Annotated in this window: 120 protein-coding genes, 7 pseudogenes and 1 riboswitch (1 of these 128 only partly in view); of the genes and pseudogenes, 99 read left to right on the forward strand and 28 right to left on the reverse strand. The window is 46.6% G+C overall.

Annotated features, from left to right (window positions below; genetic code table 11):
* The first annotated feature begins 136 nt into the window (after positions 1–136).
* The 11 genes from BTA31_RS23495 to pdxA all read left to right on the forward strand — a co-directional run bounded on the left by BTA31_RS23495 (position 137) and on the right by pdxA (position 12,823).
* Positions 137–265 carry a hypothetical protein gene (locus BTA31_RS23495; protein ID WP_275667461.1) on the forward strand — a complete coding sequence of 43 codons (129 nt, stop codon included), beginning with the start codon at positions 137–139 and terminating at the stop codon, positions 263–265.
* Positions 266–374: 109 nt separating this feature from the next.
* Positions 375–1,325, forward strand: coding sequence for an ABC transporter substrate-binding protein (locus BTA31_RS03210; RefSeq protein ID WP_043927203.1), 951 nt, complete (start codon positions 375–377; stop codon positions 1,323–1,325).
* On the forward strand, positions 1,288–2,352 hold the full coding sequence (locus tag BTA31_RS03215) for a FecCD family ABC transporter permease (RefSeq protein WP_043927202.1): 1,065 nt from the start codon (positions 1,288–1,290) through the stop codon (positions 2,350–2,352). The genes BTA31_RS03210 and BTA31_RS03215 overlap by 38 nt, the downstream gene beginning before the upstream one ends.
* The gene (locus BTA31_RS03220; protein WP_076788864.1) at positions 2,345–3,631 is read left to right on the forward strand and encodes an ABC transporter ATP-binding protein; all 1,287 of its coding nucleotides are present in this window, start codon (positions 2,345–2,347) and stop codon (positions 3,629–3,631) included. The genes BTA31_RS03215 and BTA31_RS03220 overlap by 8 nt, the downstream gene beginning before the upstream one ends.
* A 187-nt stretch (positions 3,632–3,818) precedes the next feature.
* Positions 3,819–4,721 carry a 4-hydroxy-tetrahydrodipicolinate synthase gene (gene dapA, locus BTA31_RS03225; protein WP_076788865.1) on the forward strand — a complete coding sequence of 301 codons (903 nt, stop codon included), beginning with the start codon at positions 3,819–3,821 and terminating at the stop codon, positions 4,719–4,721.
* Positions 4,722–4,725: 4 nt separating this feature from the next.
* Entirely contained in the window at positions 4,726–5,895 is a 1,170-nt protein-coding gene (locus BTA31_RS03230) for an iron-containing alcohol dehydrogenase (protein WP_076788866.1), read from the forward strand.
* 69 nt (positions 5,896–5,964) lie between these two features.
* Complete coding sequence (locus BTA31_RS03235; RefSeq protein WP_043927197.1) at positions 5,965–7,368, forward strand: sodium:solute symporter family protein; 1,404 nt, start codon at positions 5,965–5,967, stop codon at positions 7,366–7,368.
* Positions 7,368–8,546 (forward strand): sialidase family protein, encoded by a 1,179-nt coding sequence (locus BTA31_RS03240; RefSeq protein WP_076788867.1) that lies wholly within the window; start codon positions 7,368–7,370, stop codon positions 8,544–8,546. Before BTA31_RS03235 ends, BTA31_RS03240 begins: the two co-directional genes overlap by 1 nt.
* Positions 8,547–8,697: 151 nt before the next feature.
* A complete protein-coding gene (locus BTA31_RS03245) occupies positions 8,698–10,479 on the forward strand; it encodes a sigma-54-dependent Fis family transcriptional regulator (protein WP_076788868.1) in 1,782 nt (593 codons plus the stop codon).
* A 20-nt stretch (positions 10,480–10,499) separates the two neighbouring features.
* On the forward strand, positions 10,500–11,840 hold the full coding sequence (locus tag BTA31_RS03250) for a four-carbon acid sugar kinase family protein (RefSeq protein ID WP_076788869.1): 1,341 nt from the start codon (positions 10,500–10,502) through the stop codon (positions 11,838–11,840).
* On the forward strand, positions 11,816–12,823 hold the full coding sequence (pdxA, locus tag BTA31_RS03255; protein ID WP_076788870.1) for a 4-hydroxythreonine-4-phosphate dehydrogenase PdxA: 1,008 nt from the start codon (positions 11,816–11,818) through the stop codon (positions 12,821–12,823). The genes BTA31_RS03250 and pdxA overlap by 25 nt, the downstream gene beginning before the upstream one ends.
* Before the next feature lie 38 nt (positions 12,824–12,861).
* On the opposite strand, the gene BTA31_RS03260 is transcribed toward pdxA, so the two are convergent.
* A complete protein-coding gene (locus tag BTA31_RS03260) occupies positions 12,862–13,608 on the reverse strand; it encodes an SDR family NAD(P)-dependent oxidoreductase (RefSeq protein WP_076788871.1) in 747 nt (248 codons plus the stop codon).
* A 186-nt stretch (positions 13,609–13,794) separates the two neighbouring features.
* Between BTA31_RS03260 and BTA31_RS03265 the strand changes: the two genes are divergently transcribed.
* The 8 genes from BTA31_RS03265 to liaR all read left to right on the forward strand — a co-directional run bounded on the left by BTA31_RS03265 (position 13,795) and on the right by liaR (position 20,154).
* A complete protein-coding gene (locus BTA31_RS03265) occupies positions 13,795–14,373 on the forward strand; it encodes a cob(I)yrinic acid a,c-diamide adenosyltransferase (RefSeq protein WP_076788872.1) in 579 nt (192 codons plus the stop codon).
* A gap of 130 nt (positions 14,374–14,503) precedes the next feature.
* Positions 14,504–15,457, forward strand: coding sequence for a pectinesterase family protein (locus tag BTA31_RS03270; RefSeq protein ID WP_076788873.1), 954 nt, complete (start codon positions 14,504–14,506; stop codon positions 15,455–15,457).
* 172 nt (positions 15,458–15,629) lie between these two features.
* A complete protein-coding gene (locus BTA31_RS03275) occupies positions 15,630–16,016 on the forward strand; it encodes a protein liaI (RefSeq protein WP_076788874.1) in 387 nt (128 codons plus the stop codon).
* A gap of 22 nt (positions 16,017–16,038) precedes the next feature.
* Positions 16,039–16,722, forward strand: a complete 684-nt coding sequence (liaH, locus tag BTA31_RS03280) for a stress responsive protein LiaH (protein ID WP_076788875.1) — start codon at positions 16,039–16,041, stop codon at positions 16,720–16,722.
* 106 nt (positions 16,723–16,828) lie between these two features.
* Positions 16,829–17,692 (forward strand): LiaG family protein, encoded by an 864-nt coding sequence (gene liaG, locus BTA31_RS03285; RefSeq protein ID WP_076788876.1) that lies wholly within the window; start codon positions 16,829–16,831, stop codon positions 17,690–17,692.
* 30 nt (positions 17,693–17,722) lie between these two features.
* Positions 17,723–18,454: a cell wall-active antibiotics response protein LiaF gene (liaF, locus tag BTA31_RS03290; protein ID WP_043927185.1), complete on the forward strand. Its 732-nt coding sequence runs from the start codon at positions 17,723–17,725 to the stop codon at positions 18,452–18,454.
* On the forward strand, positions 18,451–19,515 hold the full coding sequence (liaS, locus tag BTA31_RS03295; protein WP_043927182.1) for a two-component system sensor histidine kinase LiaS: 1,065 nt from the start codon (positions 18,451–18,453) through the stop codon (positions 19,513–19,515). Before liaF ends, liaS begins: the two co-directional genes overlap by 4 nt.
* Positions 19,516–19,518: 3 nt before the next feature.
* A complete protein-coding gene (gene liaR, locus BTA31_RS03300) occupies positions 19,519–20,154 on the forward strand; it encodes a two-component system response regulator LiaR (protein WP_043927181.1) in 636 nt (211 codons plus the stop codon).
* A 37-nt stretch (positions 20,155–20,191) separates the two neighbouring features.
* Here liaR and BTA31_RS03305 read toward each other — a convergent pair whose 3' ends face one another.
* From BTA31_RS03305 to BTA31_RS03320, 4 genes are read right to left on the reverse strand one after another with little or no spacing between them, the layout of a single operon-like run.
* A complete protein-coding gene (locus BTA31_RS03305; protein WP_043927180.1) occupies positions 20,192–20,575 on the reverse strand; it encodes a hypothetical protein in 384 nt (127 codons plus the stop codon).
* 43 nt (positions 20,576–20,618) lie between these two features.
* On the reverse strand, positions 20,619–21,740 hold the full coding sequence (locus BTA31_RS03310) for a Ger(x)C family spore germination protein (RefSeq protein ID WP_076788877.1): 1,122 nt from the start codon (positions 21,738–21,740) through the stop codon (positions 20,619–20,621).
* Positions 21,737–22,837 carry an endospore germination permease gene (locus BTA31_RS03315; RefSeq protein WP_076788878.1) on the reverse strand — a complete coding sequence of 367 codons (1,101 nt, stop codon included), beginning with the start codon at positions 22,835–22,837 and terminating at the stop codon, positions 21,737–21,739. The genes BTA31_RS03310 and BTA31_RS03315 overlap by 4 nt, the downstream gene beginning before the upstream one ends.
* Complete coding sequence (locus tag BTA31_RS03320) at positions 22,806–24,248, reverse strand: spore germination protein (RefSeq protein ID WP_076788879.1); 1,443 nt, start codon at positions 24,246–24,248, stop codon at positions 22,806–22,808. Before BTA31_RS03320 ends, BTA31_RS03315 begins: the two co-directional genes overlap by 32 nt.
* Positions 24,249–24,374: 126 nt before the next feature.
* On the opposite strand from BTA31_RS03320, the gene BTA31_RS03325 reads away from it, so the two are divergent.
* Positions 24,375–24,542, forward strand: a complete 168-nt coding sequence (locus BTA31_RS03325; RefSeq protein WP_076788880.1) for a YvzF family protein — start codon at positions 24,375–24,377, stop codon at positions 24,540–24,542.
* An 83-nt stretch (positions 24,543–24,625) separates the two neighbouring features.
* Complete coding sequence (fumC, locus tag BTA31_RS03330) at positions 24,626–26,014, forward strand: class II fumarate hydratase (protein ID WP_076788881.1); 1,389 nt, start codon at positions 24,626–24,628, stop codon at positions 26,012–26,014.
* A 45-nt stretch (positions 26,015–26,059) separates the two neighbouring features.
* Here fumC and BTA31_RS03335 read toward each other — a convergent pair whose 3' ends face one another.
* Complete coding sequence (locus BTA31_RS03335) at positions 26,060–26,944, reverse strand: TetR/AcrR family transcriptional regulator (RefSeq protein ID WP_076788882.1); 885 nt, start codon at positions 26,942–26,944, stop codon at positions 26,060–26,062.
* A 187-nt stretch (positions 26,945–27,131) separates the two neighbouring features.
* Here BTA31_RS03335 and spxO point away from each other — a divergent pair, with 187 nt between their 5' ends.
* Positions 27,132–27,296 (forward strand): anti-adapter protein SpxO, encoded by a 165-nt coding sequence (gene spxO / locus BTA31_RS22955; RefSeq protein ID WP_023856228.1) that lies wholly within the window; start codon positions 27,132–27,134, stop codon positions 27,294–27,296.
* A gap of 23 nt (positions 27,297–27,319) precedes the next feature.
* Here the strand turns inward: spxO and cssS are convergent, their stop codons facing one another.
* Together cssS and BTA31_RS03345 are read right to left on the reverse strand one after the other, a co-directional pair.
* Positions 27,320–28,666: a two-component system sensor histidine kinase CssS gene (gene cssS / locus BTA31_RS03340; protein WP_043927175.1), complete on the reverse strand. Its 1,347-nt coding sequence runs from the start codon at positions 28,664–28,666 to the stop codon at positions 27,320–27,322.
* Positions 28,663–29,337 (reverse strand): response regulator transcription factor, encoded by a 675-nt coding sequence (locus BTA31_RS03345; RefSeq protein WP_076788883.1) that lies wholly within the window; start codon positions 29,335–29,337, stop codon positions 28,663–28,665. Before BTA31_RS03345 ends, cssS begins: the two co-directional genes overlap by 4 nt.
* Before the next feature lie 245 nt (positions 29,338–29,582).
* Here BTA31_RS03345 and BTA31_RS03350 point away from each other — a divergent pair, with 245 nt between their 5' ends.
* The gene (locus tag BTA31_RS03350; RefSeq protein ID WP_076788884.1) at positions 29,583–30,953 is read left to right on the forward strand and encodes a S1C family serine protease; all 1,371 of its coding nucleotides are present in this window, start codon (positions 29,583–29,585) and stop codon (positions 30,951–30,953) included.
* A 35-nt stretch (positions 30,954–30,988) separates the two neighbouring features.
* On the opposite strand, the gene BTA31_RS03355 is transcribed toward BTA31_RS03350, so the two are convergent.
* Both BTA31_RS03355 and BTA31_RS03360 read right to left on the reverse strand, forming a co-directional pair.
* Positions 30,989–31,453, reverse strand: a complete 465-nt coding sequence (locus BTA31_RS03355) for a Dps family protein (RefSeq protein ID WP_043927172.1) — start codon at positions 31,451–31,453, stop codon at positions 30,989–30,991.
* Positions 31,454–31,547: 94 nt separating this feature from the next.
* Positions 31,548–32,390, reverse strand: coding sequence for an oxidoreductase (locus BTA31_RS03360; protein WP_076788885.1), 843 nt, complete (start codon positions 32,388–32,390; stop codon positions 31,548–31,550).
* A 141-nt stretch (positions 32,391–32,531) separates the two neighbouring features.
* Between BTA31_RS03360 and BTA31_RS03365 the strand changes: the two genes are divergently transcribed.
* The 3 genes from BTA31_RS03365 (at position 32,532) to BTA31_RS03375 (ending at position 36,107) form a co-directional block, all read left to right on the forward strand.
* The gene (locus BTA31_RS03365) at positions 32,532–33,686 is read left to right on the forward strand and encodes a D-alanyl-D-alanine carboxypeptidase family protein (RefSeq protein ID WP_076788886.1); all 1,155 of its coding nucleotides are present in this window, start codon (positions 32,532–32,534) and stop codon (positions 33,684–33,686) included.
* 109 nt (positions 33,687–33,795) lie between these two features.
* The gene (locus BTA31_RS03370; protein WP_076788887.1) at positions 33,796–35,580 is read left to right on the forward strand and encodes a M3 family oligoendopeptidase; all 1,785 of its coding nucleotides are present in this window, start codon (positions 33,796–33,798) and stop codon (positions 35,578–35,580) included.
* 80 nt (positions 35,581–35,660) lie between these two features.
* On the forward strand, positions 35,661–36,107 hold the full coding sequence (locus BTA31_RS03375; protein WP_076788888.1) for a YusW family protein: 447 nt from the start codon (positions 35,661–35,663) through the stop codon (positions 36,105–36,107).
* 40 nt (positions 36,108–36,147) lie between these two features.
* Here the strand turns inward: BTA31_RS03375 and BTA31_RS03380 are convergent, their stop codons facing one another.
* The gene (locus BTA31_RS03380; RefSeq protein WP_076788889.1) at positions 36,148–37,125 is read right to left on the reverse strand and encodes an ABC transporter substrate-binding protein; all 978 of its coding nucleotides are present in this window, start codon (positions 37,123–37,125) and stop codon (positions 36,148–36,150) included.
* Between the two features lie 152 nt (positions 37,126–37,277).
* Between BTA31_RS03380 and BTA31_RS03385 the strand changes: the two genes are divergently transcribed.
* Genes BTA31_RS03385 through BTA31_RS03405 form a run of 5 tightly spaced genes read left to right on the forward strand, consistent with a single transcriptional unit; the run spans position 37,278 to position 41,152 of the window.
* Positions 37,278–38,279, forward strand: a complete 1,002-nt coding sequence (locus BTA31_RS03385) for a FecCD family ABC transporter permease (protein ID WP_043927166.1) — start codon at positions 37,278–37,280, stop codon at positions 38,277–38,279.
* Positions 38,276–39,331, forward strand: coding sequence for a FecCD family ABC transporter permease (locus tag BTA31_RS03390; protein ID WP_076788890.1), 1,056 nt, complete (start codon positions 38,276–38,278; stop codon positions 39,329–39,331). The genes BTA31_RS03385 and BTA31_RS03390 overlap by 4 nt, the downstream gene beginning before the upstream one ends.
* Positions 39,332–39,348: 17 nt before the next feature.
* A complete protein-coding gene (locus BTA31_RS03395; protein WP_043927164.1) occupies positions 39,349–40,167 on the forward strand; it encodes an ABC transporter ATP-binding protein in 819 nt (272 codons plus the stop codon).
* On the forward strand, positions 40,160–40,900 hold the full coding sequence (locus tag BTA31_RS03400; RefSeq protein ID WP_076788891.1) for an IucA/IucC family C-terminal-domain containing protein: 741 nt from the start codon (positions 40,160–40,162) through the stop codon (positions 40,898–40,900). Before BTA31_RS03395 ends, BTA31_RS03400 begins: the two co-directional genes overlap by 8 nt.
* Entirely contained in the window at positions 40,901–41,152 is a 252-nt protein-coding gene (locus BTA31_RS03405) for a YusU family protein (protein WP_076788892.1), read from the forward strand.
* Between the two features lie 29 nt (positions 41,153–41,181).
* Here the strand turns inward: BTA31_RS03405 and BTA31_RS03410 are convergent, their stop codons facing one another.
* The 3 genes from BTA31_RS03410 to BTA31_RS03420 all read right to left on the reverse strand — a co-directional run bounded on the left by BTA31_RS03410 (position 41,182) and on the right by BTA31_RS03420 (position 42,025).
* Positions 41,182–41,523: a spore coat protein gene (locus BTA31_RS03410; protein ID WP_043927161.1), complete on the reverse strand. Its 342-nt coding sequence runs from the start codon at positions 41,521–41,523 to the stop codon at positions 41,182–41,184.
* 10 nt (positions 41,524–41,533) lie between these two features.
* Positions 41,534–41,785, reverse strand: coding sequence for a hypothetical protein (locus tag BTA31_RS03415; protein WP_043927159.1), 252 nt, complete (start codon positions 41,783–41,785; stop codon positions 41,534–41,536).
* Between the two features lie 78 nt (positions 41,786–41,863).
* A complete protein-coding gene (locus tag BTA31_RS03420) occupies positions 41,864–42,025 on the reverse strand; it encodes a YuzL family protein (protein ID WP_076788893.1) in 162 nt (53 codons plus the stop codon).
* Positions 42,026–42,235: 210 nt separating this feature from the next.
* Between BTA31_RS03420 and BTA31_RS03425 the strand changes: the two genes are divergently transcribed.
* From BTA31_RS03425 to BTA31_RS03520, 21 genes are all read left to right on the forward strand, one after another.
* Entirely contained in the window at positions 42,236–44,626 is a 2,391-nt protein-coding gene (locus BTA31_RS03425) for a 3-hydroxyacyl-CoA dehydrogenase/enoyl-CoA hydratase family protein (protein ID WP_076788894.1), read from the forward strand.
* Positions 44,627–44,637: 11 nt separating this feature from the next.
* Complete coding sequence (locus BTA31_RS03430) at positions 44,638–45,813, forward strand: acetyl-CoA C-acetyltransferase (RefSeq protein WP_076788895.1); 1,176 nt, start codon at positions 44,638–44,640, stop codon at positions 45,811–45,813.
* Between the two features lie 19 nt (positions 45,814–45,832).
* Positions 45,833–47,617 carry an acyl-CoA dehydrogenase family protein gene (locus BTA31_RS03435; RefSeq protein ID WP_076788896.1) on the forward strand — a complete coding sequence of 595 codons (1,785 nt, stop codon included), beginning with the start codon at positions 45,833–45,835 and terminating at the stop codon, positions 47,615–47,617.
* 374 nt (positions 47,618–47,991) lie between these two features.
* Complete coding sequence (locus BTA31_RS03440; protein ID WP_003185068.1) at positions 47,992–48,348, forward strand: arsenate reductase family protein; 357 nt, start codon at positions 47,992–47,994, stop codon at positions 48,346–48,348.
* Positions 48,349–48,409: 61 nt separating this feature from the next.
* A complete protein-coding gene (gcvH, locus tag BTA31_RS03445; protein WP_020452879.1) occupies positions 48,410–48,793 on the forward strand; it encodes a glycine cleavage system protein GcvH in 384 nt (127 codons plus the stop codon).
* A gap of 60 nt (positions 48,794–48,853) precedes the next feature.
* Positions 48,854–49,090 (forward strand): YusG family protein, encoded by a 237-nt coding sequence (locus BTA31_RS03450; RefSeq protein WP_043927155.1) that lies wholly within the window; start codon positions 48,854–48,856, stop codon positions 49,088–49,090.
* A gap of 62 nt (positions 49,091–49,152) precedes the next feature.
* Positions 49,153–49,497 (forward strand): toprim domain-containing protein, encoded by a 345-nt coding sequence (locus BTA31_RS03455; protein ID WP_076788897.1) that lies wholly within the window; start codon positions 49,153–49,155, stop codon positions 49,495–49,497.
* 25 nt (positions 49,498–49,522) lie between these two features.
* Complete coding sequence (locus BTA31_RS03460; protein ID WP_076788898.1) at positions 49,523–49,831, forward strand: thioredoxin family protein; 309 nt, start codon at positions 49,523–49,525, stop codon at positions 49,829–49,831.
* Between the two features lie 121 nt (positions 49,832–49,952).
* The gene (locus BTA31_RS03465; RefSeq protein WP_043927151.1) at positions 49,953–50,300 is read left to right on the forward strand and encodes an SCP2 sterol-binding domain-containing protein; all 348 of its coding nucleotides are present in this window, start codon (positions 49,953–49,955) and stop codon (positions 50,298–50,300) included.
* Positions 50,301–50,484: 184 nt separating this feature from the next.
* Positions 50,485–50,592, forward strand: a riboswitch (SAM riboswitch).
* A 116-nt stretch (positions 50,593–50,708) separates the two neighbouring features.
* The gene (gene metN, locus BTA31_RS03470) at positions 50,709–51,734 is read left to right on the forward strand and encodes a methionine ABC transporter ATP-binding protein MetN (protein WP_043927150.1); all 1,026 of its coding nucleotides are present in this window, start codon (positions 50,709–50,711) and stop codon (positions 51,732–51,734) included.
* Positions 51,727–52,395, forward strand: a complete 669-nt coding sequence (locus BTA31_RS03475) for a methionine ABC transporter permease (RefSeq protein ID WP_076788899.1) — start codon at positions 51,727–51,729, stop codon at positions 52,393–52,395. The genes metN and BTA31_RS03475 overlap by 8 nt, the downstream gene beginning before the upstream one ends.
* A 13-nt stretch (positions 52,396–52,408) precedes the next feature.
* Entirely contained in the window at positions 52,409–53,239 is an 831-nt protein-coding gene (gene metQ, locus BTA31_RS03480; protein WP_076788900.1) for a methionine ABC transporter substrate-binding lipoprotein MetQ, read from the forward strand.
* A 91-nt stretch (positions 53,240–53,330) separates the two neighbouring features.
* The gene (locus tag BTA31_RS03485) at positions 53,331–53,714 is read left to right on the forward strand and encodes a carboxymuconolactone decarboxylase family protein (protein ID WP_031305044.1); all 384 of its coding nucleotides are present in this window, start codon (positions 53,331–53,333) and stop codon (positions 53,712–53,714) included.
* 155 nt (positions 53,715–53,869) lie between these two features.
* A complete protein-coding gene (locus BTA31_RS23500; RefSeq protein WP_256379620.1) occupies positions 53,870–54,004 on the forward strand; it encodes a YuzK family famiily protein in 135 nt (44 codons plus the stop codon).
* Positions 54,005–54,125: 121 nt separating this feature from the next.
* Entirely contained in the window at positions 54,126–55,061 is a 936-nt protein-coding gene (locus BTA31_RS03490; RefSeq protein WP_076788901.1) for a cation diffusion facilitator family transporter, read from the forward strand.
* A 227-nt stretch (positions 55,062–55,288) separates the two neighbouring features.
* Positions 55,289–56,074, forward strand: a complete 786-nt coding sequence (gene sufC, locus BTA31_RS03495) for a Fe-S cluster assembly ATPase SufC (protein WP_003185044.1) — start codon at positions 55,289–55,291, stop codon at positions 56,072–56,074.
* 17 nt (positions 56,075–56,091) lie between these two features.
* Complete coding sequence (gene sufD, locus BTA31_RS03500; protein WP_076788902.1) at positions 56,092–57,405, forward strand: Fe-S cluster assembly protein SufD; 1,314 nt, start codon at positions 56,092–56,094, stop codon at positions 57,403–57,405.
* A complete protein-coding gene (gene sufS / locus BTA31_RS03505) occupies positions 57,405–58,625 on the forward strand; it encodes a cysteine desulfurase SufS (protein ID WP_076788903.1) in 1,221 nt (406 codons plus the stop codon). The genes sufD and sufS overlap by 1 nt, the downstream gene beginning before the upstream one ends.
* Positions 58,615–59,061 carry a Fe-S cluster assembly sulfur transfer protein SufU gene (sufU, locus tag BTA31_RS03510; RefSeq protein ID WP_020452866.1) on the forward strand — a complete coding sequence of 149 codons (447 nt, stop codon included), beginning with the start codon at positions 58,615–58,617 and terminating at the stop codon, positions 59,059–59,061. The genes sufS and sufU overlap by 11 nt, the downstream gene beginning before the upstream one ends.
* 18 nt (positions 59,062–59,079) lie before the next feature.
* Complete coding sequence (gene sufB, locus BTA31_RS03515; protein WP_003185037.1) at positions 59,080–60,477, forward strand: Fe-S cluster assembly protein SufB; 1,398 nt, start codon at positions 59,080–59,082, stop codon at positions 60,475–60,477.
* 479 nt (positions 60,478–60,956) lie between these two features.
* Entirely contained in the window at positions 60,957–62,078 is a 1,122-nt protein-coding gene (locus BTA31_RS03520; protein WP_076788904.1) for a response regulator aspartate phosphatase, read from the forward strand.
* A gap of 340 nt (positions 62,079–62,418) precedes the next feature.
* Here the strand turns inward: BTA31_RS03520 and BTA31_RS03525 are convergent, their stop codons facing one another.
* Positions 62,419–62,832, reverse strand: a complete 414-nt coding sequence (locus BTA31_RS03525) for a hypothetical protein (protein WP_076788905.1) — start codon at positions 62,830–62,832, stop codon at positions 62,419–62,421.
* 158 nt (positions 62,833–62,990) lie between these two features.
* Between BTA31_RS03525 and BTA31_RS03530 the strand changes: the two genes are divergently transcribed.
* The 5 genes and pseudogenes from BTA31_RS03530 to BTA31_RS22365 all read left to right on the forward strand — a co-directional run bounded on the left by BTA31_RS03530 (position 62,991) and on the right by BTA31_RS22365 (position 66,963).
* The gene (locus BTA31_RS03530; RefSeq protein WP_278192825.1) at positions 62,991–63,368 is read left to right on the forward strand and encodes a hypothetical protein; all 378 of its coding nucleotides are present in this window, start codon (positions 62,991–62,993) and stop codon (positions 63,366–63,368) included.
* Between the two features lie 30 nt (positions 63,369–63,398).
* The gene (locus BTA31_RS03535; RefSeq protein WP_076788907.1) at positions 63,399–64,259 is read left to right on the forward strand and encodes a DMT family transporter; all 861 of its coding nucleotides are present in this window, start codon (positions 63,399–63,401) and stop codon (positions 64,257–64,259) included.
* Between the two features lie 65 nt (positions 64,260–64,324).
* The gene (locus tag BTA31_RS03540) at positions 64,325–65,446 is read left to right on the forward strand and encodes an NAD(P)/FAD-dependent oxidoreductase (protein WP_076788908.1); all 1,122 of its coding nucleotides are present in this window, start codon (positions 64,325–64,327) and stop codon (positions 65,444–65,446) included.
* 223 nt (positions 65,447–65,669) lie between these two features.
* On the forward strand, positions 65,670–66,509 hold the full coding sequence (locus BTA31_RS03545) for an FAD binding domain-containing protein (RefSeq protein ID WP_043927137.1): 840 nt from the start codon (positions 65,670–65,672) through the stop codon (positions 66,507–66,509).
* 15 nt (positions 66,510–66,524) lie between these two features.
* A pseudogene (locus BTA31_RS22365) lies at positions 66,525–66,963 on the forward strand ((2Fe-2S)-binding protein).
* Between the two features lie 30 nt (positions 66,964–66,993).
* On the opposite strand, the gene BTA31_RS03555 reads toward BTA31_RS22365, so the two are convergent.
* Together BTA31_RS03555 and BTA31_RS03560 are read right to left on the reverse strand one after the other, a co-directional pair.
* Positions 66,994–67,761 carry an endonuclease I family protein gene (locus tag BTA31_RS03555; RefSeq protein WP_479688707.1) on the reverse strand — a complete coding sequence of 256 codons (768 nt, stop codon included), beginning with the start codon at positions 67,759–67,761 and terminating at the stop codon, positions 66,994–66,996.
* Between the two features lie 124 nt (positions 67,762–67,885).
* Complete coding sequence (locus BTA31_RS03560; RefSeq protein ID WP_076788910.1) at positions 67,886–68,932, reverse strand: anthranilate phosphoribosyltransferase; 1,047 nt, start codon at positions 68,930–68,932, stop codon at positions 67,886–67,888.
* A gap of 243 nt (positions 68,933–69,175) precedes the next feature.
* Between BTA31_RS03560 and BTA31_RS03565 the strand changes: the two genes are divergently transcribed.
* Both BTA31_RS03565 and BTA31_RS03570 read left to right on the forward strand, forming a co-directional pair.
* Positions 69,176–70,582 (forward strand): YfcC family protein, encoded by a 1,407-nt coding sequence (locus BTA31_RS03565; RefSeq protein ID WP_076788911.1) that lies wholly within the window; start codon positions 69,176–69,178, stop codon positions 70,580–70,582.
* A gap of 178 nt (positions 70,583–70,760) precedes the next feature.
* Positions 70,761–71,957 carry an MFS transporter gene (locus BTA31_RS03570; RefSeq protein ID WP_076788912.1) on the forward strand — a complete coding sequence of 399 codons (1,197 nt, stop codon included), beginning with the start codon at positions 70,761–70,763 and terminating at the stop codon, positions 71,955–71,957.
* Between the two features lie 112 nt (positions 71,958–72,069).
* Here BTA31_RS03570 and BTA31_RS03575 read toward each other — a convergent pair.
* Positions 72,070–73,668: pseudogene (locus BTA31_RS03575) on the reverse strand (PucR family transcriptional regulator).
* Between the two features lie 304 nt (positions 73,669–73,972).
* Between BTA31_RS03575 and BTA31_RS03580 the strand changes: the two are divergent.
* Both BTA31_RS03580 and BTA31_RS03585 read left to right on the forward strand, forming a co-directional pair.
* Positions 73,973–74,164, forward strand: a pseudogene (locus tag BTA31_RS03580) (M20/M25/M40 family metallo-hydrolase); the annotation flags it as partial.
* 15 nt (positions 74,165–74,179) lie between these two features.
* Entirely contained in the window at positions 74,180–75,406 is a 1,227-nt protein-coding gene (locus BTA31_RS03585) for a pyridoxal-phosphate-dependent aminotransferase family protein (protein WP_076788913.1), read from the forward strand.
* Between the two features lie 243 nt (positions 75,407–75,649).
* Here BTA31_RS03585 and BTA31_RS03590 read toward each other — a convergent pair whose 3' ends face one another.
* A complete protein-coding gene (locus BTA31_RS03590) occupies positions 75,650–76,234 on the reverse strand; it encodes a TetR/AcrR family transcriptional regulator (RefSeq protein WP_076788914.1) in 585 nt (194 codons plus the stop codon).
* A gap of 89 nt (positions 76,235–76,323) precedes the next feature.
* Here BTA31_RS03590 and BTA31_RS03595 point away from each other — a divergent pair, with 89 nt between their 5' ends.
* From BTA31_RS03595 to BTA31_RS03630, 8 genes are all read left to right on the forward strand, one after another.
* On the forward strand, positions 76,324–76,857 hold the full coding sequence (locus BTA31_RS03595) for a hypothetical protein (protein ID WP_076788915.1): 534 nt from the start codon (positions 76,324–76,326) through the stop codon (positions 76,855–76,857).
* A gap of 131 nt (positions 76,858–76,988) precedes the next feature.
* Positions 76,989–77,840, forward strand: coding sequence for a DUF72 domain-containing protein (locus tag BTA31_RS03600; protein WP_043927126.1), 852 nt, complete (start codon positions 76,989–76,991; stop codon positions 77,838–77,840).
* Positions 77,841–77,857: 17 nt separating this feature from the next.
* Positions 77,858–78,679 (forward strand): sulfite exporter TauE/SafE family protein, encoded by an 822-nt coding sequence (locus BTA31_RS03605; RefSeq protein WP_076788916.1) that lies wholly within the window; start codon positions 77,858–77,860, stop codon positions 78,677–78,679.
* A gap of 19 nt (positions 78,680–78,698) precedes the next feature.
* Complete coding sequence (locus tag BTA31_RS03610) at positions 78,699–80,054, forward strand: bifunctional metallophosphatase/5'-nucleotidase (protein ID WP_076788917.1); 1,356 nt, start codon at positions 78,699–78,701, stop codon at positions 80,052–80,054.
* A 78-nt stretch (positions 80,055–80,132) separates the two neighbouring features.
* Positions 80,133–80,438 carry a YunC family protein gene (locus tag BTA31_RS03615; protein ID WP_076788918.1) on the forward strand — a complete coding sequence of 102 codons (306 nt, stop codon included), beginning with the start codon at positions 80,133–80,135 and terminating at the stop codon, positions 80,436–80,438.
* Between the two features lie 67 nt (positions 80,439–80,505).
* Positions 80,506–81,279: a sporulation protein YunB gene (gene yunB, locus BTA31_RS03620; RefSeq protein ID WP_076788919.1), complete on the forward strand. Its 774-nt coding sequence runs from the start codon at positions 80,506–80,508 to the stop codon at positions 81,277–81,279.
* A gap of 186 nt (positions 81,280–81,465) precedes the next feature.
* On the forward strand, positions 81,466–82,995 hold the full coding sequence (locus BTA31_RS03625; RefSeq protein ID WP_076788920.1) for a sodium-dependent transporter: 1,530 nt from the start codon (positions 81,466–81,468) through the stop codon (positions 82,993–82,995).
* Positions 82,992–83,105: a methionine/alanine import family NSS transporter small subunit gene (locus BTA31_RS03630; protein ID WP_003184985.1), complete on the forward strand. Its 114-nt coding sequence runs from the start codon at positions 82,992–82,994 to the stop codon at positions 83,103–83,105. Before BTA31_RS03625 ends, BTA31_RS03630 begins: the two co-directional genes overlap by 4 nt.
* 47 nt (positions 83,106–83,152) lie before the next feature.
* On the opposite strand, the gene BTA31_RS03635 is transcribed toward BTA31_RS03630, so the two are convergent.
* Entirely contained in the window at positions 83,153–84,133 is a 981-nt protein-coding gene (locus BTA31_RS03635; protein ID WP_043927120.1) for a M23 family metallopeptidase, read from the reverse strand.
* A 236-nt stretch (positions 84,134–84,369) separates the two neighbouring features.
* On the opposite strand from BTA31_RS03635, the gene lipA reads away from it, so the two are divergent.
* The gene (lipA, locus tag BTA31_RS03640; protein WP_255204478.1) at positions 84,370–85,281 is read left to right on the forward strand and encodes a lipoyl synthase; all 912 of its coding nucleotides are present in this window, start codon (positions 84,370–84,372) and stop codon (positions 85,279–85,281) included.
* Positions 85,282–85,334: 53 nt separating this feature from the next.
* Here the strand turns inward: lipA and BTA31_RS03645 are convergent, their stop codons facing one another.
* Positions 85,335–85,952, reverse strand: coding sequence for a YhcN/YlaJ family sporulation lipoprotein (locus BTA31_RS03645; RefSeq protein ID WP_020452845.1), 618 nt, complete (start codon positions 85,950–85,952; stop codon positions 85,335–85,337).
* 103 nt (positions 85,953–86,055) lie between these two features.
* Here BTA31_RS03645 and BTA31_RS03650 point away from each other — a divergent pair, with 103 nt between their 5' ends.
* Genes BTA31_RS03650 through BTA31_RS03660 form a run of 3 tightly spaced genes read left to right on the forward strand, consistent with a single transcriptional unit; the run spans position 86,056 to position 87,589 of the window.
* Positions 86,056–86,331: a YutD family protein gene (locus BTA31_RS03650; protein WP_003184977.1), complete on the forward strand. Its 276-nt coding sequence runs from the start codon at positions 86,056–86,058 to the stop codon at positions 86,329–86,331.
* A gap of 27 nt (positions 86,332–86,358) precedes the next feature.
* Entirely contained in the window at positions 86,359–86,799 is a 441-nt protein-coding gene (locus BTA31_RS03655) for a DUF86 domain-containing protein (protein ID WP_076789024.1), read from the forward strand.
* A 19-nt stretch (positions 86,800–86,818) separates the two neighbouring features.
* Positions 86,819–87,589, forward strand: coding sequence for a TIGR01457 family HAD-type hydrolase (locus BTA31_RS03660; RefSeq protein ID WP_043927115.1), 771 nt, complete (start codon positions 86,819–86,821; stop codon positions 87,587–87,589).
* Between the two features lie 44 nt (positions 87,590–87,633).
* Here the strand turns inward: BTA31_RS03660 and BTA31_RS03665 are convergent, their stop codons facing one another.
* Positions 87,634–88,134 carry a phosphatidylglycerophosphatase A family protein gene (locus BTA31_RS03665; protein WP_003184971.1) on the reverse strand — a complete coding sequence of 167 codons (501 nt, stop codon included), beginning with the start codon at positions 88,132–88,134 and terminating at the stop codon, positions 87,634–87,636.
* 144 nt (positions 88,135–88,278) lie between these two features.
* On the opposite strand from BTA31_RS03665, the gene yutH reads away from it, so the two are divergent.
* The 6 genes from yutH to BTA31_RS03695 all read left to right on the forward strand — a co-directional run bounded on the left by yutH (position 88,279) and on the right by BTA31_RS03695 (position 95,923).
* Entirely contained in the window at positions 88,279–89,289 is a 1,011-nt protein-coding gene (gene yutH, locus BTA31_RS03670) for a spore coat putative kinase YutH (RefSeq protein WP_076788922.1), read from the forward strand.
* A 91-nt stretch (positions 89,290–89,380) separates the two neighbouring features.
* A complete protein-coding gene (locus BTA31_RS03675; protein WP_076788923.1) occupies positions 89,381–90,343 on the forward strand; it encodes a 2-hydroxyacid dehydrogenase in 963 nt (320 codons plus the stop codon).
* A 234-nt stretch (positions 90,344–90,577) separates the two neighbouring features.
* The gene (locus BTA31_RS03680) at positions 90,578–91,879 is read left to right on the forward strand and encodes a homoserine dehydrogenase (protein ID WP_043928603.1); all 1,302 of its coding nucleotides are present in this window, start codon (positions 90,578–90,580) and stop codon (positions 91,877–91,879) included.
* Positions 91,879–92,937: a threonine synthase gene (gene thrC, locus BTA31_RS03685; protein WP_076788924.1), complete on the forward strand. Its 1,059-nt coding sequence runs from the start codon at positions 91,879–91,881 to the stop codon at positions 92,935–92,937. Before BTA31_RS03680 ends, thrC begins: the two co-directional genes overlap by 1 nt.
* Positions 92,934–93,854, forward strand: a complete 921-nt coding sequence (gene thrB, locus BTA31_RS03690; protein ID WP_076788925.1) for a homoserine kinase — start codon at positions 92,934–92,936, stop codon at positions 93,852–93,854. The genes thrC and thrB overlap by 4 nt, the downstream gene beginning before the upstream one ends.
* A gap of 107 nt (positions 93,855–93,961) precedes the next feature.
* Positions 93,962–95,923 carry a S9 family peptidase gene (locus tag BTA31_RS03695; RefSeq protein ID WP_076788926.1) on the forward strand — a complete coding sequence of 654 codons (1,962 nt, stop codon included), beginning with the start codon at positions 93,962–93,964 and terminating at the stop codon, positions 95,921–95,923.
* 40 nt (positions 95,924–95,963) lie between these two features.
* On the opposite strand, the pseudogene BTA31_RS03700 reads toward BTA31_RS03695, so the two are convergent.
* Positions 95,964–96,262, reverse strand: a pseudogene (locus BTA31_RS03700) (NifU family protein).
* A 133-nt stretch (positions 96,263–96,395) separates the two neighbouring features.
* On the opposite strand from BTA31_RS03700, the gene BTA31_RS03705 reads away from it, so the two are divergent.
* Positions 96,396–96,722, forward strand: a complete 327-nt coding sequence (locus tag BTA31_RS03705; RefSeq protein WP_043928599.1) for a YuzD family protein — start codon at positions 96,396–96,398, stop codon at positions 96,720–96,722.
* Positions 96,723–96,835: 113 nt separating this feature from the next.
* Positions 96,836–97,102: a hypothetical protein gene (locus tag BTA31_RS03710; protein WP_076788927.1), complete on the forward strand. Its 267-nt coding sequence runs from the start codon at positions 96,836–96,838 to the stop codon at positions 97,100–97,102.
* 18 nt (positions 97,103–97,120) lie between these two features.
* Here the strand turns inward: BTA31_RS03710 and BTA31_RS03715 are convergent, their stop codons facing one another.
* Positions 97,121–97,621: a phenolic acid decarboxylase gene (locus BTA31_RS03715; protein WP_035337626.1), complete on the reverse strand. Its 501-nt coding sequence runs from the start codon at positions 97,619–97,621 to the stop codon at positions 97,121–97,123.
* A 275-nt stretch (positions 97,622–97,896) separates the two neighbouring features.
* On the opposite strand from BTA31_RS03715, the gene BTA31_RS03720 reads away from it, so the two are divergent.
* The 7 genes and pseudogenes from BTA31_RS03720 to BTA31_RS03750 all read left to right on the forward strand — a co-directional run bounded on the left by BTA31_RS03720 (position 97,897) and on the right by BTA31_RS03750 (position 101,909).
* The gene (locus BTA31_RS03720; RefSeq protein ID WP_076788928.1) at positions 97,897–99,003 is read left to right on the forward strand and encodes a response regulator aspartate phosphatase; all 1,107 of its coding nucleotides are present in this window, start codon (positions 97,897–97,899) and stop codon (positions 99,001–99,003) included.
* A gap of 5 nt (positions 99,004–99,008) precedes the next feature.
* The gene (locus tag BTA31_RS03725) at positions 99,009–99,191 is read left to right on the forward strand and encodes a hypothetical protein (RefSeq protein WP_239693136.1); all 183 of its coding nucleotides are present in this window, start codon (positions 99,009–99,011) and stop codon (positions 99,189–99,191) included.
* A 345-nt stretch (positions 99,192–99,536) separates the two neighbouring features.
* Complete coding sequence (locus tag BTA31_RS03730) at positions 99,537–99,908, forward strand: iron chaperone (RefSeq protein ID WP_076788930.1); 372 nt, start codon at positions 99,537–99,539, stop codon at positions 99,906–99,908.
* 197 nt (positions 99,909–100,105) lie between these two features.
* Positions 100,106–100,339 (forward strand): annotated as a pseudogene (locus BTA31_RS03735) (phage holin).
* A 51-nt stretch (positions 100,340–100,390) separates the two neighbouring features.
* Positions 100,391–100,708 (forward strand): annotated as a pseudogene (locus tag BTA31_RS03740) (N-acetylmuramoyl-L-alanine amidase); the annotation flags it as partial.
* 222 nt (positions 100,709–100,930) lie between these two features.
* Positions 100,931–101,386, forward strand: coding sequence for a MarR family winged helix-turn-helix transcriptional regulator (locus tag BTA31_RS03745; RefSeq protein WP_076788931.1), 456 nt, complete (start codon positions 100,931–100,933; stop codon positions 101,384–101,386).
* Positions 101,387–101,582: 196 nt separating this feature from the next.
* Positions 101,583–101,909, forward strand: a complete 327-nt coding sequence (locus tag BTA31_RS03750) for an antibiotic biosynthesis monooxygenase (RefSeq protein ID WP_076788932.1) — start codon at positions 101,583–101,585, stop codon at positions 101,907–101,909.
* 432 nt (positions 101,910–102,341) lie between these two features.
* Here BTA31_RS03750 and BTA31_RS03755 read toward each other — a convergent pair whose 3' ends face one another.
* Entirely contained in the window at positions 102,342–103,409 is a 1,068-nt protein-coding gene (locus tag BTA31_RS03755) for an NAD(P)/FAD-dependent oxidoreductase (RefSeq protein ID WP_076788933.1), read from the reverse strand.
* A gap of 272 nt (positions 103,410–103,681) precedes the next feature.
* Here BTA31_RS03755 and BTA31_RS03760 point away from each other — a divergent pair, with 272 nt between their 5' ends.
* The 5 genes and pseudogenes from BTA31_RS03760 to BTA31_RS03780 form a co-directional block, all read left to right on the forward strand.
* Positions 103,682–103,918, forward strand: coding sequence for a YuzB family protein (locus tag BTA31_RS03760; RefSeq protein ID WP_003184941.1), 237 nt, complete (start codon positions 103,682–103,684; stop codon positions 103,916–103,918).
* A gap of 156 nt (positions 103,919–104,074) precedes the next feature.
* Positions 104,075–105,292: a NupC/NupG family nucleoside CNT transporter gene (locus tag BTA31_RS03765; RefSeq protein WP_043927715.1), complete on the forward strand. Its 1,218-nt coding sequence runs from the start codon at positions 104,075–104,077 to the stop codon at positions 105,290–105,292.
* 127 nt (positions 105,293–105,419) lie between these two features.
* Positions 105,420–106,277, forward strand: a complete 858-nt coding sequence (gene dapF, locus BTA31_RS03770; RefSeq protein WP_076788934.1) for a diaminopimelate epimerase — start codon at positions 105,420–105,422, stop codon at positions 106,275–106,277.
* Positions 106,278–106,356: 79 nt separating this feature from the next.
* A complete protein-coding gene (locus BTA31_RS03775) occupies positions 106,357–106,722 on the forward strand; it encodes a HesB/IscA family protein (RefSeq protein ID WP_020452825.1) in 366 nt (121 codons plus the stop codon).
* 102 nt (positions 106,723–106,824) lie between these two features.
* Positions 106,825–107,299 (forward strand): annotated as a pseudogene (locus tag BTA31_RS03780) (GNAT family protein); the annotation flags it as partial.
* Positions 107,300–107,409: 110 nt separating this feature from the next.
* Here BTA31_RS03780 and BTA31_RS03785 read toward each other — a convergent pair.
* Positions 107,410–107,634 carry a cold-shock protein gene (locus BTA31_RS03785; RefSeq protein ID WP_043927713.1) on the reverse strand — a complete coding sequence of 75 codons (225 nt, stop codon included), beginning with the start codon at positions 107,632–107,634 and terminating at the stop codon, positions 107,410–107,412.
* 141 nt (positions 107,635–107,775) lie between these two features.
* On the opposite strand from BTA31_RS03785, the gene BTA31_RS03790 reads away from it, so the two are divergent.
* Positions 107,776–107,976 (forward strand): hypothetical protein, encoded by a 201-nt coding sequence (locus BTA31_RS03790; protein ID WP_020452822.1) that lies wholly within the window; start codon positions 107,776–107,778, stop codon positions 107,974–107,976.
* Between the two features lie 34 nt (positions 107,977–108,010).
* On the opposite strand, the gene yumC is transcribed toward BTA31_RS03790, so the two are convergent.
* Positions 108,011–109,009 (reverse strand): ferredoxin--NADP reductase 2, encoded by a 999-nt coding sequence (gene yumC / locus BTA31_RS03795; RefSeq protein WP_076788935.1) that lies wholly within the window; start codon positions 109,007–109,009, stop codon positions 108,011–108,013.
* A 338-nt stretch (positions 109,010–109,347) separates the two neighbouring features.
* Here yumC and BTA31_RS03800 point away from each other — a divergent pair, with 338 nt between their 5' ends.
* From BTA31_RS03800 to BTA31_RS03810, 4 genes are all read left to right on the forward strand, one after another.
* The gene (locus tag BTA31_RS03800) at positions 109,348–110,565 is read left to right on the forward strand and encodes an NAD(P)/FAD-dependent oxidoreductase (protein ID WP_162274284.1); all 1,218 of its coding nucleotides are present in this window, start codon (positions 109,348–109,350) and stop codon (positions 110,563–110,565) included.
* 188 nt (positions 110,566–110,753) lie between these two features.
* The gene (locus tag BTA31_RS22830; protein ID WP_003184925.1) at positions 110,754–110,882 is read left to right on the forward strand and encodes a YuiA family protein; all 129 of its coding nucleotides are present in this window, start codon (positions 110,754–110,756) and stop codon (positions 110,880–110,882) included.
* A gap of 74 nt (positions 110,883–110,956) precedes the next feature.
* On the forward strand, positions 110,957–111,277 hold the full coding sequence (locus BTA31_RS03805) for a YuiB family protein (protein ID WP_011198260.1): 321 nt from the start codon (positions 110,957–110,959) through the stop codon (positions 111,275–111,277).
* Positions 111,278–111,410: 133 nt separating this feature from the next.
* Positions 111,411–112,076 carry a 3D domain-containing protein gene (locus BTA31_RS03810; RefSeq protein ID WP_275667464.1) on the forward strand — a complete coding sequence of 222 codons (666 nt, stop codon included), beginning with the start codon at positions 111,411–111,413 and terminating at the stop codon, positions 112,074–112,076.
* A 43-nt stretch (positions 112,077–112,119) separates the two neighbouring features.
* On the opposite strand, the gene BTA31_RS03815 is transcribed toward BTA31_RS03810, so the two are convergent.
* Positions 112,120–112,596, reverse strand: a complete 477-nt coding sequence (locus BTA31_RS03815; protein ID WP_043927710.1) for a divergent PAP2 family protein — start codon at positions 112,594–112,596, stop codon at positions 112,120–112,122.
* A 165-nt stretch (positions 112,597–112,761) separates the two neighbouring features.
* On the opposite strand from BTA31_RS03815, the gene BTA31_RS03820 reads away from it, so the two are divergent.
* On the forward strand, positions 112,762–113,464 hold the 5' end (the start) of the coding sequence (locus tag BTA31_RS03820) for a leucyl aminopeptidase (RefSeq protein WP_076788936.1). It continues 788 nt past the right edge of the window; the window shows 703 of its 1,491 coding nt (coding positions 1–703); it begins with the start codon at positions 112,762–112,764; its stop codon lies beyond the right edge, outside the window.

Below are 113,464 nucleotides of genomic sequence, written 5' to 3' on the forward strand. Positions count from 1 at the left end.
CCACCCTTTCTCTATATGCAATATATCGTAAATGATTTAGCAAAAACAATGTTTTTCAGTTGAAAATCTCCTTTTCAGAATCTCATATACAGACCTGTGTCGATTATAGTATAATAATTCCGAAATTAGGATACGAATGAGTCAGAAAGGTGCTGCTCATCAGCAGCTTAAGAGGGGAAGCCGGCGAGAGTCCCGCGAGCAGTTCGGACAGGCCGAGAGCGATGAACCAAAAGCCGGAATAACCGCCTGGATGATGACCGCGTAATCTGCAAGGACAGATGCGGTATAAGCGATGTGCACTTTTTGTACGTTCTTGGTTTGCTGCATCTTTACTGAGTAGAGATGTTTTTATTTTATCCCGAGGAGGAAGCAGGATGAAGAAGTTAGGGCTTTTATTGCTGTCACTGCTGTTGGCCGCCGGCGTCCTTAGCGGCTGCGGTCAAGCGCAAAAACCGGCAGATCAGCAAAAGCAGGAGAAGGCGGCTGAAGCGTTTCCGGTCACCATAAAAGATGCTTCAGGACAAGAGGTCAAAATTGAAAATGAACCGAAGAAAATCGTCTCTCTGATGCCGAGCAATACCGAAATTACATACGCCCTCGGCCTGGGGAAAAAAGTCGTCGGCGTGACGGATTTTGATACATATCCAAAAGAAGTGAAAAACGTTGAAAAAATCGGGGGCATGGAATTTAATACGGAAAAAATCATTTCGTTAAACCCCGACTTGGTCCTGGCCCATGCTTCCAGCATGCAGAGTGCCGAAGAAGGGCTGAAGCAGCTAAAAGGTGCAGGAATTACGGTGGTGACCGTGAATGATGCGGCCTCTTTTGAAGAGGCGTACCGGTCGATCGAAATGATCGGAAAGGCTGCCGGCGCAGAGGATCAAGCGGCGAGCCTGATCAAGAGCATGAAATCTGACCTGGCTGACATAAAGGAAAAAGCTGCCGGCATATCTAAAGCCGATCAAAAGAAAGTATTTGTCGAAGTGTCTCCGGCTCCGGACATTTATACAACCGGAAAAGGCACCTTTATGGATGAAATGCTAGAAGCGATTCATGCGGAAAATGCCGCTTCCGCGCAGAAAGGCTGGGCCAAGATAACGGAAGAAGCGATCGTCAAGCTGAATCCCGATGCGATCGTGACGACAAACGGCGAGTCTGCTGTCAGCGAGATTAAAAAACGAGGCGGCTGGAACGGTGTAAAAGCCGTCAAAAATAACGAAGTATACGACGTGGACCCTGACCTCGTGACCCGTCCGGGGCCGCGATTGATCAAAGGGGTCGAAGAGCTTGCTGAACATATTTACCCTGACGTCTTTAAGAAATAACCGCTTCGCGGCATATGCCTTCAGCCTGTTGTTTTTGTCGGCATCTGTTCTTATGGGAATCTCTATCGGATCTTTGGAGATTCCCATTCCGTCTATTATCAAGGTTTTTTTGGACGAATGGTTTGGCATTCAAGGGTTAAATCCCGATCCGACAGAGGCGAACATCATCATGAAAATCAGGCTGCCGAGGGTGGTATTGGCCGCTCTTGTGGGCGCGGGTCTGGCTGCTGCGGGAGCCGGGTTTCAGGGGCTTTTGAAAAACCCGCTCGCAGATCCGTATACGCTCGGCATTTCGTCAGGCGCGGCCGTCGGTGCAGTGGTCACGCTGTTTTTTGGGATTCAGCTGCCGGTGATCGGAAGTTTTACACTGCCGTTTTTAAGCGTTGCCGCGGCTGTTGTCGTGATTTTTTTGGTTTTGTTCTTTGCGCGGCTCGTACACCCTTCGTTGACCCTGTCTGCTTTGATTTTAACAGGGATCATCTTCAGTTCGTTTTTGGGTGCGCTTATTTCTCTCATGATCGCTTTGACCGGCGATGATTTAAAACCGATCGTCCACTGGCTGCTCGGCAGCGTATCGATGAGGGGCTGGGGCTATGTCGCGCTGTTTCTGCCCTTTTTTGCTGCGGGCGCTGCCGCGCTTTTGATCAGCGGGAGAGAACTGAATGTGATGACTTATGGCGAGGAAAAAGCGAGACTGCTCGGCGTGAATGTGAAGCGGAGTAAATATGTCGTTCTGTTGGCGGGAGCTATTTTAACTGGCAGTGCGGTTGCTGTGTCTGGAACCATTGGGTTTGTCGGCCTCGTCATTCCGCATTTTATCCGGCTTCTGTCTATTACGGATCACCGTCATCTCCTGCCGCTCTCGATGCTGAACGGCGCTTCGTTCCTTGTGCTGTCAGATCTTTTGTCGAGAACCATCATTGAGCCGTCCGAGCTGCCGATCGGCATTATTACCGCACTGGTAGGGGCACCTGTTTTCGGCTTTATTTTGATTCGGCGCTACCGGGGAGGGCGAGTTCATGATTGATGTCATCCGTGTGTCCGGCGGCTATGGAAAAACGGATGTCTTACAGGACATCAGCTTTGCTGTAAAGCCGGGCGAATTTTTAGGAATACTTGGTCCGAACGGCAGCGGAAAAACCACTTTGCTGAAAATGTTGTCGGGAACAATCGCACCTCGAAGCGGCGAGGTGCTGCTTGAATGCCGTTCAGTCGGGGCGTACCAAACGAAGGAGCTCGCTCGCAAAATGGCGGTCCTTCCTCAAAAAACGGAGCAGGCCTTTTCCTTTACAGTGGAGGAAACGGTACAGTTTGGCCGCTACGCGTATCAATCAGGCCTTTTTCGGCAGCTGACAGCGGAAGATCATGATATCGTGAAAAGGGTGATGAAGCAGACAGACACACTTCGCTTCGCCCAAAAATCCATTCATGAGCTGAGCGGCGGAGAGCAGCAGCGGGTGTATTTAGCGCAGGCACTTGCCCAGGAACCCGAATATTTGCTGCTTGATGAACCGACGAGTTTTCTCGATTTGTCATTTCAAAAGAGTCTGCTTGATTTAATGAAACAAGAAACGGCTGCATCCAAACTTGCAGTGGTCGGGGTGTTTCATGATGTGAATATTGCGAGTTTATACTGTGACCGCCTGCTGTTGTTGAAAGATGGAAAAGCAGAAGTTCTTGACCGCCCGGAAGCTGCTCTTTCTGCCGAGCGTATCGGACGAGTGTATGATACGGGCATCACAGCGCTGGACCATCCTCAGCGTGCAAATCCGCAGTTTACGATCAAGGCGAAAACCATCCCGCAGAAAACCGAGCCCCTCTTTTTAAAAGAGCGAATTGAACAATATTTGCCGCACGGCATCGCATTTTCGGCAGACCGTCCGCTCCGTCTTCTGTCCCCTGAAGGGGGCTTTGCTTGGAGACGAAAACTTGTTTTCGCAAGCGGAAATAACTCTGGATGGCCACATGACCTGTCAGCCTTTGAAGATGAAACGCTATTTATCCAACATGATACTGAATTGGCTGACTGTCATATTGTGTCGTCGGAAAGCGGTGATCTTTGCATCGTCGGTATGAAAGATACGGCGGGGCGTTTGATCATGTGGGTGTTAGTTGACGGCTGTTTGCAAGATGGTCAATTTGTGAAGGCGATCAGCACTGCAGCAAATGCCGCAGCCCAGCACCATGTTCCGTGCGGTGATGTGCTTGTAGCGGCCACTCAATCCGGCCGGTCAGCGGATCAAGCCGCTTTTCTGATACAAATTCAAAATAAAACAGCGGCTTGTGTGAAAGCTTTAAAAGATTAATTTGACCTGTCTTTGGACAGGTTTTTTTATTGTTTTAAAAAGCATCAGCTGAAGGTAAGATTTCATTCTTTTGTCCCAAATCCAAAAATAGTGTTGCTTAATGAAGCATAACACCTTTATAATAAAGTTTGTGAAAGCGTTTTACTATTTTATTGTTTAAAAATGCAACAGAGGGGAGCGAAGTCACTTGAAAGTAGAGGGAATTATCCCTGCCATACTGACACCGCTTACAAAACAACAGGCTTTTCATCCGGAAGCAGCCGAAAAGCTGGTAAATCATTTAATTGATTCAGGCGTCCACGGCATTTTTGCTTTAGGAACAAATGGCGAATTTCATTTATTCTCGCAAGAGGAAAAGCTTCAAATTGCTGAAACAGTTGTAAAAGCGGTTAATAAACGAGTGCCTGTTTTCATCGGAGCAGGAGAAAACAGTACTGAGGCGACCATTTCCTTATCCAATCAAATGGCGGATATCGGAGCGGATGTTCTTTCGATTATTACGCCATACTTTGTCGCACCTTCGCAGGAGGAATTGTATCAGCATTTCCGCACGATTTCTGAAAATGTCGCGCTTCCTGTCCTGCTTTACAACATTCCGTCGAGAACAGGCGTATCATTGGAGCCCGAAACGGTTGAACGGCTGGCGGCATTGCCGAACATCATCGGCATTAAGGACAGCAGCGGCAGCTTCGCCAATATTAAGGCGTATCTTGAGCGTACAAAAGAACAGTCCTTTTCCGTCCTGGCAGGAACCGATTCATTGATTTTAGACACATTGAAGGCGGGTGGAACAGGAGCTGTGGCAGCCACAGCCAATGTGCTTCCACAAACTGTTGTTTCAATCTATGAATCTTTTAAACAAGGAAACATTGAAGAGAGCGAGCACTATCAACAGCAGCTGCAGCCGCTCCGTGATACGTTTTCACTCGGTTCACTGCCGGCTCCGCTTAAAAAAGCAGCGGAGCTTGCCGGCATCGACGTCGGACCGCCTAAACGTCCGATTGCAGAGCTGTCGGGAGAGCCGCTGCAAAAAGTGAAAAAGATGCTGGAAGGCTACGGAATTGAAGCAAAACTGACAAAGGAGCAGTGAGGTTATGAAGACGCTTTATCATTTTCAAACGGCCGCCCGAATTGAGGCTGGTGCACATTCACTCAATTTGCTTGGTGATCACTTAGATCAGATCGGATTGAATCAGATTCGTTCGGTGTTTATTTTAACTCAGCCGTCGATCGTTTCTCTCGGCTATGCAGACCAAATCAAAGAGGTGCTGGCTGAGAAAGGCATCTCAAGTGAAGTCAACACGGATATACAGCCGGAGCCGACGGAACAAAACATCGAAGAGGTTTTTCAGCTTTTTTCTGAAGGAGGCCATGACGCGATTCTAGGAATTGGCGGAGGCAGTGTGCTCGATGCGGCTAAAATCCTCTCTGTTCTGAAAACAAATGAAAAACCAATTTCAGCTTTGATTGGCACGAATCTCGTTGAAAAGCCCGGCGTTCCGCTTGTGCTGATTCCGACAACATCCGGAACAGGGTCAGAGGTGACGCCGAATGCGATTGTGACGTTCCCGGAGAAAGAATTAAAGATTGGTATGGTCAGTCCCTATCTGCTGCCCTCGCTTGTCATTTTAGATCCGGTTTTGACGACCGGTCTTCCAAAGGCGATCACAGCTGCAACCGGAATGGATGCATTTACACACGCACTCGAATCCTATATTTCCAACAAAGCAAACCCATTCAGCGACATGTTTGCGCTTGAATCTATGAGACTGATTTCCTCCAGTATTCAGGAGGCCTACCATCATGGAAATAACTTGGAGGCAAGAGAGAAAATGCTCATTGGCGCCATGTATGGCGGAATGGCCTTGACAAGCGCAGGAACAGCGGCGGTTCATGCGATGGCTTATCCGCTCGGGGGAAAATACAAAATTTCGCACGGTGTGGCCAATTCAATGCTGCTTCCACATGTAACGGCCTTTAATGCGGATCATGTGACTGACCGCCTTTCGGATGTGGCTGGCGTGATTGGAATCGAATCAGAAGGTTCGAAGGCCAGCCAAGCAGAGCGGGTCATACGGAAAATTGAAGAGTGGACCGCCGATTTAGATATTCCGCAAAATTTAAAGACATTCGGGGTATCAAAAGAGGATGTGTCATCGCTTGCTGAGGCGGCAGCCGACGTCAAACGGCTCATGGATAACAATCCAAAGCCGATGTCTATTGCGGAGATTGAAGCTGTCTATTTGAAATTGCTGGATATATAGACTGCCGGAATCTGTACATGGTTTTCACCATGGGCCTGTAAGAGGCTCACAAACAAAGGGGGAGTTTGGGTGGATGTCTTAAGCGGTTCGATCATAACGTTTATTTTGGCAGTGATTGTGGTATACATTCTCTTTACGACATGGCTAACGATGCGGTTTCGCAGTAAATCCAGTTCGGAATTCAACAATGCTGCCAAAACGCTGCCGGCGATTGTTGTCGGGATTTTGCTGATGAGTGAATTCATCGGCACTAAATCGACAATCGGGACCGCTGAATCAGCTTATACACATGGTTTGGCAGCTTCATGGTCGATTGTAACGGTCTCGATTGCGTTTTTTATTTTTTCCTACTTCTTAGCAGGGAAATTTTATAAAACAGGCCAATATACGATTTCCGGGATTATTAGTGAAAAGTTTGGCCGTTCGACCAAGCTTGTCGTTTCTATCATTATGATTGTGGCCCTTTTACTTGTGAATCTTGGAAACTATTTAAGCGGATCGGCGGCGATTTCGTCTATTTTAGGTCTTCCGCTGATGACGTGTGCGATCATTACAGCGATTGTCAGCACCTTTTATTTTACGTTTGGCGGAATGAAGGGCGTTGCCTGGGTGACGATTCTGCATTCTCTTGTTAAATATGCGGGGGTTCTGATCACTTTAGGGGTTGCACTCTATTTGACAAAAGGCTGGGAGCCGATGACGCAGCAGTTGCCGGAGCATTTCTTCACTTGGGACGGCAGCATCGGATGGGGGACAATCGGCGCCTGGTTTATCGGCAACATGGGGGCGATTTTTGCGACTCAGTTTATTATACAGGCTATTACCTCCTCGAAAAGTGAGAAAGATGCAAAGAAGTCGACGCTCTATGCAGCGCTGCTTTGTCTGCCGCTTGCGATTGCCATTGGAGTCATCGGCGTTGCTGCACGGTATTTGTACCCGGAAATTGATCCGATTTACGCATTCCCGGTGTTTATGCAGCACATGAATCCTGTGCTGAGCGCGGTTGTGGCGACATCCCTTGTGGCGTCTATTTTTGTCGGCGTTTCAACGGTTGCGCTGGCGACAACGACGCTGATCATAGATGACTTTTATGTACCGAAAGCAAATCCGACACCGGAACAGCGCATGAAAATTACGAGATATGTTTCTATTATCGTCGGTTTTATTCCGCTGCTCGGGGTTGCGCTGGCGCCGGAATTGTTAACGCTTTCTTTCTTTACGAGGGCGCTTCGGACATCAATTGCCGTTGTGGCGGCGATGGGCTTTTATTTGCCATATTTTAATTCAAACCGCGGAGCAACCATTGGCTTGGCGCTTTCCGGCATATCAACGACGGTATGGTATTTATTGGACAATCCGTTTGGCATCGATAACATGTACATCGCCATCATTGTTCCGTTTATTGTGCTCGTATTGGATCGTCTGATCAGCTCACCTGCGAAAAAAGAGTCAAATGTTGAGGAGGAATTATGATGAAACAAAGTGAAGTTTCCCTGCCGATAGATGGGCGCATCAGAGAAAATAAAACCGATTCGGCCAGAAAGGATGCGTTTTTGCCGACAGACTGCCCGCAAAACCATGCAGCCAACCTGCTGGAGCTGGACAATGGTGATCTGTTGTGCGTCTGGTTTGGGGGAACGCAGGAAGGCATCCCGGATATATCGATTTACATGTCAAGGCTTGAAAAAGGAAGCGGTGAGTGGACACAGGCAGAAAAGCTGTCAGGTGATCCTTCCCGCTCCGAACAAAACCCTGTGCTTTTCCAAGAGCCTGACGGTCGGCTCTGGCTTATGTATACGGCGCAGCTTTCCGGCAATCAGGATACAGCGGTTGTCAGATACCGGACATCGGATGATAGAGGCCATACATGGAGCGGGATTGACACATTGTTTGCCGAAGCAGGGACTTTTATCCGCCAGCCGCTCATTGTTCTGGATAACGGCGATTGGCTGCTTCCTGTCTTTTACTGCATCACCCTGTCGGGCGTGAAATGGACTGGAAACCGTGACATCAGCGCGGTGAAAATTTCATCTGATAAAGGCAAGTCGTGGGAGGAAGTGAAGGTGCCGGGCAGTACCGGATGTGTTCATATGAATATTGAAAAACTGCACGACGGCACCTTGCTTGCGTTGTTTAGAAGCCGTTTTGCAGACTCGATTTATGTGAGCCGCTCTATTGATAACGGCCGCACCTGGTCAGAGCCTGAGCCGACCGAGCTGCCGAACAACAACTCCTCCATTCAATTTACAGCGCTTCAAGATGGGACGCTTGCTCTCGTATACAATCATATGAATGCGAATGAAACGACCGAAAGAAGAGCATCTCTATACGATGAAATTGAGGATGAGGATGATACAAGAACAGGTGTTGACACAGACGCGCGTCCAGCCTTCTGGGGAGCGCCGAGGGCGCCGATGACTTTGGCGCTTTCCTGGGACGGCGGCATCACATGGCCTGTCAAAAGAAACATCGAAGTCGGCGACGGTTATGCGATGACGAACAACTCAAAAGACAAGCTCAACCGCGAGTTTTCCTATCCGTCGATCAAGCAGGGGAAAGACGGTGATCTGCATATTGCCTTTACGTACTACCGTCAGGCGATTAAATATGTGCGTGTCCCGCAAACGTGGGCCTCGGCCGGTCAAGAATAAAGCCGTTTGAACGAGCGCGCGGCACTGGCATGAATTGTATCCCTATATCGCATCATTTATAATTTAAGTTCGAGGGGGCTGTCCCAATCGTTTGAACGGACTCCCTCACCGTCTCCTTGACTGAGAGAGAATGAAAGAGGGGGTCCATTTCATGAAAATTAAAGTGCTTGGCATTGCGCCGTATAAAGGCTTAGGGGATTTATTGACAGAGCTCGCGAAGGAAGAACAGGACATTCAATTTCAGCTGGAGGTCGGCGATTTGCGCTCCGGCGTTGCGATTGCAGAACAAGCTGAATCGCAGGGAATCGATATCATTATGAGCCGCGGAGGTACAGCCTCGCTCATACAGCAACATGTGCACATCCCTGTCGTGGATATTCCTGTTTCCGGGTATGATCTGCTGCGGGCGCTGACGCTCATTAAAGATTATCAAGGAAAAACAGCCGTCGTCGGCTTTGAAAATATTACCCAAGGGGTTCGCACCATCAGCGAGCTTTTTGGAATAGAAGTTGATTTATATACGATTAAAGAAGAAATGGAAGTATGGAATCTGCTGAGGGACATTCAGCAGCAGGGGACACAAATTGTATTGGGAGATGTCATTACCGATAAAGCGGCAAAGGAGCTGGGCATGCAAAGCATGCTGATCACGTCCGGCCGTGAATCCGTTAAAGAAGCGTTTCACAGTGCAAGGCAAATGTACCGGCTCTTTAAGGAGGCATCCGAGGAGCAGCGGATGTTTAGAGAGATGATCGATCAGGAAGAAAAAGGGATGCTCGTTATTGGTGACAACAGCCGGATCCGCTTTGTGAACAAAACGGTGAAACATTGGATTAATGAGGGGCTTCTTGAACCCATTGCTCCTGCCGACGCCATCCTTGAATGGTGGGAAGAGCTGGCTTTTGCCGTACAGTCTATAAGAGAAGGCAAACAAAGCGGGTATTTTCAATTAGAAACAGGAGAAGTTGTCTGGCATATGAAAGGCTCCCTTCTTTCAAAAGGAGAGCTGCTGATTGCCATTGAACAATCAGTGTCCTGCCGCGATCATCAGCATCTTGCATGGTCGTTTGCAGCGCCCGTCCATTCATTGCATCCATTTTCATCATTTACACAACAAAGCAGGTCTATGAGGGACACGGTTCAGCAAGCGCAGGCATTCAGCCAGACGCATAAACCTATTTTACTGTACGGAGAGGAAGGAACGGGGAAATCAGATCTAGCCTTTGCGATTCATCAAATGAGCCCTCGGCAGCAGCATACGTTTGTGACCATTCACTGCAGCAAGGTGAAAGAGTACGCATTGCTGAAAAACCTTCCGGCTGTTCAGAACGGAACGGTTTTTCTTCGAAATGTCGAGCATCTGCCGCTCGAAGTCCAGCATGATCTCGTCGTGCAGTGGATGAAGACAGATCAGCAAATCCGCTGGCTCGCCTCTTCATCTGCCGATTTATTTGAAGAAATGAAAGCAGGGCGATTTGACCCTGATTTATACAGTTGTTTACAAGGATTGACGCTCTATGTCCCGTCGTTATCAGAGCGGGTGGAAGACATGGAGGACATGAGCAGACTGTTTATTGCTGAATTGAATTCAGCTTACGGGACACAAGTGGTCGGACTTGCGCCTGAGGTGATGGACGCGTTTCGCAAGCAGACATTTCGGGAGAATGTCCGGCAGTTTAAGCGATTACTTGAGGAGCTTGTGCTGACGGTAAAAAGCGGATATATCACTTTAACTGAAGCCGCACCGCAGCTTGACCGTCTGTCCAACGAGAACAAGGAAGAGAGCTTAAAAGGCTATTTGGAAGGGACGCTTGAGGACATCGAACGGCGCATCATTCAAGCGGTGCTGCAGGAGGAGAATATGAACCAATCCAAAGCGGCGAAGCGATTGAATATCAACCGCACCACCTTGTGGAGAAAACTGAAAGAATAGCTTGAGACCGAGGTGTCAATATGACAAACGTACGATGCAAAAAAGGAGCGGACATCAGCCAAAAAATATTGATTGTCGCTGACGATTTGACGGGTGCCAATGACACAGGCGTTCAGTTTGTTAAAGCCGGACTGAGCGCAGCAGTTCTTTTTGACCAGTCCGGTGCAAATCCAGCGAATGTCAAAGAAGATGTCATGATATTAGATACGGACACGCGCGGTGCGTCGCCGAGCGAGGCTTACAAAGAAGTCAGTTCAGCATCGCATCCGTTCGCACACCTTGAATCCCACCTTTTTTTAAAGAAAATTGACTCTACATTAAGGGGAAACATCGGGGTCGAAATCAAAGCACTGATGGATTTGGGGCGTTTTGATGCAGCAGTCATCGCCCCTGCTTTTCCTGATGCAAGGCGGATTACTGTGGATGGCGTGCATTATGTCAATGGGCTGCCTGTCCATGAAACTGAAGCAGCCATTGATCCGAAAACACCGGTTACTGAATCGCGGATCGCTGAATTGCTTTTCAGGCAAACGCAAATTCTGCCAAAAGCGGTAGGCATCGAAACGTTTCGCAAACCTGATGAACAGGTGCAGAAAAACCTTAAATCGTGGATAGCCCAAGGGCATGAATGGTTTGTCTGCGATGCAGAGACAAATGAGGATCTGCATCGCATCGTGCAGGTGTTCATGAACAGCGGGCAATCCATATTATGGGTCGGCGCTGCCGGACTGGCCGGTGCACTCGCCCGGCATGTCAGAAAGAGGCCGCTGCAGACAGACAGACGGAATGAGCCGGTAATGATCGTCTCCGGCAGTGCATCGAACATAACAAATGGACAGCTCGCATATTTAAGAGGTCAGCAGGAACCCCTTGACGTGTGCATCAATCCGCTGAACGTATTGAATGGATGTGAAACACGGGAGCAGAAGCGTGCGCTCGATCAAGTGCTGGCTCATCAAGGGAAAGATGTTCTGCTTTATACTGATGCGAAGCCGGAAACTGTGCAGCGCATCATCGCTTTTGGGAGAAGCCAAGGCCTTGACCGGCAGACTGTAGGCGAACGGCTCTCCCGATTTCTTGGTGCAGTTACAACTGAAATCGTCAAGATGACAGGGTTAAAACGCCTCGTTTTGACAGGCGGAGACACAGCGCGTGCGATTTGCAACGAGCTTGGTGCAGACGGCATTCAGCTGCTTGGTGAAATTGAAGCGGGCATACCGCTGGGCAAGTTGCTCAACACAGATATATATGCGGTGACAAAGGCGGGCGCCTATGGTCAAAACGATTCTGTTCTAAGAGCCGTTGAGGTGCTGAGAAATTTAGAGGAGGAAGACAGATGGCAAAACCAATCATTGCGTTGACGATGGGGGATGCGGCAGGTGTCGGCCCGGAAATTATCATCAAGGCATTTGAGCAAAACAGTTTGCATGAAAACGGAACATTGTTTGTGATTGGGGATTACAGCATTTTAAACAGAGCGAAGACGTTCACCGGCTCAGACGCAGACATTGTAAAAATCAGCGAGCCGGAAGAGGCAGCTGATGTAAAGCCCGGCGTCATTCCTTGCCTGGACCTTCAGCTGCTGACAGATGATCTGAGAGTCGGCAAGGTGTCGGCTGAAGCGGGAAACGCAGCGTTCCGCTATCTTGAACAGGCGATTGCCCTTGCCAACGAGAAGCGGATTGACGGCATTTGCACAGCGCCTTTAAATAAAGAAGCCCTCCATAAAGCGGGGCACATGTACCCGGGTCACACCGAAATTTTAGCTGAATTGACGCAAACAAAGGACTATGCGATGATGCTGGCTGCACCGAACCTGAAAGTGGTCCATGTCACGACCCATGTCGGTCTGCTTGACGCCATTCATCTCATTGATGTGAATCGGGTGTACACGACAATTCAATTGGCGCATGACACGCTGATTCGCGCAGGCATTCCGCAGCCTAATATCGCCGTGTGCGGCATTAACCCTCACGCCGGTGAGAATGGTTTGTTTGGACATGGAGAAGAGGAAGAGAAAATTGTCCCTGCCGTTGAACGCGCACAAAGTGAAGGTATACAGGCATTCGGCCCGCTGCCCGCTGACACGCTTTTCTTCAGAGCAGTGAGAGGCGACTTTGATATAGTGGTGGCGATGTATCATGATCAAGGACACGGCCCGATTAAGGTGCTTGGCCTTGAAGCAGGTGTGAACATTACAGTCGGCCTGCCGATAATCCGTACGAGTGTTGACCACGGAACAGCCTTTGATATTGCGGGAACCGGCAAAGCTGATCCTGCCAGTTTAGAAGAAGCGGTGAGACAGGCGATCATGCTGTCCGGTACACGTGAACGGCATGTATAAAAAAGAAGAGCCCTCCGATTTTAAGGAGGCTCTTCTTTTTAGTTCATGTAGGTGCCGCCGTTAATATTAATGGTTTCACCCGTCATAAAGTCAGATTTGTCAGAGGCCAGGAAGGCGACAACGTTTGCGACATGCTCTGGTGAGCCGATCATTTTCAGCGGAATCCGTTCGACGACTGCTGCACGATACGCCTCGCTCCACTGCTTGCTCATATCCGTCTCAATCGGCCCCGGGCAGACAGCGTTGACATGAATGCGGTGTTCAGCGAGCTCCTTTGCCAAATGCATCGTTAAATAGTTGATGCCTGCTTTCGAAGCACCGTAAGCAGGAGAGGCATTGTGATGCGGTGTTTTGCTCGTCGTTGAGCTCATGTTGACGATTTTTCCGCCGCCCTGCATGATCATTTCCGGGATGACAGCCTGACACATAAGAAAGGTGCCGGTTAAATTCAAATCTATCACTCTTTTCCACTCTTCAAGCGACGTATCAACGGTCGTTTTGCGCAAATTAATGCCGGCATTGTTGACCAAAATATCGATCCGCCCAAACTGCTGTTTTGCCTCAGCGATGAGAAGCAAGGCTGTTTCCGGCAAACTTGCATCACCTGCAACATAAGAAGCGCACTTTCTCTCGGTATTCAATTGTGTGCACAGGGACTTGAGCAATTCTTCGTTTGTCCCATTGATGACGACATTTGCCCCTTTATCCGCAAGCGTTTCTGCAATGGCTCTGCCGATGCCGCGGCTTGCACCGGTGATAATGGCCGTTTGCTGATTCAATTCCATCCTCATCCCACCTGTCTTTGAATAAAAACGTTTACATTTCTATTATAAAAGTGAGTGTTTCTTTATTCAACAAAACTTTGTTTTTGATGATTGCTCCTGAATTTTGTGTTTCATAATGAAACGATCTATGCAGCCATTATAAACAGGGTATACTATAGGGACAAGTGATCAAGAGAGGGGTATGAAATGAAACTATATACAAAAACAGGCGATCAGGGAAAAACGAGTTTAATTGGCGGAAAGGCGGATAAAGATCATCTTAGAGTGGAAGCGTACGGCACGCTAGATGAAGCAAACAGTTTCATCGGGCTGGCTCAGTCTTATTTAAAAGCGGAAGAAGCGCTGTTTCAAGATATTCTGTCAGAGTTGACCGCCATCCAGCATGAGCTGTTCGACTGCGGCAGTGATTTGGCGAATATCAATGTTCAGGAAGAAGGCAAGCTGAAGGCTGAATCGATCACGATGCTTGAAGTACGAATTGACGCCTATGTCGAGGAAGCGCCGCAGCTGACCAAGTTTATTCTTCCGGGCGGAACAGAAGCGGCATCATTTTTGCATGCAGCGAGAACGGTCATCAGAAGAGCTGAACGAAAGATAGTCGCTTTGGCCAAAGAAGAAGACATTCCGCCGCTTGCGCTGCCATACGTCAACCGGCTGTCCGATTATTTATTTGCGGCGGCGCGCATTGTCAATCACCGGCTCGGGGAAGTGGATGTCGAATATGAACGAAGCGCTGACGTATTCCGGACAAAGAAAAAATTATGAATAAGCCATTCACCAATCGTTATCGAACAGAAACGGGCCGATTGATCAGATCAAGCCGTTTTCCGGCAGGGGAAAACGGCTTTTTGTCGTAAACGTTAAGTAAACGTTTTCAAAGAGAGGGTGTGTTCAAGTGGTCAATCGGGAGGCAGCCGCTATACGGCTGACGGTTTCGAAGGATGGAGACGGCGAATTTCAAACCGTTCAAGAGGCGATCGATGCTTTGCCTGAGTACAGTCAGGAACAGAAAGTGATATTCATCAAAAAAGGGGTTTACAAAGAAGTCGTTCATATTCCGGCTACAAAGCCGTTTGTGAAGCTGATCGGCGAAAATCGTTACGAGACTGTGATTACTTATGACAACTATGCCGGAAAAGAAAAGGAAGGAGGAGGGAAATACGGCACGACCGGAAGTTCAAGTGTGTTTATTTATGCGGATCATGTTGAAGCCGAAAATCTGACGTTTGAAAACTCGTTCGACCGCACGAAAGTCGACACGACCGGCACGCAAGCAGTGGCGGTTTATGCGAAAGGAAACATGATGACGTTCAAACATGTCAGGTTTATAGGCAGACAAGATACACTGTTTGTCAATGACGGTACGCAATATTTTTATCAATGCTATATAGAAGGCGATGTCGATTTCATTTTCGGAGGAGCAAGATCCGTATTTGAAGAGTGCCAGATTCATAGCGCTGACCGGGGGTCCGCTACTAACAACGGTTATGTGACAGCTGCGAGCACGCATATCGCAAAGCCGTTCGGCTTTTTGTTGACAAACTGCAGACTGACAAGCGATGCCGCGGCTGGAACCGTATACCTCGGGCGTCCTTGGCATCCGGGAGGAGACCCCGACGCCATCGCCAGTGTGTTATATCACCGCTGCGATTTAGGCGCGCATATCAAGCCTGAGGGATGGACGGATATGTCAGGCTTTTCTGCGGCCGATGCCAGATTGTACGAATACGGGAATACGGGTCCGGGTGCGATTTCGCATGAGGCCCGAAGGCAGCTTGCCGATCATGAGGCTGAGAAATGGACAGTTGAAAATGTACTGGATGGCTGGAATCCTAAAGTCGAATCATAGCAGAAGAAAGTGCAGAAAGACCGCTCTCTGGCTGAGATGAGCGGTCTTTTCATGCGAGCGGGTCCGATGTGCCATACGACCCTGGTCGTACGGCAAAATCAATCTGTGACTCGTTTTGTCGAAGCCTGAAATTGACTATAGTGAAGACATGAACGAGAAAGGAGGAACAAATATGAATATAAATGGGAAGTCCATCATCGGCTTTTTTCTAATCCTTTTTGGCATCTCCCTATTCTTCGGTGGAGGCCATTTCGGCGGATTGGTTACAGGTGCAATTGGAGCATTGCTTCTATTCTATTCCGTGAAAAAATGGAAGGACGGCCGCCAGTTTGCCGCAGTACTGGCCGCGATCTTCGGCATCATGTTTTTGGGAGGGTCATTGCCGTTTCTGATCGGCATCGCGGTTGCTACAGCGATGGTTTATTTCGGATGGAAAATGATGAAGCAGGATGACAAACAGGATGACATCCTTTATTCAGAGAAAACGGAGCCTGCGGCTGCTTCATATGACACAGGCTTTGATGCAGAGTGGGAAGAGTTTTTGAAAAAGAATAAATAAATATTTTTGGGAGGACGAGATCATGGCTTTAAAAAGAATCAGAGACATGTTTGTCGCATCAGTAAATGAAGGATTGGATAAACTTGAGAACCCCAGGGTGATGCTGAATCAATACGTACGCGACATGGAAAGCGATATTGCCAAGGCGAAGCATACCATCGTCAAGCAGCAGACAATTGAACATAGTTTTAAAGGAAAAGTGGAAGAAGCCGAAAAGCTTGTTGTCAAGCGAAGAAACCAGGCTCAGCTCGCTCTCGATGCAGGTGAAGAAGACCTTGCTAAAAAGGCGCTCTCAGAAATGAAGTATTTTGAAGAAAAAGCTGCTGAATACAAGGACGCTCACCAGCATGCGAAAAAGCAGCTTGCCGAATTAAAGGAACAGCTGGAGACACTTGAGGTTAAACTGCGCGATATCAAAGACCGCAAGCATGCGCTGATTGCCAGGGCAAACGCGGTGAAAGCGAAAGAACATATGAATGCATCATTTAATAAAATCGACAGCGAAAGTGCCTACCGGGAATTTATGAGAGTGGAAAACCGCATTGAAGAGATGGAAACAAAGGTGAACAGCTATGCTGAATTATCCGCTTCATCAAGCAGCCCATTCGGCCGCCTTGAATATGCAAAAGAGGTGGAAGAAGAGCTGGAAAAAATGAGGGCTGAAAAGACAGGCTTGGAAAAGCAGACACATGCGGGAAATGCATAAACGAATAGGGGCTCTCACAGGCCCCTTATGCAATTTTTGATTTCTTTCAAAGTTCATTTTCCTTATAATAAGGAGCATACACTTATTAGCCGAAAGGATTATCCACATGAAAAAAACGTTTGGAAAACTGCTGATCATCGCCGGCATTCTCATCCTTGCCGGCATGATGTTTAATGGGCGTGAAGGCTTTTCTTTCTTCGGCTTCAATGACGAGTCAGACCGCACATATCATGCACAGGCAAAAGACATCGATAAAATTGACATTGATGCAAAGAGTATAACAGTCAACATTCAAGCTGAAAACCGCGATGATATAAAAGCCGAGATTTCAGGAAAAAACGTCCGGCTTGATTCGTCTGAACAGGGGCGTACACTTCAGCTTTCCGCTCATTCGAAAGGCTTTTGGCCGTTTTTCTGGAAGAAAAATGAGCTGATTGTCAAGATCCCTCCTGAATATCAAGATGATCTGGCGATTTCTTCGGGAAGCGGAAATGTCAAACTGTCCGGCGGCGATCTGCATTTGCGAAATGTAGCCTTAAAGTCGGGAAGCGGCAGCCTCAAGGCAGATGACCTTCAGGCGCAAAACCTTTCTGTAAAAGGGACGTCAGGGGCGGTCAGACTGGAAAACGTTCAAACGGCAGCTGCTGACATCCGCTCCACATCCGGTAATACAAAACTTGAAAATGTCACCGGCAGACTCAGCATCAAACAGACTTCGGGCAATTTGCGTGCTTCTTTTACAGAGATTAACGATCCACTGAGCATCAAACAGACATCCGGAAACACCAAGCTCAAACTTCCCGATGATGCCGACATCAGTCTTGAAGCCGAGTCGACAAGCGGGAACATCAGTCATTCTTATTCATTTGACCAAGTCACCAATGAGAAACGGACGCTGACTGGAAAAAAAAGAAATGGAAAAAATAAAATCAACATCTCCATTACGAGCGGAAATGTCTCAATTGAGTAATCGACAAGAAGAAAGGGGGCTCGAGTCAGCATGCGTCTTACAAAAAACCAGCTGATCGGACTGATCATTGTACTCTTCGGAATCAGCATATTTTTGCAAAACAGCGGGCTTGGAGACGCGTTATTCTGGCCGCTCGCTTTTCTTTTTGCCGGGTATTTTCTTCACAAATATTCCCGCCGCTGGCTCGGGTCTGTCATGTATATTTTTGCGGGCTTTCTGCTGCTGAAAGACATCTTCAGCATTACATTCAGCCTGTTCGGCTTTTTCTTTGCCGCTTTCTTAATCTATGCGGGATACCGGCTGGTGACAAACCAGCCGGTATTTGACCGCCATAAGCCGAAAGGAAGAGGAAAGGAAAAGGCGGATTCCAAGCCGCTTCAGGAGAAGAACAGTCCGGGACAGCGCAGCTTCTTTTTCGGTGATGTAAAATTGATGAAAACACCTTTTGACTTAAATGATTTGAATATCTCCGGGTTTATCGGTGACGTGAAAATCGATTTGTCAAAGGCGATTATTTCAGAGGGAGAAAACACCATCGTCATTACGGGGTTGATCGGAGATGTCGATATTTACATTCCGTCCGATCTTGAGGTGTCCATCAGCTCTTCTGCGTTCGTTGGAGACATTGACGTCATCGGCGGCCGAAAAAGCGGTATCGGCAATCAAATCTATACCGAGACAGAGAATTACGAGCAGTCGGCACGACGGGTCAAAATTTCGATTTCGCTGTTTATCGGCGATGTGGATGTGCGGTTCATATGAGAACGAACAGACTTGCAAACATTCAATGGCGCGCCGTCCGCTTATCCCTTGGTGTCAGCTTTACGATTTTTATTGCAGTATTGGGATTTATGCTGTTTTACTACCAGCTGGATCCAAGTGTACTTATCGTTTCCAGGTGGTTCGGGATTCCGTTTATCGCGCTTCTCGCATTGATCAGCGTAGCTGTCGGATTCGGCTCAGGTTATATGTTCGGCAATCAGCTGAAAAAACGGCTTGAAAAGCTGATCGAATCGATTCTAAAGTACGAAAACGGCAACTTTGCCTACCGGATTCCGTCGCTTGGAGACGATGAGATCGGGCTGGCCGCCGACCAGCTCAATGAGATGGCCAAACGGATCGAAAGACAGGTTGCCTCTTTGCAAAAGCTGTCCAATGAGAGAGCGGAATGGCAGGATCAAATGAAAAAATCGGTGATCTCCGAAGAGCGGCAGCGTCTCGCGCGCGAATTGCATGATGCGGTGAGCCAGCAGCTGTTTGCGATTTCCATGATGACTTCAGCCGTATTGGAGGGAATCGACGCTGCCGCTGAAGAGAAGCTCGCCCAAAGGCTGAAAATGGTCGAAAAAATGGCGGCCGATGCCCAGAATGAAATGAGGGCGCTGCTTTTACATTTGCGACCTGTTACGCTTGAAGGGAAAGGTCTAAAAGAAGGGCTTGCAGATCTTTTGAAAGAATTTAAAGCGAAACAGTCGATCGACATCGATTGGGAGATCGAGGATGCGGGCAAACTTCCGAAAGGTGTGGAAGACCACCTGTTCAGGATCGTTCAAGAAGCGCTCTCAAACGTGTTCCGGCATTCAAAAGCGACAAAAGTCACCGTCCGACTGCTGCTCAGGAACAAACAGCTCCAGTTGAAAGTCATTGACAATGGTGAAGGATTTAAGATGGACGCCGTCAAAACATCTTCGTACGGGCTGAACTCGATCAAGGAAAGAGCCAGCGAAGTCGGCGGAGTGGCCGAAATCATTTCATTTACGGGAAAAGGAACACAAGTTGATGTAAAGGTTCCGATTTTTGAACAACAAAAAGGAGAGGCTTAAAAGGTGATTCGAGTATTGTTAATTGATGATCATGAGATGGTGAGAATGGGGCTGGCCGCTTTCCTGGAATCCCAGCCTGATATTGAAGTGATTGGAGAGGCTTCAGACGGAAAGCGCGGCGTTGAATTGGCGGTGGAAACCAAACCCGACGTGATTTTGATGGATCTTGTGATGGAAGGAATGGACGGAATTGAGGCCACGAAAGAAATCTGCCGGCAGCTTGCCGATCCGAAAATCATCGTTCTGACGAGCTTCGTTGATGATGACAAGGTCTATCCGGTCATCGAAGCCGGAGCGCTCAGCTATTTGCTGAAAACGTCGAAAGCGAGTGAAATCGCCGATGCGATCAGGGCTGCGAGCGTGGGAGAACCAAAGCTTGAAGCCAAAGTCGCAGGCAAAGTATTGTCCAAGCTAAGACACTCAGCCGGCGAACAGCCCCTTCATCAATCGCTGACGGCAAGAGAATTGGAAATCCTCAAACTTGTAGCAGAAGGTAAAACAAACAAAGATATTGCTGAAGAATTATTTATCACCATTAAAACAGTTAAAACGCATGTGACGAACATCCTTTCCAAGCTTGAAGTCGACGACCGGACCCAAGCCGCAGTCTACGCCCACCGAAACAAACTTGTCGACTGATCAAACAAAAAAACAGCTTTCTCAAGAAAGCCGTTTTTCAGCCGTTCCAGTATTTTCGGTCCTCAGCTGCAGGAAGAGTGAATGAATCTGTTTCAACCGTGCGGGCGGTAAGTTGGGCGGTCTCGTTTTCTTCGCGTGCATGTTCGCCCGCTGCGCCGTTTTGGCAAATGATGTCGAGCCGCTCGGCCACTATGGCGTTGTGTTTCTCCTGCAAGTCGATCAATTTGCCGATGCCTAGCAAAATGAATCCGCCGATGAAGCAAAAAAACGGAGTGGTGAGGTATGTGCCGATCGTAAAGAAAAGCATCGACTGCGAATCCTCCATAAACGGATCATAAGCGACATCACTGATAATGAATCCGGACAGAATGACTGCCGCTGCAATCAAAAAAATGCCTGTCATGTGCAATATCCGCTTCAAGCTCATCACCCTTTCAAACACATTCTATCAGAAAAACGGGCCGCTATCTGCTTTTTGTCGCACCTTTTGTCCCAAAGTCCTGAATCGTCGCTTTGATATGATAGTCGATATAGGCTTCGCTGAAGTGCTTATCCCAATTGGATCTGTCTCTTTCCCATTCCTTCGGAAAATTGATCCGTGCATTGTCGGAAAGATCGGTGACGTCCGTTTTGATATCGTGCTGCAGGACATGGATCAGCTGCTCAACCCGCTTTTCAATGTCTTTTTGAACCGATTTTTCTATGTTTTTAATATATTGATCATTAAAAGAATCCTCTCCAAGATACCAGTCCTCTGACAGTCTTCCTTTAATATTGGCATTGATGACAAATTTGTACTTTCCGTTCTGCCTCATCGCCCGTACGCGGTGGGTCATCGAAAACACTTCATACGAGAACAAATGTCCATCATGACTTGAGTCAATCACCCCGCCGATTACTTTGCCCGTTAATAAATTCAGCGCTTCGATCTGAGGGGGCGAAAGGTTTGCATGGTATTTGTTGTTTTTGATCACGGCGCCGCCTTCAAGCTGGAGCTGTCCTTTTTCAATGACAACCTTTGGCATGATATAAGATAAATCAGATTGCATTTTGATCGAAATGTCGCCCAATGTGACAGGCTTGAGCAGCTTGATTGTTGATGCTCTGTTTTCAGATATGTTGTGGATCACGTCTGACGCGGGATCCCCTGCATCGTCAATCTTCAAAATGCTGCCGGCAGTCCCGGGCGTCATATAGACTTCGCTGCTCCTTCTGATGCTGTTGTCCCTAATAAACTGATTGATCAATGCTTCCAGCGAAATATCGGATACAAGCTCCTCCGAGAAAATCAGGACTTGCAGATGCTGCGAGAATACCGGGAAATTTTTCAAAGCGGTGGAACGGATGGTTTGATGAACCGTGTTTCCGGAGGTGGACACCACTTTGGTCGGGTCCTGAGCGTTGCCGTCTTGTCCGATCTGTTTAGGAACAATAAACTGGTACGTTAATTTCACCTTTTTATCGGCCTCGCCTTTATCCAGACCAAGACCGATGGCAATGCTGAGTTGTTCGATCTGCCTGCTGTCCCAGCAGCCTGTTAAAAGGAGAAGCAGGGACAAGGCTGCTAACATTCCCTTTTTTTTCACGAAGATGTAAACCTCCTTTTGACGGACACGAGCAAAAAGATCAGCAGCGGGAGCGCACAGAAGACAACGATAAAAATATACCCGAGGTAATCGCTGAAGGCACTGACCTGGTTAGAGTCCCGCGGTACAAGAGATGCCAGATAAACAATGGCGCCGATGAAGAGGACGTTTTTTTTCACAGGCCATCCGAATACGTTTTCAAGTCCTGAGGCGGCGAAGTACGTATAGACGACAAATGTTGTAAAAAATTGGATCGTCCAAATGACAAGCAAAAAAGATTCGAACCTTTCGATGAAAATCCCTCTGATCTCAAAAGACTGAAACAAAGAGATCGTTGGCCATGTCATCGTCATAACCTCAGTCGCAGTCAGCGCCCCGACAACGACCGCAAATGTGAGGGTATATAAGAAAAGCGGTATCCCAAATCCGATCGCCGATGCCTTAAAAAGCTTTTCTTTGTTTTTAATGTATTTCGGCAGAAACATCATCAGCTCCACCCCTAAAAATGAAATGGAAACCACCGTCAAAGCTCTGCTGACCGGTTCCAATCCAAGGCCGAGGACCGGCCGCAAATGATTCAGCTGAAACATATTCAGGCTCAGTCCGTAGACGATCAGAAGAATGACGATGGTAACGGACAGAAAGAACGGGAATATCTTTGACATATCGCTGATACCCCCGACGACCAAATAAATCGCACAAACGATAAAAGCAAAAATCGTCACGCTCATTGGCGTGAACTGAAGAAGAAAAAACTTTGCCATTTCAGCCATTGCTCTCGCTTCAAAGCTGGCCACGCCCATGAAGTATAAAACGATTAAAAGGTTGAGAATATTCCCGATCATAAAGCCGCAGCCTTCTCTTGTGTAATCAAAAAAAGACAGGACATTGTGTTTTTTAACGATTTTGGCATTGATGTAGATAATGAGAAAAAAGACGAGCCCCTCAAAGAGTAATACGATCCATCCGTCGGGCGACAGGGTCTTTTGCGTCAGCGCCCTGGGCAGCGTCAGCAGGCCTGCACCGAGCATTGTGCTTGTAATGATCGAAGCGGCTTCATACGTGCTAATCCGATCGTGCTGATTTTTTGGAGCCATTTTTAGGGTTCACCTCCCGGTCTTTTGTTGGCAGACGAATGATGGCTTCATCCGAATGTTTTAAGCTGAAAAAATGGTTCGGGTTAAAATACGGGATGCCGAAGCTTCTTTGTCTGACCAAATGGGTGAAGATGACGAGCATGCATAATATAATCCCGTAAAGCCCGAACACAGCTGCAGTCACCATGGAAATGAAACGAAGCACACGAAACGACAGACCCATGCCGTACTGCGGCACAGTAAAAGAAGCGAGGGCAATAATGCTGACAATGATCACCATCACGGAGCTGACGATATTAGCTTCGACCGCCGCCTGGCCGATGACGACGCCTCCCACGAGGCCGATCGTCTGGCCGAGCGGATTGGGAAGCCGCAGTCCCGCTTCCCGTAAGAGCTCAATCGTCACTTCCATAATCAGCGCTTCAAGGAGCGGCGGAAACGGCACATTTTCGCGCGTGCTTGCGATCGTAACAGCGAGAGCCGTCGGCAGCATCCCTTGATGAAAAGACACAAGCGAAATGTAAAACGCCGACAGGAACAGGGTGATGAAAATTGAGCTGAACCGGAGAAATCGAATCAAGGTGGTAGAGATCCACCTTTCATAAAAATCGTCCGGGGACTGCATCACCATTCCGAAAGAAGCAGGCACGATCAAGGCAAATGGCGAGTAATCAACAAAGATGGCGATCCGTCCATTAAACAGCGCTGAAGAGACCTTGTCAGGCCTTTCGGTATTCTGGATCTGCGGAAACGGCGAGTACTTATTATCCTCGATTAATTCTTCAAGAACGCCCGAATCTTGAATATCATCCAGCCGAACCTTCTGCAGGCGTTTTTTAAGATCTTTAATAATCGAATCATCCGCTTTGCCCTGGATATAGAGAATGGTCGCATCTTTAAACTTGCGCTTGCCGAGCGGGATTTTTTCAACGGTCAGTTCTTTATCCGGGACACGCTGCCTGACTAGGGCCACATTTGTATCGACATCCTCGATAAAACCGACTTTCGGGCCTCTGACGACGTTTTCCGTATTCACTTCTCCAAGGCTTCTTTTCTTTTTCTCAGCTGTCGGCAGCGTAAAAATAACGTTCATGCCATTGATCAAGAGCAGGCACTTTCCTTTGAAGATCGCGTTGATTGCGTCTTTCTCTTTTGTGACGGGTTCCGCATTCAGCTCATTTAAACGGAGCCGGACATCTTCCAATGAATAAGAACTGTCATCGGAAACCAGCAATTTCGCAGCTTTTTGGATTTTCTTGTCGTCATTCAAATCTTTAAAGTACAAAAAGTAAAAAATGATTCCGTTCTTCAGCATTTTTTTATTTTGAACCAGATCATCGTTGTGCTCGAGATGGGGAAGGAGCATTGCGAGATTTTCATGGATGTGTTCTTTGAATTCCGACTGAGTCATGATCGTCACCTGCCCTGGTGTTTCTGGAGTTTGATATAGGTTATCTTTTCCTGTTAAAAAAACAATATACTGTGTTACAGTAGTGTTTGGTGAAATTTTCATTGAACAGAGACGGAGTGAGAAAAGTTGGCGCAGATCAGGCTTACGGGGAAACCGGAAGAGATTGAACGCATTATCCAATCTTTTTCTATGCATTATGAGGTTTCATATGTATCGAAAGAATACGGCAAGACAAACCCGAAATATAAATATGCAAAAGATTCCCGAGTTTATATTGAGCTAAAATTAAAATAAAGATAAAATTTAAATGGAAGGGTTTTAGCGATTTTTATCGAAATATAGACTATTGTAGATTTAGAGAAGGAAGGGATACGAAAGTGGACTACAGAATTGAAAAAGATACGATGGGTGAAGTCAAGGTTCCCGCCGATAAGTTTTGGGGAGCCCAAACCCAAAGAAGCAAGGAGAACTTTAAAATCGGTTCTGAGAAAATGCCGCAGGAAATTGTGTATGCGTTTGCAATCTTGAAAAGAAGCGCTGCGATTGCCAATGAAAAGCTTGGAAATCTTGAAGCGGAAAAAAAGGAAGCGATTGTTTCTGTATGCGATGATATTTTAGAAGGAAAGTATGACAGCCATTTTCCGCTCGTCGTCTGGCAGACCGGCAGTGGAACACAGAGCAACATGAATATGAATGAAGTCGTGGCAAACAGGGGAACGGCTTATTTGCAGGAAAAAGGATCAAGCCTGAAGGTTCATCCGAATGATGATGTCAACCGCAGCCAAAGCTCTAATGACACATTCCCGACTGCGATGCACGTAGCTGCTGTCCTCGCGATTCACGATAAACTGATTCCGGCGATTGACCGCTTAAGAAGCACGCTGCATGAAAAAGCTGAAGCGTTCAAAGACATTGTCAAAATCGGCCGCACTCACTTGCAGGATGCGACACCGCTGACATTGGGACAGGAAATCAGCGGCTGGGTATACATGCTGGACCGCTCTAAAGAGATGATTCTTGAAGCGGCTGAAAAAATCCGCGACCTTGCCATCGGCGGAACTGCCGTTGGAACAGGTATTAATGCTCACCCTGAATTCGGAAGCACCGTTGCCAAAGAGATCAGCGCCCTGACCGGACAGACATTCAAAAGCTCGCCTAATAAGTTTCATGCGCTGACAAGCCATGATGAACTGACACACGTGCATGGCGCACTTAAAGCGCTTGCAGCAGATCTCATGAAAATCGCCAATGATGTCAGATGGCTTGCAAGCGGACCGCGCTGCGGAATCGGTGAACTGATTATCCCGGAAAATGAGCCGGGAAGCTCGATCATGCCTGGAAAAGTCAACCCTACGCAAAGCGAAGCGCTGACAATGGTCGCATCCCAGATCATGGGGAATGACGCAACGATCGGCTTTGCCGCGAGCCAGGGGAACTTTGAGCTGAATGTCTTTAAACCGGTGATTATTTATAACTTCCTGCAATCCGTTCAGCTTCTTGCCGACGGCATGGATTCATTCCATGACAAGTGTGCTGTAGGAATCGAGCCTAACCGGGAAACAATTGAAAAGAACCTGACCAACTCTCTCATGCTGGTTACGGCTTTAAATCCGCATATCGGATACGAAAATGCGGCGAAAATCGCGAAACTGGCCCATAAAGAGGGTCTGACGCTGAAAGAAGCGGCTCTCAAACTGAACCTTTTAACAGAGGAGCAGTTCGACGAGGTTGTAAAACCTGAAGAAATGGTGAAACCGAAAGCATAATCAACAAACCGGCTGCATGCATTGCAGCCGGTTTTGTTTTGTGGATCATCCGTGCGGATGGTGCATGTCTTTTTTGATCAATTCGGCGAGTTTGTCCGTTTCTTTTCGAATCGCGGTATATTCTTTCAAGTTGGATATCATGCCTTTGATGATGGCGTTTTTACGCTTTTCTTTTCTCAGCTCTTTCTCCAGAATATCCAGGCTTTCGGCAAGGTCGGCAGGAGGAGCGCCGTTGTACTGCTTGTTCGCTTTGACGCGCATTTCATTGAGTAGGGCGTCCTTCAGCGGATCAAATGTGTAAAACGGGCCGAACCACTCGTCTGCTTTTTCGAATGGGATCAGCGGCTGGTCATTGCGCTTGATCATCCCCTTTGCCAAATCGTCGAGGCGGTTCAGCATGTGGTCGGCGAGAGACTGCAGATCGAACGAATGGTGCAGCAAAATCATCAGCTCAAGATAGACATCGCTCATTCCGTTGATCATAAAGCACAGTTCGGCGCTGTACGGTTCAATGTCTTTGCCGTAAATGTTCTGGATGTTTTCGATGTGCAGCCTGAGCGTGGTTCTCCGCATTTTTTTCGCAAACGCTTCAATTTCTTCATTGATCGGCATTGACCGCTCATTAAACTGCATCGTGATAAACTCTTTATGCTCCAAAATGTTTTCGAAAAAAACGATGAGCTGCATCCGGTACACATCGCGCGGATTGTCATGCTCCGTTTTGATTTTCTGAATTCGGGTAAAGATTCTTTCATAGTAGTAGTGAAGGACTGAAAGGAGGAGTGCTTCCTTTGATTTAAAATAAATGTAGAAAGCGCCTTTTGACATTTGGCACTCTTTTGCAATCTCCTGGACTGAAGTCGAACTGTATCCTTTTTTTGCGAAAAGTTTGATGGCTGTTTCAATAATGACTTTCTCTTTTTGTTTCATGGCTTTCACCTTCCTGAAAGATCGAACCCGAAAGCGGCTTTCGGCGGACCGGGGTGACTGGCGGGTCACTTTTTTTGCTTCGTTATATTTTTAACTAGATTGTAACTTGTTTTTTTGTTTGATATTATTTATATTATAAAGTAAGGTGACCGAGTGGTCAAAATTTGTGGAGAAAGGGTGAAGGTTGATGAAAGAAATCGATGACATGATCAGACGCCTGCGCAGCAGGGGAATTAAGGTGGACAAAGTCAAATATCCAAAGCACGTTCTGTGCGAAAAGAAATGGATGAAAAAGCCAAAAAACACGATGAAACCGAGCTACCGGGATTTCAACGGCTATTCGTTTATATGAAAAAAGACTGCAGCGTCTACAGTCTAATTTCGCGGAACGGATATTGAGTAGCACACACCGGTTTGATCATTCCGAATGGTCATGTCAGCATGGTGGAGCGTCAAGATTCGTTTAACGATGCTGAGTCCAATGCCGAATTCGCCTTTCTTCCCTTTATTAAAAGGCTCATACAGGCTGGAAAGCATCTCTTCTTCAATGTGTGGTCCGTCATTTTTAATGGTGATCAACGTATGTTTTTTCGTCGACCTGACGCTGATGTCAATGTATGACTCCGCATAACGGATCTGGTTTTCAAGAACGTTTTCCAACAGCTTGCTCCATTGTTCTTGATCGCCCGTCAACATTGTTTCCTCTTCAAGATCAATCTTCCAGTTCAATTCTTTTTTGGACCATCTCAAGCGTTCAACAACTTCTTTAATGACCTCTTGTATATCGAAAGTTCCGTACTGTCTTTCTTGTCTCAGCAAATAATCAAGCTTTGTCAAATAAAGAAGATCCTTGATTTTCTTTTCAAGTTTTTCAGCTTCGCCTTCAATGACTTCAATCGTGTTTTCCAAATCTCCTTTAGGGTAAATGCCGTCTTTGATCGACTGGGTATACCCGCGGATGACCATGACCGGCGTTTTCAGATCGTGGGAGATGTTTTGCAGGAGCGTGCGTTCTGTCTCATCTTTCTGGATGAGCTTTTGCCGCATGTCTTCAATCGTGTGCCCCAGCTTGCCGATTTCGTCTTCCCTGTCGACAATCACGGGATCATCCCAATCCTGTTTAGAGATTTGTTTGACGTGCTTTTCGAGCGTGACGAGCGGTCTTGATAAATATTTCGCCAGCCAGATTGAAGGAATCCAGCTCAGCAAAATAACGACGATCAAAATAAACAGCAGCTGCTTAAACAGCGTATGGGACAAATCGTCCCTGTATGAATCAAGCGCATAGGACAACAGCAGAAACGTCTGGTCTTGAGTCTGGATTTTTTTGAGCACAAAAAAAACGTGCTCACCGTTGACATTCTCCGAATACCTTTTCGATGACTCGTCCTGCCTTTTGCCGAGTTTCTGAACCTTCTCGATAAATGAATCGGGGAGAATCTGCGGGCTCTGATAGACGGTTCCTTTCTCAGGCAGCAGGACGTGCTGAACGTGGCGGTTTGTGCTTCGCGATCCGCCGCTTCCGCCGAAGCCTCTTTCCGGTGAATCGGAAAATCCGTATTCTGTCAGAACATGCTGCTCATTTTCAATGTTTGTATAAATTTCATCAGTGAAAAAGTTCTGCAGTGTCGTCGAGAATAAAAACGTCAGCAAAATCGAGACCGTTAACAGGATGCCGCAAATGACACTCCAAATTTGAAAGGCAAGCGACCTGTTCTTCATGATTTCAACATCCTGTAGCCAAACCCGTAGATGGTTTCCACTTTCAGTTCGGGCATTTTCTTGCGCAGCCTTCTGACAAGATCGTCGACGACGCGGTCGGTTCCGAAGTAATCATCTCCCCAGACGCTGGTGAGGATATCCTCCCTTGAAAAGGCGCGGCCCTGGTTGTTTATAAATAGAAGCAGAAGATCAAATTCCTTTGACGTCAAATTGATCATGCTGCCATTTTCATAGACTTCTCTCAAGTCCTCATAGACTTCATAGCAGGAAACCGGCGTTCCTTTTTTCTTTTCTCTCGGTTCTTCTTTATATATCAACTTGAGCAGCTTTTGTACGCGGATGATCAGCTCCCTTGGGAGAAACGGCTTAGATATATAGTCACTGCTTCCCAGCTCGAGCCCCAGCACTCTGTCAATATCGGCATCGCGCGCAGAAATGAAGATGACGGGGACTTCCGGATCTTGATTTTTTATTTCTTTTATTAGCGTATACCCGTCGATATCTGGTAACATGATATCGAGAATCCATAAATGAGGTGACTGGCCTATTTTTTGCCTGGCACTTTCACCGTTTAGAAAAGAAGTGACGTGCCAGCCTTCACTCTCTAAGTATTTTGTCAGCAATTCATTTAAATTCTCTTCATCTTCAACTAGATAAATGGAGTATGACAAGGGCGGTTCACATCCTTTCTACGTCATTATACATTATACTAGTTTTAACATAAGTCTGGTCAATTTTCATAATTTCACATATTCTTTTCATTTTTATCCCACAATGTTTTCGTAACATATTCATCAGGGAAGAAAGGGAATGAACACAGAGTGAACGACGGCCGGGTCTCTTTTTTTGTGGATGTTAAAGCTTTTATGCCATTTGCGATAGTTGAAGACAAGAAAAATAAAGGAAGTGTACGCTTATGGATTTTAGACGCGATGACGAACAAAAACATGCAAATGAAGAGCAGCTTCACGAAGAAGCGCAGACGCCGCAAACGGCAGGTTCTGAGGAGCAGCAGTCAGAACAGCCGGCAAAGGAGCCCGAGCTGATTTTAAAGAAGGATACAGACGATCAGTCAGATCTTACGAATAAAGAAACCGCTGCAGCCCTGGAAGATGCCAGGGAAACGAGAGCGGTAAAAGAAAAACGGCGTAAGGCTTCGTGGCTGAGCCCGATTTTGGGCGGCATCATCGGAGGCGGCTTAGTGCTTGGAATCTCCCCATATCTGCCGGGCGATCATCCGAGTGAAACAGCCGGAACTGGACAGACCGAGCCGAAGCAGTCGCAGAACTTCTCCACAAAACCTGTCACGAACGCAGATAACGTACCTGATATGGTGGAAGATTTGGAGCCTGCGATCGTCGGAGTTTCAAATATTCAAACGAGCTTCGGCTTCTCTGAAGACGACGTCGAGGAGAGTGGCACGGGATCAGGCGTCGTCTTTAAGAAAGACGGCGGCAAGGCCTACATTATCACAAACAACCATGTCGTTGAAGGCGCCTCGAAGGTGACCATCTCCTTATATAACGGAAAGACCGCAGATGCCAAGATTATCGGCAGCGACGCTTTGACTGATCTGGCTGTTTTAGAGATCAGCAGCAAAGGCGTTGATAAGGTTGCAAGTTTCGGAGATTCCGCAAAACTGCGCGCCGGCGAAAAAGTAATCGCGATCGGGAACCCTCTCGGCCTGCAATTTTCAAGAACGGTTACCGAAGGCATCATCAGCGGTGTCAACCGGACGATTGAAGTCTCCACATCTGAAGGGAATTGGGATATGAACGTCCTGCAGACAGATGCGGCGATCAACCCTGGAAACAGCGGCGGGCCTCTGATTAACGGCAGCGGGCAGGTCATCGGCATCAACAGCCTGAAGATCAGCCAAAGCGGTGTTGAATCGCTTGGTTTTGCGATTCCGAGCAACGATGTTCAGCCGATCGTTGACGAGCTTTTGGAAAAAGGGAAAGTGGAACGGCCTTTCCTCGGCGTGCAAATGATCGATATGCAGCAGGTGCCTGAACAGTATCAGCAAAATACGCTCGGCCTTTTCGGAGACCAGCTCAATAAAGGCGTGTACATCGATAAAGTATCACCGAAATCGCCTGCGGCTGAAGCGGGTATGAAAGCCGGCGACGTCATCACCAAAATGAACGGCAAAAACGTCGAAAACACTTCAGACCTCAGAAAAATTCTTTATACAGAAGCAAAAGCAGGAGATACTGTCACATTTGAAGTGCTGAGAAACGGAAAGCAAACAACAATGAAAGCAAAACTTGCGAAAAGTAAATCATAAAAAAAAGCCATGGCGTCTGCCATGGCTTTTTCATATTACTTGTCCAAAAATGAAGAAAGCATCCAAATTTGCTTATCAATTTCCTCTGTCAGGGCGATATAAAGGTCAGCGGTAGAATGGTCTGATTTGTCTTCCGCCAGTTCGATGGTATGCTGAATTTCATCGCGGATTTGACGGTAATCGCTCACTAGTGCGGAAACCATTTCTTCGGCCGTTTTTTCGGAGCCGTTTTCCTCGATTGTGCCGTGGTCAAGGTATTCTTTCATTGTGGCGAGCGGCTGTCCGCCGATGGCCAGCAAGCGTTCCGCGACCACATCTGCTGTTTCTGCGGCATGGTTGTAAAGCTCTTCGAATTTTTCATGAAGGGTAAAGAACTGCGGCCCTTTTACATACCAGTGAAAACGGTGAAGCTTTGTGTAGAGGATGAACCAGTTTGACAAATTCGTATTCATTGAGTTTTCAAGTACAGGATTTTGCTGTTTTAATTGTTGAGAGATCATGTGATATTTCCTCCTCGTGTTTTTCATTTGTTAATTATATTATAACAAATATAAAATTAAAATCAATACTAAATTATAATTATTTTAAATAACCTTATTTAAACAATTTTTTCACGACCGCACGTTCCCAAATCCGCCATGGCAGGGCGCTGTGGAGGAGGATCAGGAGACGAACACCCCTGCCGATCGGATAGCGCAGCCTGTTCAGCCGCTTTTTTGCAGCGAGGCGGCAGATCAGTTCAGCCACATCATCAGGGTTTCCGTATTGTTTGCGGCTCGCCTCAATGTAGGCGGAGATCCGCTCGAAATATGTACTGTACCGTGATTCGGATTCAGGTACAGTGACTTGGGCGGCAAATGATGTCTCCCAAATCGCCGTCTGATACGATCCCGGCTGGACGACGGCCACATCGATCCCGAATGGACGGAGTTCGAGGCGGAGGCTTTCTGAAAAGCCTTCAACCGCATGCTTTGATGAAGCATATGCCGAGAAAGCCGGGAAAGCGATCCGTCCGCTGATGCTGCTCAGATTGATGATTTTGGCGCCGCTGTGTTTCTTCATATAAGGAAGAACCGCTTTCGTGACTGCCATCAGGCCGAAAACATTTGTCTCATACTGTTTTCGGTAGTCGTCAAGAGGGAGCTCTTCAGCAAATCCGCCGTATGCCGTTCCTGCATTATTAACGAGAACGTCAATCTGTCCGTACCGTTTCAGCTCTTCGGAAAATGATGATATCGATTGTTCGTTTGTGACATCAAGTTCAGCGACGGCAATCGATGACTCGATCGAGAGCTCCGCTATGCGGTTCCGCAAAGCTTCCGCTTTTTCTGGATGGCGCGCCGTTGCGATTACGAAATGAGTGCCGGCGAGTTTTAAAGCTGTCAATAAACCAAATCCGCTCGTCGCGCCCGTTACGATGGCGATTTTATTGTTCAATGAGTTTCCTCCATTCAAAATTTTGGTTTGTTGACAAAAAAAGGCTTGTCAGCGACAGTTTATCATTGATAAAATTTAAAAAGTGCTAAAAGACCTATTTTTATAAAAAAATGCAAGCGAGAAAGAAGGCAGGGTGACACGATGAATGTTAAACGATCCCTCCTGTTCATTATTGTACTATGTCTGACGCTGTTTTTTCATAGTTCGGCTCAAGCAGGAGAAAAAAACAAACCGGAAATCAAAAGCGTTTCCGCCATATTGATCGATGGGAAATCGGGGCAGGTCCTCTATGAAAAAAACAGCCGCAAAAAAATGTATCCAGCCAGCATTACCAAAATTGCCACGGCGATTTATGCAATAGAAAACGGAAATTTAGAAGATCGTGTGAAAGTCAGCAAAAATGCCGCTCAAACGGAAGGATCAAGCGTATATCTGGAAGTTGGGGAGTCGGTTCCGTTAAAACGGCTGCTCCAAGGGCTGCTGATGAACTCGGGAAATGATGCCGGTACGGCGATCGCCGAACATGTAAGCGGAAGCGTGAAACAGTTTGCGGATGATTTGAACGCGTATATTGCTGAGCATGCCGGAGTGCATGACACTCATTTTATGAATCCTCACGGACTGTTTGACAAACATCATTATACGACGTCCGCCGACATGGCGAGAATTACCGAGTACGCAATGAAAAACAAAACGTTTCGAGCGCTTTTTTCGGAAAAGCAAACGGCTTGGCACGGACAGACGTGGGACACAACGCTGAAAAACCATCACCGAATGCTGACGGGTGAGATTCCTTACAAAGGTATAACCGGCGGCAAAACAGGATTTGTGAATGAATCAAAGCATACCCTTGTCACGACGGCAACGCGGGGCAGCCTTGATTTAATCGCGGTCGTCATGAAGGCCGATAGCAAGAAAATGATGTACAGCGATACAAAAACGCTTTTGGATGAAGGATTTCACAATTACGAGACACAAGAACTCAAAAAGGGAGAAGCGTTTACTGACCAGAACGGGACGAGCCATGAGCTGAAGGGCCCTTTATACGTTACGAAAAAGAAAGGCGAATTCCTGAGTGAAAATGTAGACAGCGACGGAATCCTTAACATTAAAGGGGAGGACGGCAGGCTGCTTCAGGCACTGCAAATCGCAGAACCATTCAGCGCGGAAATGACAAGCGGCACAGATGGTGTTCACGGTCAACCGCAAAGTAAAGGCGGATTGTTTTTATTTGTGTTCGGCCTAATCGGCTTATTGACAGCCAGCTATGCGGTCAAGCGGATGAGGCAGCTGTAATATGATAAGGGAAGAGGCGCGCCGGCTCACAAGCCGGCGTTTTTTATTTGCCCTGAAAAGGCAAATTTATCTTATAATGGAAACAAGCCAATGAAAGGGGACGGGAACAATGACATTTCATCAACTGAAGGATACGTGGGATCTCGAGGTTTTCTTTAAAGGGGGGAGCGGCTCCGCCGAATTCCGCCAATATTTACATGAGATTAAAACACTGCTTTCAACTTTTAAACGCTCGGCCGAGGCTCTTACCGTTTCAAAAAGCGGCCTTGATGAATTGAAAGAAACACTGGCACTTTTTGAGACAATTGATGTTAAAATCCGCGAAGCAGACGCTTTTGTCGGATGTCTCCAAGCCCAGGACATCACGGATTTAAAGGCGAATGCCCTTAATTTTGAGGTCACCCAGCTCGCTGCCGATGCGCAGAAGGCACTGGTCGTCCTTGATAGCAAATTTGCCGTTGTCCCAAATGAAGAATGGGAAGCGATCCTACAAGATGAAGGTATTTCCGATATCGCTTATATTTTGAATGAAAGAAGAGAGCGGGTAACGGAAAAGCTTGGTTCCGAACAGGAAACATTGATTCAGGGCTTGTCTGTTGACGGATATCATGCCTGGGGCGATATGTACGACAGCATCGTCGACCAAATTCAAATTCCGTATGAAGAAGATGGCGAGACGAAAATTCTGTCTGTCGGACAGGCGCAGAATCTGACATCTAAACCCGACAGAAAGATCCGCCGCTCCGTATCGGAAAATTTGGACCACGGATGGGAACAGCACGCTGATTTGCTCAGCAGCACGCTGAATCATCTGGCCGGTTTCAGACTGAACGTCTATGAGGCGCGAGGCTGGGACAATGTATTAAAAGAACCGCTGGACATCAACCGCATGAAGCAGGAAACCCTTGATGTCATGTGGCAGGTCATTATTGATCATAAAAAGCCGTTTGCAGACTATCTTGCCCGGAAGGCGTCTATGTTCGGGCTGGATAAACTGAGCTGGTATGACGTCGAAGCGCCTCTCGGTTCAGCAGCAAAGGAATATTCGTATCAAGAGGCAGCCGCTTTTATTACCGGGCAGTTTGAAACGTTTGGAAAAAAGCTCTCCTCCTTTGCCGAAAAGGCACTCAGAGACAGATGGGTTGAAGCTGAAGACAGGGGAGGCAAACGTCCGGGCGGTTTTTGCGCCAATTTTCCTGACAGCGGGGAATCGAGAATATTTATGACATTTGCAGGAAGCCAGTCAAACGTTTCCACCCTGGCGCACGAGCTTGGCCATGCCTTTCATCAGGAATCCATGCTGGACGTCAGACCGCTGAACAGGGCGTACGCGATGAATGTGGCGGAAACCGCGTCCACTTTTGCAGAAATGATCGTGGCTGATGCGGCGTTAAAACAAGCCGGTTCAGACGAAGAAAAACTCGTCCTTTTGGAAGATAAGGTTCAGCGGAGCGTCGCCTTTTTTATGAACATTCACGCAAGGTTCCTATTTGAAACCCGCTTCTACGATGAACGAAAAAACGGCGTCGTATCCGCCGGAAGGCTGAACGAACTGATGGAAGAAGCTCAGAAAGAAGCGTTTTGCGGTGCGCTTGGCGAGTATCATCCGTATTTTTGGGCATCAAAGCTTCATTTTTATATTACGTCTGTCCCGTTTTATAATTTTCCTTATACGTTCGGCTACTTGTTTTCGCTTGGCATTTACGCGCAAGCGCTGAAAGAGGGAGCGGCTTTTGAAGAAAAATATATTGCCCTCTTAAAAGATACAGCCTCCATGTCTGTTGAGGAACTGGCCATGAAGCATCTCGGTGCCGATCTGACGAAGCGGGATTTCTGGGAAGCGGCCATTCAGCCGGCTGTCCGCGATGCAGAAGCATTTTTAGCGATGACATAAAAGGCTTCCGCTAAGAGATTGAATGAGTTTCCGCAAAGTGGACATAGCTAAGGATAATGTGCATAGAGGAGATGAACGGTATGAACCAATTTCGGATGGCCGTTATCGCTCTCGTCATGATCCTGATGACCGGCTGCCGATCCATAGCGGAAGAACATGCGGAAGGCAAGGAGGCCGTTCCCGATAACGCCCCTGTTTCAGATGCGGAAAGCGTGCCTTACGATACATTTGCATTGGAAGTAAACTATGGCCGTGGAAAGCACAATACGTTTGAAGCCGTATACGACAAACAGGAGCGGGAAGAAGCATCAATTAAAGACCATCTGAACGGAGCGGACCGCGAAGGGGAAGAAGCTTTAAACGAAATGAAAATGGTGTTAAGCGAGCTTTCGGTCGCCAAATCCGATTCAAAGCAGGACGTGATTAGCAATGTGCTCGAGGCTTTTAATCTTGACGAACGATATGACCGGTTTCATCTGCGGGTGAAATGGCCGGATGGTACGTCAAGAATCTATAACGGAAAATAAACAAAAGAGCATTTCCAACGGCGGAAATGCTCTTTTTTGCTTACGATTTTAAAAAGTATTTTTCGATATCATCAAGGAACAGATACGCTGCTTTTACACCGCCGGCCGTCGTCCAGATCGCATCGTCGACTTCATGGGCGTTTCCGGTTTTTACAGCGTTCAATTTTTTCCAAAGCGGATCGCTTGTCCAATCGTTTTGCCACGTTTCAGCTTCTTTTTTGCTTTCGGCAGGTTTATATGTGAAATAGAATAGGACATCCCCATCCATTTCAGGGATCGATTCTTTATTTTCCGTCATAAAAACAAATTTGTCGTCTTGTTTCTCAAACAGTTTTTCCTGTTTTTCCGGATACTTGAATCCGAGCTGATCCAGGATGATTCCCGGGAAAGAATCTTTATAATAAATCCTTGATTGGCCGGCCATAAATCTGACAACCGACACCCGTTTCTTTTTCTCGTCGCCGAGCTTGTCGCTTAATTCGCTGACTTTTTTATCAAAATCTTCTAAAACTTCTTTGCCCTTTTCTTCTTTGTTTACCGCTTTCGCGTAGAGGGAGAAGTTATCTTTCCATTCCCCGCGCAGTGTTTCAGAGAAGACTGTCGGAGCAATTTGTTTAAGCTTGTCGTATATTTTTTCATGCCTCATTTTATTCCCGATGATTAAATCAGGCTTCAGCTCGGCAATCGCTTCGATATTCGGTTCGCCTTCGAGTCCGACTTGCTTAACGCCTTCCATATCGGCTTGAATATGCTTATACCAAGGGTCGCCTGTCCAGGATTTGACTGCACCCACAGGTTTGATTCCAAGTTCCAAAAGCGCTTCGGTTCCTTCATTTGTCAGGACGACGACTCTTTTTGGGTCTGCAGGCACTTGGTCTTCCGTACCCATTGCATGTTTAACGGTGATCGTATCTTTATTCTCTCCGCCCTTTGCAGAGTCATCCTTGCCTCCGCCGCAGGCTGCAAGAATTGAAATCGCTAACAAAGCGATAAATCCAACAATTGACCATCTCTTCATGTGTGTCCTCCTTAGGTATGTAAGTCATTCAACCTGATCATAATTTTCGATCAGAATTTTGTCAATTGTTAATTGAAAATGATTTTCAAGATCATTGTTATCTGATACAATAACCAGTAGATGTTTCAGTCAAACTAGGAGAATTTTAATTTATGCTCTTAAGAACGAATAAATATAGAACAATCGCACTACTGTCGTTTATTTTGGTGCTCGTTGCCGCCGTTTGCGCCAGTATCGTATACGGTTATACGAATACGTCATGGTCGATGGCCTACAAGGCTTTTACCGACTTCAGCGGCTCTAATGAACATCTGGTCATCAAAAACGTGCGTTTGCCGCGCGCGCTGATTGCTGCAACTGTCGGCGCTTCCCTCGGGGTTGCCGGTGCTTTAATGCAGGCGATGACAAAAAATCCGCTTGCTTCCCCGGGAATTTTCGGAGTGAACGCGGGGGCCGGTTTCTTTGTTGTTGGTGCGCTGTTCTTCTTTCACGTCGGTTCGCTTCAGGCGATTGCATGGATCTCGTTTTTCGGTGCAGCCTTTGCCGCGATTGTCGTCTATTTGGTCGGCTCTCTCGGAAGGGAAGGGCTGACGCCGGTCAAGCTGACGCTTGCAGGGGCGGCGATGTCAGCGCTGTTCTCCTCCCTGACGCAAGGAATGCTTTCCGTTAATGAAGCAGCGCTTGAGCAGGCATTGTTTTGGCTTGCGGGCTCTGTCCAGGGGCGCGATCTCAGCCTCTTGGTCTCCGTCCTTCCATATATTTTACCGGCATTCATCATCAGCTTTTTACTCGGATCTAAAATCAATGTCTTAACGATGGGGGAGGAAGTGGCCAAAAGCCTCGGCCAGAAAACGTGGCTGATTAAAGCGCTGATGGCGGTTTCGATTGTCTTGCTTGCCGGGGGATCTGTCGCCGTGGCCGGGCCGATCGGTTTTATCGGTATTGTCATCCCGCATTTTGCAAAATTTATCGTCGGCCACGACCATCGCTGGGTTCTTCCGTACTGCGCCGTGCTGGGAGCCATCCTGCTCGTATCCGCAGACATTGGTGCAAGGTACCTGATCATGCCTGAAGAAGTACCTGTCGGCGTCATGACAGCCATCATTGGGACACCCATTTTTGTCTATATCGCGAGAAGGGGGTTCCAAAAATGAAAAATTACCGCACGCTGAGAATCGGAAAAGGCGGCGTTTCATTGTTGATCGGCAGAAAAGCGCTGTTTTCGTTCACGATCCTGTTCGTTTTGACGGCTTGTGCCGTCGTCCTCAGCGCCGGCATCGGTGAACGTTTTATTTCTCCGGGTGATGTCGCGAAAACGTTTTTGGGCATGGGTGATCCAGGTGATGACCTGATCATCATGTCCTTCAGGATGCCGCGGATTTTGGTCGCTCTGTTTGCAGGAATCTGTCTGGCGGCAGCCGGGTCGATCCTCCAGGGTCTGATCCGCAATCCGCTCGCTTCCCCGGATATCATCGGTGTGACCGGCGGGGCTTCAGTCGCTGTTGTCTTGTTTTTAATGCTGTTTTCCGATAAAAACAATGCGCTTACGGTCAGCATCAGCTGGCTCCCGGTCGCCGCATTTATCGGCGCTGCTCTCGCCGGAATGCTCGTTTATTTTCTTTCATATAAAAACGGCTCTTCGACTTTCAGGCTCGTTTTGATCGGAATCGGCTTTTCGATGCTTGCCCAGTCGTTGACGACATTGTTTATGATAAAAGGACCGATATACAGAATGTCCCAGGCGAATGTCTGGATTACCGGATCAGTATATGGCTCCAACTGGCAGGATGTGAACATTTTATTGCCGGCTGCGCTTGTCCTTTTGTTGATATCGGCAGCCGCTGCCAGAAACGTCAATATCCAGACGCTCGGCGAAGAACTTGCGACAGGGGCGGGCAGCTCGGTTCAGCGGAACCGCTTTTTGCTCCTGCTTCTGAGCACGGCTTTTGCCGGAATCGCCGTTGCCTTTGCCGGCACCGTCGGATTTGTCGGTTTGATGGCCCCGCATATCGCAAGAAGGCTTGTCGGTTCGTCATTCGGCGCCCTCTTGCCGGTTGCCGCGCTGATCGGGGGATTGCTCGTGCTGATTGCCGACATCATCGGGCGCACGCTTTTTTCTCCCGTTGAAGTGCCTGCCGGTGTGTTTACCGCAGCGATCGGCGCCCCATACTTTATCTACTTGCTGTATAAAAGCAGAAACCAATAAAAGGAGAGATTTCATTTATGAGTGCCATTTCAACAGAAACGTTAAGCTTAGGTTATGGAGAAACAATCATTATTGATGAGTTAAACTTAACGATCCCAAAAGGTGAAATCACCGTATTTATCGGCAGCAACGGCTGCGGTAAATCGACTCTCCTTCGGTCTCTCGCACGTTTGATGAAGCCAAAGGGCGGTTCAGTGCTCCTCGAAGGCAGCTCCATCGCCAAACTTCCGACGAAAGAAGTGGCAAAGGAGCTGGCCATTCTTCCTCAAGGACCTTCTGCTCCGGAAGGCTTGACCGTTCTCCAGCTCGTTAAGCAGGGGCGGTATCCTTATCAAAACTGGCTGAAGCAATGGTCAGCAGAAGATGAAGAAGCCGTGCAAAATGCTTTGAAAGCGACAAGAATGGAAGAGCTGGCTGAGCGCACAGTCGATTCCTTGTCCGGAGGCCAGCGGCAGCGCGCCTGGATCGCGATGACGCTCGCCCAGGAAACGGATATCATTTTACTGGATGAACCGACGACATACTTGGATATGACGCATCAAATCGAAATTCTGGACCTTTTGTTTGAATTAAATGAACACGAAAAACGCACGATCGTGATGGTGCTGCACGATTTGAACCTCGCCTGCCGCTACGCCCATCACCTCGTCGCGATTAAAGATAAAAAGATATATGCCGAAGGCCGGCCTGAATCTATTATCAACTGTAAGCTTGTACAGGACGTTTTTGAAATGGACTGCGAAGTGACGAAAGATCCGCTTTTCGGCACACCGCACTGCATTCCGTACGGAAGAGGAAGATGCATCGTCCAGCAGGTGGTTCAGTCCCATGCTTAATTTAACAAAAGAGGAGCTTGAGTCATTGCTTCGTTTTCGCCTTGGAACGAAGCAGACCGGCTCCTTATTCTCTGTTAAAGGAAACATGCTCCTTGATGAGGATTTTTTAGGCCGTTATGCAGAAGCTATAAAAGACAGGCTGAACGCTCCGAATCAAAAAGTTGCTGCTTCAATGCTCGTCAAGCGCTGCGGCATGCTTGCTGCGCTGCATTTCTATCTGTTTACGGTTTGCGGAAAACGGCTCCCCGCCGACCCCGCTTCCGTATCGTGGGAGATAGAAGCGGATGATCAAGGGTGGACGCCGTCGTTTTATTTTCACAAAGGTGCTGAGCTTATCGAAGGGGACCGCACCGAAGAACTGAAAAAATTGACCGAAGATATCTTCAGTCGCCATCTGGGCGGCCTGATCGCGGCCTGTCGACGGACATTCTCGATTTCAAAGCACATTCTTTGGGAAAATATTGCGGTTTATCTGTATTGGATGTACGACTTGCTTCAGGAAGATCCGAAGCTCAAGGCACGGGCTGCGCGAGATTTCCGTTTTCTTCTTTACGAAGCAGAGCCCGGCCTTTTTGAAGAAGGTGCGGACGAAAACCCTCTCAAAAGGTTTTATCCCGGACAGCATGCAGAGGATCGGACACGCACGACTTGCTGTCTGTATTATGCAACAGACGAAAACGGCGTCAAATGCAGGACATGCCCGAGAAATAAACATAAAGAAAGGGTGTCGTGAGTGGAAAAACTCAGGGAGCAGCTGGACGGACTGGTTGAGAAATACACGGAACTGCTTTTGGGCGAAACGGACGAAGAACTGAAAGAACAGGTGAAGATGTGGATCATCTACAGCCATATCGCTAAAAGCATGCCGCCCCTCGCCAAGCATTGGAACGGAGCTTATCCGGATGCGAAGCAGGAGATAAAAGAAGTCATCAGCCAGATTAAAGAACGTAATGAAGCGCACCGGGCGGCTAATCAGAAAAAATAAGTAGAGAGATTCCTCTGCTTATTTTTTGTTTATTGATTTTGCTGATATGGCGACTGGTCTTGCAATGTAGAGTGGAACTGCTGATAGGACTGCTGGATTTTCTGGGCATCTTCTGCCTCCACCTTGTACCATCCGTTTTGAAACATCACTTGGTACAATCTGCGCTGCACGTTTTGCGCCTCGTTAAACAGCGGCTGAACGGCCTGGTAAAGCGATTCATGGCTTAATTCATTAAGCGCTGTCGAGTATGCTGACGTCATATATTTTTCGGTTGTCAGCAGTTCATTGACAAAATCCCTGTCGTTCATCGCGCTTGTCTTTGGGACAGGGGTTTCCTGATTGCCGATTTTCTGTTGGTTTTGCTGATTCATCATTGACCTCCTATTGCATGTATGCTGACGGGTTTTGCGTTTGATTTTGACGAAGCTGCTCCAATATCACATTGTAATGGTGATGGTGCATTTGTCCGACCCTGTCGAGTTCTGTTTTAAGGGACTGATCCTGGCATTGATCCGCCATAAAATGCGCTTTTTTCATTGCGAGCAAGTTCCAGTTCAGCATATCCTGCAAATACAGATGGTCCTTCGTTGAAATGACCGGCGGCGGTGTTGTCATTCCTTGCTGATGTTGCATGCGTCTGCCTCCTTTTAGCGTTCGTTAATTTTTAGATTTCCTAATACAGGAAAATTTATACCAGATGCTTAAAGGGGCTTAATCATCTTCAGGAACATCCATATTATGCTTTTTATATTGCTGGTTTTGGCTTGTCTGTTTTCCGCCCGCATCCGCCTTTTTATAATCCGGACCTGCATTGCCTTTTATGCTTGCGGCACTGACTGCGGCTGAAGATGGATTTTTTCTTTCACGTACCAAGGCCTTCACCTCCTCTCTATTGGTTTGTCCCAAAAACGGGGAAACATGTAAACGCGGCAAAATCATACCCGATGAAAAAATTTCAGAAATTTTGCACCAAGTTATTGAACTCGCTTCCAAAATCTTTTAAGATGAAAGAAGACAGGAGAGTTTATTTTTTTTGGAGTAAAAATGAATGAGTATTCATTCAAAGGTGGGGGAGGATCTTTCATGGTCAAGCATATTCGAAAAGCCGCCGTTATCGGTTCCGGTGTAATGGGTTCCGGAATCGCGGCTCACTTAGCCAATATCGGGATTCCTGTATTACTGCTCGATATGGTGCCGCGTGAATTAACAGATGAGGAAAGGAAAAAAGGCCGCACCATTGAAGACCTGGATGTGCGCAATCGGCTGGCACGGACAGCCGTACAAAAGCTGTTAAAGCAAAAACCGGCTCCGCTAACATCAAAGAAGAATATTAGCCGTATCAGCACAGGGAACATGGAAGACGATTTTGAAAAAATTAAAGATGCCGACTGGATTATTGAAGTTGTTGTCGAAAACCTGGAGATCAAGAAGCAAGTGTTTTCAAAGGTCGATCAATACAGAAAACACGGAAGCATCGTCAGCAGCAACACATCAGGCATCTCCGTCAGGCAGATGGCTGAGGGAAGGTCCGCTGATTTTAAAAAGCACTTTTTAGGAACGCACTTTTTCAATCCGGCCCGCTATTTAAAGCTGCTTGAGGTGATTCCGATTGACGAAACGGATCCCGAAGTGTTGGCCTTTATGAAGAAATTCGGCGAAGACGTTCTTGGCAAAGGGGTTGTTGAAGCGAAAGACACGCCAAACTTTATCGCCAACCGCATCGGAACCTACGGCTTGCTTGTGACGGTTCAGGAAATGCTGAAAGGCGGCTACACGATAGGCGAAGTCGATTCGATTACAGGTCCGCTGATCGGACGCCCGAAAAGCGCAACCTTCAGAACGCTCGATGTCGTCGGCCTTGATACATTTTCACATGTAGCCAAAAATGTCTATAACCAAGTCACGGGCGAAGAAAAAAACGTTTTCCGGCTGCCTGAATTTATTGAACAAATGCTCGAAAAAGGCTGGATCGGAAGCAAAGCGAAACAAGGTTTTTACAAAAAAGAAGGAAAAGACATCCTTGAGCTCGATCCGATGACGATGACCTACAGCGCGCGTCAAACATTAAAAACATCGGGACTGGAAGCGGCCAAGCAAATGAAAGGCGCAGGAGCGAGATTGAAAGCGCTTATTTATTCCGATGACAGAGCGGGAAGCCTCCTTTGGAACATGACAGCTCCGACGCTTGTATATTCGGCAGAGCTGACAGGGGAAATCGCTGACAGCATAACGGCGGTTGATCAGGCGATGAAATGGGGATTCGGCTGGTCGGAAGGGCCGTTTGAAATGTGGGACAGCATCGGTGTGAAAAATGCGGTGCAAAAGCTTGAAGCAGAGGGCTGGAAGGTCGCGGACTGGGTGAAGGAAATGCTCGCGAAAGGACATGAGACCTTCTACCTTAAGGAAAACGGAAAGACGTTCTACTACTGTTTTGAAAGCGGCGAATACAGGGCGCTTCAAGAAAACAAGAAAACGATCCTTTTGTCATCACTCAAAGAAACAAAAGGCGTCATCAAGAAAAACAGCGGGGCAAGTTTGATCGATTTAGGCGATGATGTCGCACTGCTCGAATTTCATTCGAAAAGCAACGCAATCGGCCTGGACATCATCCAAATGCTGAAATTTGCTCTCGAGGAAGTAGACGCCAATTATAAAGGGCTTGTGATCGGCAACCAGGGCAAGAATTTCTGCGTCGGGGCCAATCTCGCGATGATGCTGATGGAAGCTCAAGACGACAACTATATGGAAATTGACATGATCATCCGTCAGTTCCAGGAGACGATGATGAAAGTGAAATACAGTTCCAAGCCGGTCGTCGCTGCTCCGTTCGGCATGACGCTTGGCGGGGGGACTGAGCTTTGCCTGCCTGCTGCCCGTGTGCAAGCCTCAAGCGAGTCATACATGGGCCTCGTTGAAACAGGCGTCGGTCTGATTCCGGGCGGCGGAGGCAATAAAGAGCTTTATTTAAATTACTTGAAGGGGCTGCCTGAAGGCGTTAAACCGGATATCCAGGAGGCCGCGATCAAGACGTTTGAGACAATTGCCCTTGCAAAAACGTCGACTTCGGCTCAAGAAGCGAAAGAGCTGAACATCTTAACCGCAGAGGATCAAATCAGCATCAACCAGTCTCACTTGTTATACGATGCCAAAAAACTCGTCCTGACGCTTTCCGAAAGCGGCTACCGTCCGCCGGTGAAAAAGAAAGTTCCGGTGACGGGCGAAACCGGCTATGCGGCGCTCCTGCTCGGTGCGGAATCGTTAAAGCTGTCAGGCGCCATCTCTGAGCACGACATGAAGATTGCGAAAAAACTGGCGTTTGTCATCGCGGGCGGCCGAGTTCCATTCGGCGCCGAAGTAACGGAAGAATACTTGCTCAATTTGGAAAGAGAAGCGTTTCTGAGCCTTGTGAGCGAACCGAAATCGCAGGCGAGAATGCAGCATATGCTTGTGAAAGGCAAACCTTTGCGTAATTAGGAGGGAAAATAATGAAAGAGGCAGTTATTGTATCGGGGGCGAGAACCCCGATCGGAAAAGCAAAAAAAGGCTCATTGAGGACTGTCCGTCCCGATGATTTAGGCGCATATGCGGTGAGAGAGACGCTGAAAAGAGCTGGCGGTTATGAAGGGAATATCGATGATTTAATTATCGGCTGTGCTACGCCTGAAGCCGAACAAGGCTTGAATATGGCACGCAATATCGGGGCGCTGGCCGGTCTGCCACACACAGTTCCGGCCGTGACGATCAACAGATATTGTTCATCAGGACTTCAATCAATCGCATACGGGGCCGAAAAAATCATGCTTGGAGCTGCCGACACGATCATTGCCGGCGGCGCTGAATCGATGAGCATCGTACCGATGATGGGGCATATCGTCAGACCGAACGCGGCGCTGGCGGAAACAGCTCCTGAATACTATATGGGAATGGGCCATACGGCTGAACAGGTTGCCGTCAAATACGGCGTTTCCAGAGAGGATCAGGATGCATTTGCTGTCAACAGCCATCAAAAAGCAGCCAAGGCGATCGCGGAAGGAAAATTCGAAGATGAAATTGTCCCGGTGGACGTCACCATCAGAGAAGTGGATGAACATCACAAGCTGAAGGAGCGGACGTTTACTTTCTCTGCCGATGAAGGTGTACGCCCGGGGACAACCAAAGACGTTCTGTCAACGTTAAAACCGGCGTTTTCAGCGAACGGCTCGGTTACGGCAGGGAATTCCTCGCAGACGAGCGACGGGGGTGCCGCAGTGATGATCATGGACAGAGAAAAAGCAGACGCACTCGGTTTAAAGCCCCTCGCAAAATTCCGTTCGTTCGCAGTCGGCGGCGTTCCGCCGGAAGTGATGGGCATCGGTCCTGTTGAAGCAGTCCCAAGGGCGCTGAAGATGGCGGGACTTGAGCTGTCAGATATCGGTTTATTCGAATTAAATGAAGCGTTCGCATCACAGGCGATCCAGGTCATCAGGTCGCTTGGCATCGATGAAGAAAAAGTCAATGTCAACGGCGGAGCGATTGCGCTCGGACATCCGCTCGGCTGCACGGGAACAAAGCTGACGCTGACATTGATCCACGAAATGCGGCGCAGAAGCGAGCAATTCGGCGTTGTGACGATGTGTATCGGCGGAGGTATGGGAGCAGCAGGCGTATTCGAATTAGTTTAATCACAAGGGGGATGGAACAATGGAACAAACAAAAGATCATATGAAAAAAGGCGGCGCCTTTCTAATTGAAGAGGTAACAGCTGATCAGATGTTCACACCGGAAGATTTCACAGATGAACATAAAATGATCGCCAAAACGACTGAAGATTATATTCTCGGAGATGTTCTGCCATACATCGACGAAATTGAAGAGCACAATTTCGATCACTCTGTCAGGCTTCTGAAAAAAGCCGGCGAACTCGGGCTTCTCGGGGCTGACGTTCCTGAGGAGTATGGCGGACTCGGACTCGATAAAATCAGCTCGGCGCTGATCACCGAAAAATTCTCAAGAGCGGGGAGTTTTTCGTTATCGTACGGGGCGCACGTGGGGATCGGCACGCTTCCGATCGTATTTTTCGGAACCGAGGAGCAAAAGAAAAAGTATCTGCCGTCCCTTGCAACAGGGGAAAAATTTGCAGCCTATGCTCTAACAGAGCCGGGCTCCGGATCTGATGCATTAGGGGCAAAAACAACGGCCGTTTTGAATGAGGCGGGAACCCACTATATATTAAACGGCGAAAAGCAATGGATTACAAACTCAGCTTTTGCCGATATTTTCATCGTCTATGCGAAAATAGACGGCGAACATTTTTCAGCCTTCATTGTGGAAAAAGATTACGCAGGCGTTTCCACAGGGCCTGAAGAGAAAAAAATGGGCATCAAAGGCTCTTCGACCCGCACACTCATCTTAGACCAGGTTCAAGTTCCGAAAGAAAACCTTTTAGGCGAACCCGGAAAAGGGCATGTCATCGCCTTCAATATTTTAAATATCGGCCGCTATAAGCTCGCTGTCGGGACAATCGGCGCTTCCAAACGGGTTATCGAGCTGTCCGCTGCATATGCCAATCAGCGTCAGCAGTTTAAGACGCCGATTTCAAGGTTCAGCTTAATCGGCGAAAAAATCGCCAATATGTCAGCCAAACTTTATGCGATGGAAAGCTCTGTTTATCGTACGGTCGGGCTGTTTGAAGACAAAATGGGCACCTTGAGCGAAGAGGAGCAAAAAGACGGGCGCCAGGTCGCAAAATCGATCGCAGAATATGCAATCGAATGCTCCCTTAACAAAGTATTCGGATCTGAAACGCTTGATTATATCGTTGATGAAGGCGTTCAAATCCACGGCGGTTACGGTTTCATGCAGGAATACGAAGTGGAGCGGGCTTACCGCGATTCACGGATCAACCGGATTTTTGAAGGAACAAACGAAATCAACCGCCTCATCGTCCCGGGCACCTACTTGAAAAAAGCGATGAAAGGCGAGCTTCCTCTGTTTGAGAAAGCAAAGGCGCTTCAGGAAGAACTGATGATGCTCATGCCTGAAGAACCAGGTGACGGTGTTCTCGAACAGGAAAAGTATCTGCTGAGAAACGCCAAAAAGACCGCGCTCATGATCGCGGGACTCGCCGCGCAAAAATACGGAAAAGCGATCGACCAGGAGCAGGAAATCCTCGTAAACATCGCCGACATTGTCAGCCAGGTCTATGCGATGGAAGCAGCTATTTTGCGTACTGAAAAAGCCATCCAGGCAACCGGCGAAGCCAAAAACGCCCAGAAAATTCTTTATACGCAGATTTTTGCGCAGGAAGCTTTTCAGGAAATTGAAAGCCATGCCAAGGAATCACTCATTGCGATGGAATCAGGCGATTCGCTGCGCATGATGCTGTCCGCGCTCCGCAAATTGACGCGCTTTACGCCGGTCAACGTAATTGAGAAAAAGCGCCAGGCAGCCAAGGAAGTCTTTGAAGCTGAGAAATATATCGTTTAAACGAAAAGCCCTGCTTTAAGCAGGGCTTCAGCGTGTCGAGAAACCCTCGCATTCGTTGTCAGGCCTGCTAAGTCGGTGCTCACGAATAAAAGAGGAACGGCGGCTAACAGCCCAGGCGTCCTGCCTGAACACCGCCGTCATCACATTCTGTGAAAGTCAGCTCCGATGCTCGGCCTTCCTAGACCGCAAGGGTTGCGGGTCTCGCTGAAGGGATGACAAAATCCCAAAACAAAAAGCCGTTTTGCGATTTTATCAACAATCTGAAGCCCTGCTTTATACAGGGCTTCCTGAGCTGTTATAGAATCGAGCACTGTTTTAGGTTTTTCATTCGATCTGTGTTAAAATTACCTCGATTAAATGAGAGGGGTGTATGTATGGCTTTGGATTTTTACTGGTATCCGAAATGCGGGACATGCCGCAAAGCGAAAAAATGGCTTGAAGACCACGGCAAAGAAATCAATGGGATACATATCGCAGAACAGCCGCCAAGCAAGGAAAAACTGAAAGAGCTCTACGAGAAAAGCGGGCTTGAATTGAAGAAGTTTTTCAACACGAGCGGCCAAAAGTACCGCGAACTCGGCCTAAAAGACAAGCTGCAAAGCATGTCTGAAGATGAGCAGCTGGAACTGCTGGCTTCGGACGGTATGCTGATCAAACGCCCGATTACGACAGACGGCAGTAAAGTAACGGTCGGTTTTAAAGAAGATCAGTTTAAGACATACTGGTTATAACACATCAAAATATGATATCTTCAATGTAGGATCGATTAAAACACTTTATGGAGGGGTTAGCATGAGCACACCGAAAGAGTTGCGTTATTCAGAAGAACACGAATGGGTGAAGACAGAAGGAGATAAAGTCAGAATCGGCATTACAGACTTTGCCCAATCCGAACTTGGAGACATCGTATTTGTCGAGCTTCCTGAAGTGGGAGACGAAATCAAAGCGGACGAGCCTTTTGGCAGCGTTGAATCCGTAAAGACCGTTTCTGAGCTGTATGCCCCGATCAACGGAAAAGTGGTCGAAGTGAACGAAGATTTGGAAGACAGCCCTGAATTCGTCAACGAGTCTCCGTATGAAAAGGCATGGATGATTATCGTTGAGCCGTCTGATGCTTCTGAAATCGAAAATCTGATGACAGCCGAGCAATATGAGGACATGATAAAAGAAGACTAAGGATTATTCAGGATAGCTGTTCGTCGTTTGGATACTCTATATCAAGAGGGGGTGTCCAAATTGACGCTGAAAAAAGAACGTATTGATATTACAGAACATGTTGAAAGCCGATTGAAAAACGGCGGAATGCAGCTGTACCATGAAAATGAGCTGATCGGCCGAATCACCGGAAAGGATCAATACGAGTTGAAATCTGGATATTCATTCCAAGATGAAAAAATTTACAAAATGGCGGATACCGTAAGCGGACCGGATGCTAAATATGTAGACTGTGATGACCACCAAGGCTGGTGTTAATCAAGTCAGGCGGTGAATATTCACTGCCTTTTTTTACAAGTAAATCTTTAAAGGTGATCCATATGCCGGAAAATGAAAAAGTCATGATCGTCGAAGGGAAATCAGATAAGCAAAAAGTGAAGCATGTCATCGAAGAGCCCGTGGACATCATTTGCACAAACGGAACGATCAGCCAGGCAAAACTCGATGAATTCGCCGAAACGTTGTTTGATAAAGACGTTTATATCCTGGTGGATGCCGATGAATCAGGCGAAAAGCTCCGCCGTCAGCTGATGAGGGAGCTCCCCCAAGCTTCGCATCTATACATCGATAGAGTATACAAAGAAGTCGCTTCCGCCCCGAGTCAGCATGTTGCAGAAGTATTATTTCGTTCAAACATCCGGGTCTATACAAAATATTTATTATAAAACGTATTGAGGTGCGGTTCAACAGATGCAAGAACTTCAAGAAAAAGAGCTAAAACGGCTTGAGCATGAAACCTGTCTTCTATATGTATACACGCCGTTCTGCGGAACGTGTCAGCTGGCCGGAAGAATGCTGGAAGTCGTTGATGAAATGATGAAGGACATTCCTTTTTATAAAAACAATCTCAATTATTCCCCGTCATTTGCCAAGCTGCATGAAATAGAAAGCGTCCCGTGTTTTATCCTTTACAAAAATGGGCGAGTCGTCAAAAAAGAATACGCTTTTCACTCCGTTTCCTACTTATATGATACGATTAAACAAAATGTTGTGGATTAAGGGCGGTTTTGACATATTTCTCGGGAAATAACCAGCAAAAACTTGTCGAGCAATTCCTAAAGGAACTCCTGCGGCAGACAGAGAATCTGTAAGTATGACCAATTTACAGGAGGTTATACAGTTGGAGAAAATGGGATTGATAGAAAGAGAGGACAAGGCTCTTTTTTTAAAACCTCTATTATCTACAACGGCTTTGCTGATTACGTTTCAAGGCGAGAAAGAAGCTTTTACGTTAGCGATCAACGAAAAAGGGGAAATGGAAAAATCTTCTCCTGTAGAAAAAGCTCATTTGACCTTTTTTGGAGAGCAAAGCGAGATTATTGACCTTCTACACGGCGACATTTCATTGCAGCATCTCGTACAGCGCGGCACTGTTAAAGTGAAAGGCTCTTTCAGAGCTTTATTGAAGCTTGAAGCGATTTTATGGCTGACGGACGGCTTCTTTAAAAACAGCGATCTTTATTCATAGACATTTTAAACATTTGAAAAATCGGCACATTCCTTGTATAAGTCAGACAGGGGGCGGGCGTTTACGTTCGTCTCTTTTCGCCGTAGGCCGATTGTCTTACGGAAAATAGTTGACAACTATTTTTTCGCATGATATCCTACTTTAAGAATTCCGATCATAATAATCAAAAAATGAATATATGTTTCTCTTATCCAGAGAGGTGGAGGGAAGTGCCCTATGAAACCCGGCAACCATCAACACGTGTTGAAATGGTGCCAATTCACACGAAGCGTCATGCTTTGAAAGATGAGAGAAAGGCCCAGACTATTCAAAAGCCTTTCTGCTCATGTGTGCAGAAAGGCTTTTTTCATTGTTTGATCAGGAATTTAGACAACTATGAGAATTGAGCAAGAAAGCAGGTGATGGCTTTTGATAAATCTTCAAAATGTTTCAAAGATTTATCGGTCAAAGCATGGAGATGTCAATGCTGTCCAAGATGTCACCCTTACGATTAAAAAAGGTGAAATCTTCGGAATTATTGGATATAGCGGAGCGGGAAAAAGCTCCTTGATCCGTCTCTTGAACGGACTTGAACAGCCGACTTCAGGCACGGTTGAAGTAGCCGGCAGAACAATCAGCCAGATCAAAGGGAAGAAGCTGAGGAATGCAAGGCAGGAAATCAGCATGATTTTCCAGCATTTCAACCTCTTGTGGTCAAGAACGGTGCGCGACAATATTGCGTTTCCGCTGGAGATCGCCGGTGTCAGCAAAGCAAAACGTCTGAAAAGAGTCGCTGAACTGATTAAGCTTGTCGGTCTTGAAGGCAAGGAAAACGCCTACCCTTCACAGCTTAGCGGAGGGCAAAAGCAGCGCGTCGGCATCGCACGGGCGCTCGCAAACAATCCGAAAGTTCTCTTATGCGATGAAGCGACATCAGCGCTTGATCCGCAGACGACTGACTCGATCCTGGGTCTTCTGTCCGATATCAATGAAAGACTCGGGCTGACCATTGTCCTGATTACTCATGAAATGCATGTCATCAGGAAAATCTGCCATAGAGTGGCCGTCATGGAAAACGGAAAGGTCGTAGAAGAGGGCGATGTGCTGAACGTATTCCTCAAGCCGAAGGAAGAAATGACAAAGCGCTTTGTTCAGCAGGTAACAGAACCGGTGGAAACAAAGGAAACGCTGAAGCATTTCCTCGAAGAAACGACATCCGGGCGGACGATCAAGCTCACCTTCGTCGGTGAAGCAGCCGAATCGCCGCTGATCACGCAGATCATTCGGAAGTTCGATGTTGAAGTCAACATCCTTCAAGGCAAAATCTCGCAGACTCAGGACGGCGCATACGGTTCATTGTTCATTCATGTCGATGGGCGTGAAAACGAGGTCAATGACGTGGTCGATTTCATCAAGAGCCGCCAGGTAGAAGCAGAGGTGATCACGAATGTTTGAAAAACTGTTTCCAAACGTAGATATGGAGCAGCTGTGGGAAGCAACGTATGAAACGATCTATATGACAGGAATTTCTCTGTTGTTTGCTTTTATCATCGGAGTGATTCTCGGTATGCTGCTGTATTTAACTTCAAAAGGCAACATTTGGCAGAATCGGGTCATTAACGGTGTAATCTCGGCAATCGTCAATGTGTTCAGGTCTATTCCTTTTATTATATTGATCATTTTGCTGCTCGGTTTCACAAAGTTTTTAATGAACACGATCCTGGGGCCGAACGCCGCACTTCCGGCTTTGATTATCGCATCCGCTCCGTTCTATGCCCGCCTAGTTGAAATTGCTTTGCGCGAAGTTGACAAAGGCGTGATTGAAGCGGCGAAATCGATGGGGGCAAAAACATCGACGATCATATTTAAAGTACTCCTGCCCGAATCGATGCCGGCGCTGATCTCAGGCATTACGGTTACGGCGATTGCACTGATCGGTTCGACGGCGATGGCCGGAGCAATCGGTTCAGGCGGACTCGGGAACCTTGCCTATGTAAACGGCTTTCAGATGAACAATCCCGATATTATACTCATCGCAACTATTTTCATCTTAGCTATTGTGTTCATCATCCAATTTATCGGGGATTTTATAACAAATAAATTAGACAAACGTTAGGGAGGACATCAACATGAAAAAAGGTTTATTAACAGCTTTATTCATCATTTTTGCAGGTGTTTTGGCCGCTTGCGGATCTTCCAGCAGCGAAGGAGATAAAGACAGCAAAGTCATTACAGTCGGAGCGACGCCAACGCCTCACGCTGAAATCCTTGAAGAAGCAAAGCCGCTTTTGAAAGAAAAAGGCTATGAGCTTAAAATCAAAAATTTCACGGACTACAAACTGATCAACAAAGCGCTCGCTACAAAAGATCTTGATGCGAACTACTTCCAGCACATCCCGTACCTTGAACAAGAAATGAAAGAAAATAAAGATTACGATCTTGTCAACGTCGGTGCGGTACACCTTGAGCCATTTGGCATTTATTCTAAAAAGTATAAATCTTTAAAAGACCTTCCTGACGGTGCAAAAATTATTATGAGCAACAACGCCGCTGAACAGGGCCGCATGCTTGCAATGCTTGAAAATGCGGGGCTGATCAAGCTGAAATCAGGCATTGAAAAAGTGGACGCGACAGTAAAAGATATTACAGAAAACAAGAAAAACCTAAAAATCAAAAATGATGTGGCGCCTGAAATGACGGCAAAAGCATACGAAGCCAATGAAGCTGACGCAGTGTTCATCAATGTGAACTATGCGATCCAAAACAAGCTGAATCCGAAAACCGATTCAATCGAACTTGAGTCTCCAAAAGACAATCCTTACGCTAACATCATCGCCGTCCGCAAAGGCGACGAAGATTCTGACAAAGTAAAAGCTCTGATGGATGTATTGCGCTCTGATGACATCAAAAAGTTCATCGACAAAAAATATGAAGGCTCTGTTATTTCTGTATCTGAGTAAATGAAAGAACACCCCGGTTTCCAGAAAACCGGGGTTTTTTCGCGTATTTTTTGAAAAGAAGCTCATAATAAAAAAAGACTACCAACTGAAAATGGAGGAACAAAACGTGAATCAGCATGAATCAGAAAGCATTATCGAATCCGCACTGCATGAATATAAGGCGGGGATCGGCATCTTTTCCGAAAAAATGCCCGGGATTGCCGCCAAATACAACGAATTTACCGAAGAATGCTTTAAAAAAGGCGCGCTCAGCGAAAAGGATAAGCAGCTGATCGCACTGGGCATCAGTGTCAATACGCAGGATGAATATTGCATTATTTATCACATCAAGGGCTGCCTGGATTGCGGAGCGTCAGAGGAAGAAATTCTTGAAGCAGTCGGTGTAACTGCGGCATTTGGCGGAGGCGCGGCCATGAGCCAAGCCGTCACACTCGTTTTGCAGGCGATGGAAGAATTCCAGCAAATGAAGCATTGATTTTTCGTCCGTGAAAGCATATTGAAAGCACACACATCTTTGCAGAGTTTGTATATAACTGGTACTATGTAAGAAAATCTCTGAAAGGATGATTTATTATTTGTTCAAGCCAAGATCAGCTTGACCTTGAATTCACGGCCGAAATGGAAAAAGCGATGCACAAGTCGCATGGAATGGGGTACGAGGAGTACAGCAGAAGCCATGTGAACCGGCTTGAAGTTGAGAAAAGGCGCGAAAAGCAGTATCAAAAAAGCAAGCAGATCGTATCAGACTTACCCATGATCGGATAAACGCGAGGGGGGCGGATGTCAATCCGTCCTTCTCCATGTTCCAGCAGCCGCTTGACCATAATTAAAGGAAAAGGTAAAATTTAAATATGAATAAATGATCATATATTGAGGAGGCTTTATAATGGCTCATTTTCACGGTCATACAGGCCATAGCCACCATGGCAACCGATCAGCAAATCAAAAAGCGCTGTTCATCAGCTTCGGTTTAATTTTTACTTTTATGATGATTGAAGTGATAGGGGGAATATTCACGAACAGCCTTGCTTTGCTGTCAGATGCGGGACATATGCTCAGCGACGCTGCAGCGCTTGGTTTCAGCTTCTTGGCATTTAAAATGGGGGAAAAGGCCGCAAGCGCGAGCAAAACATTCGGCTACAGGCGCTTTGAAATTTTGGCTGCGTTTATCAATGGGATCACCCTGCTTTTGATTTCACTTTATATTTTTTGGGAAGCATACAATCGCTTTTTCAGCCCGCCGGAAGTCGCGGGAAGGGGTATGCTTGCAATTGCGACGGTTGGTCTGTTCGTCAACATTGCTGCGGCCTGGATAATAATGAAAGGCGACACAAGCGAGAATTTAAATATGCGGAGCGCTTTTTTGCACGTCATCGGCGATATGGTGGGCTCTTTCGGAGCGATCATCGCAGGCCTCCTTATGCTTTTCTTCAATTGGAACATCGCCGATCCAATCGCGAGCGTCGCCGTCGCGGTTTTGGTTCTTGTCAGCGGCTGGCGGGTGACGAAAGAATCGGTGCATATATTAATGGAAGGAAAACCGAAAGACATTGATGCGGAAGCGCTTAAAAACGGCCTGCTTTCCATTCCGTCAGTCAGGGAGGTTCACGACCTCCACATTTGGTCGATCTCATCTGCTATGCCGTCATTAAGCTGCCATATCGTGGCGGATGAAAACAGTGACAGGGATAGAATTTTAAAACGAGTATCAAAATATCTAAGGAAAGAATGCAACGTGGAGCATGTGACGGTTCAAATAGAAGGGGAGCGCTGTTCCCCTCATGAATCGTGCAGCCTGGGAGCAAACCATCCCCGCTCTTAATGACGGATATACCGCTGGTTTTCGATAGCTTGGAAATAAATTCCGCCTTTCTGTCCCGGGAAGTTTTCTAGCCCCAATCTCTTTAAGAACAAAACGTTTTTTGTTAAACTTGAGAACATGTACACGAAAAGATAGGAAGACTATTGTTGTATTCAATTTTCATTTGTTATAAAATTAGAATGAGAATAAATTGAGAATGATGATTATATATATTGGAGGTATATTTCATGGCTGCTTCGACATTAACAATCAAAGATCTTCACGTTGAGATTGAAGGAAAAGAGATTTTAAAAGGTGTAAACCTTGAAATAAAAGGCGGGGAATTCCACGCTGTAATGGGACCGAACGGAACGGGTAAATCAACTTTATCCGCGGCGATTATGGGACATCCTAAATACGAAGTGACGAAAGGAAGCATCACGCTTGACGGCAAGGACGTTCTGGAAATGGAAGTGGACGAGCGCGCTCAGGCCGGCCTGTTTTTGGCTATGCAGTATCCGAGTGAAATCAGCGGTGTTACAAATGCCGATTTTCTCCGTTCAGCGATCAACGCGCGCAGAGAAGAAGGCGACGAGATTTCTTTAATGAAATTCATCCGCAAAATGGACGAAAACATGGAATTTCTTGAAATGGACCCTGATATGGCGCAGCGCTATCTGAACGAAGGTTTTTCAGGCGGTGAGAAAAAACGCAACGAAATCCTTCAGCTGATGATGATCGAACCGAAAATCGCGATTCTTGACGAAATCGATTCAGGTTTGGATATCGACGCCCTTAAAGTCGTTTCAAAAGGAATCAACAAAATGCGCGGCGAGAACTTCGGCTGCCTGATCATCACGCACTATCAGCGCCTCTTGAACTACATTACGCCTGACCATGTGCATGTCATGATGCAGGGCCGCGTTGTGAAATCCGGCGGACCTGAACTTGCACAGCGCCTTGAGGCTGAAGGATATGACTGGATTAAGCATGAGCTTGGAATCGAAGACGAAACTGTCGGTCAAGAAGCGTAAGCGTTAGGGGGATAAACATGACATTGGAAACAAAACTATCTGTAGATCGGGAATATGTCAAAAGCTTCTCTGAGAAGCACCAGGAACCGGCATGGCTGCAAGATCTACGCTTAGAAGCGCTCGCAAAAGCAGAAGATCTGCCGCTGCCGAAACCTGATAAAACAAAAATTGCAAATTGGAATTTTACACGGTTTGATAAGCATACTGTAGTAAATAAACCGCTTGATTCTTTGGATGATCTTTCAGATGAGGTTAAATCGCTGATCGATCTTGGAAATGAAGACAAAACGCTTTATGTCCAAAGAGACCAGACGCCGGCTTACCTTTCTCTTTCAAAAGAGCTGCAGGATAAAGGCGTCATCTTTACAGATATTCATACTGCGTTCCGCGAACACAGTGAGCTTGTTAAAAAATACTTTATGAAAGACGGCGTAAAAGCCGATGAGCATAAATTAACTGCATTGCATGCAGCGCTTCTGAACGGCGGAGCCTTCCTTTACGTTCCGAAGAACGTCGAACTGGAAGCTCCGGTGCAAGCTGTTTATGTCCATGAAAGCAATGATACAACGCTTTTCAACCATGTACTTGTCGTTGCAGATGACAACAGTTCAGTCACATATGTAGAAAACTACATCAGCACGGTGAACCCTAAGGAAGCGGTCTTTAACATCGTGTCAGAAGTGATCACAGGCGCGAATGCCCGCGTGCAATACGGTGCGGTCGACAACCTTTCCGCAGGGGTAACGGCTTATGTCAGCCGCCGCGGAACTGCACTCGGACGCGACAGCAAAATTGAATGGGCGCTCGGTTTGATGAATGACGGAGACACCATTTCTGAAAACACGACAAATCTGCATGGAGACGGCACATTCGGCGATACGAAAACGGTTGTCGTCGGCAGAGGAGAACAGACTCAAAACTTTACAACGCAGATCATTCACCACGGAAAGCATTCAGAAGGCTATATTTTAAAACACGGCGTTATGAAAGATTCCGCATCTTCGATCTTCAACGGTATCGGAAAAATCGAGCACGGCGCGTCAAAATCAAATGCAGAGCAGGAATCCCGCGTTCTTATGCTGAGTGAAAAAGCGCGCGGCGACGCCAACCCGATCCTTTTAATCGATGAAGACGATGTAACGGCAGGTCACGCTGCCTCCGTCGGCCGCGTCGATCCGGTTCAGCTCTACTATTTGATGAGCCGCGGAATTCCAAAAGAAGAAGCAGAGCGCCTCGTCATTTACGGCTTCCTCGCACCGGTTGTCAATGAACTTCCGATCGAAGGCGTGAAGAAGCAGCTGGTCTCTGTGATTGAAAGGAAAGTAAAATAATGAATGCTAAAGATATTCGCGAACAGTTTCCGATTCTCAGCCAACAGGTCAACGGACACGATCTCGTTTATTTGGACAGCGCGGCTACCTCGCAAAAGCCGCGCGTCGTCATCGAGACGCTTGATGAGTATTACAACTCTTACAATTCCAATGTCCACCGCGGCGTTCATACATTAGGAACGAAAGCAACGGATGGATATGAAGGAGCACGTGAGAAGGTCAGGAAGTTTATAAACGCGAAATCGATGCAGGAAATTATTTTTACAAGGGGTACGACAACGGCCCTGAACACGGTTGCGCTCAGCTATGCCCGCGCAAACCTCAAGCCCGGTGATGAAATCGTCATTACACCGATGGAGCACCATGCGAATATTATTCCGTGGCAGCAGGCTGTCAAAGCAACCGGCGCCACGCTGAAGTACATTCCGCTTCAGGAAGACGGAACCATTTCCCTGGACGATGTCAGGGAAACGGTGACGGAAAATACAAAAATCGTCTCTGCAGCGCATGTTTCAAACGTTCTCGGTACGATCAACCCGATTAAGGAAATGGCCAAAATCGCGCACGAAAACGGCGCGGTCATGGTCGTAGACGGTGCGCAAAGCACGCCTCATATGAAAATTGACGTCCAGGATTTGGACTGCGATTTCTATACGTTTTCAGCCCACAAAATGTGTGGTCCGACAGGAGTCGGGGTATTGTATGGAAAAAAAGCATTGCTTGAAAACATGGAACCTGCAGAATTCGGTGGAGAAATGATCGATTTTGTCGGTCTTTACGAATCGACTTGGAAGGAGCTGCCTTGGAAATTCGAAGCCGGTACACCAATCATTGCCGGTGCGATCGGATTGGGAGCGGCGATTGACTTCCTTGAAGACATCGGACTTGACGAAATATTGGCGCACGAGCACCGTTTGGCGGCATACGCGCTGGAGCGCTTTAAAGAGCTTGAAGGCGCTGTTGTCTATGGTCCGCCCGAACGTGCAGGACTTGTAACCTTCAACCTTGAAGACGTTCATCCGCACGATGTGGCAACCGTGCTTGATGCAGAAGGGGTCGCCGTCAGAGCCGGCCATCACTGCGCACAGCCTTTAATGAAATGGCTGAACGTTTCCGCCACTGCAAGAGCGAGCTTTTATCTGTATAATACGGAAGAAGACATCGATAAACTGATTGAAGCTCTTCAGAAGACAAAGGAGTATTTCACAAATGTCTTTTAATGTGAACTTGGATACACTGTATCGCCAGGTGATAATGGATCACTACAAAAACCCGAGAAATAAAGGGGTTTTGAATGACAGCATCGTCGTTGACATGAACAACCCGACATGCGGTGACCGAATCAGACTGACGATGAAGATAACGGACGGTAAAGTAGAAGATGCAAAATTTGAAGGCGAAGGATGCTCAATCTCAATGGCTTCTGCGTCTATGATGACACAGGCGATCAAAGGGAAAGACGTGGAGACTGCCCTTCAGATGTCACAGATCTTTTCAGATATGATGCAGGGCAAAGACTACGACGATTCGATTGATTTAGGCGATATTGAAGCCTTGCAAGGCGTTTCAAAATTTCCGGCCCGGATTAAATGCGCAACATTGTCATGGAAAGCCCTTGAAAAAGGCGTTTCCAAAGAAAACAGCGATAACGAATAAAGATTGGAGTGAAAATGGATGGCTAAGAAAATGCCGGATATCGGCGAATATAAATACGGTTTTGCCGACAAAGACGTTTCCATTTTCCGTTCAGAGCGGGGATTGACAAAAGAAATCGTTGAAGAAATTTCACGCATGAAAGAAGAGCCACAGTGGATGCTCGACTTTCGCCTGAAATCTCTTGAACACTTCTACAATATGCCAATGCCGCAATGGGGCGGAGATTTAAACTCATTAAACTTTGATGAAATCACGTACTATGTAAAACCTTCTGAGCGTTCAGAAAGATCATGGGACGAAGTTCCTGAGGAAATCAAACAGACATTTGACAAACTCGGAATCCCTGAAGCTGAGCAAAAATATTTGGCCGGTGTATCCGCGCAGTATGAGTCAGAAGTCGTTTACCATAACATGAAAGAAGACCTTGAGTCGCAAGGGATCGTCTTCAAAGACACAGACAGCGCCCTTAAAGAAAATGAAGACATTTTCCGCGAGCATTGGGCAAAAGTCATCCCGCCGACTGACAACAAGTTTGCGGCCTTGAACTCAGCGGTATGGTCAGGCGGATCATTCATCTATGTGCCAAAAGGCGTAAAAGTGGATACTCCGCTGCAAGCATACTTCCGCATCAACTCAGAAAACATGGGACAGTTCGAACGGACGCTGATCATCGTAGACGAAGGCGCTCACGTTCACTATGTAGAGGGATGTACGGCACCTGTTTATACAACGAACTCCCTTCACAGCGCGGTTGTTGAGATCATCGTTAAAAAAGGCGGATACTGCCGTTATACAACGATTCAAAACTGGGCGAATAACGTCTTTAACCTTGTGACAAAGCGTGCGGTTTGTGAAGAAAACGCGACGATGGAATGGATCGACGGAAACATCGGCTCCAAGCTGACAATGAAATATCCTGCCGTTATCCTGAAAGGCGAAGGCGCGCGCGGCATGACGCTCTCTATCGCCCTTGCAGGAAAAGGACAGCATCAGGATGCCGGTGCGAAAATGATTCACCTTGCACCGAATACGTCATCCACAATCGTTTCAAAATCGATCTCAAAACAAGGCGGAAAAGTCACATACCGCGGAATCGTCCACTTCGGACGCAAAGCCGAAGGCGCCCGCTCAAACATCGAGTGCGATACGCTGATCATGGACAACAAATCAACTTCTGATACAATCCCATACAATGAAATTTTGAACGACAACATTTCATTGGAGCACGAAGCGAAAGTATCAAAAGTATCTGAAGAGCAGCTATTCTACTTGATGAGCCGCGGTATTTCTGAAGAAGAAGCAACAGAAATGATCGTCATGGGCTTCATCGAGCCGTTCACAAAAGAACTGCCGATGGAATACGCGGTTGAGATGAACCGTTTGATCAAGTTCGAAATGGAAGGGTCTATTGGTTAATTATTGAAAAAAAGGGTGTAATCAGATTTCGATTTGATTGCACCCGAATAAACTTTATGTTTGTGTACCGCAGTTATAATCTATGCCTATCGATTTTCTAAAAGGCGTAGAAAATGTATCTGCGGTTTTTTCTTGAATAGATTAAATGATAATTCATACGGTCAGAGGACTTTAGCTTTTTATTTCATAAAAGAGGTTTGAATTTTCCCTCCTAACGATTAGTTATGCCAAATTACATATCAACAGGAAAATATAATCCTTCATCTGTTCTGCCTTCCTTCCTATACTTCTAAAATTCACCCGAACACGGAAAACGAATCATATTGATTAGGTCAAAAAACCCCTAACTTTTAAAGATTTCTTAGAATGTTGTTGTGAAAAATTATTCTTTTATGTAAAATGATGACTATGAATAAAAAGGAAATTGCTATTTTGGGTTTTTAGAAAAATTATAATCTTGCAAGAAAGGAAGAGGATATGTGAGCGTGATACCATATGATTTGGTTGCGACGAAAATGAATTTTTGGTATACAGCCTTAAAAAACAATTGGACAGGCAAGGCTGAGGATACTAAGAAAGAAGTTGAACGAGAATTAGAACAAATGGAACAAAATCAGGATGTGATTGTCTATTACAACTTACTGCTCTTCCGGCATAATCTTCAACTTGATTATATGTATTCTAAACCCGGTGTAAATTTAAATAGTCGTTTTGATGAGTTCAAAAAGATTCGCGATCAGAACAATCTGGAAGGAATGTTGGATTATTATTATCATTTTTTCGCTGGAATGTATCATTTCAGACAAAAAGAATTAATCCTTGCGCTGAATTTTTATAGGGATGCCGAGAAAAAACTCGATTCTTTTGATTGTGATGAACTGGAAAAGGCTGAATTTTATTTCAAGGCATCTGAAGTGTATTACCATATGAAACAAACCATCTTTTCGATGAATTATGCAAGTCGTGCGTATAACTTATTCAAAAAGTATGATACTTACGGTGAGCGTCGAGTACAAAGTCAGTTTATTATTGCAGGTAACTGGTTAGATCTAATGTATCCCGAAAAAGCTCTACATAATTTAAATAAAGCACTTGAAGAGTCGCAGAAACAAAGAATCCTACACCTTATAGGTTCATCACATTTAAACATTGGAATATGTTATAACCAACTGGAAGAACTCGATAAGGCAACCGAACATTTTCAAAAGGCCCTGAATTTATATAAAGAGGAGAATCTCAGTTTTTTGCCAAAAACATTATTCAACCTCGCACATGTCAGGGCAAAGCAAGGAAAGTTGTCAATAACTGATGACCTATACTATGAAGGCAAAGAGTTGGCTGAAAAGAACAAGAATTTAGATATGCTTGCAAAGTTTGATTTAATAAAAGGGCTTTATCTTTCATTTGATCTGGATATGGTTCGCGAATCGTTCAAGTTTTTCGAAAGTAAAGGCAAGTATGCAGACATGGAGGAATACGGTCTTATAGCAGCAGAACTATTAGAGAAAAAAGAAAAAATTCGAGATGCAGTGGAATTCTACCGGATAACAGTTAATGCGAGAAGACAAATTCAAAGGAGTGCTTTTCTACATGTAAACTAAATCGTTCTAGGGGTAGTTAAAGCAGCAGGATTTCTTACTATAAAAAAGAAATTCCCCCAGCATTATTAAAACCTCAAATTTTGAATACTTGAGTATTATTTTAAGTAATCGCAGAAAGAAAGGACGGTCTATGGCAAACTATTTAAAATCCAGAATTGTATCTTATCTGTTTATTCTTTTGGGAGTAGGGGCCGGATTTGCAATTTGCGAGGTATCAATGAAAAATCCGGATTACTCCTCAGTTTGGGAGGTCTTTATCATAGGCTTTACGTTTGGGGAATGCTTCATGATTAGAAAATGGTTAAGGCGGGAGACGGCATGACAAAGAAGTGGTTTTGTATCAATGATCGGCCCGCCTAGATTTCCCGTCCCATTGAGCTGTATAAAGAATTTCAACTGTTATTCGATCGACGAACATTTCTACAAGGTTGCCTGCGAGGAAATGATAGTCATAAAAATATCCATCTTCATCAACAATTTTTATTCCTGCGTCTATATGATCTTCATGCAGGATTCCTCTTATTAAATAGTTGTAACGATCTCCAAGCCGCTGCAGCCCTTTAGTTTGTGTATCCGCTTTACACAGGTCGAGTTTATCTAAAATGGTAAAGCTGATCATGACGGGATACTCTTTCCCCTCTTCTATAAAGTAGGGACAGACAGTCGAAAAGCCGGTAAATTCATAACCTTGTATTTCAAGAGTAACTTCTTCTTCTATATGCGGGTTTAATTTTTTCACCTTCGCTTGATACATGTAAATCATCTCCTTTCACCCACTTATACAGTATTTGTCCATTAAAAGAAGAACAGGATCTTCTTGGCAAATATCTTTATTCGATCATATTGTCATGTATAATGGAGAGTATAGCATGTGACATTCATACTGTATAAGAAAGGATATGACCAGTGAAAATGTTGAAAAAGGCTGTGTTAATAGCCGCTGTTTTCTTGCTGGCCGCATTTGCCGGGAGTACTGAAGCCTTTGCTATGCCTTCCAAAGGCGCGGTGAAATTCAGGACGGATGCCAATACATATATGAAATCCGCCACTTCGATCGTTGTCACGGGAAAAAGTCCTGTTACGGGAACGATGATTGCCGTCCGGCTGATCAATAAAAAAGGAACTGTCCTGATCTATCGAGATGTTCATTTAACACGCGGAAAGCCTCATTTTCGGGTGAGCTTCCCGACGAAAAAGCTGAAACCAGGCAAGTATGACGTCTGGGTGGATGCCGTCAAAGGAAAGAAGTGGCACGGGGAATTGAAGCGCTACATTGTCATCAAACATTGAGCTCCTTTATCATGAACGGAGGGCTGTGTAATGACTGTCGTGGGTTTTTGCGTATTATTATGTTCTGCATTTATCCATGCATCGTGGAACTACCTTTCTAAAAAAGCCGATGGAGGCGTTCCGTTTATCTGGCTGTTCACAGCGATTGCAGCCGTTGTCTACACGCCGTTGGCCATAGGTGTTGTCATATATGAAAAGCCTGAGATCGGCATCTGGCAGCTTGTCATCATCATGGCGAGCATCTTTGCTCACTTGGGCTTTTTTCTTGTTCTTCAAAAAGGGTACAAAAAGGGCGATCTTTCCCTCGTCTATCCGATCGCGAGGGGGACAGGCCCGCTGCTTACCTGCGTGCTGGCGGTCGCCGTTTTTGGTGAGACATTGACGCTGCCCGCTATTATAGGGATTCTTTTGATTGTGATCAGCATTCTTTTTTTTACAGGGGGAGTCAAGCGGTTAAAAGAGTCAGGCTCGTTCACCCCGGTTCTTTACGGGCTGGCGATCGGCGGTATTATTGCTGCATATACCCTCCTTGATAAAGCAGCGGTCAGCCGCTTTCTCGTTCCGCCATTGCTGCTGGATTATTGCAATACGCTCGGCCGTCTGATCATATTGACTCCTTTTGCCGCGAAAAGCTGGAACGAAGTCCGGTTTGAGTGGAAGCATCATCGGATGGAGGCTGTCGGAGTGGGGGTTTTTAATTCTTTGGCTTATGTTTTGGCGCTGAGTGTCATGGTATTTGCTCCGGTCAGCTATGTGGCGCCGGTTCGGGAAATCAGCATTTTAATCGGAACGGTGATGGGGGCGGTTCTTTTGTCCGAAGGTTTCGGACGATTGAGGATCATCGCGGCTGTTTTTATGGTGCTTGGCGTGATATCGGTAGCCGTTGGTTAGGTTGTGTTCCATCGGTGTGATCCGTTATATTTGTAGAATAAACAGAAATGAAAAAGGTGTTAGTCATGAAATCTTTTATTGTAGTCGGAGCGGGCATCCTCGGCGCTTCTGCCGCTTATCATCTTGCAAAAAAGGGCGCGGATGTGACATTGATTGACCGCGGAGAGCGGGGAAGGGCTACAGATGCCGCGGCTGGAATCGTCTGCCCCTGGCTTTCGCAGCGTAGAAACCAGGCGTGGTACAAGCTTGCAAAAGGCGGTGCGGCGTACTATACCGATTTAATCAAGCAGCTTGAAGCTGACGGAGAATCGGAGACGGGGTATAAACGGACAGGCGCTATCAGCTTGCATACAGACGAGCGAAAGCTGGAGAAAATGGAAGAACGGGCGCATCTAAGGCGCAAAGATGCGCCTGAAATCGGCGAGATCACCCGTTTATCCCATGAGGAAACGAAGCGTTTATTTCCGCCTTTGGCAGAGGGATACGGCTCGGTTCATATCAGCGGAGCCGCGCGCGTAAACGGAAAAATGCTGCGCCGCTCACTTGTGAACGTCGCACAAAAATACGGAGCTTCTGTTGTAGCAGGAAACGCTTCATTACTCTATGAAGGAAACCGGGTAACAGGGATCTCCACAGCGGAAAAGAAAATATACGCTGATCAGGTGCTGGTCACAGCGGGAGCTTGGGCGGACGAGCTTTTGAAACCGCTCAGCGTGCGTTTTTCAGTCAGCCATCAAAAAGCGCAGATCGTTCATCTTCGTCTTCCTGATGCGGAGACCGGCAGCTGGCCTGTTGTGATGCCTCCGAATGACCAATACATACTGGCATTTGAAGACGGCCGGATCGTTGCCGGCGCTACTCACGAAAATGAAGCTGAACTGGATGATCTGCGGGTAACGGCCGGCGGCCTTCACGAAATTTTCTCAAAGGCGCTTGCCGTTGCGCCGGGGTTGGAATTGAGCGAGCTGCTTGAGACGCGTGTAGGCTTCAGGCCGTTTACACCGGGATTTCTCCCCGTGATCGGCTCATTGCCGAACATTTGCGGGCTGCTCGTTGCCAACGGTCTCGGCGCTTCAGGGCTTACGTCAGGTCCGTACCTTGGCGCGGAATTGGCAAGGCTCGCTTTGGGAGAAGAGCCTGAGCTTGATATCGCTTTATATGATCCGGCCGGCGCGCTTGAAAGTTAAATCATCATCATATAGAAAAAGTTCACTCAAGCTTCGAGTGAACTTTTTTCTTGTTTACAGTTTTAAAATAGAACATTTTTCAATATAAATTCATGGAGGAAAATTTTAGAAAAATAACCCGGCTTTATTTGAAGTGCATGCGGGTTTTTTGGAGCGGCCGGCGTTCCGTTGAATCGGCTGCCTCTGATTCCCGAACAAATTTGGAAAATGAAGGAGGGTCGCCATGATCCAGTTTGACTTTGAGTATTACAGGCCCCAATCTGCGCAGGAAGCGGTAAAGCTCTTTCAAAGCCTGGAGCGGGAGGGGAAAAAGCCGGCGTATTGTTCCGGCGGAACAGAACATTTGACGCTCGGACGGCTGAATGTGATCCATACAAATGCCGTTATCGATATTAAAGACATACCTGAGTGCAGGACTTTGCAATTTGAACGGCATCACCTTGCTTTAGGCTCAGCATTAACATTGACGGAGATCACGGAAAACGGCGGCTTTCCGCTGTTAAGCAAAGCGGCGAGAGAAGTGGCCGACCATACGGCGCGTAATAAGATTACGCTTGGCGGCAATATTTGCGGGCAGATCTTTTACCGCGAAGCAGTGCTCCCTTTTTTATTAACCGACAGCAAAGTGCTGACAATCGGAGACGAGGGGGAAAAGCGCTATTTGATTCACGACGTATTTGATCAGCAGCTGCGGCTGAACAAGGGAGAAATCCTCATTTCGCTTTTGATTGAAGAACGCTATGTTCATCAGCCTTTTGCAAGCATAAAAGTGAGGCAGCAATGGGATACGGGATATCCTCTGGCAACGATTTCAGCTCTCGAAATAGACGGACGCGTCCGCTGTGCATTCAGCGGTGTCTGCCCTTTTCCGTTTCGCTCCACTGAAGTGGAATCTGCGTTGAATGACGAGGCACTCCCTGTTGATCAAAGGGTGGAAGAGGCGATCAACCGCTTGCCCGGCCCTGTTTTGGACGATGCGCAAGGTTCCGCAGAGTACCGCAAGTTTGTCATCAAACATACGCTGTTTGACATTCTCGGCATGCTGAAAAAGGAAACCTTATGACAAAGCGCTAAAAGGATGGAAGTAACCCTTGAGATGAACGGAGAAAAAAGGCCGGCTTCCATCAACCGGCCGACACGCTTTTAGATATGCTCAGGAGGAAGGCTCGGATTAACAGGCGTAAAGCCCGGCTGTTGAACGGAGACTGCGTTGCCTGCACTGTCAGTGTAAACAATCGGCCGATGAAGTCGAGCCTCATGCTGGTCGCCGAGTGCCAATTGAAGGGCTAAAAGCACTCACCGATTCACGACGTCTTTATCCGTCATTTTGCTTTTCAATGCGGCTGCTGCACGCCGGTTTTATCATGAACTGCTGCCATTTGCTGATTAAAAACCATCCGGACGCAGATGACGCCGTCATGAAAGAATGGCTTGAATCCAATATTTGCAGGTGCACGGGGTACCATGAAATTGAACTTGCCGTAAAACTGAATCCGAACAAAAAAACAGAGGTTTAAAAAAGAGCGCTGGGCAGGCGTTTTTTTTGTTCAATTCAAATCGCCCGAGCCCCAAATATCCTCCGCCCATTCAGGGTGATCAATGAACGGATTGCGGTTATGCTGGTATTGCTGATAGATGATATCGTTCCGCTTTCTTTCGAGGGCATCGACAGGGTCTTCATGATGCCATTTCAATAAAACCGACATTTTTCCGTGGTACGGTTTAGATCCGTTGTTCGTTGTGTCGTTCATTTCTAGATCCGGATGACCGTCGTCCCCTTCATAGCGGATCGCCATATAGAAAATCATTCTGGCGACATCGCCTTTGATGCTTTTGTCGGGTTCCCACGAATCGCCGTCATAGTAGTTTCCGGGAGCGCCGGGATAGGGGCTGCCGCCTTCGTCAAAATCAAGGTTTCCGCGGGCGGCATTTACTTGCACATCGCTGGGCCTGAGGTGATGCAAATCTGTTCCGGGCCCTTTGCTTGTCCCGAAATCACCGTGTGATTTTGCCCATACGTGCTCGCGGTTCCAATCGCCCGTTTGCCCCCCGTTCGCCTGTTTAGAGCGCGACTCCCTGGAATATAAGAGAATCACGTTGTTTCGATTGGACGGATCTTCGTCCGTTGCTTTCAGCGCTTCCCATACCTCGCTGTAAGACAGCTCTCTATGATCGTCGATCGTGTCGTGAAGCGCTTGTTTTAAAGCTTCACCTGTTTTGCCTTGCGCCTGTTCGTAGTAATCTGCCGGGGCTGAGGACTGGGCGTGTAAGGAAAACAGCTGGAAGGCTTCTGCGTTTTGGATGGGCGCGCACATCGCTGACAACATCAAAATAAACGGTATGACACACTTTCGGTTCATCTTTCGATCGCCTCCTTTTCATTTCTTTCATTATCCAATCTTTTCATGAAAAGGAAATATCATTTTCGTTACGGTTTTCTTACGGTCTTGTAAATGAAGCTTTCCACCTTTCAAGGGCCTCCAGGCCGGCTTTTTCTTTCAGCTGTTTTTCCGCCGTTCGGACGCCTTCTTCAATGGCCGTGCAGTGTCCGAATAAATAATAGCGCAATGCGGTATTCATGATGACTTGTTTTCTTTCGTATTCGGTATCTGCCGATTCGTCTCCGGCGAGAACGGCTGTTATTTTTTCCGCCTGCTCCTCAGCAGACAGCGGTTTGTTGAGCTTTGCTTCCTCTGCGTAAAGTCCGTATTCTTCCGGTTTTAATATAAAAGAATCGATCTCGCCGTTTTTTATCGCAAACACAAAGCTGCCTCTGTGGACCGGCACGTCTTCCGCGCCTTCCGCGCCCTGGACAATGAACACTTCTTTGTACGTCAAGCGCTGAAAAACGGGATGCATTTTCTGAATGGCCGTCCGGTGAAACGCACCCATCATGAGCTTGTCGGCATCAGAGAAGTTGACCAGTTTTTCTGCTGTATTCAGCACGGTGCGGACGCCGATTTCCTCGCGGATTTTCCTCATGCGAACAAACGGTTTGCAAAATGTTTCGGCGGCGGCGAATCCGATTGAGGCTTCTTCCAGTGAGTGTGCCGTTTGCGCCGGATTGGTCTCAGAAGGGATTCCGAGTTTGTCCAAGACATCTTTTATGCTCGTTCCATACTTGGGCGGCAATGCATCACTGCCGTGGAGAAACGCAGGAACGCCGTTTCCTGCGAGAAGGAGCGAGACGGGAATGGTTGCTAAAAAAGAATGTCTTCCTGTGTAAGGTCCCGCAAAATCGATGACCGCATCTTTTACAGCTTTGGAAAGGCTCAGTGTTTCCGAGCTGTTCCGCAATGCTTCGGTAAACGCGAGCAATTCTTCAGGGGACTCCGTTTTGATCCGCTCCGCTATTAAGAATGCGGCGGTCTGAGCGGGGCTTGCAATTCCCGTAATGATCGCTTCTGCAGCCTGTTTGGCCTCTTCATAAGCTAAATCGCGGGCGCCCCTTTTTCCTCTTGCGACTTCTTTAATCCACTGCTGCAATGTGAACGCTCTCCTTTACATGCTGATCTTTCTTATGACTTTACATGAAAATGCAGAAAAGGAACAGTAAAGATTGTCAGCTTAATGATTGATAGAAAATGTGACAATTTTCTGGATTGGTCGTGTCGATTTAGGTATTTTAACTGAAAACACGCTGAAATTCAGAGGATTTTTCAATGCTATTCATGCTGTGATCATTTAATATGTTAAAAAAATTAACACGGAAGAAGGGGATGAGCGAAAATGGGAATGCCGGCTTACAAAACAGAAGACTTGAAAAAGAACGAAAAACGCAAAAAAGAATTTCCGCATATTTATGTCATTCTGGCTGTCATGATTGGTCTAATGGCGCTTATGACATATGTTATTCCAGCAGGCGAATATGAACGGGTGGAAAGTCCGGACGGCAGGGAAATGATCGATCCAGCGTCCTATAAACGGGTCGAACAGACGCCGGTTGATATGCTTGGCTTGCTTACGGCGGTTCCGAAAGGGATGACGGAAGCGGCTCCGATTATCGTGTTTACATTTGTGATCGGCGGCGCTTTTGCCGTTCTGAGGAAAGCGTCTGTCATTGAGCTCGGCGTCCGTCTGCTGGCCGATCAGTTCAGGAACAAGCCGGTTTTCGTTACGCCTGTCTTAATATTCGTTTTTTCCGGCATTTCCTGTTTTATCGGGACGCCTGAGCTTTCCATCGTTTATGTCCCTGTCATTCTTCCTCTGCTGCTGTCTTTCGGGTATGACCGGATGACAGCAGCAGCAATCGCATTGTGCGGGACGATCGCCGGCTTTACGAGCGCTTTGACAAACCCTTTTACCGTGGGGACCTCACAAATGATTTCCGGTCTCCCACTTTATTCCGGGATGGGGTACAGGGCGGTTATCTTTGTTGTCATTACGGCGATTGCCGCTGTATATGTGCTCAAATATGCGGAAAAGGTCAGAGCGCATCCTGAAAAAAGCCTGACGGGCAAGGAAGCAGTCGAACCAGTGCAGGCTTTTAAAGCAGGCGGACGGGTGAAATGGGCCGGGATCGCGGCGCTTGGGTTGTTTGCCGGCTTAATTGGCTGTGTGATTTATTTCAGGTGGGATATGCTGACAATGGCGGGCTATTTCCTGGCGCTCGGCATCATTCCTGCTTACATTGCCGGTATGAGCTCGAGAGACATTGCTGAGTCCTTTAATGAAGGTTTTAAAGAAGTGCTCGTCGGTGCGATGATTTGCGGCATTGCAAGAGCTGCAGCGGTCGTTATGGCGGACGGGCAGATCATGGATACGATGGTTTACGGCTTGTCCCATGCGGTCTCACAGCTTCCTTCTTATTTCACGGTTACGGCGATGCTTTTTACACAGATGCTGTTTAACTTTTTTGTTCCAAGCGGAAGCGGACAAGCTTTAATTATGATGCCGATTATGGCGCCTTTGGCTGATATCGTCGGGATTACGCGGCAGACGGCGATTCTGGCCTTCCAATTCGGAGACGGTTTTTCAAACATCGTCTTTCCGACATCAGGTTACTTTATGGCGACGCTTGCGATCAGCCGGATTGCCTGGAACAAATGGCTGAGATTCATCCTTCCGCTGTTTTGCCTCTGGATGGGAGCGGCCGTGATTTTCCTGATGTTTGCCAATGCCGTCGGCTGGTCGTAAATGGATAAAAAGGCGGGGAATCCCCCGCTTTTTTTATTTCCCATTCTTCCTTGAGAAGAAAAAATATGCAAAAATATGAAAAAACTAGACTTTAAACCTATCTGTGGATATACTAATTTAGTAATTGTTCGAATTTAAGATTGTCCGGTATTTTCGGGCTGAAGGAAGGTATCCGCGGATGAAAAAGATGGCCAGATTGTATATTCTCATGCTGAACGTATTCATCGTTATGCTTGGTATAGGCTTGATTATTCCACTCATGCCTACGTTTATAGAAGAATTCGGCGCTTCGGGCAGCACGCTCGGATTGCTGATTGCGGCTTCGGGGATTACCCAGCTGCTGTTTTCGCCCGCTGCCGGGGAAATGACCGATAAATACGGAAGACGGAAAATGATCATTTTAGGCATCGGTGCGTTTGCGGTTTCCCAGCTGCTTTTCGCCTTGGCGAGCCAGATGTGGCTGCTGTTTGTTTCCCGCCTTCTCGGCGGAGCGGGAGCCGCATTTTTGGTGCCGGCCATGTTTGCCTACATCGCTGACATCACATCGGAAAAGGATCGAAGCAAAGGGATGGGGCTGATCAGCGCCGCGATGTCTCTCGGCTTCGTCATCGGTCCGGGAGCAGGCGGATATTTGGCGGCGTTCGGGCTCACCTTCCCGTTTTACGTGTCAGCCGGATTAGCCGGCTTGGCGACGGTTTTATCGCTTTTTGTCCTCCCGGAAACGCTCAGTCAAGAAAAGATGCTTGAAAAGCGCCGCTCCGCTCAAAAGCGCGAACCGCTCGCTAAGCAAATGGCGCGCGCGCTGCGATCGCCGTATGCATTTCTGTTTGTCCTCGTGTTCATCCTGAACTTCGGGATCATGAATTTCGAGGCGGTATTCAGCCTTTATGTCGATCATAAGCACGGCTTCACACCGGGAGACATTGCCTTTGTCATTACAGCAGCAAGCCTGATCGGTGTGTTCGTCCAGGCGGTGGCTCTCGGGATGCTGACGAACCGCTTCGGCGAAAAAAAGCTGATGAACATGACGCTGATCGGTTCAGCCGCAGCGCTTGCCGTCTGCTCGATTGCCGGTTCGTACTGGCTCGTTTTCGGTGCAACAATTGTTTTCTTCATGCTGACGTCTATCCTCCGTCCGGCGATTAATACGCTGATTTCAAAAATGGCCGGTGATGAACAGGGCTTTGCCGCAGGCATGAACAATGCGTTTATGAGTCTTGCCAATATTGTCGGACCGACGGTGGCCGGTCTGTTATTCGATGTGAACGTAGAAATTCCATATATTTTTGGTGCGGTCGTTCTCGTGCTCAGCTTTTTGGCGGCAGTCAGCTGGGGGCGGAAGCAGCAGGCACGCACAATTCCCGAAAATGTATAAGGGAGCCGGCACATATGCCGGCTTTTTTTATGGTGAAATGCTCAAATCATCAGAATGCCGGCGCGGCTTTACATCCTCCGATTGCCGCGTGGAAGAAAACTGTTGGAATTGCTCATAACCCAAGCAGCATTTGAATTCTGAGCGCCAGTCTCAAGCGCAGGGTCGTGTCCGCATCTTTCAGGCTTTTCCCGAGCAGTTCCTCGCATTTTTCAAGCCTGTAGATGACGGTGTTTCTATGGACGTACAGGCGCTTGGCCGTTTCAGAAATCTGACAGTGCGTTTCCAGATAGACGGACAATGTTTGCAGGAGCCCTGGGTCATCCTTCGGCAGGCTGGCAAGCTGATGCAGCGCATGCGTGTAAAATGTCTTCAAATCATCAGCCGGAATCATGCGCAAAAGTTCTGACACGTCTTTCATATGGTACGTCTGGATGAACTCGGTGCTTCCTGACAAATGGCCGGAGTGGAGCGCGTCGACGGCTTCTTTACAAATGTGCGGAACGTCGCTCAGCTGATGGCTGAGGTTGCTGATTCCGAAAGAGATCGTCCGCTGAAAATGCTCAGATGCATGGCGCTGAAACGTCTTTAAAAATCCGCCCACGGCTGCATTCATTTCAGCCCAGCTGTCTGTGGCCTCGGCCAGCAGGAAGCATACGTTTCCTTTTGTGAAAAGGTGCGGAGGAAACGGGAACTCAACCAGCTCTTCTTCCAGGCGCTCGAACACGGAATCTGATTCGAGCTAATTCTCTGTGAAGCTGAGCGATTTTTCGCGGCGGTCCAATTTGCCGGCGATGCACACATATTTTTGATCCCATTTGAGCTTAAATTCTTTGGCCCGGTTTTTGATTTCTTCAGCAGAGGAAAAGGCGCCGTCCAAAAAATTGCTGAAAAACTCGTTCCGCGCTTTTCGCGAATACTGCTTGAGCGCATTTTCCTTCATCAGCTCAAAGGCGATGACATTGGCGGCTTGTTCGAGTGTTAACAGCAAGCCTTTGTCTGAAGCGGAAATCATTCCGCAGACAACAAGGAAGCCGCATTTTTTTTCGTGAGTATAGATCGGAAATACCGAATAGGTTTGTTTGTCGGAAAGTGTTGAAAAGCAGGTGAACCCCGTTCTGCTTCCTTTTTGAAATATTCCTTCATAAAGCGAAAGCGCACCGGCGGCATCCGCTTTTGAGGAGGCGATCGGCTTGAGGTGCTGATTGAATAGAAGAACGGGAAGGTTCAAAACAGCAGAGACGTTATGCAAGAGCGATTGAATGCTTTTTCCGCTCATAATATGGCTTGTGAACTTTTTTTGGGCGGTGATGGCCTGTTCGAGTTCCGCCGTCCGTTTGTCTAAAATATGGCTCAGTGTATGATTGACAATATCACCGAGGCGGACATCTTCATTTAGCTCGATGATCGGAAAAGACTGCTCGTCGGCAAGCTTGATCACCTCGTCGGGTATTTCCTGCAAAAAACGCGTTTTGATGCCGAGTCCGGCGCAGCCCCGCCTGATCATCTTTTCAATCAATTCCTTCAATAAAAAAGGCCGGTCTTTCAAATGATAAGCGGTCGTGACGAGGAGCTCGCCATAATGCAGATAATCGGCAATATCTGGTGCATCCATCATATTGATATGTTCGATGTTCCGGGTCCCGCCCGTTTTTCCGGCGGCAAGCATTGCGCCATTAAACACGGGGAGTTTCATCATGTCATAGATATTCATTGATCTGTACAGACCTCCTTTGTTATTTTAGTCATTTTCAACAAAAAATGAGCGGATTTATGACATTTATGCCGATGCTTATTTTTTATGTTACCAGTAAACTTGTATTTATATAGAGAGTTGTAAAGAAATATAACAAGAAAATAGAAAGGAAGTTTCTTTACATGACAATTGGTATCCATAAGACCGGAGAAAGTACAGCCCGCAATATCGAAGACATGATCAATTGGCTGGCATCATTCGGTGAAAGCGGAGAAGGAGGGGTGACAAGGCTTCTCTATTCAAAGCCGTGGCTCAGCGCCCAGCGTTTCAGGAGATGGTCAGCGGGGCGGGGCACGATTCCCAGGTTTTCGGCCCGCATTGCCCGACAACGCTGCTGTTTGTTCCGAGCCGGAACGGTATCAGCCATTCGCCGGAAGAATGGACAAAACCGGCTGATCTTGTAACTGGCGTTGAGCTCTTGACCCATGTATTATACAGGCTGGCATATGAATGAAAGGAGAAAAAGATCATGACAATTGGTGAAATGAATATTCCGAAACGGACAATTATGACTCCCGGTCCTGTCGAGGTTCATCCGAGAGTGCTGAGGGCGCTTTCCTCGCCTGTACTGGGACAATTCGACCCTGCATTTACAGACATGATGAACGACGTCATGGCGCTGCTCCGGCAGATTTTCCGAACGACAAATAAATGGGCATTTCCGATAAACGGGACATCGCGGGCCGGGCTTGAAGCCGTCCTTGCCAGTCTCATCAAACCGGGGGACCGGGTGCTCATTCCCATTTTCGGACGGTTCGGCTATCTGCTTGCCGAGATTTGCGAACGGTACCGGGCTGATGTTTATACGATGGAATGCCCATGGGGAGACGTTTTTGAACCGAAAGAGATCATCTCCGAAATCAAACGGACGAAGCCGGAGATTGTCGCGGTTGTGCACGGTGAGACATCGACGGGATGCATTCAGCCGCTCGAAGAAATCGGCCGGGCCTGCCGGGAGCTTGATGTGCTTTGTGTAGTCGATGCGGTAGCTACAATTGGCGGCACAGACGTCAATACGGATGAATGGTGCCTTGACGCGGTCGTCGGAGGTACGCAAAAGTGTTTATCCGTTCCTTCCGGTATGGCGCCGATCACATTTAACAGCCGGGTTGAAAAGCGCATCAATGAAAGGAAAAAGGTAGAACGGGGCATTGCCACAAGAGAAGATATCGAGCTTGAAACAGGACGCTTGCCGATTTCCAGCAATTATTTTGACCTCGGCATGCTGATGGATTATTGGAGCCCGAGGCGCCTCAATCATCATACAGAAGCGACTTCGATGCTGTACGGCTTGCGCGAAGGAGCGCGCGTCGTTCTTGAGGAGGGGCTCAGTGAACGATTCTCAAGACACCGGCTCCATGAAGCAGCGCTAATCAAGGGTATCAAAGCGATGGGACTCGAATTGTTTACGGAAGACCAGAAAAAGCTGCCGACCGTCACTTGTGTGAAAGTTCCTGATCGGGTTGACGCAGATCTTGTCAGGAAGATGATGCTTGACGATTTCGGCGTCGAAATCGCCAGCTCTTTCGGGCCGTTGGCCGGAAAGATATGGAGAATCGGAACGATGGGGTACAGCTGCCGGAAAGAAAATGTTCTTTTTACATTGGCTGCTCTCGAAGCGGTTCTCATTCGCACAGGTGCTTCAGTATCGCCGGGAAATGCGCTTCAGGCGGCTCTGGATTTCTATCATGAGTAGGCTTCTGAGGAGGAGGAATCTCATGAAAACGTTTGACTTGCTTTTGAAAGGCGCTTCCGTCGTGTGCTCAGAAGGCGTAAGGAAAATGATATAGAAATGAAAAAGTAAATAATTGGAGATATCAAACAAGAGCATTAATCAAGAAAAGCAGGCTGAGAAGCCTGCTTTTCCTTATTTGTGTGTGAAAAGACTTCGGAGTTTGATAATCGGGCTTTCTTCTGGTGCAATCCGATCGATCTGTGCCTATTCCAACGATGTGATATAACCGGCCAATACAGAATCGATCCTTTCAGCCGTCAGCCTTTCAGGGTCCATGATCAAATGAAGCGCCAGCCCGTCGACAAGGGCGTATAGATGCTCGGTTTCCTTAAGAACATCGATCCCGGTCTTTTTTCCGGTTTTCACCAGCATTTCAACAGCCGATTTGCAGGCTGAATAAATGCCTTCATTCATCTCCTTTCTCAACGGTTTGAGCTCCGGATCGCTGAGTGATTTGGCTGTAAATGCATACCATGCCTCCATTTCCAGTTTTCGCTCTTCATCAAGAGGCATAAGCTGAAAAAGAAGCTGTTTGACGTTTTCAGCCGGTGTACCGTTAAATGTCATGTTTTCGATACGCGTTTTGACCCGGTTTGCCACAAGCCTCATTGAATAAATGAAAAGCTCAGACTGATGGGGAAAATAATGGCGCATCGACCCGGCCGACAGCCCGGCTTCCTTAGCGATATTTCTGACGGTGCATTGTTCAAGTCCATCTCTGTGAATCACATTCCACACCGCTTCGGCAATTTTTTCTTTTTGTTTTTCGTGATCAACTATTTTTGGCATACACACATTATAACACGGGTGTATTATTTAATACATCTGTGTTATAATTTTTTAATACAAATGTGTTAAAAAAGAGAGGCGGATAAAAGGTGATTGGTTTATTGATTATAGCTTGTGAAATCGGTTTTTGGATTTTTATTCTGCTTGGACTTATTTTTCGCTATATGGCAGGCTGGAAAAAGGCTGGTTTGATCATGTTTGCATGCACACCGGTTTTGGATTTGCTGCTTTTGGCTGCAACGGCGCTTGATCTGCACAATGGGGCGCAAGCGGATGTTTTGCACGGCATCGCCGCCGTTTATATCGGCGTCAGCATCGCGTTTGGGAGCCGCATGATCAAGTGGGCGGATGAAAGGTTTGCCTATCGCTTTGCCGGCGGTCCGAAGCCTGACAAAGGCCCGCAGTACGGCAGGGAACACGCCAAAAAAGAGCGTGAAGGCTGGTTTCGCCATTTCATCGCATGGCTGATCGGAGCGGCGCTGTTGGCCGGGATGCACCTGTTCATCGGCGACCCGGATAGAACCGAGCCGTTAATCCGCATCGCTTCTTTATGGTCGATCATCCTTGTCATCGATTTTCTGTACAGTTTCAGCTTTACCCTTTTTCCGAAGAAAGCCCGTTAAAAGAAGCCGGATGTCCGGCTTCTTTTTCATGTTCAAGTATCCCGCCGCTGAAAAAGGAAATGCTACAAGCAGACCTGGATCAAGATTTTCGAAAAAAACCTGTGATAAACTAAAAGAAGAGGTGAACTGCATTGATTTATATTGGATTAACAGGATGGGGGGATCATGACAGCCTGTATCCGCCCAAGACAAGCAGTCAAAACAAGCTGATCCACTATTCGGCGCATTTTCCGATCGTCGAGCTTGATGCGAGCTTTTACGCGATACAGCCCGAGCGGAACAATGAAAAATGGGTAAAGGAGACGCCGGAAACCTTTCAGTTTATCATTAAGGCATATCAGGGAATGACAGGGCATCAGCGCGGGGAAATCCCCTTTGAAACGAAAGACGACATGTTTGCTGCTTTTAAGCTTTCGTTAACGCCATACATAAAAGCGGGTAAGCTGGCGATGGTCCTCTTTCAGTTTCCGCCATGGTTTGATTGCAAAAAAGAAAACGTCAATTATTTAAGATGGGTAAAAGAGAAAATGGGAGATATACCGTGTGCGCTTGAATTCAGGCATCGGTCATGGTTTATGCCCCAGTTTTACGACAAAACGCTCGCTTTTATGGAGGAACAGCAATGGATTCACAGCATTTGCGATGAACCCCAGGCGGGTGAAGGCAGCATACCGACGGTTCTTCATGCGACTGACAGCCGGAAAACGCTCGTCCGTTTTCACGGTCGCAACAAGGAAGGCTGGTTAAGGCCGTCTTCCGGTCAAAATTGGCGTGAGGTCAGATATTTGTATTTATATAATGAACAAGAATTAAAAGACTGGAAGAACAACCTTGAGCTGCTTGAACAGCAGTCCAAAAACGTTTACGTGCTGTTTAATAACAATTCAGGCGGTGATGCGGCTCAAAACGGGAAGCAAATGATGGAGCTGCTCGATATTGAATACAAAGGGCTTACGCCAAAGCAGCTCGATTTATTCAGCTAGAAAAGAGGACTTATTTTATGGAATATCTTATCTTGATCATACTTGGATTTATCGCAGGAACCATCGGCAGTCTTGTCGGGCTCGGCGGAGGGATCGTCATCGTTCCCTCGCTCCTTTTTCTGGCGGGGCTGCCGATGCTGTTTGACCATGTGACACCGCAAATGGCGGTCGGCACATCGCTCGTCGTCATCATATTCACAGGGCTTTCTTCAACGCTTGCGTATATGAAGTATAAAACCGTAGATTATAAAAGCGGCCTTATTTTTTTCATCGGCTCGGGGCCGGGAAGCATCGCCGGTGCCCATGTATCGACATACTTCAGCTCAGACTCGTTTTCTCTATGGTTCGGGATTTTTATGATTCTCATTTCCCTTTCTTTAATGATAAAGAAAAGGGTGAAACCTGCCGAGAAAAAGCATACGGGCGTGATCAGAACGTTCACAGGAGATGAAGGACAGGAATATACGTATTCATATCATCCTTTAGCCGGAATCGCGATCGCCTTTTTCGTCGGCTTTCTCGGCGGGCTTTTCGGCATCGGAGGCGGCTCGCTGATGGTGCCGGCGATGATTCTTCTGTTTTTATTTCCGACAAGGGTCGCCGTTGCGACATCGATGTTTATCATTTTCCTTTCATCTGTCGCGGGCTCTGCCGGCCATGTCATCGCGGGCCATGTCAATTGGCTTTATGCGCTCGCATTGATCCCGGGCGCCTGGTTTGGCGGACAGCTCGGCGCCTACATTAATAAAAAGATGCAGACAAAGACGGTCGTATTGATCATGAGGTTCGTATTGATCATCATCGGAATCAGATTAATCTATCAAGGCGTGTTTAGTTAAACGTTAGGGAGAGATTTGCATGACGGAAAAGCTCCATATTTACCATACGAACGATTTGCACAGCCATTTTGAAAACTGGCCGAAAATCGTCGATTATATTCAGACACAAAGACAAAAACATGAAGAGCAGGGTGAAGAAGTGCTTTTATTCGACCTCGGCGATCATGTCGACAGATTCCATCCGATATCTGAGGCTACATTCGGAAAAGCGAATGTGGAGCTGTTGAACCGTCTGCAGTATGATGCTGCAACGATCGGGAATAATGAAGGAATTACATTGCCGCATCAGGAGCTGGATACACTTTATGACAACGCTCAGTTTCCTGTCATTGTCTCCAATTTGTTTGACGGAGAAGGGAAAAGGCCCGGCTGGGCAGCGCCGTATTTGCTCAAAAAGATGAAGAGCGGCGCAACTCTTGCCATTCTCGGTGTGACAGTCCCGTACTATCCGATCTATCGACAGCTTGGCTGGACGGTTACAGACGCATTTGAAAGCATCGGCGAGATGCTCAGTGAAATCAAAGGAAAAGCCGATACTGTCATCCTTCTTTCACACCTTGGTATTTTGGATGATCAGCGCGTCGCGGAGGCTTTTCCCGAAATCGATCTGATCCTCGGCTCCCACACCCATCACCTGCTTGAAGAAGGGATGATGAAAGACGGCGTTATGCTGGCCTGCGCCGAAAAATACGGGAACTATGTCGGTCATGTTGAACTGACGTATAACGGAACGCTTGAGAACATCACAGCAACCGTGATGAAGACGGCAGAATGGAACGTAGAATCAGAGGAGACGATTCGTTTTCTGAAGGAAAAAGAGAAAGAAGCCGGACAGCTACTTGAAGAAGAAATTGCGACATTGGACAACACCCTTGAAACCGCCTGGTTCCGCAGAAGCGCCCTTCCGCAAATGCTGGCAGACGCCTTAAAGGAATGGTGTGAGGCAGAGATCGGGATGGTCAACTCAGGCATTGTACTGGAGTCTCTTTCACAAGGCCCGGTGACGAAAGCGGATGTTCACCGCATCTGTCCGCATCCGATTAATCCGGTCAAACTGAAGCTGACGGGACGTGAGCTGAAAGAGGTCATCTTCCATGCATCATCGGAAGAAACCGAGAAGCTGCGCATTAAAGGGCTCGGTTTTCGCGGTGAAGTGATGGGGAAAATGCTGTATGCCGGACTTGACCCGGAAAAGCTCTCCGTCAACGGAGCGGACATTGAAGATGATGCGTTCTACACGATCGCCACAATTGACATGTTTACACTCGGAACGCTGTTTCCGGCTATCCGCGATGCGGAAGATATCGACTACTTTATGCCTGAATTCCTGCGCGATCTGCTCGCCTGGAAGCTTAAAAAAGCAAACCGGTTTTAAACAGATACTTTAAGATTCGGGGCAAACCGGAACATGTCTCTCGCTTTATCATACATTAATGGTAAAGGAGGGATCGCGATGGTAAATTTAACTCCGATTATGATAGAAGATCAGCCGTTTACGGCTGTAACGGTCAAACTGCCGAAAACGAACTTTATGGCAGTAACCAATGACCATGGATATATTATGTGCGGAGCGCTTGACGTCGACCTGCTGAATGATAAATTAAAAGAACGGAAAATCATCGCCGCCAGAGCCGTCGGCGTGCGGACGATCGATCAGCTTCTCGAAGCCCCGCTCGAATCTGTAACCGATGCGGCCAGAGAGCTCGGCATCCATCCCGGAATGAGCGGAAAAGATGCCCTTTTAAAAATGGTGAAATAAAGTTGTCTGATTGAATCGTATATCCCCTCTTACAAGCATACACTTGTGATGTAAGGGGGGATTTTGCTTGCGAAGAATTCGCGGCCCTCTGTCAAAAAGAGGACCTTTGCCTTTTCGATATGTCATGCTGCTTTCGTTTGTATTTTTTATTTTTTCAACGGCCATCAGCCTGTTGATTATCAACTCATCCATCAAACCGACGCTTCTGAACATCGCTGAAATGGAAACGAACCGGATTGCGACGCACGTCATCCAAGAAGCTGTCGAGGATTATATGAACGAAGATGAAAATGTGCAAAACATGGTCGAAATGAAGACAAATGAAAACGGGAAAGTGACAACGATCAATTTCAATTCTCATGTTGTTCGCGATATGCAAACCAAGATTACGAAACGGCTGCATGAAAACTTGAAAGTAACGGAAACGGAAGAATTTAATTCTTCTGCGAAAACGCCGGAAGACCAGAGTGACGGCGTGATTTATCAAATTCCTCTCGGCCAGACAACGGGAAATTCCCTGCTTGGAAACCTCGGGCCGAAAATTCCGGTGCGCTTTAATGTTGTAGGAGATGTTTTTACAGATTTCAAGAAAAGCGTGGAGCCGTACGGAATTAATAATGCATTAATTAATATCGGGATTCTTGTCGAAGTCAAGGTCCGTGTCGTCATACCGTTTGCGACAAAAACGGCGGTTGTCAAAAATACGATTCCGGCAACGATTCAAGCCGTGCACGGGGAAGTACCCGACTTCTACAGCGGCAGCGGCAGCCAGACGGCGCCATCGATTCAAATCCCTTCAAAGGATGAAAAAACAGAGCAAAAAAAGGAACAAAATGAGTAATGATTTCCAGGGCGTTCTGCAAACATCAGGCAGAATGCTTTTTTTCATGGCCTAGAAACGGCATCCGTCTATTTTCTTAAAAAATACTTTGACTTAGGTAAAAAGACTGTATATACTATTCAATAATAATAATTGTTAGAAAATTCACTGTTTTCAGATGTTTCAAAAAGGTAAAGGAGGAAGCTTATGGATAATCGTCCGCAATGGGGAACAAGAGCGGGTTTTATTTTAGCAGCTGTCGGTTCTGCGATCGGTTTGGGGAATATTTGGAGGTTCCCGGCTGTAGCTTATGAAAACGGAGGAGGCGCGTTCTTTCTGCCATATTTGTTCGCGCTCTTGACAGCAGGAATTCCTCTTCTCATCATGGAATTTACAATCGGTCATAAATACAGAGGCTCAGCCCCGCTGTCCTATGCCCGGATGGGGAAAGGGAAGGAATGGATCGGCTGGTGGCAGGTCGCCATCTCATTTGTCATCTCGACGTATTATGCCGTTATCGTGGCATGGGCCATTTCTTACACTGTCTTTTCGTTCAATTTAGGCTGGGGAAAAAATACAGAAAATTTCTTAATGAATCAATATTTAAACAGAGTTGATATTGGAGGAGGAGCCATCGGCCAATTCGGCGGCTTCGTGCCCGGCGTCCTGATTCCGCTCGCGATTGTCTGGATTGTTTCCTTGGGCATTTTATTTGCCGGAGTCAAAAAAGGAATCGAAATTGCAAACCGCATTTTCATTCCGCTGCTTTTGGTGTTATTTTTAATCATCGTTATTTATTCGATTACACTTGATGGGGCTGCCCAAGGGCTGAATGCGTTTTTCACGCCTGATTGGAGCCAGATTACAAACGGAAAAGTTTGGGTTGCGGCATACGGTCAAATTTTCTTCAGTCTGTCGATTGCGTTTGCTATCATGATTACGTATTCCAGCTATTTGCCGAAAAAATCCGATATTACAAACAATGCGTTTATCACCGGCTTCGGGAACTCGTCTTTCGAACTGCTGGCCGGGATCGGGGTATTCAGTGCGCTGGGCTTTATGGCGGCGCAGCAAGGCGTTCCAGTCAAAGAGGTGGTCTCTTCCGGAATCGGTTTGGCGTTCGTCGTCTTTCCGCAGATCATCAATGAGTTTCCAGCGTTTAATGCGCTCTTCGGATTTTTATTCTTTGGCTCGCTTGTCTTGGCGGGTCTGTCGTCTCTCATTTCTATCTCTGAAACATATGTTGCCGCGATTCAGGATAAATTCAACGTTCCGCGGCGGAAAGCCGTCCTGTTCGGCGGAGGGGCTGCTGCATTGTGTTCGCTCGTATTTGCGACGAAAGGCGGGCTGTTCTTCCTCGATGCGGCCGATTACTTTATCAACAATTTCGGAGTGGCGCTTGCCGGATTGATCGAAGTCGTTGCGATTGCATGGTTTGCGAAAGAGCTGAAAGCTCTGCAGGCTCACGCCAATTCGGTTTCCGACATTCAGCTTGGCGCCTGGTGGAGAATCTGCCTGAGCGTCGTCACGCCGCTTGTTCTGGGGTATATGATGTTTGATAATATCAAGACGAATATCACAACAGCCTATGGCGATCTGCCGGTTGAATTTCTCCTGAAATGGGGATGGTGCGTCGCTATTGGAGCGATCGCAGCCGGATTTATCCTTTCGCTTTCAAAATGGAAGAACGGGCTGACATATACACCATTTCAACATGACAAGGAGGTTTCCTCATGAACGGCGCATCTATAGCAATGATGGTGATCGGCATCGTCATTATTTGGGGAGGATTGGCCGCAAGCATCATCAATGCGGTTGTGAAAAGCAAGAAAAGCCAGGCCGGTTAACCTCTGAAAAAAAAGACATCCCTATTCTTTTAAAATAGGGATGTCTTTTATTTTTTCTTTCGAAGTTCCTTCCGTTCCCATACCCTTAAATGAGGATAAGGGTCAAAAGACCACTCTGTTCTTCCGTTGTCTTTATACATGCCGTAGTGAAGGTGGGGCGGGAATTTTCCCGATGTTCCCGGCGGCCCGTATCCAGTCGCTCCAACCGAGCCGATCACCTGGCCGGGCTCGACGATTTCTCCCACTTTCAAGCCTTTTGTGAATCCGTTCAAATGGGCGAAATAATGGTACGTATTGTTGATGTCTCTGATTCCGATCCGCCATCCGCCGAAACGGTTCCACCCTTTCATTTCAACAATACCGTAGCATGTCGACCGGACGGGGAGGCCGTAATGGGCGAACAAATCCGTCCCTTCGTGAATGCGCCTGCCCCCGAATCCGCGGGCATCTCCCCATGTGCTTCTATAGCTGTAATCTGATCTTACGGGAAGAGGAAAGGCGTGCTTGCCCAAATCAATATGGCCGTATTTTTGAAAAAGCCTGATAAAACCTGATATGATGCCGACCGTCTGATCCCTTTCGTAAAACTCCCACAGGCCGATGCGGATATTTTCAATGTCTCTTCCGTATGTCAACAAGTATTGTCCAAACGTATAAAGGACGTCTTCATCCTGATCCGGTTCTGCGAGTCCGTCTCCGTTTCCGTCCATTCCAATTCCGTCAAAAACCTTGATGCTGAGCGGAGATGTATCTTTCGGATTGGGGTTTTCAGGTCCGCTCCACACGCTTTGCGGAATATATATCCCGGTGTGCCCTTTTTGCTTCGGCAAGTCCTTGCGGTTTTTGCGGATATTGATTTCGTATTGGTCGACAGCCGCGAAAATATACCAAGGAATATGGGTTGCAGCTTCTGTTTTATGATATAGGGCCATTCTCTTTTGCAGATCGGGCTCTTTTTTCTCCTTTGCAAGAGCGCACGGCTGCGATATGAGCAAAAGGAGGATGAGAACGGATAATACAGCTTTCACAGTGTCCTTAGCTCCTTTCAGTTTGAATACGGTTAGTTTGTGACATCTGCAGAAATCGATAATAAGAAAATGTTAGAAATTCCATCTTGTCTAATCATGCTCTTGTTCACAAATCTGTACTATGTTAAAGTGACTAAAGATGAAGATTTAGATTTTTTATTTAAGCGGTTCCAAAGTAGGGGGACACATCCGGCGCTATGTCACAAATTTCGTATTGAACATGACTACAATCCACAATGGAGATGATGGAATTGGCAAAGAAAGACGAGCACCTAAGAAAGCCCGACTGGCTTAAAATCAAGCTGAACACGAATGAAAACTATACGGGCTTAAAAAAATTAATGCGGGAAAACAACCTCCATACGGTCTGCGAAGAGGCGAAATGTCCGAACATCCACGAGTGCTGGGCAGTCAGACGTACCGCGACCTTTATGATTCTCGGATCTGTCTGTACGAGAGCCTGCCGCTTCTGTGCGGTGAAGACGGGGCTGCCGACAGAACTTGACTTGAATGAGCCGGAAAGAGTCGCAGATTCTGTGAGCATCATGAACCTGAAACACGCGGTCATTACAGCCGTTGCCCGTGACGATTTAAAAGACGGAGGAGCGGGGGTATTCGCTGAAACCGTACGCGCCGTCCGGAGAAAAAGCCCATTTACAACAATCGAAGTTCTCCCGTCTGACATGGGCGGAGACTATAATAATTTGAAAACGCTGATGGATACGCGTCCGGACATTTTAAACCATAATATTGAAACGGTCCGCCGTCTGACGCCGAGAGTCCGTGCGAGAGCTACATACGAAAGATCATTGGAATTTTTGCGCCGTGCCAAAGAGATGCAGCCGGACATCCCGACGAAATCCAGCATCATGATCGGCCTCGGCGAAACAAAAGAAGAAATCATCGAAACAATGGACGACCTTCTTGCGAACAACGTCGACATCATGGCAATCGGCCAGTATCTGCAGCCGTCCAAAAAACATATTAAAGTACAGAAATATTACCATCCTGACGAGTTTGCCGAGCTGAAAGAAATCGCCATGGAAAAAGGCTTCAGCCACTGTGAAGCAGGGCCGCTCGTCCGCTCTTCATACCATGCCGATGAACAGGTGAATGAAGCGTCTAAAAAACGCCAGGCGCAGGCATAACATTGGATGAAAAAACGCCAGCTATTTGCGCTGGCGTTTTTCTTATTTTCAGGTCAGGATTCGGTCGCTTTTCCTTTTCCGTCAAGGCCGTTTTCATCTGTACCTGTCGTTGTTTTGCCTTGCGGCGATTTTTGCATTTCCTTAATCGTATCGGCCATCAGCTGATCAACGTTTCTTGAATTGGCTCCAAGCCGGCTGAAGTTGGCGACGGATTGCATCATGTCCGGGTCATCGGAAATATAGATGTGGTAATATCTAGGAATGACGGATGCCGCCGTCTTTTTGACTTGGTCAGCCGTCTGTTCGCGCTGCCCGGAGTCCGTTTTGTACACGACAAGCGCTTCTTCGTCTGTCACAAGTGCTGAGGCATCTTGAATATTGGGAAGCTGAACCGTTAAACTAGATATAATATGCGCCATTTCTTCCCGATCGATTTGAGGCGCCTGCATTTCTTCCTTGTTTGCGACTGGAGTTGCCTGATGGCGCGCATATCCGAATCTGCCTTTCCGGTTGTCATTTCTGAACTTTTCATGATATTGAGGGTTCTTGTCTGCAACGTGAACGGTATTTCCGTCTTCGTCATATATATTGTGTTCGGTGTCGTTTAAGGCCGTCTGGCATCCTGCTAAAGGCACCGCGAGCAGCCCGGCTAAAAGAATTTTTTTATTCATTTTGCTTTTCCTCCTCATTTATAGCTTTTCCAACGGGGAGGATTTATTCTTAGCAATTGATGGCGGCCCGGGTTTGAATTATCATATAAAAGAGGTGAAAAGAATGATTGTCGTTCAGAACGCTGCATTTGAAGTCGTCAAAGATGTGAAAAACGGTTTTAACGAAGAAGCGTTTAAAGCCAGGTACTCCGACATTTTAAATAAATATGACTACATCGTCGGGGATTGGGGATACAGCCAGCTGAGGCTGAAAGGCTTTTTTGACGATCAAAATCAAAAGGCCACATTTGATACGAAGATCAGCACGCTTGATGAATATATTTACGAGTACTGCAATTTCGGATGTGCCTACTTTGTTTTAAAACGTCTGCGAAAATAAGCGATCATAAAAGGGGATGCTCTGATGATGTATTTTGTCGATCGACACAAAATCGAAAACACGCTGAACTTCCTGGAAGAGGAGCTGCGGCTTTATCAAACGCAGGAGGAATGGACTTCCGACGTCGAAAAAAAAGCGCTCGAACGAATCGGCCACACGCTGATCGAATGTATATTGGATATAGGGAACGATATGATTGACGGCTTTATTATGAGAGATCCTGGAAGCTATGACGACATTATGGATATACTGACCGATGAAAAGGTTGTCAGCCAAGCGGAAGGCGACAGTCTGAAACATTTGATCGCCTATCGGAAGACATTGGTTCAAGACTACCTGAATGTCAACCATGAAGAATTGGACGAGCTGATCAGCAGGCATGCGGAAACGCTTGAGAAATTTCCGGCGCGGATCCGCGATTATTTAAACCATGAACTCGGTCCGGTATCCGCATTCAAACCGCACTAAACGAACTGGAGTGTACAACATGAAAACATACAAAGGATACTTAATTGATCTGGATGGAACAATGTACAAAGGGACGGAAAAAATCGAAGAAGCATGCGAATTCGTAAGGAAGCTGAAAGACCGGAACATTCCGTACCTGTTTGTCACGAACAATTCCTCGCGTACGCCGAAGCAAGTGGCGGACAAGCTTGTTTCATTTGATATTCCGGCCGAAGAGAGCCAGGTATTCACAACCAGCATGGCGACCGCCAATTTTATCGCCGAACAAAAACCAGATGCTTCCGTATATGTGATCGGTGAAGAAGGCATCCGTCAGGCCATTGAGGAAAAAGGACTGGCATTCGGCGGAGAAGACGCCGACTTCGTCGTCGTCGGCATCGACCGCGGCATTACATACGAAAAGCTAGCCGTCGGTTGCCTTGCCATCCGCAACGGCGCTACATTCATCTCGACTAACGGCGATATCGCCATTCCTACAGAAAGAGGACTATTGCCGGGCAATGGTTCTCTTACATCAGTATTAACCGTTTCTACGCAGACAGAGCCAATTTTTATCGGCAAGCCGGAGCCGATCATCATGGAGCAGGCGATGAAGGTGCTCGGTACAGATATCAGTGAAACGCTGATGGTCGGTGACAATTATGATACGGATATTATGGCGGGAATGAATTCCGGGATGGACACGCTTCTCGTTCATACGGGCGTGACCAAAAAAGAACACCTTGAAGCCTATCAGGAAAAGCCGACATATGTCATTGATTCACTGACAGACTGGATGGATCGCATTTAACGCAAAAAACACTTGTCTTTTAAAGACAAGTGTTTTTTAATGGCTTATTCCGCATCTTTTGCTCGATGCGCCAGTCTGCTCGATGCGGCTGCCGCAATCGCTCCGACGATATCATCCAAAAATGTGTGGCATTCGCCTGTTGATTTATCGTTTAAACGTGCGAGCACCCCCGGTTTGATTTTATCGATATATCCATAGTTTGTATAACCAATTGATCCATACAAATTCACAATGGAGAAGGATAAAATTTCATCGACGCCGTACAGGCTTTCATCTGTCTCGATTAAGGTTTGGAGCGGTTCCATGAGCTTTCTTTGCTCGCCCAGCATATCCAATTGAATCCCTGTAATCACGGCGTTTTGAACTTCGCGTTTTTTCATGACCCGGTTGACATTCTCTTCACATTCTTCTTTTGTTAAGTTTGGATGATATTTCTTCTGCAGTACGTAGACAAGATCGGCAATTTCTGAAATCTTGACGCCCCGTTTCTCAAGCCATTCTTTTGCTGCTGTTTCGATTTGATGCATGCTGTTGTTTTCCGGCATCATTTTCACCCAATCTTTTTTTACTTAGTGTATACAAACAACCTTAAAAATGTAACGATTTTAGAACTCTTTTTCCAGATCGATTCATAATCGAATCCCTTCATGATTACGATGTGTAGAAGGAGAAAAATTTTTCAGGAAGTGATGTCCGTGAAGGAGCTGATCAAAGAAAAATTCGGAATCTACATTCGCGATCTTACATCGTACTTGTCTTATCAGGCTTTTCATACCCCGAATTCGATGTTTTTGATCGTCCCGGTTTCCCACTTGAGTCAGGATGAGCTAGGGGAATTGTTTAGTATGAGTCAGTATTTGCAAGAACAGCGCGACCCATACATTTCATCTTTTATATTGACAAAGGACGGGGAGATGACGTTTGAGGAGAATGGCGTCTCATATGTGCTTCTTCAATCTGCTCCCCGCATGACAAACAGGTCCGTTTCATTTGGGGCGGAGCTGGCCGAATTTCATCATAAGGGAAGAGGATATCCTTACGAGGTGAAAGAAACCTCGCGGATCGGGCAGTGGAAAGAACTGTGGGGGAAACGGCTCGACCAACTGGAACAATTCTGGATTCAAAAAACGCAGGCAAGACAGCTGCAGCCTTTTGAAAAACAATTTATCGAATCGTTTCCTTATTATCTCGGTTTAACCGAAAATGCGATTCAATATTTGGCCGATACCGAATTGGATGATCAGCCGCAGGCCGCTGACACCGGAACGATTTGCCAGCAGCGGCTCACCTGTGAGGCTTTAAGGCGCGAGCCGCTTATTAAAATCCCGATGGAATGGGTGTTTGATCATGCGGCAAGGGATCTTGCGGAATATGCCAGAAGCTTGTTTCACGAAAGGAAAAACTTTAATGAAATTGCGTTGTTTCTTCAGCAATACGAACAAGCCGCACCGCTTTCTTCATTTTCTAAGCGGCTGATGTACAGCAGGCTGCTGTTTCCGCTCCACTATTTTGAGACGGTTGAAGGGTACTATATTTCTCCTGAATCAGAGCACCATTATTTTGAAAGCAGACTCGACCATTTATTGTCTCAGGCGCCGGCATATGAGCAATTCCTGAACGGCTTTCAAGAAATGGCGGGCATGAGAGCCGCAGGATTTATGAGCATGCCGCCTGTCAATTGGCTGAAAAGGACACCATAGGCGCCGCGGTGTTCTTTTCTTCATGTTAACATTTCCGGATTTTTTCGATATGCTTAGATTGGAAGCTACTCTTAGAAAGGAACGAGGCAGCATGGACAAACCGTTTGTATATGTGACGAGAAAATTACCTGAAGAACAGCTTTCTGCGTTAAAAGAAGAGGCCCATATTGAGATGTGGGAAAAGGAAGAAGAACCGTGCCCGCGCGCCATCCTGACGGAAAAAGCAAAAAAGGCGCACGGACTGTTGACGATGCTTTCCGACACGGTTGATGAGGAGCTTTTAAAAGGCGCGCCGCATTTAAAAGTGGTGGCCAACTTGGCAGTAGGCTATGACAACATCGATGTGGAGGCTGCGAAAAAGCACCGCGTCATCTGCTGCAACACACCCGGCGTGCTGACAGAGTCAACGGCAGATTTGACGTTTGCTCTGCTGATGGCATCCGCCCGCAGAATCGTCGAAGCCAGCGACTGGATTAGACAGGGAAAGTGGACGGGCTGGGGGCCGCTGCTTTTGGCCGGTGCGGATGTCCATCATAAAACGATCGGCATCGTCGGGATGGGGAGCATCGGACAAGCCGTCGCCCGGCGGGCGAAAGGCTTTGGCATGAAGATTTTATATCATAACCGCACCCGCAATCCCGAGGCGGAAGCCGAATTGGGCGCATCCTATCTGTCCTTTGGCGAACTGCTTGAACAGGCGGATTTTGTTGTCTGCCTGACGCCTCTGACTGGTGAAACGAAGCATTTATTTAACCGCAGCGCTTTTAAAAAGATGAAGCGCTCCGCTATTTTTATCAACGTCTCAAGAGGACAGGTTGTCAATGAAGCCGATTTATATGAAGCGCTAGTCGAAAAAGATATTGCCGGCGCAGGACTCGACGTCTTTGCGGAAGAACCTGTGCAACAGAATCATCCGCTCGCCAGTCTGCCGCAAGTGACCGCGCTGCCTCACATCGGAAGCGCCACTGTCGAAACGAGAGAAGCCATGATGAGGCTTTGTGCGGAAAACATTGCGCTTGTTCTGGGAGGGAAGCCGGCAAAGACCGGGATTTGACATTTCTTCCGGCCGGCCTGAGAGGGTCGGAAGATTTTCTTACAAAAATATTTCTGAATATATAGAATCTTATTATATCAATGACTAAAGCGTTTTCATGATTTGTTTTTCAGCAAATGTCACCTTGTCAAAAAAAGAATCCCCCATTATAATGTTTGTAACTTAAATGTCTGCGTTGTGTTTACAAATGTCCTTTCAGAGAGGACGGACAAGAGAGAGAAAGGTGGAATTTCATTGAAGGCGATACGAGTGGGGCTGCTAGGATTAGGAACAGTCGGGAGCGGTGTGGTGAAGATTATTCAGGATCACCAGGATAAGCTGACACACCAAGTCGGATGCCCGGTTACGATTCAAAAAGTTCTTGTTAAAGATAAAGATAAGAAGAGGGATGTCGAGCTTTCCAAAGACGTTCTGACGACAGAAGCTTATGATGTCATTCAAGATCCAGAAGTAGATGTCATCATCGAGGTCATCGGGGGGATCGAGGAGACGAGACGCTATTTGCTTGATGCGCTTCAGGCGAAAAAACACGTCGTGACAGCGAATAAAGATTTGATCGCCCTCTATGGATCGGAACTGACGGCTGCCGCGAAAGAAAACGGCTGCGACCTTTATTTTGAAGCGAGCGTCGCCGGCGGGATTCCGATTTTGCGAAGCCTTGAAGACGGGCTGGCTTCAGACCGGATTACGAAGATGATGGGAATCGTCAATGGAACGACCAACTTCATTTTAACGAAGATGAACAAAGAAAACGCGCCTTATGCTGAGGTGCTGAAAGAAGCGCAGGAGCTCGGCTTTGCCGAAGCGGACCCGACAGCTGATGTTGAAGGTCTTGATGCTGCGAGAAAAATGGCGATTTTAGCCAGGCTCGGTTTCTCAATGAATGTCGATCTTGCCGATGTCAAAGTAAAAGGCATTTCCCAGGTGTCTGATGAAGACATCAATTTCAGCAAACGGCTAGGCTATACGATGAAGCTGATCGGCATCGCCCAGCGCGACGGACAAAAAGTCGAAGTGAGCGTCCAGCCGACATTGCTGCCGGAGCATCATCCGCTGTCTTCCGTCCATAATGAATTCAATGCGGTTTACGTATACGGTGAAGCCGTCGGGGAAACGATGTTTTACGGACCTGGCGCCGGAAGTATGCCGACTGCGACCGCCGTCGTGTCAGATTTGGTCTCTGTCATGAAAAACATGCGTCTCGGCGTAAACGGCAGCAGCTTTGTCGATCCGCAGTTTGAAAAGAAGATAAAGGCGCCGTCTGAAATCTTTGCCCAGCAGTTTTTAAGAATTCATGTCAAAGACCAGGTCGGTTCGTTTTCAAAAATCACTTCGATATTTTCAGAAAGAGGCGTCAGCTTTGAAAAAATCCTGCAGCTTCCGATTAAAGGCCATGATGACCTGGCTGAGATCGTCATTGTGACACATCATACGTCAGAAGAGGATTTTACGGACATTTTGCAAAAGCTGAACGATCTTGAGGTTGTTCATCAGGTGAAAAGCACTTATCGAGTAGAAGGGAACGGTTGGAGCTAATGTGGAAAGGACTCATCCATCAATATAAAGAATATTTGCCAGTAACCGACAAAACACCGGAATTGACGCTGAACGAAGGAAATACCCCGCTCATTTATCTGCAAAACCTTTCGAAAAAACTCGGAATTGAGCTTTATGTCAAAACGGAGGGTGTCAACCCTACAGGCTCCTTTAAAGACCGCGGGATGGTCATGGCGGTCGCCAAGGCGAAAGAAGAAGGCAATGACACGATTATGTGCGCTTCGACCGGCAATACGTCGGCCGCTGCTGCGGCTTATGCGGCCCGCGCCAACATGAAGTGCATTGTCATTATTCCAGACGGTAAAATCGCCTTCGGAAAATTGGCCCAAGCCGTCATGTACGGTGCCGAAATCATTGCGATCGACGGAAATTTCGATGATGCCCTGAAAATGGTCCGCAGCATTTGCGAGAAAGAGCCGATTGCGCTCGTCAACTCTGTGAATCCATACCGGATTGAAGGACAGAAAACCGCTTCCTTTGAAATTTGTGAACAGCTGGGCGAAGCGCCTGACATCCTTGCGATTCCTGTCGGGAATGCCGGTAATATTACGGCTTATTGGAAAGGCTTTAAAGAATATCATGAGAAAAACGGCACAGGCTTACCAGTGATGAGGGGTTTTCAGGCGGAAGGCGCGGCCCCGATTGTCAAAAACAAAGTAATTGAAAAGCCGGAAACCATAGCGACAGCGATCAGAATCGGAAATCCGGCAAGCTGGGATAAAGCGGTTAATGCTGCAAAAGAATCGAACGGAAAAATCGATGAAGTGTCAGACGAAGAGATACTGCACGCTTATCAGCTCCTGGCAAGAGAAGAAGGCGTATTTGCAGAACCGGGATCGTGCGCATCCATTGCCGGCGTGCTGAAACAGCTGCAAACGAAAAAGATTCAGCCGGGTGCGAAAGTTGTCGCCGTCTTAACCGGAAACGGCCTGAAAGATCCGAACACAGCCGTTGATGTGTCGCAGATCAAACCTGTCACACTGCCGACAGACGAAGAAGCTATTCTCGAACACTTAAAAGGAGCCGCTCGTGTATGACTGAGGCTGACATGCTGTTTTCCGTTACGGTTCCCGGAAGTACGGCCAATCTGGGCCCGGGCTTTGATTCAGTCGGCATGGCGCTATCCCGCTATTTAAGACTATCTGTTTTTCCTCATGATGAGTGGCGTTTTGAAGCTGAAACGGAAGTCGTAGCAGAAATACCTGAAGGAACGGACAATTTAATTTACCAGGTGGCCAAACGGACCGCCGCACACTTCGGAAAAGACCTTCCGCCAAGCCTTGTCAAAGTGTGGAGCGATATTCCGCTGGCACGCGGTCTCGGCAGCAGCGCAGCCGCAATTGCCGCTGCGATTGAGCTGGCGAACGAACTTGCCGATTTGAAGCTCTCAGACCGTGAGAAACTCCATTTTGCGAGCCTTGAAGAAGGCCATCCTGACAATGCCGGAGCATCGCTTTTCGGCGGGCTTGTCATCGGACTTCATGAAGAAGATGAAACAGAGATGGTTTCTATGAAAGACATCGATTTGGATGTCGTCGTCGTGATTCCTTTTTATGAAGTGCTGACAAAAGATGCGCGGGATGTTCTTCCCGAAAGCCTTTCTTATCCGAAAGCAGTGGAAGCAAGCGCGGTCAGCAATATGCTCGTCGCCGGACTGATGGCGAAAGATTGGAAGCTTGTCGGCCGCATGATGCAAAAAGACCTCTTTCACCAGCCTTACCGAAGGGCGCTCGTCCCTGAGCTTTCGAAAGTGGAGCATGAAGCAGGGCAAAACGGCGCGTTCGGGACGGCTTTAAGCGGAGCGGGGCCGACAATCCTTTCCTTTATTGAAAAAGGAAAGGGAGAGGCGCTGAGAGAGCAGCTTGCTTCCAAGTTTCCGCACTGTGAGGTTGAATGCCTTCATGTCCCGGATACAGGCATTATCGTTGAAAGAAAATCAGTAAACAGTGTTTAACGAAAAAAGAGCTTTTTCGGCTCTTTTTTTGTTTGCCTTCAAAACAAGGATTTTTATTTAGGAAGTCGAAGTAGTATGACAAACAGACATGAGGAGGAGAAACGAACATGAAGCAGCTGATAACCGAAAAAGACCTCATCAAGCTTGTATCCATTACCGATCCCCAGTACTCGCCTGACGGTGCCAAAATCGCCTACGTCCAAACAAAAGTAAACGAGAAACAGGACTCATATGATTCTCATATCATGATCTACGACCGAGAAAAACAAGCGTCAGTGCAATGGACGTTTGGAAAAGGAAGAAACCAGCATCCGCGCTGGTCGCCCGATGGCAAATACCTTGCATTTACGTCCAATCGCGAGGAAACCACACACATTTACGTGATAAGCGCCGCCGGGGGAGAAGCGAGAAAAGTGACCGATATTCCCTATGATGTATCACAGCCTGAATGGTCGCCTGACGGCAAGTCATTGCTTTGTTCGGTGAGGCTGACGAAAGAGGAAAGCGTCGACGATGAGAAGAAAACGGAGATTGAAGATCACGAACCGGTGGAAGTCGATTCTTTGTCATTTAAAGCAGACGGCCAAGGGTTTAAAAGGGGAAAGTATACGCAGCTTGTCCTCTTACAAGTGGAAACCGGGGAAATGAAACAGCTGACCGATCTTGAACGCGACCATTTCAGCCACGCATTTTCACCGTGCGGAGGCAGGATTGCATTTTGCGCCAATCAGACGGATATGCGTGTGAACGATGTCTACTTGATGAACCTTTCGACAGGTGATTTGAAGCGCCTCACAGGCCAAAACGGCATTTTTTCTTCACTAGCGTTTTCTCCTGACGGCAAACACCTTGCATTTATCGGAAACGAAAAGGAATTTCAAAACGCCACGCTTGATAAAGCATGGCTGTATGATATCGAAACAGGAAAACTAACGTGTCTGACGGAAATGCTCGACATCCATCTCGGCGATGCGGTGGCAGGAGACAGCCTTGTCGGAGGCGTTCTTCCGAAACCGGCCTGGACCAAAGACGGAAACGGCTTTTATGTCATCGGATCTGACCAAGGTTCGACAGGCATTTACTACATATCAATCGAAGGTCTTGCTTATCCGGTCCGGTTGGAAAAAGAACATCTGAATGGATTCAGCCTCCATCCGGATGAAAAAGGCTTTGCGGCATCCATCGCCCTGCCCGTCCGGCCGAGCGAACTTTACCATCTCCCATTGGGTGAAGAAAAAGCGGAGCGATTAACAGATGTCAACCAGGCGTTTACGGAAGAACATATCATATCGGAACCGGAGGAGCTTCAATTTCAGACAGCGGACGGTCTGACAATTCACGGGTGGCTGATCAAGCCCGCCCAATATGAGAAAGGAAACACGTATCCGCTCATTCTGGAAGTGCACGGCGGTCCTCACGCCATGTATGCAAATGCTTATTTTCACGAATTTCAAGTGCTGGCCGCAAAGGGAAGCGCCGTCGTATATGTCAATCCGCGGGGAAGCCACGGCTACGGACAGGATTTTGTCAACCGGGTGAGAGGCGACTACGGCGGGGGAGATTTTAAGGATGTTATGACTGCTGTTGACCACGTGCTTGAACAATATGATTTCATCGATCAAGAAAGGCTCGGAATCACAGGAGGAAGCTACGGCGGCTTTATGACAAACTGGGCTGTCGGCCACACGAAGCGCTTTAAGGCCGCGGTGACGCAGAGGTCCATTTCCAACTGGATCAGTTTTTACGGGGTAAGCGACATCGGCTATTTTTTCACAGACTGGCAGATCGGTGCGGACCTTTTTGAAAATCCCGGCAAACTGTGGGAGCATTCGCCGCTCAAATATGCGGACAAGGTGGAGACCCCTCTTCTCATCCTGCATGGCGAACGGGACGACAGGTGTCCGATCGAACAGGCGGAACAGCTGTTTACAGCGCTGAAAAAAATGGGGAAAGAAGTAAAACTCGTCAGATTCCCGAATGCGACACACGATTTATCAAGAAGCGGGCATCCGAAGCAGCGGATCAGGCGGCTTGAGTATATTGCAGGCTGGTTTGAAGCGTATTTATAAAAAAGAAAAGGCTGCCGTAATGTACGGCAGCCTTCTCAAATTAAAATACTTGCTCTACTTCAATGACGCCCGGAACTTCTTCTAAAAGGGCGCGCTCAATTCCAGCTTTAAGAGTGATGGTGGAACTTGGGCAGCTTCCGCATGCGCCGAGCAGGCGAAGCTTAACGATGCCGTCTTCAACATCGACGAGTTCACAGTCACCGCCGTCACGGAGTAAAAACGGACGAAGTTTGTCCAGCACTTCCTGTACTTGTTCTTTCATTTCGACCTCTGTCGTCATTCGTATCGCTCCTTTCAAATCATACAACCATTATATTCAGTCGAACAATAAAAAGCTATTGTTTGGTTTCAATCGATTTCCCACATATTATATCATATTTGCCGGCAAAGACAAAAAACGATTTTCATTTCAATATGGAGCGGATGGACAAAATAGAATAAAATAAAGATAAAGAGAAAGGAGCTGCCGCTGATGAAAAAACAAGCCGAGCTTTTTGTTTACGGAGCCGACGTTCTTTGTCCAAGCTGTGTGAACCTTCCGTCATCAAAAGAAACGTATGAGTGGCTTGAAGCCGCCCTGAAAAGAAAATATCCCGACCAGCCTTTCTCAATCACGTACATTGATATCCATCAGCCGCCGGAAAATGATCCTGAAAAACAGGAAATCACCGAAAAAATCCTGAACGACGAATATTTTTATCCGCTCGTCATGGTCGGTGATCAAGTGGTCGGCGAAGGAAATCCGAAGCTGAAAGACGTGTATAAAGAAATGGAAAAGCAAGGATATAAGCCTGCATGATAAACAGCAAGGGACAGACATGCCCCTTGCTGTTTTATTTTTTATGATTGTACTTTTCTTAAACCGGACAGACTAACTACCAGCCGGAACATCAATTAGGAGGGATAGCAAGCATGTCCAGTATTGAAGGACAAATCATGTCAGGCGATTTTGATGACGAAATGAATGTTTTTTCATTAAAGAAAATTAAGCAGTTTCAAACGCAGACAAGTCTGAAAGAAAACCAGCTTAGGGCTTTGCAGCACTATTTAAGGCAGCATGAGCACGACGAGGGCGGACAGATCATCACCCTTTACGACCAAATGCTTGTGCCTTTATCGCAAGATGATATAAAGGCGCTGCTGCATGACTTAACAAAAGTCCAGTCATTATATCATTAACGAAAAGCCTTTTTCCCCTTATACTCGTTTTCCGGCTCTGATGTCATCCGTCATTCCGGGATAAGGGGCTTTTGAAATCAGATCTTCATTATCGATTCCGGCATTTTCAATGAATGTGATGTCGGCGAATTCCGGTACGACATATTTTGGATACGTCTCATATTTTTCGCGCGATTCCTCCATTAAGTCGATGTGGTCATTTTGATAGCAGACTGTGATATCAGGGCGTTCATGAACCCATTTAGGGAAGAAGATGATGCCGTGCATCCGCTTTTCATTCGGCATGAAGTTCAAGGAAACGTCAGTCCCTGTCGGTTCTGTCCATGATACTTTATAGACGCCTTCAGTCAGCTTGACGATATCGGTTTTTTGATCGCGAACCCAGCGTCCCCCAACCATTCCGCTGTGAATGCGGTAATCGATGGTATGGTCATTTTTAATGTAGATTTCATATTCCCATCCGTTTTCATACGTATAGATCATATGGCTTCCTACAAACTCTTTGACATCTTGATTCATATGAACCGCTCCTTATTTGTTTATTGTAAATAAAAACATGTTGATATTTACATATATAATTATAAAATGTCGCCAAAAACGATGTCAAACGAAAATACTTCCTGAGAGATTTGCATAAATACAGAAGATTGTTACGATTAATGTCAGAATTTTGAGTTATCTTAGGAAATTATGCCAATATTTAGAAAAGTGATTGTCAAAAAATAAGCGATTCTGTAAAATGAAAAACAACCCATAAAAAGGAAATGAGATGGGAAGAAAGGAAGGATAAACGATTGAAGACAAAAATTGCGTATGAGGAAGTCGCAGGAATGCTTAATCAATGGTATGTCATGATCAAGCGTCACGAAGTAGCACAAGCGGTCTCGATTAAATACGACATTGAGCACCGGCTACCGAATATGGAAGAGAATCAAGATCTGCTTCTTTATTTTAATCTTTTAGACTATCGGCACAAGCTGTTGACAGAGGAGTTTGCCGCTTCCAACAAACTGTTCGAGGATATTCAGGAGCAAAAAGCAGATATGCAAAGCACAGATGACATGATCGAATACTATTATTTCTTTTTCGCAGGCATGTACGAATTTCATAGGAAGGATTATACAAATGCAATCAATTATTATAAATTAGCCGAGGAAAAGCTCAGGACAATCCCCGATCAAATCGAAATCGCCGAATTTCATTACAAACTGGCTATCGCCTACTACCAAATCAAACAAAATTTCCTCTCCTTAAACCATGCGAAAACAGCTCTAAAAACCTTCAAAGCACATGATGATTACATTCAAAAAGCGATCAGCAACGATATGCTGATCGGAGCAAATAAACTCGATTTATTTCGTTTTGATGAAGCCGAACAGCATTACAAGCAAGCTCTTAAAGACGCGGCACTGATCAAGCATCATGTTCTCCTCGGCATGGCTCACCACAACTTAGGATTGAGCTATGTCAATCGTAATCTCCTCACCTTGGCCGAACATCATTTCAAAGAAGCGCTGCTTATCAAAGAGCATGAAGAATCGGTTTACGGCATTCACTCCATGTTCGAATTGACACATGTGCTGTACAAATCAAATCTTGTCAAAGAAGCCCGCAAATTGTATGAAAAAGGATTTTTCCGTGCGGAAAAAGCAGGAGAAAGGGAATATTTGTCGAAATTTAAACTTATTCATGCTCTGTATGATGAACAGGATCCAATTACGGTTGAACATGCTTTAGAATATCTTAAAACGATCAATCTCTGGACAGATGTAGCGGAATTAACATTTGATATCGCACTTTACTATAAAGAAAATGGAGACGCAGACAAAGCTGCCGAATATTTTGAAGAGTCTCATCATGCAAGAGACCAAATTCTGAAAAGAACGGAGGAGTTAAAGTGAAAAAGATGATCACCGTTGCGTTGACTGCCGTCTTTGCCAGCCTTGTCGTTTTAAGTTTTACGTCTCAGCCGAAGGGAAATGCCGAGTTTGCCGGTCGCGCCATTTTTCTTGACGATAAGCCGGCTCAGCTGATGGCGGGCAGAGCGATCTTTCTCGACAGTTTTGACGGAAAATCGCCAGCCGCCTGACAAAACACCGCATAACCTTGCTTGTCACCGGACAAGCTCTCAAAAAGCGCCGCCAGTGGCGCTTTTTTTTATGAAAAAAAGTACAACCGGTGTCCCTGCAAATCGCTTGCGAAGATTAAAAATGTGAAACAAATGACAGGGATGGTGCTCACCGGCGAAGGGGGAGCTTTTTTGGTTGAAGTCTTTTGAAAAATCTGCTCGATTTATGGTGCTTGTCATTCTATAAATCCTTATAATAGTCTTAACGCCAATGTGAGGCATGCTTTAGACAGGATGCAGAGGAAAATCATATCATTCAAACAGCACAATTTAGCATGAAATCATTTTTATTTAGGAGGGGGCAACATGGAAGTTTTTGAAGAATATTTAGCGGGAATTGATCATCCGGAACATCGGGCCCGGATGGAAGAAGTGTTGGGTTGGGTAGCGGAGACATTTCCAAATTTAACGCCGAAAATCGCCTGGAATCAGCCTATGTTTACCGATCACGGCACATTTATTATCGGCTTTAGCGTAGCGAAAAATCACCTGGCTGTTGCCCCCGAAAGTGCAGGAATTGATCGGTTTACTGAAGAAATCGTGCAGGCCGGCTATGATCATACGAAGCAGCTTGTCCGTTTCCGCTGGGATCGTCCGGTTGATTTTTCATTACTTCAGAAAATGATTGAGTTTAATATTGCGGATAAGGCGGACTGTTCAACTTTTTGGCGGAAATAAAAAGCCAAAAATAAGGGGCATTCTCTCATGAAGGCGAGAGAGCGCCCCGTTAAGCGATCCCTTCACCGAATAATGGATTTCACCTCATATTTTAAGAAAAGGGGCCCCTCTATCAGCCGTGGAATCTCCATTTTTGAACGTCATGATCAGCAGATTATCTCTATCAATGGAAAACTGAACAAGATCGAGGAAAACAAATGAAAAACTTAGATTCAAAGGCACGGTCGTCCAGACGGTGCTTCTTTTTATTGCATTGATAAACCAGACATTGATCATGTTTGGAAAGTCAGCTTTGCCTATCAGCGAGGACCAGGTCAATACGCTGGCCGACTCTTTGTACGTCTGTGGTCGCTTGGTTTAAAAACAACTATGACACTGGCAAAGGAAAGCTGCAAAAAGAGGCTTTGAAACAAAAGGGATTAACAAAATGAGGTTGCCGGCTGGCAGCCTTTTTTATTTAAAACAAAATAGGAGGGGTTCAAATGGTTAAAGTCGTGAAAAATTTTGTAAAAGTCAATCAATATACCCGACCAGGGCTGAAGTTGGCAGGAGTGAAAGGGATTGTCATGCACTGGACGGCTGCTCCTGGCGCGTCCGCACTGAATGAGCGGAATTATTTCAATGGCACATGTATCGTTGATAAACGTTACGCGTCAGCCCATTATTTTGCGGACCATAAAGAAGCGCAGCACATTATTATCCCTGAAAATGAGGTGGTCTATCATGCACATGACCAAAATCGCTGTTACGTGAGTTTCCTTAAACCGAACGCTAACACAAAGTCGATCAGCGTTGAAATTGCACATATAAACCTAATTTTAAGGATCTTCATCATTTTTTATATATGTTAAAAACATTTCATATAATAAGGCTTATCAGAAGAAAAAGTGTAAACCAATTGAGTAAAAATAGGTTTAAGCTTTTTTCTTTTTTGATCATTCGAGCAGTAAACAAAGTCTATTCATCGGGTATAAAAAGTGTCATAATTCTTATGTAGATGGTTAATCGTAAGGAGCATAAAAATGAAACGTGATATAAACAATAATCAAGATAAAAAAAATAAATTAGATGAATTTCAGGAGGTATTTGAAACCGTTTTTCGGAAATTAAAAAAACAGAATGAATTCTTTCCTAAGACCAAATACAAGCTTTCTGACGGTCATATATTGGTTCTGATGTATCTTTCTAAAAAAGAAACTTCTACGGTTTCCGATATTACTTCTTATTTAGGTATTACTTCAGGAGGCGGGACGGTTCTTACCGATGCCCTTTTAAAACATAATTTGATTACTCGTACTAGGTCAGAAACCGATAGACGAGTGATCAAATTATCTCTCACAAAAGAAGGAAAAAATATCGTTGACCAAATTATAAAACAGAGAACTAAAATGTTTGTTCAACTCTTTGATGGCATTGAACAGGAGGATATCCAAAAGATTATTAATATATTCTATAAATTAGATGATATATTAACGTAGTTTGGTTGTACGCCTAATGATTTGGAGGATTTGATAAAAACCTTCGTTAATGAGAATTATTTTCATTGACGAAGGTTTTTATTTGTGATAAATTTCAAATAGTTAATATCTTATTTAATAAGATAATTATTCAGTAAGGTATTGACTTAGTACCTCATTTTATTCTCAAATTTAAACAATAGGAGTGAATTTGCTTATGTTTATCAGTCAAGCTTGTTTTGAAGGTGATAAAACAAATGAACATAAAATCATCGCAAAACTTCAGAAAACAATGAATGAAACATTCAACACACCAGGGTTAGTATCCGTTGATTGCTGGTTGAAAGAAAATAAGGATCGTGTTGAATATGTATTTGTTACAAAGTGGGAAAGTAAAGATCACTTTAAAACATGGGTAACAAGAGAAGACCATGTTGAAGAACATAAAGAAATGAATAAGCAAAAACAACAAGGACAACAAGGAGAAGTGAAAATTAAAAAGACTCTTCGCCAATATCAAGTAGTAGACGTGACTTCCTTATAATTTTCAAGTGAATTTAACGCTGGAATCATGATAGTGTTTCTACCTTTATTTCATTTATATTAGCCTCATTAAATTATGGGTATGTGAATGGTTTTCTGCACATGCTCCGGCAGCATCATGGCTGACCATTTGATTGATCCACGATCTTTTAGGTTTTCGTCTCTCATGTTGTTCATCTCCTCTTGGAAGATTGCACAGGAACAAGAAACAAATCCAAATATTCATGAATTGTTACTCTGTTCTCAGGCTAGGGAAAAGCACATGCTACAAAACGGTTAACATAAAAAAGCAGGCTTAATGCCTGCTTTTTTGAGAGTGAAAAAAACTAACAACTGCCTAACGGAAAAACGTTACTTTTCGAAATGATGCAGTTTTTTTAAAACTTAATATGGAAAAAACTTATATCAGGGTTTCATGAACATTCGCGAAACTCTACCCGTTATGATGCTTATACATCCAAAGCAAGCCGGATTTCAGCAAGCGAGGCACTCTGCCGATCAACGGTCGTTCGGCAACTAAACCGAACCCGGCTTTTTTGCCGAGTGAACCGAGGACGCCTTTCAGCTTGAATTTTGGCATCGTTTCAGGAAGAGGTTCGCCTTTCCAGCGCAGTTCAAGCACTTGGACGATTTGTTCCGCCTGGGCTTCAGCCAGCTGTGCGCTCGGCGCGTGAGGCAGGCTTGCACAGTCGCCGACAACATAAACGTGTTCGTCTCCCGGCAGGTTATGGTGCGGCGTCAGGACGACACGCCCTTGCGGATCTTTTTCCACATCGAGATCCCGAACGACTTGATTCGGCTGTATCCCCGCTGTCCAGACGATGGCATCGGCGTGAATCGGGTCGTCATGATTGTAGACGATGCCTTCTTCCACCTTTGTAATATTGGCGCAGTTGATAATCTTGACGCCGTGCTCTTCAAACCAGCTTTGAACATATTTGCTCAAACGCTTCGGGAAGCTCGATAAAATTAATTCTCCCCGGTCAAAAAGGATGATGTTCAAATCCTTTCGGCTTTCCCTCAGCTCGCTCGCAAGCTCAACGCCGCTCAGTCCTGCCCCGACGATCGCAACGGTGGCTTCCGCATTTAAGTTGTTGAGCGCCTGGTACGTGCTGCGTGATTGATCGATTGTCTGAATGCTGTAGGTATGTTCAGGCGCCCCGGGAACATTGTGATATTTATCTTCACAGCCGAGTCCGATGACGGTGTCATCATAAGATATCGGCTCTCTGTCATGAAACAAAACCTTCTTCCCTTCCAAATCAACAGACGAAATCGTCCCGTATTCAATCTTTAACTTCGGGTGATCCGGGAAGGACACTCTGATATGATGATCGGAAATCGTCCCCGCAGCCAGTGCGTAGTACTCCGTTTTCAAACAATGGTAAGGGTTTCTGTCGATTAAAGTGATCATCACATCATCTGGCAGCTGATTAGGCAACAAACGATGAATGATGCGCATATTTCCGTACCCGCCGCCGAGCAAGACTAAATTTCTCATTGGTAATTCCCCTTTTCCCCTCAGATTAAGAAACTCACCTTTTACACTGCAAAAATAAAAAACTATGTAAATACCCTCTAGAATTATATCTAATTTGATGTAAAATCACAATATTTCTCGGGAAAATAACCTACATATCCGCCTCGAATTGATAATTAGTAAAACTCTTTAAAGTATTAATATGTTACAAAAGCTTTATTCGCCAGCCTTAAACTTTTGACTATTGAAACGTAAATAGGGTACGATAAAAAAGCGATGTGAGGTGAAAAAAAGTGTTTCCAATCGTTGAGTTTTGCGTCAGCAATCTTGCCCAAGGTTCTCAGGAAGCAAAAGAAATATTGGAAAAAGATCCGAATTTGGACGTTGTCGAATACGGATGCCTGAGTTACTGCGGACAATGCATGCAGACCATGTATGCTCTTGTAAACGGAGAAATGGTGACAGCGAATAATCCGGCTGAATTAGTCGAAAATATATACAAGTTCATTGATGAAAATGAACTCATTTAAAAACGGGGTCATCTTGGTGATCTCGTTTTTTCATGTGAAGTCTTTATTTGAAAGGGTTTACATAAAAAGAGAAAAAATTCGTAAAAATTTTTGTGGACAGGCCAATCATTAATTGTTATCTTAATTAAAGTTTAAAAAATAATAAGAGGTGTGGTCATGAACATTTTATGGGGACTTCTTGGTATTCTGGCGATTTTCGCGATTGCTTTCCTGCTTTCTGAGCATAAACGCAAAATTAACATAAGAACGATTTTAATCGGTTTGGCGATTCAGCTCCTGTTCGGATTCATCGTTTTGAAATGGGAAATGGGACGGGAAGTGTTTCTATCGTTTACGAAAGCCGTTCAGCATCTTGTCAATTATGCGAATGAAGGGATCAGCTTTCTCTTCGGGCCTCTCTTACAAGTAGGCGACAGCGCTGCCTTTGCTTTAAGCGTTCTTCCTGTTATCATCTTCTTTTCATCGCTGATTGCGGTTCTTTACCACTTAGGCATCATGCAAATCATCATCCGCTTTATCGGAGGCGGATTGGCAAAACTGCTCGGAACAAGCAAAACGGAATCTCTTTCCGCAGCCGCCAATATCTTCGTTGGACAAACTGAGGCGCCGCTTGTGATTAAGCCGTTTATCGCCAACTTAACAAAATCGGAGCTGTTTGCCGTTATGACAGGCGGACTCGCATCAGTGGCCGGTTCTGTTTTGTTCGGTTACGCTCTTCTCGGGGTTCCTCTCGAATATTTGCTTGCAGCGAGCTTTATGGCTGCACCTGCGGGCTTGATTATGGCAAAAATGCTTATTCCCGAAACGGAAAAACCGAAAATTGAAGAAAAAGATATTCAAATGGCTGATGACGAAGACGCAGCAAATGTCATCGATGCCGCGGCAAAAGGGGCATCAACGGGTCTCTCTCTTGCTTTGAATGTCGGCGCGATGCTGCTTGCATTTGTTGCGTTGATTGCCGTTTTAAACGGAATTCTTGGAGGAATCGGCGGATGGTTCGGCTTTAAAGACCTTTCACTCGAATACATTCTCGGCTATGTATTTGCACCGCTTGCCTTTGTCATCGGCGTGCCATGGGATGAAGCGGTCCAGGCCGGTAGCTTTATCGGTCAAAAGCTCGTGCTGAATGAATTTGTCGCTTATTCCAATTTTGCTCCGATGTTTGATCAGCTTTCCGTCAAAACCGCTTCGATTATCAGCTTTGCGCTGTGCGGTTTCGCAAACCTGTCTTCTGTGGCGATTTTGCTCGGAGGATTGGGAGGAATGGCGCCGAGCCGCCGTTCCGATATCGCCCGTCTCGGCTTGAAAGCCGTTGCTGCCGGAACATTGGCCAACCTTACAAGCGCGGCGATCGCCGGTATGTTTATCGGATAACATGATAAAAGCTCCCTGCAAATGAAACGCAGGGAGCTTTTATGTATGAAAAACGGGGGATAGCCATATTGTATCCATCCCTTTCAGCTTTTATACTAGAAGAAAGTAAAAAAATGTGGAGGCGGCTATGAATTCTTTTCGTTTTACTAAAATGCACGGCTTAGGAAACAGCTATATATACGTCAATCAGTTTGAAGAACATCTCCCTGAGGAGCTGTTGTCAGATTTGGCCGTCAAAGTATCTTCCGTTTACACCGGAATCGGTTCAGACGGAATGATTCTCATCTGTCCTTCAGAGCGAGCGCCGGTTAAAATGAGGATTTTCAACAGCGACGGATCTGAAGGCAAAAACTGCGGAAACGGTTTGCGCTGCGTTGCAAAATACGCGTATGAACATAAACTGGTGAAGGAAACATCCTTTTTAATTGAAACCCTTTCGGGCTTGGTAAAGGCAGAGGTCGAGGTGAAAGAAGGAAAAGTTGTATCGGCTACAGTCGATATGGGCGAACCGCGCCTTCTCAAATCAGATATGCCGATGCGGGGTGAACAGGGTTCGCAGACGATCAATGAAAAGATGATATTCGGCGGCCGTGAAATGAAAGGTACCGCTGTATCCATGGGCAATCCCCACATCGTCTTTTATTTAGACGATATTGAAAAAGCCCCGCTGACGACGATGGGACCGCTCATTGAAAAAGATGAAAGGTTTCCGGAAGGGGTTAATGTAGAATTTGTTGAAGTCGAAAACGAGAAAGAACTCCATTTCCGCGTATGGGAAAGGGGTTCAGGAATTACCCAGGCATGTGGTACAGGCGCCTGCGCAGCCGCAGTGAGTTCAATACTCAACGGCTATTCCAAACGGGACACGGACATTACCGTCCATCTCGCCGGAGGCGATTTGATCATTCATTGGAAAAACGACGGACGCGTCATGATGACGGGACCCGCTGAAACGGTATGTGAAGGCGAGTTTTTTATATCATGAGTCGGTCCGTTTGAGAAATCGGACGTACGACTTTATAATAAAGATAAGGTACACATGAGTTTTCAGGAGGTGTAATGTTATGAGCGAAAAAACGGTTACGGTCACGGAAGCGGCTGCTCTTCATATCAAGGATATGATGAAAGAGCATGAAGAGGAGAACGCATTCTTGAGAATCGGAGTAAAAGGCGGCGGATGCAGCGGCCTGTCATACGGCATGGGTTTTGAACACGAAAAAAACGAAGACGACAATGAATTCGTCCAGCATGGAATTACAGTGCTTGTAGACCAAGAAAGCCTGGATATCATGAACGGTACGGTCATTGATTTTAAACAATCGATGATGGGCGGAGGCTTCACCATCGATAATCCAAACGCCATCGCTTCATGCGGCTGCGGATCATCATTCAGAACCGCAGTGAATGCAGGAAAGCCTGAAGAGTGCTGACATACCTGCATCAGGTCAACGATATGGAATGAGAAAAACGCCTTTCATCTCGATGCTTCATCGTGACGAAAAGGCGTTTTATTATGGTCTGGGTGAAAAGAAATGAAACTCGTATCAACGCTCAGCTTGTCAAAAGCGGACGTTACCGCATTTTTTCATACACATTGGGGAAGTCCGGACATGGTCAATTCACACGGAACATTCCGCTGCGATGAATTGGAAGGATTCGCTGTAACAGATGAAAAAGGCGATCATCAAAGGCCTGATTACGTACTTCATCGCTGGAAACGAATGTGAAGTTGTTTCCTTGGACAGTATTGCTAAATACAAAGGGATCGGCTCACTCTTTTTAAAAGAAGTGGAATGTGTTTCAAAGCGAAAACAGTGTAAATCGATTAAACTAATCACGACGAACGATAATATGCGGGCGTTTATGTTTGATCAAAAGAGGGGCTATACTTTGGCTATGTTGTATGTAAACGCAGTTGAAAAAGCAAGAAAAATAAAGCCTGAAATTCCCTTTGCTGCTGATAACGGCATTCCGATTCGGGATGAGATTCTTTTGGTAAAAGATTTAACATCATCTGTTTTCCGCTTCGCTCGGGAAAAGCCGCACGGAAGCAATGCAGCCACCCCGCTCAAGTGTTGAGCAAGGTTTTTGCAACGGGGCTTCCGGAACAATCGTGTTTATTTCTGGTTAAAGATGCGGTTGAGATTGCTCGTGTTGTTGGTGATCGAGGTGATATAGCGGCTTCCGCTTTCCATTTCCTGGTTGCACAGCGGGCATAGAGGGCGATCGCTGCTCGTGAAATTTTTTCTCATCCATCCGTTGCAGTCCTCAGCCGTACATTCCCACGTACTGATATCTTCCTTTGGCAGAGGCTCTTGATTGCGATTGTTGTAGTAAGACATATCGTCACTTCCTAACAAGGGTTTTTGGAGTTCATTTAAGAATATTTTGTGAATCTTAAGACATTCTATTCGTCAATTTGTTATTCTATACTGGACAGGTTTATTTAGAGTCCAAGCCCAGTAAAGAAAAGGGGTTCAACCATGGAAAAAATCAACTGCAGAAGCTGCGGCGGGCTTACGCCATACGATTCAAAAGTCTGTGAGGCATGCGGATGCGAAAAACCGCTTCCAAAAGCACAGAAAATTACGGACCGGATTGTCTTGACTGCGGCGGGAGTGGTCGGCATCTTAACAATTGTGCTGATTTTGGGAACGATTTTCTCATATTTGAATATCATATAATGAAAAGGAGCCGGTGTCAGGCTCCTTTTCATTTTTATTTGTTTTCAAACATGCTAGTAGAGTGCAGCGGCTGCACGCGCGCTTTAGGATCCATGTAAGCTTTTGCATTGTTGACAGCGGTCGGCGCTTCTCCAAATCCGCTCGCAATCAGCTTGACTTTCCCTTCGTATGTGCAGATATCGCCGGCTGCATAGAATCCCTCGATGTTCGTTTCCATTGTGGACTTGACGACGATCGAATTTTTCTCGATTTCAAGCCCCCAGTTTTTGATTGGTCCGAGAGATGAAACAAAGCCGAAGTTGACGATCACGTCGTCGACATCGATGATTTCTTTTCTCTCGCCTTTCACTTCCTCGATGACGATCTGTTCAATTCGCTCGCCGCCGATCAGCTCGGTCGGAACAAACGGTGTCAATACATTGACTTTAGAATTGTGCAGGTTTTCGACACTGTGCTCGTGAGCGCGGAATTTATCGCGGCGATGAATAATTGACACCTCTTTTGCGATCGGTTCCAGCATGAGCGCCCAGTCGACGGCGGAGTCGCCGCCGCCCAATACCGCAACGCGTTTGCCCGCAAATTGATTCAGATCATCTATAAAGTAATGAAGGTTTTCATTCTCGTATTGAGCCGCAGATTCAAGCTCGAGCTTTCTCGGCTGGAATGCTCCGTTTCCGGCTGTGATAATCACCGTTTTAGAATAGTGGATTTCTTTGTTGGTAACGAGCTTGAAAATACCGTCTGCTTGTTTTTCAACGCTTTCGACGGCTTGTTCCAGACAAACGGTCTGATCAAATTTCGCCATTTGCTCTTTTAAATTGTCGACGAGCTCCTGAGCGCGGATTTTAGGGAACCCGGCTACATCGTATATGTATTTTTCGGGATACAAAGCGGACAGCTGACCGCCGAGCTGCGGCAGGCTTTCGATCATTTTGACGCTCGCTTGCCGCATTCCGCCGTAAAATGCGGTAAACAAGCCGACAGGGCCGCCCCCGATAATTGTGATGTCATATACTTTTGAGTCTTCACGCATGAAAATAATGCCCCCTAAATGAAAATTGTTCTTAATTATATCATATCACATAAAATAAATACGAGCGCGCCTGTTTTTTTAGGAGCGGAAAATAATACCGTCCAAGCATATTTAACCTTGAAAAAGCAAATGCAAGCGGCTATGATGTAGTTGTGAACAATTTGTTAACGATTCGTGAATATTTTTCGTCGCACAGCCGAAGAACATTCCGTTGCTCGGCAAACTAAAGTGAAGGGTTTCACAAACTTTTTTTCATAAAAAGCCGGAAGCCGGCAGAAGATAACCCAAAGGCTATTTTTAATCCGGCTTAGCAGTAAAATACAGAAAAGGTGGATGTGATTCCGTTGAATAAGCCAAAAGTAGTAGTATTAGGTGCAGGTTATGGTGGTTTAATGACCGTTACGAGACTTGTTAAAAAAATCGGCATCAATGAAGCGGATATTACGCTTGTCAACAAGCACAATTACCATTATGAGACAACCTGGATGCACGAGGCGAGCGCAGGTACGCTTCATCATGACAGATGCCGCTATCAGATTAAAGACGTTATCAATACATCCCGTGTCAATTTCGTTCAGGATACGGTAAAGAAAATCGATAAAGAAGGAAAGAAAGTCGTCCTTGAAACCGGCGAGCTTAGTTACGACTATCTTGTCGTGGCGCTGGGGTCCGTCCCTGAAACTTTCGGAATTTCGGGATTGAAAGAGCATGCTTTCTCTATTTCAAACATTAATTCGTCCCGGCAGCTTCGCGAGCACATTGAATATCAGTTTGCGACGTATAACACAGAAGCCGAGAAGCGCCCGGAACGCCTGACGATCGTTGTCGGGGGAGCTGGTTTTACCGGCATTGAATTTTTGGGTGAACTGGGCAACCGCATTCCTGAGCTGTGCCGCGAATACGATATCGACCGCCAGCAGGTTCGTTTAATATGCGTGGAAGCCGCGCCGTCTGTTCTGCCGGGCTTTGAACCGGAGCTTGTCGATTATGCGGTCAACTACCTCGAAGGAAAAGGCGTTGAATTCAAAATCGGCACGGCCGTAAAAGAATGCACGCCTGACGGAATCATCGTCGGAAAAGACGATCAGAACGAAGAAATAAAAGCAGGCACTGTCGTATGGGCCGCAGGTGTCCGCGGCAACCCGATCATTGAAGAATCCGGCTTTGAAAACATGCGCGGCCGTGTGAAGGTAAAACCTGATCTGCGCGTTGAAGGCCATGATGATATATTTGTTATCGGAGACTGCTCACTGATCATAAATGAAGAAACCGAAAGGCCTTATCCGCCGACTGCGCAGATTTCCATGCAGCAGGGCGAAACGTGCGCAAACAATCTGGCCGCACTGATTCACGGTAAAGAAACGGAAACGTTCTCATTCGATAATAAAGGCTCTGTCGCTTCTCTCGGCGAACATGATGCAATCGGCGTCGCATTCGGCAGAAAGATGACAGGAACGACGGCATCCATGATGAAAAAAATCATCGACAACCGCTCGCTGTTCATGATCGGCGGGCCGGGACTTGTTCTGAAAAAAGGCAAGTTTAAATTTTTCTAATCCGAACCAAAGCCTGCAGCGGAAGCTGCGGGCTTTTTATTCGGGCTTAAAACTTCAAAAACGAAAGAAAAAGGAAGAAAGCTTCGCTTTTAAGCGCTTACATCAAATGATCTGTTATATTTTCTGACTTTATCATTGACAGTGTTCATGATATATTATCAGAAAATTAAGAAAAAGGTGTGTATCTGATGAAGACTACGTCAACCCATCGCCTTGAATCAACTTGTACATTCTGTTCAGGAAAAGGCTATTTTCAGCTTCTGCTCGGCGGTTCGGAAACGTGCAGCAACTGCAAGGGAACAGGAAAAGACCGCTGATCACAGCTTTCCAATGATTGACTCAAGTTCCTTCCCCAATGTACACTAAAAGAGGTGAATTGGGGGTGGAGGCTTTGATTAGTTTACCAGTTGTCATCATTTCAGTTGTCTTATTTTTCGTCCTGTTTTTCGGCATTGGTTTTCTGCTGAATATGCTGCTCAGGATGTCATGGATCATGGCTGTCATTTATCCAATTGTATGCCTTTTCATTGTGAATAAAGAAAAGCTGATTCGCTATGTAGAGGCGCCGGGAGAGGCATTTTCCGGCCTTTTTGACAGAGTGGCTTCTTTGGCTGCTGCCGATATCATCATTTTAGCCAGCGGAATGGCCGGAGCCCTGTTGTCGGGTGTTACGATCAAAGCGTTGCGAAAAAGGGGATATCAAATGTTTTAAGCCTTCTTCTTCAAGGGAGAGGGTTTTTTGAGTTTAATTTTTTCACTTTTCTTAAAACTTTTCTGCCATCTGAATATTTCTTTTTCTACTTGGAAACAACTAGATGGTGAGAGGAGTGGAAGAATTGAGAAAAGTGATGACAATGTTCCGGCGTTTCTTGATGACAGTTTTGTTTGTCCTTGCCTTTATGACGACCTTCTTTGCCGTTTCAGGTGTGGAAGCACAGGATATATCAAGCTGGGCAAAAGAACGCGATCTGTCCTTGAAACAGCTGATGCTCACCTTTAAATCACTTCCGGAAGAAAAAGTGGAAAAGACGTCTCTGTCTGCCGCAGAACAGATTAAAAACAAACCGAAATCGCTTGAAGATGCATTTGACTGGAGCAGGTATCCGAAGCAAAAAGTCACCGCGACCGGATATACAGCAGGAGCTGAATCGACGGGAAAACAGCCACATCATCCCGATTACGGGATTACATATTCGGGAGTCAAAGTAAAAAGAGATTTATATTCTACCGTTGCAGCCGACCCGTCGGTCTTTCCGATCGGCACGATATTGTTCATACCGGACTACGGCTATGGCGTTGTTGCGGATACCGGATCAGCCATTAAAGGGAACAGGCTCGATTTGTACTATGAGACGGTTGAGGATGTTTATAAAGAATGGGGCAAAAAAACACTTGATGTTTATGTCATTAAAAAAGGAAACGGCACCATTACCGAAAAGGATCTCCTGAAGCTGAATGAAAATAAATCGATGCAAGTATTCAGACAAAAATATAAAATGGCGAAAGAATAAGAAAAAACGTTTAAGACGCACAGGTCTTAAACGTTTTTTTGCTTTACATTAATAAATAATCGAGAAGCAGCGTCAGGGCAATGCCGGTCAAACCGCCGAAAAACACTTCAATCGGCTGATGGCCGAGCAGTTCCTTCAGCTTCTTCTGTTTTTCTTCCTGATGGCTTTTAGGGAAATCCTTCGCTTCGTTGACAAAGCGGTTAAAATCGCGGACAAGCCGGTTGATCACTGTTGCTTGTTCTCCGGCATGTCTTCTCACACCGGTTGCATCAAACATCGTAATAACGGCAAATATTGCGGAAACGGCGAACAAAGAAGAATCCATCCCGTGATCAAGAGCTACACCGGTTGAGAGCGCAGTAACGGCTGCTGAGTGTGAACTCGGCATTCCGCCCGTGCTTGTGATGAGCCGCCAATCCCATTTTTTCGAGACGACAAAGTAAATGGGAACCTTGATAAACTGAGCGAAAAAGATCGCGGCAAAGCTCGCCAGCAAAGGAAAATTTGTGAGGATTTCCATTTTGCAGAACATCCTTTCTATAAAGAAAATAGAGATGAATTCAGAAAAGCACGCAGTTATTTGCTAAAATATATAATATGAAACCCCATCGGGAAAAAATGTTTTTCCTATTATAACATTGTTGTTTCAATTTTACTCACTTTGCTGATAAGGAGCTGTGAACGCATGTTTTATGCCTTTAAAGATTTCGAAAAAAAAGAAACGCTTTTAATCGGACTGTTTAAAAAAAGCCGGCTGTACGGGAAGGCGGAAGAAATCGACCGCCTTTTAGACGGCCAGCTTTCTCAGCTGCTGAAAGACGGGGATGTATCTTCCAAAAAAGCGAAAGTGTCTAAAATATTTACCCCTTCCCTTCAGGGAGTCAAACGCATTTATATCGTCGGATTGGGCCGTGAAGCGGAATTTACCTTCGAGGATGCGAAGCAGTGCTTTGCCGAAGCTGTTCAGCTGATTCACAAAGATCGAAAGCAGGAGTTAACCGTCATGCTCGACAGCTTCGTATCTGAAGAGGTCCCAGCCGCTGACGCCGCACATGCATTGGCTGAATCGTGCATGCTGTCATGCTATGAAGTGCAGGATTACAAGCACAGATCAAATGTGCCTGATCAATGTCTGCAAAGCGTCTATGTTTTGACAGACCATGACCTGAAGGAAATTCAGGCGAGTCTGCACGTCGGGCAGGTGTACGGAAATGCGACGAATTCGGCGAGAACCCTCGTAAACATGCCGGGAAACATGCTGACAGCGGCGGATCTCGCATCATACGCCGCTGAATTGGCAGCAAAATACGAATTTGAATGTGAAATTCTTGAAAAGGCTGAAATGGAAGAGCTCGGGATGGGCGGTCTCCTCGCGGTCAACCAAGGAT

The sequence above is a fragment of the Bacillus haynesii genome, assembly GCF_001969855.1.
GTDB classification, from domain to species: domain Bacteria; phylum Bacillota; class Bacilli; order Bacillales; family Bacillaceae; genus Bacillus; species Bacillus haynesii.

What these genes read in the sequence shown, in the direction of transcription:
- BTA31_RS23495 (WP_275667461.1), top strand. Translation starts at nt 137, where the DNA reads ATGAGTCAGAAAGGTGCTGCTCATCAGCAGCTTAAGAGGGGAAGCCGG.
- BTA31_RS03210 (WP_043927203.1), top strand. Translation starts at nt 375, where the DNA reads ATGAAGAAGTTAGGGCTTTTATTGCTGTCACTGCTGTTGGCCGCCGGC.
- BTA31_RS03220 (WP_076788864.1), top strand. Translation starts at nt 2,345, where the DNA reads ATGATTGATGTCATCCGTGTGTCCGGCGGCTATGGAAAAACGGATGTC.
- BTA31_RS03230 (WP_076788866.1), top strand. Translation starts at nt 4,726, where the DNA reads ATGAAGACGCTTTATCATTTTCAAACGGCCGCCCGAATTGAGGCTGGT.
- BTA31_RS03240 (WP_076788867.1), top strand. Translation starts at nt 7,368, where the DNA reads ATGAAACAAAGTGAAGTTTCCCTGCCGATAGATGGGCGCATCAGAGAA.
- BTA31_RS03245 (WP_076788868.1), top strand. Translation starts at nt 8,698, where the DNA reads ATGAAAATTAAAGTGCTTGGCATTGCGCCGTATAAAGGCTTAGGGGAT.
- BTA31_RS03250 (WP_076788869.1), top strand. Translation starts at nt 10,500, where the DNA reads ATGACAAACGTACGATGCAAAAAAGGAGCGGACATCAGCCAAAAAATA.
- pdxA (WP_076788870.1), top strand. Translation starts at nt 11,816, where the DNA reads ATGGCAAAACCAATCATTGCGTTGACGATGGGGGATGCGGCAGGTGTC.
- BTA31_RS03260 (WP_076788871.1), bottom strand. Translation starts at nt 13,608, where the DNA reads ATGGAATTGAATCAGCAAACGGCCATTATCACCGGTGCAAGCCGCGGC.
- BTA31_RS03265 (WP_076788872.1), top strand. Translation starts at nt 13,795, where the DNA reads ATGAAACTATATACAAAAACAGGCGATCAGGGAAAAACGAGTTTAATT.
- BTA31_RS03275 (WP_076788874.1), top strand. Translation starts at nt 15,630, where the DNA reads ATGAATATAAATGGGAAGTCCATCATCGGCTTTTTTCTAATCCTTTTT.
- liaH (WP_076788875.1), top strand. Translation starts at nt 16,039, where the DNA reads ATGGCTTTAAAAAGAATCAGAGACATGTTTGTCGCATCAGTAAATGAA.
- liaG (WP_076788876.1), top strand. Translation starts at nt 16,829, where the DNA reads ATGAAAAAAACGTTTGGAAAACTGCTGATCATCGCCGGCATTCTCATC.
- liaF (WP_043927185.1), top strand. Translation starts at nt 17,723, where the DNA reads ATGCGTCTTACAAAAAACCAGCTGATCGGACTGATCATTGTACTCTTC.
- liaS (WP_043927182.1), top strand. Translation starts at nt 18,451, where the DNA reads ATGAGAACGAACAGACTTGCAAACATTCAATGGCGCGCCGTCCGCTTA.
- BTA31_RS03315 (WP_076788878.1), bottom strand. Translation starts at nt 22,837, where the DNA reads ATGGCTCCAAAAAATCAGCACGATCGGATTAGCACGTATGAAGCCGCT.
- BTA31_RS03320 (WP_076788879.1), bottom strand. Translation starts at nt 24,248, where the DNA reads ATGACTCAGTCGGAATTCAAAGAACACATCCATGAAAATCTCGCAATG.
- BTA31_RS03335 (WP_076788882.1), bottom strand. Translation starts at nt 26,944, where the DNA reads ATGAAACAAAAAGAGAAAGTCATTATTGAAACAGCCATCAAACTTTTC.
- spxO (WP_023856228.1), top strand. Translation starts at nt 27,132, where the DNA reads ATGAAAGAAATCGATGACATGATCAGACGCCTGCGCAGCAGGGGAATT.
- cssS (WP_043927175.1), bottom strand. Translation starts at nt 28,666, where the DNA reads ATGAAGAACAGGTCGCTTGCCTTTCAAATTTGGAGTGTCATTTGCGGC.
- BTA31_RS03350 (WP_076788884.1), top strand. Translation starts at nt 29,583, where the DNA reads ATGGATTTTAGACGCGATGACGAACAAAAACATGCAAATGAAGAGCAG.
- BTA31_RS03355 (WP_043927172.1), bottom strand. Translation starts at nt 31,453, where the DNA reads ATGATCTCTCAACAATTAAAACAGCAAAATCCTGTACTTGAAAACTCA.
- BTA31_RS03365 (WP_076788886.1), top strand. Translation starts at nt 32,532, where the DNA reads ATGAATGTTAAACGATCCCTCCTGTTCATTATTGTACTATGTCTGACG.
- BTA31_RS03370 (WP_076788887.1), top strand. Translation starts at nt 33,796, where the DNA reads ATGACATTTCATCAACTGAAGGATACGTGGGATCTCGAGGTTTTCTTT.
- BTA31_RS03375 (WP_076788888.1), top strand. Translation starts at nt 35,661, where the DNA reads ATGAACCAATTTCGGATGGCCGTTATCGCTCTCGTCATGATCCTGATG.
- BTA31_RS03380 (WP_076788889.1), bottom strand. Translation starts at nt 37,125, where the DNA reads ATGAAGAGATGGTCAATTGTTGGATTTATCGCTTTGTTAGCGATTTCA.
- BTA31_RS03385 (WP_043927166.1), top strand. Translation starts at nt 37,278, where the DNA reads ATGCTCTTAAGAACGAATAAATATAGAACAATCGCACTACTGTCGTTT.
- BTA31_RS03390 (WP_076788890.1), top strand. Translation starts at nt 38,276, where the DNA reads ATGAAAAATTACCGCACGCTGAGAATCGGAAAAGGCGGCGTTTCATTG.
- BTA31_RS03395 (WP_043927164.1), top strand. Translation starts at nt 39,349, where the DNA reads ATGAGTGCCATTTCAACAGAAACGTTAAGCTTAGGTTATGGAGAAACA.
- BTA31_RS03400 (WP_076788891.1), top strand. Translation starts at nt 40,160, where the DNA reads ATGCTTAATTTAACAAAAGAGGAGCTTGAGTCATTGCTTCGTTTTCGC.
- BTA31_RS03410 (WP_043927161.1), bottom strand. Translation starts at nt 41,523, where the DNA reads ATGAATCAGCAAAACCAACAGAAAATCGGCAATCAGGAAACCCCTGTC.
- BTA31_RS03415 (WP_043927159.1), bottom strand. Translation starts at nt 41,785, where the DNA reads ATGCAACATCAGCAAGGAATGACAACACCGCCGCCGGTCATTTCAACG.
- BTA31_RS03425 (WP_076788894.1), top strand. Translation starts at nt 42,236, where the DNA reads ATGGTCAAGCATATTCGAAAAGCCGCCGTTATCGGTTCCGGTGTAATG.
- BTA31_RS03430 (WP_076788895.1), top strand. Translation starts at nt 44,638, where the DNA reads ATGAAAGAGGCAGTTATTGTATCGGGGGCGAGAACCCCGATCGGAAAA.
- BTA31_RS03435 (WP_076788896.1), top strand. Translation starts at nt 45,833, where the DNA reads ATGGAACAAACAAAAGATCATATGAAAAAAGGCGGCGCCTTTCTAATT.
- BTA31_RS03440 (WP_003185068.1), top strand. Translation starts at nt 47,992, where the DNA reads ATGGCTTTGGATTTTTACTGGTATCCGAAATGCGGGACATGCCGCAAA.
- gcvH (WP_020452879.1), top strand. Translation starts at nt 48,410, where the DNA reads ATGAGCACACCGAAAGAGTTGCGTTATTCAGAAGAACACGAATGGGTG.
- BTA31_RS03455 (WP_076788897.1), top strand. Translation starts at nt 49,153, where the DNA reads ATGCCGGAAAATGAAAAAGTCATGATCGTCGAAGGGAAATCAGATAAG.
- BTA31_RS03460 (WP_076788898.1), top strand. Translation starts at nt 49,523, where the DNA reads ATGCAAGAACTTCAAGAAAAAGAGCTAAAACGGCTTGAGCATGAAACC.
- BTA31_RS03475 (WP_076788899.1), top strand. Translation starts at nt 51,727, where the DNA reads ATGTTTGAAAAACTGTTTCCAAACGTAGATATGGAGCAGCTGTGGGAA.
- metQ (WP_076788900.1), top strand. Translation starts at nt 52,409, where the DNA reads ATGAAAAAAGGTTTATTAACAGCTTTATTCATCATTTTTGCAGGTGTT.
- BTA31_RS03485 (WP_031305044.1), top strand. Translation starts at nt 53,331, where the DNA reads ATGGAGGAACAAAACGTGAATCAGCATGAATCAGAAAGCATTATCGAA.
- BTA31_RS23500 (WP_256379620.1), top strand. Translation starts at nt 53,870, where the DNA reads ATGCACAAGTCGCATGGAATGGGGTACGAGGAGTACAGCAGAAGCCAT.
- BTA31_RS03490 (WP_076788901.1), top strand. Translation starts at nt 54,126, where the DNA reads ATGGCTCATTTTCACGGTCATACAGGCCATAGCCACCATGGCAACCGA.
- sufC (WP_003185044.1), top strand. Translation starts at nt 55,289, where the DNA reads ATGGCTGCTTCGACATTAACAATCAAAGATCTTCACGTTGAGATTGAA.
- sufD (WP_076788902.1), top strand. Translation starts at nt 56,092, where the DNA reads ATGACATTGGAAACAAAACTATCTGTAGATCGGGAATATGTCAAAAGC.
- sufS (WP_076788903.1), top strand. Translation starts at nt 57,405, where the DNA reads ATGAATGCTAAAGATATTCGCGAACAGTTTCCGATTCTCAGCCAACAG.
- sufU (WP_020452866.1), top strand. Translation starts at nt 58,615, where the DNA reads ATGTCTTTTAATGTGAACTTGGATACACTGTATCGCCAGGTGATAATG.
- sufB (WP_003185037.1), top strand. Translation starts at nt 59,080, where the DNA reads ATGGCTAAGAAAATGCCGGATATCGGCGAATATAAATACGGTTTTGCC.
- BTA31_RS03525 (WP_076788905.1), bottom strand. Translation starts at nt 62,832, where the DNA reads ATGTATCAAGCGAAGGTGAAAAAATTAAACCCGCATATAGAAGAAGAA.
- BTA31_RS03530 (WP_278192825.1), top strand. Translation starts at nt 62,991, where the DNA reads ATGTTGAAAAAGGCTGTGTTAATAGCCGCTGTTTTCTTGCTGGCCGCA.
- BTA31_RS03535 (WP_076788907.1), top strand. Translation starts at nt 63,399, where the DNA reads ATGACTGTCGTGGGTTTTTGCGTATTATTATGTTCTGCATTTATCCAT.
- BTA31_RS03540 (WP_076788908.1), top strand. Translation starts at nt 64,325, where the DNA reads ATGAAATCTTTTATTGTAGTCGGAGCGGGCATCCTCGGCGCTTCTGCC.
- BTA31_RS03545 (WP_043927137.1), top strand. Translation starts at nt 65,670, where the DNA reads ATGATCCAGTTTGACTTTGAGTATTACAGGCCCCAATCTGCGCAGGAA.
- BTA31_RS03555 (WP_479688707.1), bottom strand. Translation starts at nt 67,761, where the DNA reads ATGTGCGCGCCCATCCAAAACGCAGAAGCCTTCCAGCTGTTTTCCTTA.
- BTA31_RS03565 (WP_076788911.1), top strand. Translation starts at nt 69,176, where the DNA reads ATGGGAATGCCGGCTTACAAAACAGAAGACTTGAAAAAGAACGAAAAA.
- BTA31_RS03570 (WP_076788912.1), top strand. Translation starts at nt 70,761, where the DNA reads ATGAAAAAGATGGCCAGATTGTATATTCTCATGCTGAACGTATTCATC.
- BTA31_RS03585 (WP_076788913.1), top strand. Translation starts at nt 74,180, where the DNA reads ATGACAATTGGTGAAATGAATATTCCGAAACGGACAATTATGACTCCC.
- BTA31_RS03590 (WP_076788914.1), bottom strand. Translation starts at nt 76,234, where the DNA reads ATGCCAAAAATAGTTGATCACGAAAAACAAAAAGAAAAAATTGCCGAA.
- BTA31_RS03605 (WP_076788916.1), top strand. Translation starts at nt 77,858, where the DNA reads ATGGAATATCTTATCTTGATCATACTTGGATTTATCGCAGGAACCATC.
- BTA31_RS03610 (WP_076788917.1), top strand. Translation starts at nt 78,699, where the DNA reads ATGACGGAAAAGCTCCATATTTACCATACGAACGATTTGCACAGCCAT.
- BTA31_RS03615 (WP_076788918.1), top strand. Translation starts at nt 80,133, where the DNA reads ATGGTAAATTTAACTCCGATTATGATAGAAGATCAGCCGTTTACGGCT.
- BTA31_RS03625 (WP_076788920.1), top strand. Translation starts at nt 81,466, where the DNA reads ATGGATAATCGTCCGCAATGGGGAACAAGAGCGGGTTTTATTTTAGCA.
- BTA31_RS03630 (WP_003184985.1), top strand. Translation starts at nt 82,992, where the DNA reads ATGAACGGCGCATCTATAGCAATGATGGTGATCGGCATCGTCATTATT.
- lipA (WP_255204478.1), top strand. Translation starts at nt 84,370, where the DNA reads ATGGAGATGATGGAATTGGCAAAGAAAGACGAGCACCTAAGAAAGCCC.
- BTA31_RS03645 (WP_020452845.1), bottom strand. Translation starts at nt 85,952, where the DNA reads ATGAATAAAAAAATTCTTTTAGCCGGGCTGCTCGCGGTGCCTTTAGCA.
- BTA31_RS03650 (WP_003184977.1), top strand. Translation starts at nt 86,056, where the DNA reads ATGATTGTCGTTCAGAACGCTGCATTTGAAGTCGTCAAAGATGTGAAA.
- BTA31_RS03655 (WP_076789024.1), top strand. Translation starts at nt 86,359, where the DNA reads ATGTATTTTGTCGATCGACACAAAATCGAAAACACGCTGAACTTCCTG.
- BTA31_RS03660 (WP_043927115.1), top strand. Translation starts at nt 86,819, where the DNA reads ATGAAAACATACAAAGGATACTTAATTGATCTGGATGGAACAATGTAC.
- BTA31_RS03665 (WP_003184971.1), bottom strand. Translation starts at nt 88,134, where the DNA reads ATGCCGGAAAACAACAGCATGCATCAAATCGAAACAGCAGCAAAAGAA.
- yutH (WP_076788922.1), top strand. Translation starts at nt 88,279, where the DNA reads ATGTCCGTGAAGGAGCTGATCAAAGAAAAATTCGGAATCTACATTCGC.
- BTA31_RS03675 (WP_076788923.1), top strand. Translation starts at nt 89,381, where the DNA reads ATGGACAAACCGTTTGTATATGTGACGAGAAAATTACCTGAAGAACAG.
- thrC (WP_076788924.1), top strand. Translation starts at nt 91,879, where the DNA reads ATGTGGAAAGGACTCATCCATCAATATAAAGAATATTTGCCAGTAACC.
- thrB (WP_076788925.1), top strand. Translation starts at nt 92,934, where the DNA reads ATGACTGAGGCTGACATGCTGTTTTCCGTTACGGTTCCCGGAAGTACG.
- BTA31_RS03695 (WP_076788926.1), top strand. Translation starts at nt 93,962, where the DNA reads ATGAAGCAGCTGATAACCGAAAAAGACCTCATCAAGCTTGTATCCATT.
- BTA31_RS03705 (WP_043928599.1), top strand. Translation starts at nt 96,396, where the DNA reads ATGAAAAAACAAGCCGAGCTTTTTGTTTACGGAGCCGACGTTCTTTGT.
- BTA31_RS03710 (WP_076788927.1), top strand. Translation starts at nt 96,836, where the DNA reads ATGTCCAGTATTGAAGGACAAATCATGTCAGGCGATTTTGATGACGAA.
- BTA31_RS03715 (WP_035337626.1), bottom strand. Translation starts at nt 97,621, where the DNA reads ATGAATCAAGATGTCAAAGAGTTTGTAGGAAGCCATATGATCTATACG.
- BTA31_RS03725 (WP_239693136.1), top strand. Translation starts at nt 99,009, where the DNA reads ATGATCACCGTTGCGTTGACTGCCGTCTTTGCCAGCCTTGTCGTTTTA.
- BTA31_RS03730 (WP_076788930.1), top strand. Translation starts at nt 99,537, where the DNA reads ATGGAAGTTTTTGAAGAATATTTAGCGGGAATTGATCATCCGGAACAT.
- BTA31_RS03745 (WP_076788931.1), top strand. Translation starts at nt 100,931, where the DNA reads ATGAAACGTGATATAAACAATAATCAAGATAAAAAAAATAAATTAGAT.
- BTA31_RS03750 (WP_076788932.1), top strand. Translation starts at nt 101,583, where the DNA reads ATGTTTATCAGTCAAGCTTGTTTTGAAGGTGATAAAACAAATGAACAT.
- BTA31_RS03755 (WP_076788933.1), bottom strand. Translation starts at nt 103,409, where the DNA reads ATGAGAAATTTAGTCTTGCTCGGCGGCGGGTACGGAAATATGCGCATC.
- BTA31_RS03765 (WP_043927715.1), top strand. Translation starts at nt 104,075, where the DNA reads ATGAACATTTTATGGGGACTTCTTGGTATTCTGGCGATTTTCGCGATT.
- dapF (WP_076788934.1), top strand. Translation starts at nt 105,420, where the DNA reads ATGAATTCTTTTCGTTTTACTAAAATGCACGGCTTAGGAAACAGCTAT.
- BTA31_RS03775 (WP_020452825.1), top strand. Translation starts at nt 106,357, where the DNA reads ATGAGCGAAAAAACGGTTACGGTCACGGAAGCGGCTGCTCTTCATATC.
- BTA31_RS03785 (WP_043927713.1), bottom strand. Translation starts at nt 107,634, where the DNA reads ATGTCTTACTACAACAATCGCAATCAAGAGCCTCTGCCAAAGGAAGAT.
- BTA31_RS03790 (WP_020452822.1), top strand. Translation starts at nt 107,776, where the DNA reads ATGGAAAAAATCAACTGCAGAAGCTGCGGCGGGCTTACGCCATACGAT.
- yumC (WP_076788935.1), bottom strand. Translation starts at nt 109,009, where the DNA reads ATGCGTGAAGACTCAAAAGTATATGACATCACAATTATCGGGGGCGGC.
- BTA31_RS22830 (WP_003184925.1), top strand. Translation starts at nt 110,754, where the DNA reads ATGAAGACTACGTCAACCCATCGCCTTGAATCAACTTGTACATTCTGT.
- BTA31_RS03815 (WP_043927710.1), bottom strand. Translation starts at nt 112,596, where the DNA reads ATGGAAATCCTCACAAATTTTCCTTTGCTGGCGAGCTTTGCCGCGATC.